Annotated in this window: 112 protein-coding genes and 5 pseudogenes (2 of these 117 only partly in view); 57 read left to right on the plus strand and 60 right to left on the minus strand. The window is 60.5% G+C overall.

Going from position 1 to position 110,104, the window contains the following annotated elements; genetic code table 11:
• Both AC0L2D_RS19405 and AC0L2D_RS19410 read right to left on the minus strand, forming a co-directional pair.
• Nucleotides 1-420, minus strand: partial view of a class I SAM-dependent methyltransferase gene (locus tag AC0L2D_RS19405; RefSeq protein WP_013525084.1) — the 5' portion only. Its footprint begins 273 nt before the window's first position; 420 of the gene's 693 nt are visible here — the first part of the coding sequence; the start codon lies at nucleotides 418-420; its stop codon lies beyond the left edge, outside the window.
• Complete coding sequence (locus AC0L2D_RS19410) at nucleotides 395-1,462, minus strand: glycosyltransferase family 2 protein (protein ID WP_473542168.1); 1,068 nt, start codon at nucleotides 1,460-1,462, stop codon at nucleotides 395-397. The genes AC0L2D_RS19405 and AC0L2D_RS19410 overlap by 26 nt, the downstream gene beginning before the upstream one ends.
• A 260-nt stretch (nucleotides 1,463-1,722) precedes the next feature.
• Between AC0L2D_RS19410 and AC0L2D_RS19415 the strand changes: the two genes are divergently transcribed.
• The gene (locus tag AC0L2D_RS19415) at nucleotides 1,723-2,154 is read left to right on the plus strand and encodes a hypothetical protein (RefSeq protein ID WP_063174019.1); all 432 of its coding nucleotides are present in this window, start codon (nucleotides 1,723-1,725) and stop codon (nucleotides 2,152-2,154) included.
• A 237-nt stretch (nucleotides 2,155-2,391) separates the two neighbouring features.
• Here AC0L2D_RS19415 and AC0L2D_RS19420 read toward each other — a convergent pair whose 3' ends face one another.
• From AC0L2D_RS19420 to AC0L2D_RS19440, 5 genes are all read right to left on the minus strand, one after another.
• A complete protein-coding gene (locus AC0L2D_RS19420) occupies nucleotides 2,392-2,961 on the minus strand; it encodes a metallophosphoesterase family protein (protein ID WP_473541974.1) in 570 nt (189 codons plus the stop codon).
• A complete protein-coding gene (locus tag AC0L2D_RS19425) occupies nucleotides 2,927-3,103 on the minus strand; it encodes a hypothetical protein (protein WP_473541976.1) in 177 nt (58 codons plus the stop codon). Before AC0L2D_RS19425 ends, AC0L2D_RS19420 begins: the two co-directional genes overlap by 35 nt.
• A 288-nt stretch (nucleotides 3,104-3,391) precedes the next feature.
• A complete protein-coding gene (locus AC0L2D_RS19430) occupies nucleotides 3,392-3,739 on the minus strand; it encodes a hypothetical protein (protein WP_473541978.1) in 348 nt (115 codons plus the stop codon).
• A 577-nt stretch (nucleotides 3,740-4,316) separates the two neighbouring features.
• Nucleotides 4,317-5,429, minus strand: a complete 1,113-nt coding sequence (locus AC0L2D_RS19435; RefSeq protein ID WP_473541980.1) for a GMC oxidoreductase — start codon at nucleotides 5,427-5,429, stop codon at nucleotides 4,317-4,319.
• Between the two features lie 34 nt (nucleotides 5,430-5,463).
• Nucleotides 5,464-5,952 (minus strand): FAD-dependent oxidoreductase, encoded by a 489-nt coding sequence (locus AC0L2D_RS19440; protein WP_473541982.1) that lies wholly within the window; start codon nucleotides 5,950-5,952, stop codon nucleotides 5,464-5,466.
• A 562-nt stretch (nucleotides 5,953-6,514) separates the two neighbouring features.
• Here AC0L2D_RS19440 and AC0L2D_RS19445 point away from each other — a divergent pair.
• On the plus strand, nucleotides 6,515-6,823 hold the full coding sequence (locus AC0L2D_RS19445) for a hypothetical protein (protein WP_027161855.1): 309 nt from the start codon (nucleotides 6,515-6,517) through the stop codon (nucleotides 6,821-6,823).
• A 543-nt stretch (nucleotides 6,824-7,366) separates the two neighbouring features.
• The gene (locus AC0L2D_RS19450) at nucleotides 7,367-8,266 is read left to right on the plus strand and encodes an SIR2 family NAD-dependent protein deacylase (RefSeq protein ID WP_013525092.1); all 900 of its coding nucleotides are present in this window, start codon (nucleotides 7,367-7,369) and stop codon (nucleotides 8,264-8,266) included.
• A 1,543-nt stretch (nucleotides 8,267-9,809) separates the two neighbouring features.
• Here AC0L2D_RS19450 and AC0L2D_RS19455 read toward each other — a convergent pair.
• From AC0L2D_RS19455 to AC0L2D_RS19475, 5 genes are all read right to left on the minus strand, one after another.
• The gene (locus AC0L2D_RS19455) at nucleotides 9,810-10,085 is read right to left on the minus strand and encodes a hypothetical protein (RefSeq protein WP_127413101.1); all 276 of its coding nucleotides are present in this window, start codon (nucleotides 10,083-10,085) and stop codon (nucleotides 9,810-9,812) included.
• A gap of 313 nt (nucleotides 10,086-10,398) precedes the next feature.
• On the minus strand, nucleotides 10,399-10,650 hold the full coding sequence (locus AC0L2D_RS19460; protein WP_024504642.1) for a hypothetical protein: 252 nt from the start codon (nucleotides 10,648-10,650) through the stop codon (nucleotides 10,399-10,401).
• Between the two features lie 239 nt (nucleotides 10,651-10,889).
• Nucleotides 10,890-11,183, minus strand: a complete 294-nt coding sequence (locus AC0L2D_RS19465) for a helix-turn-helix domain-containing protein (protein ID WP_032808422.1) — start codon at nucleotides 11,181-11,183, stop codon at nucleotides 10,890-10,892.
• A 1,095-nt stretch (nucleotides 11,184-12,278) separates the two neighbouring features.
• Nucleotides 12,279-13,208 (minus strand): NAD(P)/FAD-dependent oxidoreductase, encoded by a 930-nt coding sequence (locus AC0L2D_RS19470; RefSeq protein ID WP_245475849.1) that lies wholly within the window; start codon nucleotides 13,206-13,208, stop codon nucleotides 12,279-12,281.
• A gap of 98 nt (nucleotides 13,209-13,306) precedes the next feature.
• Nucleotides 13,307-13,462 carry a hypothetical protein gene (locus AC0L2D_RS19475; RefSeq protein WP_161491093.1) on the minus strand — a complete coding sequence of 52 codons (156 nt, stop codon included), beginning with the start codon at nucleotides 13,460-13,462 and terminating at the stop codon, nucleotides 13,307-13,309.
• 897 nt (nucleotides 13,463-14,359) lie between these two features.
• Here AC0L2D_RS19475 and AC0L2D_RS19480 point away from each other — a divergent pair.
• Nucleotides 14,360-16,132 (plus strand): SLC13 family permease, encoded by a 1,773-nt coding sequence (locus tag AC0L2D_RS19480; RefSeq protein WP_473542170.1) that lies wholly within the window; start codon nucleotides 14,360-14,362, stop codon nucleotides 16,130-16,132.
• A 500-nt stretch (nucleotides 16,133-16,632) separates the two neighbouring features.
• Here AC0L2D_RS19480 and AC0L2D_RS19485 read toward each other — a convergent pair whose 3' ends face one another.
• The 3 genes from AC0L2D_RS19485 to AC0L2D_RS19495 all read right to left on the minus strand — a co-directional run bounded on the left by AC0L2D_RS19485 (nucleotide 16,633) and on the right by AC0L2D_RS19495 (nucleotide 19,175).
• Nucleotides 16,633-17,229: a hypothetical protein gene (locus AC0L2D_RS19485; protein WP_013525101.1), complete on the minus strand. Its 597-nt coding sequence runs from the start codon at nucleotides 17,227-17,229 to the stop codon at nucleotides 16,633-16,635.
• Between the two features lie 22 nt (nucleotides 17,230-17,251).
• Nucleotides 17,252-17,995 (minus strand): DUF4142 domain-containing protein, encoded by a 744-nt coding sequence (locus AC0L2D_RS19490; RefSeq protein ID WP_013525102.1) that lies wholly within the window; start codon nucleotides 17,993-17,995, stop codon nucleotides 17,252-17,254.
• Between the two features lie 802 nt (nucleotides 17,996-18,797).
• Nucleotides 18,798-19,175: a low affinity iron permease family protein gene (locus tag AC0L2D_RS19495; RefSeq protein WP_063170791.1), complete on the minus strand. Its 378-nt coding sequence runs from the start codon at nucleotides 19,173-19,175 to the stop codon at nucleotides 18,798-18,800.
• Nucleotides 19,176-19,650: 475 nt separating this feature from the next.
• Between AC0L2D_RS19495 and AC0L2D_RS19500 the strand changes: the two genes are divergently transcribed.
• Nucleotides 19,651-19,950, plus strand: coding sequence for a DUF1236 domain-containing protein (locus AC0L2D_RS19500; protein WP_013525105.1), 300 nt, complete (start codon nucleotides 19,651-19,653; stop codon nucleotides 19,948-19,950).
• A 113-nt stretch (nucleotides 19,951-20,063) separates the two neighbouring features.
• Here the strand turns inward: AC0L2D_RS19500 and AC0L2D_RS19505 are convergent, their stop codons facing one another.
• Together AC0L2D_RS19505 and AC0L2D_RS19510 are read right to left on the minus strand one after the other, a co-directional pair.
• Nucleotides 20,064-20,381: an ArsR/SmtB family transcription factor gene (locus AC0L2D_RS19505; protein WP_050596224.1), complete on the minus strand. Its 318-nt coding sequence runs from the start codon at nucleotides 20,379-20,381 to the stop codon at nucleotides 20,064-20,066.
• 399 nt (nucleotides 20,382-20,780) lie between these two features.
• A pseudogene (locus AC0L2D_RS19510) lies at nucleotides 20,781-21,050 on the minus strand (amino acid synthesis family protein); the annotation flags it as partial.
• Nucleotides 21,051-21,111: 61 nt separating this feature from the next.
• Here AC0L2D_RS19510 and AC0L2D_RS19515 point away from each other — a divergent pair.
• Entirely contained in the window at nucleotides 21,112-21,276 is a 165-nt protein-coding gene (locus AC0L2D_RS19515) for a hypothetical protein (RefSeq protein ID WP_164752019.1), read from the plus strand.
• A gap of 512 nt (nucleotides 21,277-21,788) precedes the next feature.
• On the opposite strand, the gene AC0L2D_RS19520 is transcribed toward AC0L2D_RS19515, so the two are convergent.
• The gene (locus AC0L2D_RS19520; protein WP_013525107.1) at nucleotides 21,789-22,298 is read right to left on the minus strand and encodes a ferritin-like domain-containing protein; all 510 of its coding nucleotides are present in this window, start codon (nucleotides 22,296-22,298) and stop codon (nucleotides 21,789-21,791) included.
• A gap of 714 nt (nucleotides 22,299-23,012) precedes the next feature.
• Here AC0L2D_RS19520 and AC0L2D_RS19525 point away from each other — a divergent pair.
• From AC0L2D_RS19525 to AC0L2D_RS19550, 6 genes are all read left to right on the plus strand, one after another.
• Entirely contained in the window at nucleotides 23,013-23,258 is a 246-nt protein-coding gene (locus AC0L2D_RS19525; RefSeq protein WP_013525108.1) for a hypothetical protein, read from the plus strand.
• 234 nt (nucleotides 23,259-23,492) lie between these two features.
• Nucleotides 23,493-24,890: a cytochrome b6 gene (locus AC0L2D_RS19530; RefSeq protein ID WP_013525109.1), complete on the plus strand. Its 1,398-nt coding sequence runs from the start codon at nucleotides 23,493-23,495 to the stop codon at nucleotides 24,888-24,890.
• Between the two features lie 59 nt (nucleotides 24,891-24,949).
• Nucleotides 24,950-25,552, plus strand: a complete 603-nt coding sequence (locus tag AC0L2D_RS19535; protein ID WP_082826787.1) for a DUF4142 domain-containing protein — start codon at nucleotides 24,950-24,952, stop codon at nucleotides 25,550-25,552.
• Between the two features lie 142 nt (nucleotides 25,553-25,694).
• A complete protein-coding gene (locus tag AC0L2D_RS19540; protein WP_013525111.1) occupies nucleotides 25,695-25,988 on the plus strand; it encodes a DUF768 domain-containing protein in 294 nt (97 codons plus the stop codon).
• A gap of 703 nt (nucleotides 25,989-26,691) precedes the next feature.
• Nucleotides 26,692-26,892: a hypothetical protein gene (locus tag AC0L2D_RS19545; protein ID WP_013525113.1), complete on the plus strand. Its 201-nt coding sequence runs from the start codon at nucleotides 26,692-26,694 to the stop codon at nucleotides 26,890-26,892.
• A 9-nt stretch (nucleotides 26,893-26,901) separates the two neighbouring features.
• The gene (locus tag AC0L2D_RS19550) at nucleotides 26,902-27,123 is read left to right on the plus strand and encodes a hypothetical protein (protein ID WP_013525114.1); all 222 of its coding nucleotides are present in this window, start codon (nucleotides 26,902-26,904) and stop codon (nucleotides 27,121-27,123) included.
• 144 nt (nucleotides 27,124-27,267) lie between these two features.
• Here AC0L2D_RS19550 and AC0L2D_RS19555 read toward each other — a convergent pair whose 3' ends face one another.
• The 3 genes from AC0L2D_RS19555 to AC0L2D_RS19565 all read right to left on the minus strand — a co-directional run bounded on the left by AC0L2D_RS19555 (nucleotide 27,268) and on the right by AC0L2D_RS19565 (nucleotide 32,190).
• Nucleotides 27,268-28,656, minus strand: a complete 1,389-nt coding sequence (locus AC0L2D_RS19555; protein WP_473541989.1) for a phospholipase D-like domain-containing protein — start codon at nucleotides 28,654-28,656, stop codon at nucleotides 27,268-27,270.
• Nucleotides 28,601-28,927, minus strand: a complete 327-nt coding sequence (locus AC0L2D_RS19560; protein WP_027036398.1) for a low affinity iron permease family protein — start codon at nucleotides 28,925-28,927, stop codon at nucleotides 28,601-28,603. The genes AC0L2D_RS19555 and AC0L2D_RS19560 overlap by 56 nt, the downstream gene beginning before the upstream one ends.
• Nucleotides 28,928-29,037: 110 nt before the next feature.
• Nucleotides 29,038-32,190 (minus strand): GAF domain-containing protein, encoded by a 3,153-nt coding sequence (locus AC0L2D_RS19565; protein WP_473541991.1) that lies wholly within the window; start codon nucleotides 32,188-32,190, stop codon nucleotides 29,038-29,040.
• 278 nt (nucleotides 32,191-32,468) lie between these two features.
• Here AC0L2D_RS19565 and AC0L2D_RS19570 point away from each other — a divergent pair, with 278 nt between their 5' ends.
• On the plus strand, nucleotides 32,469-32,717 hold the full coding sequence (locus tag AC0L2D_RS19570; protein ID WP_013525118.1) for a hypothetical protein: 249 nt from the start codon (nucleotides 32,469-32,471) through the stop codon (nucleotides 32,715-32,717).
• Between the two features lie 111 nt (nucleotides 32,718-32,828).
• On the plus strand, nucleotides 32,829-33,113 hold the full coding sequence (locus tag AC0L2D_RS19575; RefSeq protein WP_473541993.1) for a DUF6894 family protein: 285 nt from the start codon (nucleotides 32,829-32,831) through the stop codon (nucleotides 33,111-33,113).
• A gap of 387 nt (nucleotides 33,114-33,500) precedes the next feature.
• Here AC0L2D_RS19575 and AC0L2D_RS19580 read toward each other — a convergent pair whose 3' ends face one another.
• The 3 genes from AC0L2D_RS19580 to AC0L2D_RS19590 form a co-directional block, all read right to left on the minus strand.
• Complete coding sequence (locus AC0L2D_RS19580; protein ID WP_032899472.1) at nucleotides 33,501-33,740, minus strand: hypothetical protein; 240 nt, start codon at nucleotides 33,738-33,740, stop codon at nucleotides 33,501-33,503.
• A 225-nt stretch (nucleotides 33,741-33,965) separates the two neighbouring features.
• Nucleotides 33,966-34,202, minus strand: a complete 237-nt coding sequence (locus AC0L2D_RS19585; RefSeq protein ID WP_013525122.1) for a DUF6894 family protein — start codon at nucleotides 34,200-34,202, stop codon at nucleotides 33,966-33,968.
• Nucleotides 34,203-34,221: 19 nt separating this feature from the next.
• Nucleotides 34,222-34,956: a Crp/Fnr family transcriptional regulator gene (locus tag AC0L2D_RS19590; RefSeq protein ID WP_013525123.1), complete on the minus strand. Its 735-nt coding sequence runs from the start codon at nucleotides 34,954-34,956 to the stop codon at nucleotides 34,222-34,224.
• A gap of 544 nt (nucleotides 34,957-35,500) precedes the next feature.
• Here AC0L2D_RS19590 and AC0L2D_RS19595 point away from each other — a divergent pair.
• Both AC0L2D_RS19595 and AC0L2D_RS19600 read left to right on the plus strand, forming a co-directional pair.
• The gene (locus tag AC0L2D_RS19595) at nucleotides 35,501-35,998 is read left to right on the plus strand and encodes a hypothetical protein (protein ID WP_013525124.1); all 498 of its coding nucleotides are present in this window, start codon (nucleotides 35,501-35,503) and stop codon (nucleotides 35,996-35,998) included.
• 471 nt (nucleotides 35,999-36,469) lie between these two features.
• The gene (locus tag AC0L2D_RS19600) at nucleotides 36,470-36,643 is read left to right on the plus strand and encodes a hypothetical protein (protein ID WP_013525125.1); all 174 of its coding nucleotides are present in this window, start codon (nucleotides 36,470-36,472) and stop codon (nucleotides 36,641-36,643) included.
• A gap of 639 nt (nucleotides 36,644-37,282) precedes the next feature.
• Here the strand turns inward: AC0L2D_RS19600 and AC0L2D_RS19605 are convergent.
• The gene (locus AC0L2D_RS19605; RefSeq protein ID WP_224673155.1) at nucleotides 37,283-37,558 is read right to left on the minus strand and encodes a hypothetical protein; all 276 of its coding nucleotides are present in this window, start codon (nucleotides 37,556-37,558) and stop codon (nucleotides 37,283-37,285) included.
• A gap of 451 nt (nucleotides 37,559-38,009) precedes the next feature.
• Between AC0L2D_RS19605 and AC0L2D_RS19610 the strand changes: the two genes are divergently transcribed.
• Entirely contained in the window at nucleotides 38,010-39,176 is a 1,167-nt protein-coding gene (locus tag AC0L2D_RS19610) for a beta-glucosidase (RefSeq protein ID WP_473541996.1), read from the plus strand.
• 87 nt (nucleotides 39,177-39,263) lie between these two features.
• On the opposite strand, the gene glf is transcribed toward AC0L2D_RS19610, so the two are convergent.
• Nucleotides 39,264-40,406, minus strand: a complete 1,143-nt coding sequence (gene glf / locus AC0L2D_RS19615; protein ID WP_024504623.1) for a UDP-galactopyranose mutase — start codon at nucleotides 40,404-40,406, stop codon at nucleotides 39,264-39,266.
• A 2-nt stretch (nucleotides 40,407-40,408) separates the two neighbouring features.
• Nucleotides 40,409-41,581, minus strand: coding sequence for a glycosyltransferase (locus AC0L2D_RS19620; RefSeq protein ID WP_473541998.1), 1,173 nt, complete (start codon nucleotides 41,579-41,581; stop codon nucleotides 40,409-40,411).
• Between the two features lie 158 nt (nucleotides 41,582-41,739).
• On the opposite strand from AC0L2D_RS19620, the gene AC0L2D_RS19625 reads away from it, so the two are divergent.
• From AC0L2D_RS19625 to AC0L2D_RS19645, 5 genes are all read left to right on the plus strand, one after another.
• Nucleotides 41,740-42,855 carry a glycoside hydrolase family protein gene (locus tag AC0L2D_RS19625; protein ID WP_164752036.1) on the plus strand — a complete coding sequence of 372 codons (1,116 nt, stop codon included), beginning with the start codon at nucleotides 41,740-41,742 and terminating at the stop codon, nucleotides 42,853-42,855.
• A gap of 172 nt (nucleotides 42,856-43,027) precedes the next feature.
• Complete coding sequence (locus AC0L2D_RS19630; RefSeq protein ID WP_063170783.1) at nucleotides 43,028-43,873, plus strand: manganese catalase family protein; 846 nt, start codon at nucleotides 43,028-43,030, stop codon at nucleotides 43,871-43,873.
• A 272-nt stretch (nucleotides 43,874-44,145) separates the two neighbouring features.
• Nucleotides 44,146-44,754, plus strand: coding sequence for a DUF1206 domain-containing protein (locus AC0L2D_RS19635; RefSeq protein ID WP_127371052.1), 609 nt, complete (start codon nucleotides 44,146-44,148; stop codon nucleotides 44,752-44,754).
• Complete coding sequence (locus AC0L2D_RS19640; RefSeq protein ID WP_013525134.1) at nucleotides 44,751-45,143, plus strand: phage holin family protein; 393 nt, start codon at nucleotides 44,751-44,753, stop codon at nucleotides 45,141-45,143. Before AC0L2D_RS19635 ends, AC0L2D_RS19640 begins: the two co-directional genes overlap by 4 nt.
• A 56-nt stretch (nucleotides 45,144-45,199) precedes the next feature.
• A complete protein-coding gene (locus AC0L2D_RS19645) occupies nucleotides 45,200-45,979 on the plus strand; it encodes a hypothetical protein (RefSeq protein WP_473542001.1) in 780 nt (259 codons plus the stop codon).
• Between the two features lie 71 nt (nucleotides 45,980-46,050).
• Here AC0L2D_RS19645 and AC0L2D_RS19650 read toward each other — a convergent pair whose 3' ends face one another.
• From AC0L2D_RS19650 to AC0L2D_RS19695, 10 genes are read right to left on the minus strand one after another with little or no spacing between them, the layout of a single operon-like run.
• On the minus strand, nucleotides 46,051-46,467 hold the full coding sequence (locus AC0L2D_RS19650; RefSeq protein ID WP_027161878.1) for a c-type cytochrome: 417 nt from the start codon (nucleotides 46,465-46,467) through the stop codon (nucleotides 46,051-46,053).
• Nucleotides 46,448-47,326, minus strand: coding sequence for a cytochrome c oxidase assembly protein (locus tag AC0L2D_RS19655; protein WP_473542003.1), 879 nt, complete (start codon nucleotides 47,324-47,326; stop codon nucleotides 46,448-46,450). Before AC0L2D_RS19655 ends, AC0L2D_RS19650 begins: the two co-directional genes overlap by 20 nt.
• Nucleotides 47,323-47,664: a hypothetical protein gene (locus AC0L2D_RS19660; RefSeq protein WP_063170778.1), complete on the minus strand. Its 342-nt coding sequence runs from the start codon at nucleotides 47,662-47,664 to the stop codon at nucleotides 47,323-47,325. The genes AC0L2D_RS19655 and AC0L2D_RS19660 overlap by 4 nt, the downstream gene beginning before the upstream one ends.
• Before the next feature lies 1 nt (nucleotide 47,665).
• Nucleotides 47,666-48,271, minus strand: coding sequence for a cytochrome c oxidase subunit 3 (locus AC0L2D_RS19665; protein WP_013525139.1), 606 nt, complete (start codon nucleotides 48,269-48,271; stop codon nucleotides 47,666-47,668).
• Complete coding sequence (gene ctaD / locus AC0L2D_RS19670; protein ID WP_013525140.1) at nucleotides 48,268-50,244, minus strand: cytochrome c oxidase subunit I; 1,977 nt, start codon at nucleotides 50,242-50,244, stop codon at nucleotides 48,268-48,270. The genes AC0L2D_RS19665 and ctaD overlap by 4 nt, the downstream gene beginning before the upstream one ends.
• Nucleotides 50,241-51,233 carry a cytochrome c oxidase subunit II gene (gene coxB, locus AC0L2D_RS19675; RefSeq protein ID WP_013525141.1) on the minus strand — a complete coding sequence of 331 codons (993 nt, stop codon included), beginning with the start codon at nucleotides 51,231-51,233 and terminating at the stop codon, nucleotides 50,241-50,243. The genes ctaD and coxB overlap by 4 nt, the downstream gene beginning before the upstream one ends.
• Nucleotides 51,234-51,247: 14 nt before the next feature.
• The gene (locus tag AC0L2D_RS19680) at nucleotides 51,248-51,781 is read right to left on the minus strand and encodes a c-type cytochrome (RefSeq protein WP_027161881.1); all 534 of its coding nucleotides are present in this window, start codon (nucleotides 51,779-51,781) and stop codon (nucleotides 51,248-51,250) included.
• Nucleotides 51,778-52,647 (minus strand): substrate-binding domain-containing protein, encoded by an 870-nt coding sequence (locus AC0L2D_RS19685; protein WP_473542006.1) that lies wholly within the window; start codon nucleotides 52,645-52,647, stop codon nucleotides 51,778-51,780. The genes AC0L2D_RS19680 and AC0L2D_RS19685 overlap by 4 nt, the downstream gene beginning before the upstream one ends.
• The gene (locus AC0L2D_RS19690) at nucleotides 52,628-54,508 is read right to left on the minus strand and encodes a methanol/ethanol family PQQ-dependent dehydrogenase (RefSeq protein ID WP_275954781.1); all 1,881 of its coding nucleotides are present in this window, start codon (nucleotides 54,506-54,508) and stop codon (nucleotides 52,628-52,630) included. Before AC0L2D_RS19690 ends, AC0L2D_RS19685 begins: the two co-directional genes overlap by 20 nt.
• Nucleotides 54,505-55,209 carry a heme-binding protein gene (locus AC0L2D_RS19695; protein ID WP_013525145.1) on the minus strand — a complete coding sequence of 235 codons (705 nt, stop codon included), beginning with the start codon at nucleotides 55,207-55,209 and terminating at the stop codon, nucleotides 54,505-54,507. Before AC0L2D_RS19695 ends, AC0L2D_RS19690 begins: the two co-directional genes overlap by 4 nt.
• A gap of 477 nt (nucleotides 55,210-55,686) precedes the next feature.
• Between AC0L2D_RS19695 and AC0L2D_RS19700 the strand changes: the two genes are divergently transcribed.
• Both AC0L2D_RS19700 and AC0L2D_RS19705 read left to right on the plus strand, forming a co-directional pair.
• The gene (locus tag AC0L2D_RS19700; RefSeq protein ID WP_275954782.1) at nucleotides 55,687-55,890 is read left to right on the plus strand and encodes a hypothetical protein; all 204 of its coding nucleotides are present in this window, start codon (nucleotides 55,687-55,689) and stop codon (nucleotides 55,888-55,890) included.
• Nucleotides 55,844-56,149, plus strand: a complete 306-nt coding sequence (locus AC0L2D_RS19705) for a hypothetical protein (protein ID WP_013525146.1) — start codon at nucleotides 55,844-55,846, stop codon at nucleotides 56,147-56,149. Before AC0L2D_RS19700 ends, AC0L2D_RS19705 begins: the two co-directional genes overlap by 47 nt.
• 607 nt (nucleotides 56,150-56,756) lie before the next feature.
• On the opposite strand, the gene AC0L2D_RS19710 is transcribed toward AC0L2D_RS19705, so the two are convergent.
• From AC0L2D_RS19710 to AC0L2D_RS19730, 5 genes and pseudogenes are all read right to left on the minus strand, one after another.
• Nucleotides 56,757-57,269 (minus strand): YciE/YciF ferroxidase family protein, encoded by a 513-nt coding sequence (locus tag AC0L2D_RS19710; protein WP_063170775.1) that lies wholly within the window; start codon nucleotides 57,267-57,269, stop codon nucleotides 56,757-56,759.
• Between the two features lie 326 nt (nucleotides 57,270-57,595).
• A pseudogene (locus AC0L2D_RS19715) lies at nucleotides 57,596-57,811 on the minus strand (hypothetical protein); the annotation flags it as partial.
• 106 nt (nucleotides 57,812-57,917) lie between these two features.
• Nucleotides 57,918-58,529, minus strand: a complete 612-nt coding sequence (locus AC0L2D_RS19720) for a TetR/AcrR family transcriptional regulator (RefSeq protein WP_473542009.1) — start codon at nucleotides 58,527-58,529, stop codon at nucleotides 57,918-57,920.
• Between the two features lie 119 nt (nucleotides 58,530-58,648).
• Nucleotides 58,649-59,821: an FAD-dependent oxidoreductase gene (locus AC0L2D_RS19725; protein ID WP_473542011.1), complete on the minus strand. Its 1,173-nt coding sequence runs from the start codon at nucleotides 59,819-59,821 to the stop codon at nucleotides 58,649-58,651.
• A 322-nt stretch (nucleotides 59,822-60,143) separates the two neighbouring features.
• Nucleotides 60,144-60,728 carry an amino acid synthesis family protein gene (locus AC0L2D_RS19730; RefSeq protein WP_013525187.1) on the minus strand — a complete coding sequence of 195 codons (585 nt, stop codon included), beginning with the start codon at nucleotides 60,726-60,728 and terminating at the stop codon, nucleotides 60,144-60,146.
• Nucleotides 60,729-60,926: 198 nt separating this feature from the next.
• On the opposite strand from AC0L2D_RS19730, the gene AC0L2D_RS19735 reads away from it, so the two are divergent.
• The 9 genes from AC0L2D_RS19735 (at nucleotide 60,927) to AC0L2D_RS19775 (ending at nucleotide 70,485) form a co-directional block, all read left to right on the plus strand.
• A complete protein-coding gene (locus AC0L2D_RS19735) occupies nucleotides 60,927-62,732 on the plus strand; it encodes a helix-turn-helix domain-containing protein (protein WP_473542013.1) in 1,806 nt (601 codons plus the stop codon).
• A gap of 191 nt (nucleotides 62,733-62,923) precedes the next feature.
• The gene (locus AC0L2D_RS19740) at nucleotides 62,924-63,916 is read left to right on the plus strand and encodes a flavin reductase (protein ID WP_013525189.1); all 993 of its coding nucleotides are present in this window, start codon (nucleotides 62,924-62,926) and stop codon (nucleotides 63,914-63,916) included.
• Nucleotides 63,913-65,424, plus strand: a complete 1,512-nt coding sequence (locus tag AC0L2D_RS19745) for an aldehyde dehydrogenase (protein WP_473542016.1) — start codon at nucleotides 63,913-63,915, stop codon at nucleotides 65,422-65,424. Before AC0L2D_RS19740 ends, AC0L2D_RS19745 begins: the two co-directional genes overlap by 4 nt.
• A 39-nt stretch (nucleotides 65,425-65,463) precedes the next feature.
• Nucleotides 65,464-66,537 (plus strand): LLM class flavin-dependent oxidoreductase, encoded by a 1,074-nt coding sequence (locus AC0L2D_RS19750; protein ID WP_063170689.1) that lies wholly within the window; start codon nucleotides 65,464-65,466, stop codon nucleotides 66,535-66,537.
• A complete protein-coding gene (locus AC0L2D_RS19755; protein WP_473542018.1) occupies nucleotides 66,537-67,367 on the plus strand; it encodes an alpha/beta fold hydrolase in 831 nt (276 codons plus the stop codon). The genes AC0L2D_RS19750 and AC0L2D_RS19755 overlap by 1 nt, the downstream gene beginning before the upstream one ends.
• Nucleotides 67,360-67,746 carry a carboxymuconolactone decarboxylase family protein gene (locus AC0L2D_RS19760; protein WP_013525193.1) on the plus strand — a complete coding sequence of 129 codons (387 nt, stop codon included), beginning with the start codon at nucleotides 67,360-67,362 and terminating at the stop codon, nucleotides 67,744-67,746. Before AC0L2D_RS19755 ends, AC0L2D_RS19760 begins: the two co-directional genes overlap by 8 nt.
• Nucleotides 67,747-67,877: 131 nt before the next feature.
• Nucleotides 67,878-68,711, plus strand: coding sequence for a transporter substrate-binding domain-containing protein (locus AC0L2D_RS19765; protein ID WP_473542021.1), 834 nt, complete (start codon nucleotides 67,878-67,880; stop codon nucleotides 68,709-68,711).
• A 59-nt stretch (nucleotides 68,712-68,770) separates the two neighbouring features.
• Nucleotides 68,771-69,745: an amino acid ABC transporter permease gene (locus AC0L2D_RS19770; RefSeq protein WP_013525195.1), complete on the plus strand. Its 975-nt coding sequence runs from the start codon at nucleotides 68,771-68,773 to the stop codon at nucleotides 69,743-69,745.
• Entirely contained in the window at nucleotides 69,742-70,485 is a 744-nt protein-coding gene (locus AC0L2D_RS19775; protein WP_127415983.1) for an amino acid ABC transporter ATP-binding protein, read from the plus strand. Before AC0L2D_RS19770 ends, AC0L2D_RS19775 begins: the two co-directional genes overlap by 4 nt.
• 311 nt (nucleotides 70,486-70,796) lie before the next feature.
• Here AC0L2D_RS19775 and AC0L2D_RS19780 read toward each other — a convergent pair whose 3' ends face one another.
• From AC0L2D_RS19780 to AC0L2D_RS19835, 12 genes and pseudogenes are all read right to left on the minus strand, one after another.
• The gene (locus AC0L2D_RS19780) at nucleotides 70,797-71,285 is read right to left on the minus strand and encodes an SRPBCC family protein (protein WP_013525198.1); all 489 of its coding nucleotides are present in this window, start codon (nucleotides 71,283-71,285) and stop codon (nucleotides 70,797-70,799) included.
• Complete coding sequence (locus tag AC0L2D_RS19785) at nucleotides 71,282-71,599, minus strand: ArsR/SmtB family transcription factor (RefSeq protein WP_473542024.1); 318 nt, start codon at nucleotides 71,597-71,599, stop codon at nucleotides 71,282-71,284. Before AC0L2D_RS19785 ends, AC0L2D_RS19780 begins: the two co-directional genes overlap by 4 nt.
• Before the next feature lie 200 nt (nucleotides 71,600-71,799).
• Nucleotides 71,800-73,008 carry a glycosyltransferase family 9 protein gene (locus tag AC0L2D_RS19790; protein WP_473542025.1) on the minus strand — a complete coding sequence of 403 codons (1,209 nt, stop codon included), beginning with the start codon at nucleotides 73,006-73,008 and terminating at the stop codon, nucleotides 71,800-71,802.
• A 181-nt stretch (nucleotides 73,009-73,189) separates the two neighbouring features.
• Entirely contained in the window at nucleotides 73,190-73,804 is a 615-nt protein-coding gene (locus AC0L2D_RS19795; protein ID WP_245322252.1) for a hypothetical protein, read from the minus strand.
• An 80-nt stretch (nucleotides 73,805-73,884) separates the two neighbouring features.
• Nucleotides 73,885-74,433: a hypothetical protein gene (locus AC0L2D_RS19800; RefSeq protein WP_473542027.1), complete on the minus strand. Its 549-nt coding sequence runs from the start codon at nucleotides 74,431-74,433 to the stop codon at nucleotides 73,885-73,887.
• A 418-nt stretch (nucleotides 74,434-74,851) separates the two neighbouring features.
• Nucleotides 74,852-76,258: pseudogene (locus AC0L2D_RS19805) on the minus strand (response regulator); the annotation flags it as partial.
• Nucleotides 76,219-77,304, minus strand: a pseudogene (locus AC0L2D_RS19810) (ABC transporter ATP-binding protein). The pseudogenes AC0L2D_RS19810 and AC0L2D_RS19805, both read right to left, overlap by 40 nt.
• An 11-nt stretch (nucleotides 77,305-77,315) precedes the next feature.
• Nucleotides 77,316-78,248: a 3,5-dioxohexanoate:acetyl-CoA acetone transferase gene (gene kce / locus AC0L2D_RS19815; protein ID WP_064994970.1), complete on the minus strand. Its 933-nt coding sequence runs from the start codon at nucleotides 78,246-78,248 to the stop codon at nucleotides 77,316-77,318.
• A 31-nt stretch (nucleotides 78,249-78,279) separates the two neighbouring features.
• On the minus strand, nucleotides 78,280-79,128 hold the full coding sequence (locus AC0L2D_RS19820; protein WP_064994969.1) for a carbohydrate ABC transporter permease: 849 nt from the start codon (nucleotides 79,126-79,128) through the stop codon (nucleotides 78,280-78,282).
• Complete coding sequence (locus AC0L2D_RS19825) at nucleotides 79,125-80,060, minus strand: carbohydrate ABC transporter permease (RefSeq protein WP_027161988.1); 936 nt, start codon at nucleotides 80,058-80,060, stop codon at nucleotides 79,125-79,127. The genes AC0L2D_RS19820 and AC0L2D_RS19825 overlap by 4 nt, the downstream gene beginning before the upstream one ends.
• A gap of 1 nt (nucleotide 80,061) precedes the next feature.
• The gene (locus AC0L2D_RS19830) at nucleotides 80,062-80,763 is read right to left on the minus strand and encodes an extracellular solute-binding protein (RefSeq protein WP_473542030.1); all 702 of its coding nucleotides are present in this window, start codon (nucleotides 80,761-80,763) and stop codon (nucleotides 80,062-80,064) included.
• Between the two features lie 73 nt (nucleotides 80,764-80,836).
• Nucleotides 80,837-81,313 (minus strand): annotated as a pseudogene (locus AC0L2D_RS19835) (extracellular solute-binding protein); the annotation flags it as partial.
• 138 nt (nucleotides 81,314-81,451) lie between these two features.
• Here AC0L2D_RS19835 and AC0L2D_RS19840 point away from each other — a divergent pair.
• The 3 genes from AC0L2D_RS19840 to AC0L2D_RS19850 all read left to right on the plus strand — a co-directional run bounded on the left by AC0L2D_RS19840 (nucleotide 81,452) and on the right by AC0L2D_RS19850 (nucleotide 84,730).
• The gene (locus tag AC0L2D_RS19840) at nucleotides 81,452-82,375 is read left to right on the plus strand and encodes a BadF/BadG/BcrA/BcrD ATPase family protein (protein ID WP_473542032.1); all 924 of its coding nucleotides are present in this window, start codon (nucleotides 81,452-81,454) and stop codon (nucleotides 82,373-82,375) included.
• On the plus strand, nucleotides 82,376-83,398 hold the full coding sequence (locus AC0L2D_RS19845) for an SIS domain-containing protein (RefSeq protein ID WP_473542034.1): 1,023 nt from the start codon (nucleotides 82,376-82,378) through the stop codon (nucleotides 83,396-83,398).
• A 141-nt stretch (nucleotides 83,399-83,539) separates the two neighbouring features.
• Complete coding sequence (locus AC0L2D_RS19850) at nucleotides 83,540-84,730, plus strand: ROK family transcriptional regulator (RefSeq protein WP_064994965.1); 1,191 nt, start codon at nucleotides 83,540-83,542, stop codon at nucleotides 84,728-84,730.
• 491 nt (nucleotides 84,731-85,221) lie between these two features.
• On the opposite strand, the gene AC0L2D_RS19855 is transcribed toward AC0L2D_RS19850, so the two are convergent.
• Nucleotides 85,222-85,893: a GntR family transcriptional regulator gene (locus AC0L2D_RS19855; RefSeq protein ID WP_013525211.1), complete on the minus strand. Its 672-nt coding sequence runs from the start codon at nucleotides 85,891-85,893 to the stop codon at nucleotides 85,222-85,224.
• A gap of 133 nt (nucleotides 85,894-86,026) precedes the next feature.
• On the opposite strand from AC0L2D_RS19855, the gene AC0L2D_RS19860 reads away from it, so the two are divergent.
• From AC0L2D_RS19860 to ampH (AC0L2D_RS19915), 12 genes are all read left to right on the plus strand, one after another.
• Entirely contained in the window at nucleotides 86,027-86,614 is a 588-nt protein-coding gene (locus tag AC0L2D_RS19860; RefSeq protein WP_027161992.1) for an amino acid synthesis family protein, read from the plus strand.
• Nucleotides 86,607-88,406, plus strand: coding sequence for an alpha/beta fold hydrolase (locus tag AC0L2D_RS19865; RefSeq protein ID WP_473542037.1), 1,800 nt, complete (start codon nucleotides 86,607-86,609; stop codon nucleotides 88,404-88,406). The genes AC0L2D_RS19860 and AC0L2D_RS19865 overlap by 8 nt, the downstream gene beginning before the upstream one ends.
• Nucleotides 88,403-89,440 (plus strand): LLM class flavin-dependent oxidoreductase, encoded by a 1,038-nt coding sequence (locus AC0L2D_RS19870; RefSeq protein ID WP_473542039.1) that lies wholly within the window; start codon nucleotides 88,403-88,405, stop codon nucleotides 89,438-89,440. Before AC0L2D_RS19865 ends, AC0L2D_RS19870 begins: the two co-directional genes overlap by 4 nt.
• A 10-nt stretch (nucleotides 89,441-89,450) precedes the next feature.
• Nucleotides 89,451-90,920, plus strand: coding sequence for an aldehyde dehydrogenase (locus tag AC0L2D_RS19875; protein WP_473542041.1), 1,470 nt, complete (start codon nucleotides 89,451-89,453; stop codon nucleotides 90,918-90,920).
• 59 nt (nucleotides 90,921-90,979) lie between these two features.
• Nucleotides 90,980-91,984 (plus strand): ABC transporter substrate-binding protein, encoded by a 1,005-nt coding sequence (locus tag AC0L2D_RS19880; protein WP_064994960.1) that lies wholly within the window; start codon nucleotides 90,980-90,982, stop codon nucleotides 91,982-91,984.
• Between the two features lie 59 nt (nucleotides 91,985-92,043).
• A complete protein-coding gene (locus AC0L2D_RS19885; protein WP_027161996.1) occupies nucleotides 92,044-92,904 on the plus strand; it encodes an ABC transporter permease in 861 nt (286 codons plus the stop codon).
• Between the two features lies 1 nt (nucleotide 92,905).
• Nucleotides 92,906-93,706, plus strand: coding sequence for an ABC transporter permease (locus tag AC0L2D_RS19890; protein WP_064994959.1), 801 nt, complete (start codon nucleotides 92,906-92,908; stop codon nucleotides 93,704-93,706).
• Complete coding sequence (locus AC0L2D_RS19895; RefSeq protein WP_013525219.1) at nucleotides 93,703-94,779, plus strand: ABC transporter ATP-binding protein; 1,077 nt, start codon at nucleotides 93,703-93,705, stop codon at nucleotides 94,777-94,779. The genes AC0L2D_RS19890 and AC0L2D_RS19895 overlap by 4 nt, the downstream gene beginning before the upstream one ends.
• A gap of 240 nt (nucleotides 94,780-95,019) precedes the next feature.
• Nucleotides 95,020-95,250 (plus strand): hypothetical protein, encoded by a 231-nt coding sequence (locus AC0L2D_RS19900; RefSeq protein ID WP_027161998.1) that lies wholly within the window; start codon nucleotides 95,020-95,022, stop codon nucleotides 95,248-95,250.
• Between the two features lie 594 nt (nucleotides 95,251-95,844).
• Entirely contained in the window at nucleotides 95,845-97,017 is a 1,173-nt protein-coding gene (locus AC0L2D_RS19905; protein ID WP_013525221.1) for a M23 family metallopeptidase, read from the plus strand.
• 61 nt (nucleotides 97,018-97,078) lie between these two features.
• Complete coding sequence (gene ampH, locus AC0L2D_RS19910) at nucleotides 97,079-98,227, plus strand: D-alanyl-D-alanine-carboxypeptidase/endopeptidase AmpH (protein ID WP_064994128.1); 1,149 nt, start codon at nucleotides 97,079-97,081, stop codon at nucleotides 98,225-98,227.
• 45 nt (nucleotides 98,228-98,272) lie between these two features.
• A complete protein-coding gene (ampH, locus tag AC0L2D_RS19915; RefSeq protein ID WP_127370226.1) occupies nucleotides 98,273-99,430 on the plus strand; it encodes a D-alanyl-D-alanine-carboxypeptidase/endopeptidase AmpH in 1,158 nt (385 codons plus the stop codon).
• Nucleotides 99,431-99,457: 27 nt separating this feature from the next.
• On the opposite strand, the gene AC0L2D_RS19920 is transcribed toward ampH (AC0L2D_RS19915), so the two are convergent.
• The gene (locus AC0L2D_RS19920; RefSeq protein ID WP_473542045.1) at nucleotides 99,458-101,173 is read right to left on the minus strand and encodes a ShlB/FhaC/HecB family hemolysin secretion/activation protein; all 1,716 of its coding nucleotides are present in this window, start codon (nucleotides 101,171-101,173) and stop codon (nucleotides 99,458-99,460) included.
• A gap of 109 nt (nucleotides 101,174-101,282) precedes the next feature.
• Nucleotides 101,283-103,472, minus strand: a complete 2,190-nt coding sequence (locus tag AC0L2D_RS19925; RefSeq protein WP_473542047.1) for a serine hydrolase — start codon at nucleotides 103,470-103,472, stop codon at nucleotides 101,283-101,285.
• A gap of 450 nt (nucleotides 103,473-103,922) precedes the next feature.
• Here AC0L2D_RS19925 and AC0L2D_RS19930 point away from each other — a divergent pair, with 450 nt between their 5' ends.
• From AC0L2D_RS19930 to AC0L2D_RS19960, 7 genes are all read left to right on the plus strand, one after another.
• Nucleotides 103,923-104,216, plus strand: a complete 294-nt coding sequence (locus AC0L2D_RS19930) for an ATP-dependent DNA ligase (RefSeq protein ID WP_473542049.1) — start codon at nucleotides 103,923-103,925, stop codon at nucleotides 104,214-104,216.
• 58 nt (nucleotides 104,217-104,274) lie between these two features.
• Nucleotides 104,275-104,703, plus strand: coding sequence for a hypothetical protein (locus AC0L2D_RS19935; protein WP_473542051.1), 429 nt, complete (start codon nucleotides 104,275-104,277; stop codon nucleotides 104,701-104,703).
• A gap of 159 nt (nucleotides 104,704-104,862) precedes the next feature.
• A complete protein-coding gene (locus AC0L2D_RS19940; protein ID WP_473542053.1) occupies nucleotides 104,863-105,078 on the plus strand; it encodes a hypothetical protein in 216 nt (71 codons plus the stop codon).
• Nucleotides 105,017-105,313 carry a hypothetical protein gene (locus AC0L2D_RS19945; protein WP_473542055.1) on the plus strand — a complete coding sequence of 99 codons (297 nt, stop codon included), beginning with the start codon at nucleotides 105,017-105,019 and terminating at the stop codon, nucleotides 105,311-105,313. Before AC0L2D_RS19940 ends, AC0L2D_RS19945 begins: the two co-directional genes overlap by 62 nt.
• Before the next feature lie 148 nt (nucleotides 105,314-105,461).
• On the plus strand, nucleotides 105,462-106,607 hold the full coding sequence (locus AC0L2D_RS19950; RefSeq protein ID WP_473542057.1) for an extracellular catalytic domain type 1 short-chain-length polyhydroxyalkanoate depolymerase: 1,146 nt from the start codon (nucleotides 105,462-105,464) through the stop codon (nucleotides 106,605-106,607).
• A gap of 113 nt (nucleotides 106,608-106,720) precedes the next feature.
• Nucleotides 106,721-106,951, plus strand: coding sequence for a tyrosine-type recombinase/integrase (locus tag AC0L2D_RS19955; RefSeq protein WP_473542173.1), 231 nt, complete (start codon nucleotides 106,721-106,723; stop codon nucleotides 106,949-106,951).
• 12 nt (nucleotides 106,952-106,963) lie between these two features.
• Nucleotides 106,964-107,182, plus strand: coding sequence for a hypothetical protein (locus AC0L2D_RS19960; RefSeq protein WP_473542059.1), 219 nt, complete (start codon nucleotides 106,964-106,966; stop codon nucleotides 107,180-107,182).
• A gap of 780 nt (nucleotides 107,183-107,962) precedes the next feature.
• Here the strand turns inward: AC0L2D_RS19960 and AC0L2D_RS19965 are convergent.
• Together AC0L2D_RS19965 and AC0L2D_RS19970 are read right to left on the minus strand one after the other, a co-directional pair.
• The gene (locus AC0L2D_RS19965; RefSeq protein ID WP_013525235.1) at nucleotides 107,963-108,226 is read right to left on the minus strand and encodes a hypothetical protein; all 264 of its coding nucleotides are present in this window, start codon (nucleotides 108,224-108,226) and stop codon (nucleotides 107,963-107,965) included.
• A gap of 123 nt (nucleotides 108,227-108,349) precedes the next feature.
• A complete protein-coding gene (locus tag AC0L2D_RS19970) occupies nucleotides 108,350-108,541 on the minus strand; it encodes a hypothetical protein (protein WP_063170631.1) in 192 nt (63 codons plus the stop codon).
• Between the two features lie 488 nt (nucleotides 108,542-109,029).
• On the opposite strand from AC0L2D_RS19970, the gene AC0L2D_RS19975 reads away from it, so the two are divergent.
• Nucleotides 109,030-109,254, plus strand: a complete 225-nt coding sequence (locus tag AC0L2D_RS19975) for a hypothetical protein (protein ID WP_127369446.1) — start codon at nucleotides 109,030-109,032, stop codon at nucleotides 109,252-109,254.
• A gap of 171 nt (nucleotides 109,255-109,425) precedes the next feature.
• Nucleotides 109,426-109,644 (plus strand): hypothetical protein, encoded by a 219-nt coding sequence (locus AC0L2D_RS19980; RefSeq protein WP_473542062.1) that lies wholly within the window; start codon nucleotides 109,426-109,428, stop codon nucleotides 109,642-109,644.
• Between the two features lie 429 nt (nucleotides 109,645-110,073).
• On the opposite strand, the gene AC0L2D_RS19985 is transcribed toward AC0L2D_RS19980, so the two are convergent.
• A protein-coding gene (locus AC0L2D_RS19985) for a hypothetical protein (RefSeq protein WP_063173946.1) crosses the window boundary here: on the minus strand, nucleotides 110,074-110,104 show its final stretch. Its footprint extends 194 nt past the window's final position; the window shows 31 of its 225 coding nt (coding positions 195-225); the start codon falls outside the window, past its right edge — the gene reads right to left on this strand; its stop codon occupies nucleotides 110,074-110,076.

Genomic DNA, 110,104 nt, shown 5'->3' on the forward strand with positions numbered 1-110,104 from the left:
GCGCCGCATCTCGCGTACGAACTCAAGCCAGGAAGCTGGCGGTACATGATGGACGACGCAGCTGGCGAAGGCCAGATCGAAGACGCCGTTGTCGTATGGCAGGGTCAGGCTGGAGCAGACCTTGTACATGACGCCAGGATTTTCCTCCCTGGCACGCAGGATGGAGTCCGGCGAGATGTCGCAGCCGTCCAGGGACGCGAAGGCGCCTTTGAGAAATGGATGGAGAACGCCTACGCCGCAGCCGACATCAAGCGCCCGCACACCCGAGCCATCAGGGCCCAGCCCTCGTTCAACCACAACGCGTCGCAGAAACTCGGCCTTGGCCTTAAGAAAGAAGTCGTGCTTAAGCCCTGAAAATCGGATCGATCCCTGGACTGTCTCGTCATAGATCGATCTATAACTGTCGAAGAGTTCGGACATTGGCCGGCACTCCAATCGGGGATTTTCGAGACGATCGTCGGTTCTTGACGGGAACGGCAGGCATCGCCCGGTCGAAGCCGGTGAGGCGATCGATCACGTAAAGTGGGCGCCGTTTCACTTCAGCGTGGATGCTTCCGACATACATCCCGACTACGCCGGTCATGAAAAGGTTGATGCCGCACAGGAGCGATACAATCATCACGGTCGAGGTCCAGCCGGCAACAACGCCGGTTTCAAAAGCCCAGGCATAAATTGCAAACGCACCAAAGGCGACGGCCAGCGCAGAAATGGCCAAGCCACCCCAGAGCGCCAGGCGCAGCGGCCGTTCCGAGAAGCTGACGATGGCGTGAGCAGCAAGATGCACCATCTTCCAGAATGGATATTTGGTCTGGCCAAGGGCTCGTGCTGGACGTTCGAACGGCACCGCCGCCTGCTTGAATCCCATCCAGCCAAACATGCCCCTGACGAAGCGATCCTGTTCGGGCATCTGTCTGAAAGTTCTCAGCGCTTTGGGGCCGACCAACCGGAAATCTCCAACGTCGCGCGGAATGTCGACGGTCGTCATCTTTTCCAGTAAGCGATAAAAGAGACTTGCCGTGAAGCGCTTGAACAAAGATTCGCCTTCGCGTTTAACGCGCCGGGCATAGACAATCTCGAAACCTTCCTTCCACTTCGCCACCAGATCGAGGACCACCTCGGGTGGGTCTTGGAGGTCGGCATCCATGACGATGACAGCATCCCCCTGGGCGGCGTCCATACCGGCTGTAATTGCTATCTGGTGCCCAAAATTGCGCGAAAGCTCGATCAGCCGAAAACGAGGCTCGGCGGCAACCACGCACCGAAGGTATCTGACGCTGCCGTCGCGGCTTCCGTCATCAACGAAAATAGCCTCGGTCTCACCGTCCAGCTGGTGGATTAGCAACCTGATGCGCTCGACCAGGCGAGGCAGCACTTGTTCTTCGTTGTATATCGGCAGAACCAGTGAGTAGCGCAGCGACACGTTCGCTCCGGTCCCGGTACCTTGGATCACAGTGGCCTCCATGCCGATGAAATGAAACGCCAGCCCCAAAGTTCCATAAGACGTTACTAATTTAATGGTTGTCGTAGGCGGGTGGCGAACTGTACGTTCTGAACGTCTTCGGTCTGATTAGGAGTGAGATATCGTTTCGCGCACCGGCGGAGCAATGCGCTGTTTTCGTCATTTCGCAATCAATTGGGTAAGGCCGCCTTGCCAGCTCTTGTCAGCGCGTCGGCGCGCGATAATTTTTGTGGGGAAGGGACTTCGATCAAAAGGAGCCGACGATGGAACACCAAACTCTCAGCCAACTGCAGACAATTGCAGATGTAGAACCCCTGTCGACATACCCGATCATGACCCGCCAACAGCGCATCGAGCGCTGGGCAGAGTTGCTGGAACAAAGTCCCGAGCGACGCCTGAGAGCGCTTACTGGCACTGAGTATTTGAAGCGCGAAGCTCGCGACGCGGCGCGCGGTGAGGGCTCGCCGATTACAGTGGCCTTCGAGGACCCGCTACTGCGTGCGTTAGGCCTGAAGGATGACACCTATGGGGAAGCAAAGCGCTTCTTCGAACTGTCCGACGGGGAATTGCATGACATCGTCTGCAGTTGCCATGTCGGAACCACGTTCAGAGGGCAGTGGGCTGCCGCTCGAGTCCGCCGGTCAATCGGGGGGAACAGGCTTCTCAAGTGGCTTAGAGAGAGAATGTGGCATTGAGGTCGCCAAGGACGGCGATTGAAGCTCGTTCAGAGCGAGGTGGATGAACGATTGGCGCGCCAGCGCTCCGCCGTGGTGACGACGGGGTTCGGCCCCAAAGGTTGTCACGCAAACGGGTGGGCGCTCTACTTGCGGTGCGTTCCAGGCAAGGCTGCATTCCCAGGGGCAGGATTCTGGGCTTCTCTTTGCGGCTGGCATCACGACGTGAAGACGTCGATCGCTCGGCCCTCTGTTGCGCTAACCTCGGCGGCGCCTGGCCTGAATGGCAGCAAAAGTCACTGGGCGAAAATCCCAGGCGTCGACCCCGACATCGTGCTGGCGCGTCATTGGCTTCAGCCGGCCATGAGAATGGCCGTGCAGGTTTATTGATTTCTTGCCGATCTGGTTCCAGGTGCGGAACGGGTAGTGGCAAAGAACCAGGAAACTGCCCTCGACAGTTAGCTCCTTGTAGTGTTGCACGCTAGCCCAAGCCGAAGCGCCGAGCGTTACCACGCCGTCGTTGTTGCCGATGATCAGGTGCTTCGTGCCGTGGAGACGGGACAGCAGCGAAGACACTGTCTCGGCAGATCCCTTGGCGAAGTCGCCGAGGTGCCAAACCTCGTCGCTTGGAGCAACAGTCTCGTTCCAAAGTTCAATCAGTGCTTGGTCATGCCCCGCCAATGAACTGAAGGGGCGGGGGCCGAGCCGCAGAATGCGGGGATCGTTGAAATGCGTGTCGGAGGTGAAGAAGATCATGCCGCCGCTGGCTGTGACGAGCGGTCGACGATCGCTTCTAAGTTCGGTTGCCGGAGCTTTTTTTGGGTCCATCATCGATCCTGATTTGGGCTTCCCTGAGCATCTTGAGTGCCTCCTCCTTGGTGAGGCCGCACTTGCGCGCAAAGTAGAGCGCTTCGATCGCCTGTTCACGATCCGCCGTGGCTTCTGAGGGCTGTTTGGGCTTCTTACCCATCGTTCCCAATCACCTTTTGATGCCACCGAACCATCACCGTGCCGGGTTTGTTCCCCCCTCGGATCTGCTAACTTGCCGAGCGTCGCCGCCTGATACGCCGATGAAACAACATCCGAGCCCTGCAACCGGCATCATCTCCAACAACGAGCGAGCAGGTCGGCCCTTACGTGTATAAATTCCACGCCGGCGTGGGGAGGGACCGGCGGTGCGCTTTATGGGTGAGCCAGTCTACAGGCGCTTCTAAGCGCCACGCCACCAAGCCGGCGGGGGCGGAGCATTGTCGTTGGTTCAAAGATCCGTTCTGGTCCGCCCTCGCTCAAAAACCGGAACGTCTTCATCATCTCCTTCGCTTCGTCCGGTAGGGATGTCTTCAGCGAAGCTGCGGGTCATCTCTTCGGTGTCGCTCAACCCGTCGACCGTTTCATTTGCGCCGGCCCCCTCGTCGTGACGGCCCGTGATCTCGCTTCGAGGCTGCGCGCCGATCGGCTGCTCGATGTCGTCGGACCCCAAAACGCTCGGTTCCGCACCGTGTCTATCCTCGTGGCCTGCGATGCTCTCCAGTACGGCCGCATCCTCCTCGGGGATGGGCTTGTCATTGGCAAAGTCGCTCTTTTGCTTCCGGGTTGTTATCGGCATGTTGTGAACTCCTACGCAGTGAATCGCACAACGTACGACTACGGCCGAAGTTGCGAGGCGGCTGCTTTGATTTTAAGGAACCCCGACTTCGGGCAAGCGGTCGCAAAAATGGAGACAGCGGCGCACGTGCTGAAATGGAACAATCAAGCGCGCAAGTTGGCACGATGGCGGGATTTTGAACGAAGCACTCCTCTCCTCGCTGTCGACTCCAGTCGGGTAAGGCCTGCTCCCAGCCACGGTTCTTGCACGGCGCTTTGCAAAAGGCGCCAATCGAGGCCGAACGAACTGCGCTCGGATGCTTTACAGCCGCCAACAGGCTGCGCGGTCGCGTCGTTTTTCGCCGCTTAATGGCACAGCGATGGCGAAGGTGGCGGACGAGCCTTAAGCACCAGCTTACGAGTATGCGTGCCTCGCTGGCGAGCTTGCCCACATTCGCGCGGCGCGAACTAGAGACGCTGCCGCGATACGTTCGGGCAGCAGATAGCCTGACACACAGGAAGCGGCCTCCGAATGTGATGAAGCAGCCCACGTTAGGCGCGAGTTGGGCGCAGTCACTCAGCAGCTGCCGGTGTGATCATCACCGGCGAAGCCTGTCGGCGAGACGGAGCCCAAGGGCCAAAATCGTCAAGGTGGGATTCGCCTGGCTGGATGTTGCCAGAACCGAGCCGCCCGCGATGTGCAGGTTCATCAGTCCATGGACTCGGCATTCAGCATCAACAACCCCGTCGGTCGGGCTCGCAGACATTCGCGTGGTACCGAGATGATGACCGTCCATGGCGCCTGATTTGCCTGCCATTTCGATCACATGGCCAGGTTCAAATCCTGAAATGGTAGCTCCGATCTTCTCCAGCTTCCAACCGAGCAGTCGATAGGCGCGCGCGATGCTTTGGAGATCGTTGCTCGTGGTTTTCCAATCGACGCGCAGCTTCGGCATACCCAATCGGTCGCGTTCGCTCACCAACGTCAGTCTGCTTGCGGGGTTCGGCTCCTGTTCCGAATGAAACTCAAGATTGACCACATTGGCGCGCGGCCCCAATACGATGGAGGGCAGCTTTCGCCGTGCGAACGTTCTGTTCGCCATCCAGCGCAAACGGAAGCGCCCGAGGCGCACTGGCGAGGATACGACGTTCTGAACGTGCGCGAGCTTTTCGTCCAGCGTCATTGAATGTTGCAGCCGACCTCTGAGGTGTTTCGGGAGAAATGTCCTTTTCACGAGATACATCGCCGAGAGGATCGGGTCGTTGTGGCTGGGATCGGCTGGATCTGGGAGATGGGTGCGGAAGATCTGGTTGAGCAAGCAATGCTCCCGCTGCGCTCGCTCCGTGAGCGACAGCCGCCTTCGGCAGTAGATGCCGGCCGCGTCCCGCTCGTAGCCAAAAGCAACCGCCTGCTGGGCGTTCGGCAACTTTAGTGCTCCGACTGTGCCTCCCAGATGGGCCATATAGAAACGACCGAGCTGATCTCGGGCGTTGCCGATACCAGCTGGCATCACATCATTCGAGGCAAGTAGCAATCGGGTGGTCTCAAAGCCGCCGGCGGCTACAATGTAATGGCAAGCCGTGACCTCACGCTTTGTGCCCTTCAAGTCAACACAGTCGATGTGGTGGACGCAACGCCCGTTCGGCGCCAGGCGAATTCCCGTCGCCGCAGCGTTTAACCAGATGTGGATATGACGCGAAGTCCGCAGCAACCCGGAAAGCCGTTTCCACACGTTGGTTGGTCGACTAAACCGCTCCAGGCGGGTCCTGAACAAATCGCCGTCGACGCCCCTCGAATAGTTCAACGCGAGAACCAGGCAACGCGCTTGTTGGATCGTAGTCGTAAGACCCGACCTCGATCACCTCGTGCGCCCGACGGTAGTAGGGCAGCAGGGTTTCATAGGTGATCGGCCAGCCCGAATTGCACACCCATTCCCGCTTCTGGAAGTCGATGCTATCGAACGGCACGCAGCGGCCACCCCATGCTCGGCTCGATCCTCCCAGCGCTCGTATCCGGAAATTCTGGACAGGCGGGTGGACGAGGGGATCTGCGACAATGCCGTGGTAGAGCTCCTGCGATCTCTTGGTCTGCCACCTGCCGCCCGCTTCCAGAACGCAGACGCGTAGCTTTGCATTTTCGAGCGCCGCGGCAATGGCCAGGCCGACAGTGCCACCTCCGACAATGCAGATGTCGTAGGCAAGTCCGTCGCCCGCTGCGGTGAATTGAGCGATCAACGTTCACTCCGGATTTGTTCGATCCCCGAAGGCACGCTCCCACCCTTCGCGCCCGGCTTGGGCGAAGCAGGTAGCGCGCGAGGAGCAGTTGGCAACCACCCGATTGATCGCATTTGAAGCGCCGGCCCAAAAGAGGTGGCTTTGGTGGCGAGGTCCGTGACGACTTCAAGGGGCCCGAACCGGAAGAGTTTTTGTTGCGACCACCCTCAAAGGGCATGGTTATGGTGAACGCTACTTCTCAGCCTGAGTTCGGTGGTGGTATTCCGGTTGCATTCGCGAGATTTCCCGCCCATGGCTCGCCGACAGACACGCTGTTGGCTCCGGCTGAAGCCTTGCCTCTGCTTGCGAGGTTGCCATGGCGATCCGGAACCTCGAGGCATGTGGAGAGTTGTCCAGCAGCCCAGCGGAGATCCAAGCCATGGCGCTACCAGATGCCAGTTCCGGCGCGGCCGCGCAGCCGAAACGCTCTAGCAAGCCGGCAATCCCATCGCCGCACGCCACAAGGCTTCCGGAGCAGGATTATCGATAGACGGGCGCCCAACGATATGAAGGACAATGGCCCATGAACGTCGCCAACCTGCAATTGGAAGGTTTGCTTATGGCGGTCGCTGCCGTCAATAACGCCTTGGTCCGGAGGGGCCTTCTTTCGGTTGATGATATCGATATGGCTTTGAAAACCGCGGAGGCCTCGTTCACGGCTGATGAGCGCCTCTTCGAGGACATGTCGCCCGCCAACCGGGACGCAGTCTGTTTTCCTTTGCGGCTTTTGCGGTTGGCTAACACCAAACAGTTCGAAGCGGGTGTGCCACCGTTTGCCGAGCTGGCCAGGCAAGTCGGGATAACCAAGCAGCCCTACAACGATCAGATGTGAAGGGAGGAAGACAGGCAGGTGCAGGAAATCGTCGTGGTCAACAAGGTGGTCGAATTCCGGGGAGAGGCGGTGACCGCATACCGTGACGGTCACGCACACTGCTGCATGCCACCGCTTTCGGCGAGGCGGGCCGCGACCCTGGACGCGAGACCATTCCCGCATTGAACCCGTAGCTCTGGCGAAGGCACCACATGGAATATTTTCGAGCACAAGGAACATGTCAGCCCACGGGTGTTTAGGCCGGAATGACAATCATCGCCGTCACGACAATGAACTACCCTCTCGCCGTCTTCCCTGGCCCGAAGCGACGCAGGCTCTCAGCAATTGCGCGACTGGAACGAAGCCGCGGCAAGTGGCTGGCGCAGAACCGGATCCACATGACCGGTAAGCAGAAACAGGAGCCGGTCGCTGGCAGCGAACCACAATGCGGCTGCCATGAGCCGTGTGGTTCCAGATGGTTGGCTGCATTCCAAGATCGACAGCAACCGAAACAACAAGCGCCTTTAGGGTCTGCCTGCGCGCGTGGCCTCGAAAGCCTTGGCCATGAACGATGACCCTGTAGATTCGCTCGCCAACGCAATTCACCACCGCAGCGCAATTCTGTTTGTTGGGGCAGGGGTGTCGATCAGTGTTGGACTCCCTTCTTGGGAGAAGCTGATAGAGCGAATGGCAAAGGAGCTCGGTGTCGACGACGAATTTTCCATGCGACGCGATCGTTTTCAAACCCTGGCCGAGTACTATCGGATCAAGCATGGCAGCATCGGGCCACTTCGCAGTTGGATGGACCGAAATTGGTCTGTCCCCAAGGACCGGATCGAGAAATCCGAGTTGCATCGTCTCATCGTGAAGCTCGATTTCCCTGTCATCTACACAACCAATTATGACCGTAACCTGGAACTGGCTTATGAAATATACGGTCGGGACTACGTGAAAGTGGCCAATGCACGCGATGTAGCGCAGGCCCGCCAGGGCGTTACCCACATCGTCAAATTCCATGGTGATTTCGACGAGGATTCTTCCCTCGTCCTCACCGAAACGGACTACCTTGATCGTCTCTCCTTCAATTCTCCGCTGGACGTGCGTTTTCGCTCGGATGCACTCGGCAGCACGATCCTCTTCATTGGCTATAGCCTTTCCGACCCAAACATTCGGTTGTTGCTGCACCGTCTCTGGCAGACGTGGCATCGGTCCGGCTATGAGAAAGATCGCCCGCCGTCGTTCATCTTCATGACCAGCCGAAACCCTGTGGAGGAGGCCGTGCTTGGACGTTGGGGCATTTCGGTCGTCGTCGGCGAAATCGACGAGCCGCAAGCTGCTTTGGTGGACTTCCTCAGCCGGCTGGCGGAGATGGTTGGGGACGGAGCCGAGCCTGGAGAGACGACCCATGAGGGAACCGTCGTCAGACAAAGAGCGATTGAAACAGTCAGGTCAAGGGGCAGCTAGGCGGGCTCTCAAGGAACGCCCTACGGCAGAGAACGTCGTTCCAGAGGCGATCATAGCCAGTTTGTGTGGCCAGTTTGAAAATCGCATCCCATAGAGCATGCGATCTCCCATGTGAGCTTTCAACTATTCTGGCGGACGCGCTGGAACATTCTCGCATCAACAAGCTTCGAAGGGGGCACTGTTCCCGTTCAGTGTGTTTTCCCCCTGTGAGACTGCCCGCCGCCGAAAGGTGGCGGGCTTTTTTGTTGGGACGCAACCTTGGACATTATAGCGACCTTGGCCGGACACGCGCAGCGTCGCTTCCCATCATCGGTGCCCGAAGTTGGCGACAGCTTCGAAGTCCTCCCGATGCGATCGCAATTTTTGGGATAGATGTTCGTGTGGTGCCTGTCGGCGACCTGGACGCTGCCTACCAGAACCGGCCTCCTCCGGTCCGAACCACGGCGCTGGAACCCTTGTGAAAAGATCGATGTTCGGCATGCAGCTTGGCCTGCACAGCCAAGCGGTCTGGTGCGGCCCGTCGCCGCCTGGTCCGTTCAGCGGCGGGCCTTTGTGTGGTGATGACGCCACCGGCATTATTTGGCCAAGCTGGGAACCTGTGTCGCGAATCAAAGTTTGGGTGGCAGCTTGGCTTACAACCCCGGGCCAAGTGGTCTCAAAGCAAGACCCGTCATTGCTGATCAATGACGGGTCTTCGCTGTGCATCGATCGATTGACCAACATCCCGAAGCTCAGCGCCGCGCCCCGTCCTTCGCACAGAGCGTTGGCGTCACACGCCTGTCATGGGACGAGCTTATTCGCTGAAGAACCGGCCTGCGGCCAGCGACCTGCGTTTTTAGGATGGCTCGACGCCGAGGTCGGTCCGCTCCTGCCTACCTGGCTGCCGTTGCCGGTCGGAGGGCGGGAGAGGAATGACCTCCTGCTCACTGCGCCCGGCAGCTTCGCCGAGTTTGTATGCCGCATATAAGGCGCCGATTCTGACTAGCCAACGGATCATCGCGATCTCCTTTGGCGCCAGAACACAGCGGCTTTCGATATGTTCCACATGCTGGAAGCGCCACCCTCCGCATCGTGCAGAATGGCGAGTGCTACAGACCATCGCGGCATGCCGACGTTTGGCATGTCTATCAGTGTCGATGCTCTCATCAACGCCTCGGCAATCTTTATCATTTCATCTCGGCCATCGTAATCTGTGCGCCGCGGCAAGGTGCTTGCAGCGGATGAAGGCCGCTCGATCATGTGGCGGCCGCTACGGGACGCCGTCCTAAACGTGAAGCCAGGCTCAAACGAACCTCCTCGGTTTTATGAACCAAAGCTCTGCCGTCGTCGCTGTCATGATATTCCGCACGTCAACGAGATGGTCAGAAAACGAGTAATCGAACCAAGCATCAGGCGGTGTAAACGCTGGCAACCTTCGCACCGATAGTGGGCGGCAGCGATGAACCAACGCCCCGGTTTGATGAAAGCCGTTCCGCATGCCGGACATTCGAGCGTCATCTCAATCGAAGACAGTGTCTGGGGGAGCGGCATCAGGTCCCGTGGCTCAAACCGCCGCCGCCAGAAGCAGCGTTATACCCACGACCGTCGACCCACAGATGGTCGCTAGAAGCACAATCGGCCGCGGATACTCGGTGGGTGCTGCGCTGGTGAGGTCGGAACCTCGAAATCTCACGGCGCTGGGCGACTGGACGTGGGCAGCGGTAGACTTGTCATTGCACGCTAGCACAGAAAGACGCTGGGCGATATCGGCGGCGATGAGAGGATCGTCCGCCACCAACTTCGACCAGTCCGAAACAGTGCCGATTTCGTGATGCAACATCGTTCCCTCCCAGGTGATCGCACAACTGCGAGATCTGACCTTTGTTCCTTTGATTTTTGCGAGGGGGGAAGTCGCGCCCGCTGTCTCGATGGACGGCGGGTCACATGCGACTGATCGCTATTTCCGGGGCTCCGGGAACTTGATTATCGTCGCGCTGTCTTCCGGCTCCAGCGGCTCGTGGCCAGGCCGTTCGTGCCACATGACTTGCCGCAAATCGGTCTGATCGACTTTCTGGCCGCAAGATGGACACGCGTAGAAGCGGTCCTTTTCGCGAATGCAATTACCCCCGTTGCGGGGGATGCGAGGTCCAAGGTCAGACAGTTTTGTCATGGCGACGAAAATCACCGCCGGAGGAAAAAGTTCCCGCCATTTCAGCAAAAACCAACGGAACACTCTTTGGCGCCCGAGGTTCGATGAGCTGAAAGCATCGTGACTGCATGGACGCTTCCGCCAGCCCATCGACAGCCTCTATGGCACGATCCACGATGCCATCTCCACTACGATCCTGGTTTGACCGGATGATGCTCGCGGCCGCAGGTTCCTCGACGATTGGATCGCGAGCCATCTGCCGTTTCCAGAACCGGCTCCCCCCATGGCTGCCAGCGACCTTGCGGACCAGCCGCCGGTGATGCCGGTACCAAGCCTGACGAGGGCAATGAAGAAGTCAGGAGCGTATCGGAAGTAATGTTCAAACGATGCATATAGCAACGACGCCTCACCGGCTTGACCGGTTTCTTGGCTCGCGCCTTTAGGTGGGCTGTGGGTCAAGTGGATTGCTAATACGAGGCTCAAGGACCTTTATCGTTATGCTTGTCTCTGCCGGCTGCGCCACATTCTATTGGTGGTGGAGAGACTGCTATGCCCTTCAGGGCGGGCTAGCGATGGAGCGCCTTCGAAGGTGAAAGCAATTCCCGCGTCCTCAAACGCCTGACGCATGGCCGCGATCTTGTGGGGACGCGGATTTCGAATACCGTTCTCAAAATCTCTGATCGTCATTTCGCTAACGCTCGCTTTTGCGGCAAGCCGTACTCGCGGCCAGTTCAGCAGGGCGCGTGCTGCTCTCGATTGAGCTGGTGAAAGTTGGGTTCGGCTGTCCATAGGATTTGAACATTCGATACGTCTAAAATGTTCCTTCGATCTATCGACGATCGAAAGATCGAGCAATTCCCGCGCGGGGGACGGTCGTCACGAGCGATGTCTCAGCAATGCATGCGTCAGGCAATAGGCCGGCACTGGGACGAGGGGGCAAGCAGTGGGCGCCTGAAGCGAGCGCTGAGGGTTGGCGGGCGTCCGCCCGCTATCGCAACCAACCCTGTTGCGGCTCGTTGACCTATGCTGGTCGGTCCCAGCACACTCCAGAACCTGCCCGCCACCACTTCGCGGTGGCCGGCTTTTTGTGAATCAGAGGAACCTGATATGCCACGGCAGGTTGGAAGAGCGGCAGCGTCCCCCGCTGCCGGTCGAGGTCCCCAAGCCTCGCCCGGGTCCGCCTCTACCCGCAAGTGGGGGCGGACCCACTAAATATGTTGCGGATCCAGGCAACCTGGTTTGTTGCTGTGACGGGCCTTCGCGCTGGCGCTGCTACACACCTCATTGCAAGCACTCTACCGTGTCTGGGCCCGACCAAAGCCCGACATGGAATCGCAAAGGTCTGACCTATGAAACAAGGAAGCCTTTTCCACATTTGGAATGTGACCGTCGATCATCGTCCCTTCATCGTCGGTTGGTTGATTACCCGCCACGGCTCGCTTGGCGTGGCGGGTACTCATTCATGGAGAGTGTATGCAGCCTGGTGAGATCATCGCGAACGTGTTTGCAGCGGGGTTGGTCAGTGTCCTGGTAGCAGTCGTTTTTCTGATTTTCGGGAACCCGCTCTGGCCTGAACGACACGTCCGGATGGTCATCATCCCGCCTGTCCATCGAATGACAACTACCGCCATCAAAAATGCCTGGCCAGACCTGCCGGACAAAATTGATTTGAACGTTTCGCGCCCGAGGCCTGCCACCAATGAGCGGATCTGAAGCGTCCTTCGAAGCGCACTCTTAGATGCGCGCAGAGGCTTCGGATCATGGCGCGTCGGTTCACCGCCTGGCCCAGGAGAAACGGAGGGCTCTGCCCAATTCGCTTCATCGACCTAGATGTAGAAGCTGACCTAGAGCGTTATGGCGCGCGCCCTATGGCAGGGTGGCCGGTCAGCTTTCCGGTCTAGACTGAAGTGCATTGTGGATATGTGTTGCTGCGGTGGCGGCATGGCCAAACGCAACGGCAATTTGATTGAGGCCCTCAGCCACGTCTCCAATGGCATAGAGACCCGCAGTCGACGTTTCGAGGTGTCGGCTGACCAGAACATATCCTTGCGCGTCACACTCTGCACCGAGTGCGACGGCAAGTTCAGAGCGCACATCAGACCCCATTGCGGGGTACACCACATCCAATTCCCGCATTGGCGCACCTTCGGCCATGACAACGTCGAACCCAGTTGCCCGAGCGACCAGATCCTCGACGGTGTCCCAGATGTCAATGCCGCCTGCCGAGGCCATGCCGCGGGCGGCATCCGAAATATCCTCCGGATAGTTGGCGAGCAAGGTAACCTGACCGCTGTACTCCTTCAAAAACAGGGCTTCCTTGAGCGCCAGATGCTCTGGGCCGACGACGCCGATGCGCTTGCCCACGGCCTCATAGGCGTCGCAGACCGGACACAGTCGGACAGTGCCGGCCGCGACGGCCTCCTCCAGCCCTTCTATTGCCGGGGCCTTGTCCACGATCCCGGTTGCAAGAACCACGCGCTTTGCTCGGATGGTCCCGAAGGTGGTCGTCAGCACAAAGGTCCCGTCGCGCTTCTTGGCGCCCGCTACACGACCGTCCACTACGCCTGCACCGTATCTCTGTGCCTGGGCTTTGAGACGGCCGAGCAACTCTGACCCGCTTACGCCGTCCGGGAAGCCAGGACAGTTATGCGATTTTGGAATGAGCTTGGCTCGTGCGTCGCCGGCGTCGACCACGATCACCGAATGCAGGAATCTGGCCAGATACATGCCTGCCGCAAGTCCTGCGGGGCCGCCGCCGACAATAGCCACGTCGAATTCATGACCGCGGGAAGAAATTGGCATTTCGCCCAACATTGCAAACAGGATCTTGTTCCCTGCTTTGGCAGAGGGGATGAGCAGGCGACGGTCAGGCCTCCAAACGTGATTTACGCGGCAACTCGTCGAGGTCCCTTTCACCGGGCGATGGCGCGCGCCTCAATCTGATTTGCGCAGTCTTCGCCATCAAGCGATTCCAGCTTCTGCAAATCAGGCTTCAATTCGAGGTGCCCGAAAATGCCGACATGGCATTTCACAGGCCAACTTGCCATTAGACCTGCGACCGTGCGCATTTCCCAAGCCCACGCGATTCGAATCGGATCGACCTGCCGGGAAAACCCACCTGATAGCCCCGTCCTTCCGATCCGGAGGGGCGCAATGCTGATCGTCTGAAGGGCCGCTCAAATTTACTGACCCAGTCGAGGTGCAGACTATCATAGTTGATTGTTGCTGCCGGTGACCTCGCGTAATCAAAGGCTCACGAGGCTTTCCAACAGAGGACGGTATGTTGTATCCAGGTCGATTTTTGGAACCGAGCGATATTGTGATGCTTGCCCGTGTTTGTGCGACGGTCTGCGAACAGCGCGGCGTACCTGTTGCTTCGCGGGCCGGAGAACGGACAGCTGCGCACGTACTCAGGCTGTTTCTGAACGGCTTGACTGGGGAGAATGAGCTGATCGATGCTGAGAAGAACTGGGCTCGCGGGAGTGATCTGGCTTTCGAGGGGGCTCCTGTCAGCTACGAAAACAAAAGAGAGGCCGCGTGATTCAAGCTTCCTGAGAATCGAATGTAGCCAAGAAAACTGCTCGCCCACGGGCCGGGCACCAGAGGCACCCTCCCTGCAATCGGGGGCGTTGCTGTGGCACTTCAGGTGAGAAAAGGATCTCCGCACGCCGCCCGATCCGTGGTGTCCGGGCGATTTTCCAGGTGGACTCGACATGAGGCAAGCGCATGCTTTTTGATCCCGGCTCGGGCCTTCCTGGTTTGGGGCTGAAGCGTCGGATTGGTCGGGGCACATCGATGTCTGTCAAAGTCCGAAGACCGCTTCGTAAGATCCGTTTCTAAACGCTGCCGATCCGCTCCTGGCCAAACGCCGCCGGACCGCTTTGGCCCCCGCAATGAGCGAGGCAACAAAAGGGGCGGTTTGGGGTTTCTCATTAGTCGCATTGGCGGCCGGGGCATTCGAAGACATGACTACGCCGCAAATTTTGTCGTTTGCCGTAACCTTCGTGATGATGGCAGCGTTCGTGTGGGGTCGCTATCGATATGATCTGGTCGCGGCTGTGGCACTGTTGCTTGCTGTCGCGGTTGGCATTGTGCCTTTTGACGAAGCCTTCAGCGGGTTCAGCGACGATATCGTGGTTATTGTCGGCAGTGCTCTGCTGGTGAGCGCAGGGATAGCACGCTCGGGAATCATGGAGGCAGCGATCAAGCGCTTTGCTCCGAAATTATCGGGAGTTCGGTCGCAACTGGCGCTGCTGGTGATCGTGGTCACGATCCTCTCTGCCTTTGTAAAGAATATCGGGGCGCTCGCTATCATGATTCCGATCGCCTTCCAGTTCGCGCGCCGGTCTAACATTTCACCCTCGATATTCCTGATGCCCATGGCATTCGGGTCGCTGCTCGGCGGACTAATGACGCAGGTGGGAACATCACCCAACATCGTAGTGTCCCGAGTGCGAGAGGAGCTGATCGGAACCGCCTTCACAATGTTCGACTTCACACCTGTTGGAGCTGCCATAGCCGCTGCCGGAACGATCTTCCTGCTGTTTTTCTATTGGTTGTTGCCGGTGCGCGAAAAGCTTGGCGGGTCGCTGAATGAAGCCCTCGACATCAAGAATTACCTTACAGAGGCTCGAATTGTCGCCGACTCCACGGTGCTCGGGAAAACCGTCGCAGACCTCATGAAGCTCGCCGGCGGCGATGCAATCGTGACGTCGATCCTGCGCAATCGCACGATGCGGATGACGCCACTGCCCGACGTGGTCCTCAAGGTGGATGACATCCTGTTGCTCGAGGGCGACCCAGAAGCGCTGGATCGCCTTGTCTCCCAGGGCAGGCTCAGCGTGACCGGGGATAGGGGCGGTGGTGACGACACCACCAACGAAATGGTCGCTATCGAAGCCGTAATCGGTGAAAGCTCCTCTTTGATCGGCTGGACCGCCCAGCGCCTTGCCCTTTACGATCGCTTCAATGTCAACCTCCTGGCCGTCAGCCGTCGTGGGGAGCGCCTCGACCGCAGGCTGGCCGCAGTCGAGCTGAGGCTCGGGGACGTTGTCGTCTTGCGGGGCAGTGCAGCGAGGATGCCCGAGATACTTCGTGAACTCGGCTGCTTACCGCTGGCAGAAAGGGCTATCCTTCTTGGCAGCGTCCGCAAGGGTATCGTGCCGGTAGTGGTCCTTGCTCTCGCCATGGTGGCGACGGCGTTTGGGCTGCTGCCAGTCTCCGTCGCTTTTTTCGCGGCCGCGGTCGCGATTGTGCTTTTCAAGGTCATTCCGCTCCGCGATGTTTACCAATCGCTCGATGGGCCTATCCTCGTCATGCTCGCCGTTCTCATTCCAGTGAGCGATTCACTACGCAGTACAGGAGCTACGGGAGTAGTTGCCGGCGAGCTTGCCAGACTGGGGACCCTCCTTCCGGCGTCCGGCGCACTGACGCTCATCCTTGTCGCCGCCATGGCCGTTACGCCATTCCTCAACAATGCCGCCACCGTCCTTGTCATGGCGCCTATCGCCGCCGAATTTGCTGGTGATCTGGGCTACAGGCCCGAACCGTTCTTGATGGCTGTCGCCATTGGCGCCGGCTGTGATTTTCTCACCCCGATCGGACACCAGTGCAACACGCTTGTCATGGGGCCGGGTGGCTACCGCTTCAGCGACTATCCGCGTCTGGGACTGCCCCTGTCTTTCCTCGTAGTCATTGTTGCTGTGCCGATGCTTATGATCGTCTGGCCAATGAACTGACATCCGATATTCGGATGTCTTCTTGGAAATCCCACACGACACCACATTCGTGAATGAGGTCGCCGCGCAAGCCTGACGCGGGCTGGCCAACCTGCGGTCAGTGTCGCCAGCAGTTCCCCTCTCGTCCCGCCCGCGGCAACAGAAACTGTGTTCCGGCCGCTCTATCGGGGCAAAGGGAAAGCCAGCAAACAAACCTTAGGCCATGGACTATACACCGCAGCGAGATTGTCAGGGGCTTGGCGGAGTATTGACGTCGTTTCTCACCTAGGAAAAGCCGGTTCACCTTCGTGATGACGACAGGCCGATAACTCTTTCTTCGAGAATACGAGGCCCTTTCGGGCTGCGATCAGCATCACAAGTCGTGTGTTGCTCAGCGGCAGGGCCCTGGTGAACTGCAAGTCGTCGCGACGACCATTCGACCTTGGTGCTACCTGAGATACCAGCGTTGCACATCGCGCAGGAAGGACGAGGGCGGCTGTTAGCCGCCCAGTCATTTCATCTCACACGTTGCGACGACCTCTGGCGCTTTCCAGGTCATCACCTGTGTAGACTTCATCCGTTGGATCGAAGCCGGTCCAACCGCCTGCTTCGTATTCGGTTCGCCGATGGGCTATGTCGACGGAATTATATTGCTTCAGTATCTGTTCCGCGTCGGGGACAAGGTCGTCTTCGACCCTGGCTATAACCATTGTTCCCCCGCGCCGAACGCCTTCGGCATAAACATGTGCGTCGCTTTCCGGCACACCGGACTCTGTCATCGCGCCGATGATGCCGCCAGCTGCGCCACCGACCACGGCACCGCCGACAGCGCCGACCGCAGTCGCTGCCAGCCAGCCCGCGGCAACCACGGGGCCGAGGCCAGGTATGGCCATCAGGCCAAGGCCGGTGAGCAGGCCGCCGGCCCCGCCGACTACGGCGCCGACACCAGCCCCTGCTGCCGCATCCTCGCCAGCCTCCGACGCTTCGCCCGTAAGCCGGCCGCCCGAATTACCCGCCACGATGCTAATATCGTCGTGCGGAACGCCCGTGGCTTCAAGCTCGCCCACAGCGTCGCTTGCTTGATCATAATTGTCGAAGAGGCCTGTTACGGTTTTCATCTGATTTGTCCTTGGTTGGTGATCAATTCTTGCCGGCAACGACGTTGCCTTGAAAGTCGAGGGCGATGGGTGCTGCTTTGCCGTCCTTGCTCGCCGTTCCACGCCAGATGCCCTTGTCATCCTTCGTCAGGGCGGAGACGTCCGAGTAGCCCGCCTTCTCGATGGCGTTCTTGGCCTGGTCCTCGGTGAAGCTGTTGGCGCCAGGCACCGGTGCCACAGAATTTGTGGCGTCCGCATCGGACGCGGCTGGCGCGGAACTGTCGGGGGCAGGAGCGACAGCCGCGACCTTGCCAATCATCTCCTGATGCATCTTGAGTGTCGGCAACGTCTCGCTTGCAAACGACTTGAGAGCGGAATTGTCGCCTTCCTTGGCGTAGCTTTCAAACATGCTTACAGCATCGGCATGCGCCGTCTTCTGCATATCGGCATAGGTTGCATCGACTGGCGCCGCAGCTGACTGCAACTTGTCGACTTCGTTCTTGTGGGCAGCGTCGAGGTCGGCGGGCACCTGCAATTTCTGTTCGCCGGCAATACTCTCGAGTTTGGCGTTCGCAGCACCGTGGTCGGAGATCATCTTCTGCGCGAAATCCTTAAGGGTCGGATCCTGGAGCTTGCTTTGAGCGACCTTGCTGGACTGCACTTCGAACATCCCGCCGATCGCGGCCTTCGTGACGAAGTCCTGGGCCGTCTCTGCTGACAAGGCAGGCAGTACAGCGGTCATTGCGGTCGCGATCGACAGCGATGCCATGCGTAGTTTGGTTCTCATGCTTAGGTTCCTTGTTGAGGAGGACGATGAACTCCAATCTCCCGGCGCCATCTTTGTTCCGGGCCTTGATAAATGTCGGATATTTTCGGGGCGCCATTCCCGCCGTCACGAGCTGGGCGGAGTGACACCGATCCCAGATTGTCCAGGAACCCCAGACCCATCGAAGAGTTGCCATTGCTCGCAGAGGGGACCTGATGGCGGAAAAAATCCAACGGTGAGTTTGGTATGCTTGCCGGCAAAGAGCCTGAAGCAGACGGGACGGCCGACCAGAAGATCACCACACGGCGGAAAGACGTCGGTAGCGCCACAGATTGCGCTTACCCAGGCATCCCGGCGGCGTCAGCAGGTCGACATGCGTGACCTTCGCCAAGTAAATTGCCGGCCAAGGCTCGTTTCTGAGGGTTAGCTTATGAAAGCCCGCCGCCCCATTTGCGAAGCGGCGGGCTTCATCCGCCCCAACTTGTCAATGCAACTTTGATGCCAAACCTTTTTGGCTCTTGATAGGACAGTGGCCCCTCCGACAGCGATCAAACAGACATCCAAAATGCCAGCAGCAGGGCGCATAAGGACGAGACGAGGGCAGCGGTGGCAAAAAACACGCCCTGCCAATCTGGCGGTGGCTCGGATATCAACTTGTCGGGGGGCGGCTGATTGTCATTCATGAAAGCAATTTGCGACGCCAAGTGTAGTTCCCCCTGATCCTTCAGGTTGTCGGCGGAAATGCTCGTCGCCTACCGAAGACCAAAAAAACTCAAAATCGCCAAGACGACGACCACCGCACCAACGAGCCAAATGAGATTGTTCATGATCTCTCTCCTGTTGCTTTCGAAAGTTCGCGCCTGGCAGCCCCGACTGTTCGGGACGCTTCTTCTTCGAGTTTTACAAGCTTCTCCCTGATCTCGTCCGGCTCGGCATGCTCCAATCCGACAACGTCGTTCCTGGTTTCGTTCAGTGAAACGATGATCTCGTCGAGTTTTGCGTGAATGGCGGCGGTATCGCGATAGCCTTGTAAAAGGACAACACCGGTGATCACGATGGCGGCAACCGACAGGGCATAGGTGACCGCATTTGTCAGTCCAAAAGGCACCAGGGCGGTGCACAAAACCATTGCCACGAGCATGACATAGAAGCCTGGCGGCCGAGATAGGAAGTCGGAGGCTGCGAAAAGGAACCGATTCATATGCTGGCCAAGGTCATCAAGGCGACCAGTGCGGTAATCGCCACACAAACAGGCACCGCCGCCAGCAGGCCTGCCTCTAAGATCCGACTCTCCTTGTCGCGCAACATCAGGTCACCTACTGCAGGTTAAAGATACAGGGGTTCGGCGTCGGAAGGGACGTTGCTGCGCCATCCACCACATGCCAGCTTAGAACGAGTGCCATCACGAGAAAGGGAACAGCCGCGAATAACCAGCGTGCTTGGTCCACACTTTATCCATCTGCATTCTTCCAAATTCGAGAGACAACAGCCGCGGAAGCCAAGCGTTCCAGCCGCTGCCGCTGACAGGACCAATGCGGTTTCCAGAACCAGACTTAGGTCCCAAGGGGACTAGACCTAAGTACCTAGGGCGGAACGTTTAGGGCGGCTCCATGTTCAACTTGCCGGGCGGCGCGGGACGATGATCGTGTTGCGCCCGTCCCTACAGGAGTGCAGATATGAACATGCTTCTAAAGAACACCGCAGCAGCGATGTTGCTATTGGCTGGGATCGGCTCAGCCGCCGCGGACGACATCATCATCCAGCCGGAACAGGACACCGTCATCCGCGAATATGTGAAGAAGCAGCCCCTGGCGTCGGTCAAGCTCCCCGGCGTGGAACTGAATGTCGGGACAGCCCTGCCGGAAACGGTTGAGATCCATGAGGTCCCCAACGTCAAATATCGCTACGTTGTGGTCGACAACCGCACGGTGCTGGTGGACCCGGGCACCCGGAAAATCATCAAGGTTTATGACTGAACGAACCATCCAACCCCGCCGCCATCGCTGGCGGCGGGGTCGAAGCTTACAAATCTCCACAATCCGGTGACGAGCCTTGAGTCCCGACATCGCAACCTTCCAAAGGTCCGGCTTCATGGATGATGGTCGCGGCCAGGCAGAGTTTTCCGCTCAACAAGCCAGTCCAGGAGCTCAAGGACTTTCAGGGCAAGATCTGTGCACGAGTAATACGCTTTATGGCGCTCCTGCCTCCGGGTGACCAGACCAGATTCTCGCATCATGCCGAGATGCTGGGAGAGTGCTGAGTTGCTAAGCCCCAATCGCGGCGCCAGATCAGAAACGGACATTTCTCCGTCAGCAAGAATCATTAGAGCGAGAAGGCGCTTTTCATTAGCCATGGCAGCGAGCAGCTCGGCGGATGGCGCATAAATGCTGGGCTTTTCGGGATTCATGATGTTGCCCTCGCTCACGCGTCGAGCGCGCCTTGCGCCGGCCTCCCTTAACGGCAGCGGCGGGCGCCCCAATGAGGATGTGCCGGGAACGTCGCGTGCCCGGCGCGCTAGAACTATTAGCGTGGTGTATGTTCCATCAGAAGGGCGTCGCTGTCTCACGGCCAGCCTCGGCGGCTAAGCGCCTTAGCTCCTGGATCGGCCTTTCTTCGAAGCCTGGGGACCCTTGGCTTCGGCAGCAAGGCGTTGTTCTCGAAGTCGCGCAGTTTTCAAATAACGCGCCTCTCTCTCGGCCGCGTTAGCAACTTTTGCCTCGCGGTCTGCGCGCTCCAATCGGTCTTTGTCGACGCTTCGCTGGGACACTTTTGCCTCCTACCAGAAGACCGTTGAATTTACTGTTCGCTAAATTGTTCCCGTCAATCGGCGACTGCCTTCCTGACGCATGCCGACCCAGCCGCCGTCCGCAGCACCGATGGCCACGACGATCTCGTCGGCAGCCGGGCCGTCGGCGATCTGAAAATTGGCGGTGATGAAGTGTGAGCGGCGACCGTTCTCGCTCTTGTGCATCATCTGAAGCGACAGCAGCGCGCCAGGCGCGCTGCGTGTGTTGCAGAATTCGAGATAGGTCGTGCCGCCCACGAGGTGAAGGAAATTGCTTCTCGCCTCATTAACATGGGCTAATGCGAGAGACCCTCCGAGAGGGTAATGGAGAGCTTAGCGAAAGGGCTGAACGATGACGATAGTCGAACTGGCTTTCGATTTGCTTGCGAAGAAGCTCGCCGCCCGCACCGGCATTTCCAGCGAAGAAGCTAGTGACCTCGTCGCCACTATGGGAGCTGATTGGTCGTCACTCGTGCGAGCAGCAAGGGTAATGAAAAAATACTCCGGTGTTGCCTGACCCGCTCGGCCTGGAAGGACTTCCTCCTCGCATGAGGGCACAAACGACCAGCTTGATGGGACGAATCGTCAGGCCATAACGGAGGCCGCGTGGCATGCGCATTTCCCAGAACGCACTCGATCACCTGCCAAGAAAACATGGCGGTGCGGGTCGCCCCAAACTCCCGACACAACGCCCGACCGCTGCCGAATGTTTCGTGGCCCGGCCCGACGGAGGTTCTCACTTCAGTGGCCTAACGATGCTTCTTGCGACTGCGTCTTGACGCAAGATGCCGCTCTCTCAGTTCCTGTTTTCAATCGGAATGACGCTCCACGCCGCATGAGGAACTGCCGTCATCAGACCAGGTCGTTGGTTTGTCGTTGCCGCCCAAACAGGACGGTCACCCCCAAGACCGATACGAATATTACCTGGTCAAGGTAGTTGCTATGTGGGCCCGCGCCACGGCGGTCAGCGCGGGTCCGTACGCTGCGCTGACCGGCGCTCACTTATCGCCTGCGAGCCACGATCCTAGATCAGCGCTTGGCGTTGTCATTCTCCGAGTCGGCCCGCGCGAGGAACTGCTCGGCTGTCGCTGGAATATGGCTTTTCAACCAGTCCGCCATCGCAACTTCCTCACGCAGATTCTCTTCGCAGAGCTGGGCGACCTCTGCTTCGCCTAGCGATTTGGCGGCGGCGATCAGGATTGTGTAGGAGGCGATTTCCATGTGCTCGAACGTGTAGCTTGCAAGCGATCCCTTCATCACTTCGTCCCCGGCGAACACCCCACTGAGCGACTGCGCCATTGCCGTCAGCTTGCCGCCGGCATCCTTCAGTGTGGAAGATCCTTGTCCGATGCGGTCAAGACAGGTTTCCAGCCGAGCAGCCTGCTGTCTGGTCTCCTGGATGTGCTGGCGAATCCGCTCGCTGAGCTCAGGATAGTTCTCTATCCGGTTCAGTTGCCCATTCAACATGGTTTCGGCCTGCTCCTCCATGGCGTGAGCATCCCTGAGCCATTGGACAAGCCATTCGCGTGATTCTGACATTTCATACCTCCTTCATGGGTCGGCCAGAACTTTCAAAGGGAGATATTGTTCCTCATCGGTTGCTGCCGAGTCAGCCTGTATTGCAGGCTCCTCGAGGTAGGCGCTGCAAGCGGGCGCTTGGCACCAGGAGAGAGTGGCGGGCGACGGGCATGGTCGCGGTGTCGGCGTTGGCAAAACGCATTCCTGCAGAAATGACGAAGCTGCTGCCTGCCGCGGGTTCCGTGATGGATGATCTCAATGAAGCGTTTCGCGTCGGCTCGCATTCCAATACCCGCGCCGCGATGTGTCAGGCTGTGTCTTGCCCGAGCGCCTTGGCCGTTGCCATTCGTCTTGCAAAATCAGCCCATTGCCGGTGCGCCCCAGCGAGGCCTCCAGGTTCAACAACGGAGCTCTTATCACGATGGAACGTCACGGCGTTTCGCAGGTTGGTATTGGGGTTTTCGCGCTAGGGAAAGAGCCATGACTTCTTCAGACAAGTCTTCAACTAACATATCACACCGCCCCGAGAAATCGAGCGGCAGGACCCCGTCAAAGCCGGCGACACCTTCACCGGCCCCAGAGAAAATATCCGGAGCAGGCCCTGCGGTCGCCGAGCATTCGAAAGACGCCAAGGCGCCCAGAGGCGGGCGTCAACCTGGGGCCTATGTCAAGGATTAGATAGCCGAGCTGGGTTGCGTTTGTCTGGCCAATGCAGGAAGCGACGAGGAGGTTTTTATGCAGATGATGGGAGTTGTCGTCAGCCGAGACCAGGCTCCGGTCGTGGAATTTCGGGGCGAGGGAGGCGAGTGTATTACAGTTACCCTGCAGGCCGGGCATACTCTTCCCGACGATGAACTCATTGCAAAGGCCAGGGCCATGATGGTTCAGGTCGCTCAGTTCGGGACGGACCAGATCAACAATGCGGCGATGTCTGACGGGTCGTCGGCCGATGGGGTGATACAATCCGGAATGTCGGGATAGATATCTTCGCTCGATGCAGGCCTGCTGCAAGGCCACGAGTCGGCAGCGGACGTGCAGTCATCAGCCAGAAGATGGCGAGAACGGTACGCAGGCAAGGCACGCAGATCGCACCCTCCAAAGCAGCGACACCGGTGATCATCGAAAAGCCGAGCGTGAGCGTTGGGGCTATCAAAGCTATGGAACAAAGCTTGCGCGCACTGGTTGGGGCCAAATTCAACGCTGTGGGGAGGGGATATGTCGCGTATCTTCAATCTTGGTTTGCCGGTCCTGCTTGGCGCTGCAACGTTCACGCTCAATGTTGCTTCGGACCCGCTGCCGCCGGATCTGACGTATCGTCCATTGCCAAGCTTGCCTTTTTCTGCGGTCAAGGAAACTGACGAGGCGCAAAAGCCGGCTGTGACACAACGGCAACGCGGCCTGCTCGAGAGCCGTTACGATCTGGCCGACCGGCCGATGCCCGGCGTCATGATGTCGGGCGGGCGCAAGGCTGTACAAGAAGGCTCGCGAGTGAAACTGCCGGCAGGCGAAACCTGGAGCAGCCTGGCAGCGAAAACCCCTCAGGAAATTCGTGATCGTGGTCTGTTGCCGCAAGGCTTCCTACCGTTGCCGCACGTCAAGCAGGCCGCCGGAGGTCAGGTCTTTCCTGAAAGTGAGATTAGAGAGATCGGCGCTGATGAAGGACGCGATCTGCGCCGCTTCGACGTCGATTTCGATCTACCGGATCACCTTACCCCGGAGTTTCCACCTCCAATATTTCTGACCACGCACCCGGAGCTTGGAGATGTGTCGCGAGGGGATCTGCTGACGATACGCAACTTCTACGAATACATGAACGGCATCATCACGCCCGTGCAGATGGAAGGACTTCGTCTGCTGCTGACGCCATTTCCGCAGGAGGAATTCAACCAGACCGAGGACAGGAAGGTAGCGATGCAAAGCACGGGTGTCGCTTGCCTCGATTGCCATTCCAATTTCCACACCAACGGGGCGTTTCACCTCACCCCGGACGTGCGGCCGCAAGCCGAGCGCTTCCGGCTCGACACAACCAGCCTGCGCGGCTTGTTCAACCAGCAGATCCACGGATCCAAGCGCTCGCTGCGTTCCGTGGAAGACTTTACGGAGTTCGAACAGCGCACCGCCTATTTCAACGGCGATCACGTGAGCGCCACCCGCAAGGGCGTGAACCTGCCGGATCGGCCCAACCAGGTCGCGATGATGGCGCAGATGCAGAACATCATCGATTTTCCTCCGGCACCCAAGCTCGATCCCTTTGGACGACTTGACCCGGCTACCGCCAGTGCGCTGGAGATCAAGGGCGAGCAGGTGTTCATGGGAAAGGGCCGCTGCGGCGAATGTCATGTTCCAGCCCAGTCCTTCATGGACAACAATATGCACGACCTGAAGCTCGAGCGATTCTACAAAGTTGGTCAGACGTTCAACGACCAGGTTGCCATTCCAGATGGACCCATCAAGACCTTCACGTTGCGCGGGATCAAGGATTCTCCGCCCTATCTTCATGACGGCCGTCTGATGACGCTGGGCGATACCGTTGAGTTCTTCAACCTGGTGCTCGGAACGAAGCTCGACCAATCGGAAAAGGAAGCATTGGTGGCCTATTTGCTCACGCTCTAGACATCATCCGGGAAAAACCGTGGCCGACAATTAACTAGGTATTGAATGGAGGACAGTTCATGCGTGCCGCCATAATGACAGTAGTCCTGGCAGTGTCGCCCTGCTGTGCGCTGGCGCAAATCGGCAATCCAGCCGGTCTTGCCCCCGATACCAGTATGGAGAAGCCTGGAGTTCCAGCACCGCACCAGACGAATTATCAGGATCGGCTTTTCGTACAGCTAATTACGGCAGGCGGCAGGGCCGAGATAGAGTTCGGGCGACTCGCGGCTGGAAAGACAAGCCACGAAGACCTCCGTGAATTTGCAAATCGGATGGTCGATGATCACAACAAGGCCAATGAGCAGCTGAAATCCGTGGCCGATAAAAGCAAGATTCCACTTCCCGAAGGGCTCGATCCAGATCACAAGAAAATCCGTTCCGATCTCGAAAAGCTCGACGGCGCCGCGTTTGAGCTGGCGTACCTGAGGGCGCAGATCGTCGATCACCAAAGGACGGCGCAGCTCCTGGCTTGGGAGATAGGCTCGGGCGAGGATGCAGCGCTTCAGCGCTTCGCCTCCGAAAAGCTGCCGACGGTGCTTGAACATCTTGACCTGGCCCGCACGTTGCACGCGAAGCTGGCAGGCCAAGCCCTGTTCGCGCCGGATACGCAAAAGGCCAAATGAAGCGGCGGTCATGTGGCACCTGAAAGTTCAGCTGCCTTCCGTGAATGTCAGCGCACGCGCTTCTGTTCGTCTGATTGAGAAAGTGACGCCATGGCGGAACTTCGGATCGCCGCCGCGCTTAATCCGGTGGAGGAGTTATCCGATGAACGCGACCAAAGAGTTTTTTGAAAGCTGGCTGCAGGAGAATGTCGGCACTCTTGCCGGCCAAGAGGAAGTGAGCTTCGCCGTGCTGGCTCAGCAATTCGAGCAGGATGCCGAAGCGGCCGGTTATGGTCGCGAGGTGCGTGAGGACGAGCTCGGAAACATTGAAGATGCGATCGAGCAAGCGCTCAAGAAAGCGCGAACTGGCGTGCATGGTGACGCCGCTGGCGAACCCAGCGATGTGGCAGCCCTCATGGATGCGCTGGAGGTCGAAGATGCCAAAAGCGGGCCGTAGGCCATACCAGATCAGCTCTTTTCGTTTGTCGAAGTTGCCGGGGTAGCCCCATGGAGCAGTTTCGCAAGGACATGGCCGCCTTGGCAGAGCCGGCTTTCTGGGTGACGATAGGTTTGCTTCTGGTCCCTTATGCGCTTGGAACGGTGCTGCTCGTTTGGACCTGCGGCTGCCTGTAAGGTGCTACTGACACACCCCGGTGGTGGTTCAACGGCCCTAACGCCATACAATACCCAGCTAATGCGCTCGCGGGGGGATCCTGCGCTGCAGCAATGTCCGAACGATCTCGTCGCCAGGAAGTTCATCGTCGACACCAAGCTCCTTTGCTGCCGGTAATCGCACCGCCGCGGCTGACAGCTTTTGGGAGAGGGCCGCCGTGTGCAGGCGCCGACGCTATCTGCGCTCTCAAAGTTCCAGCTACGGCCCCCTGTCACGGTTCCCCGATCACGCGCCTGAAGCGCGTTTCCTTGCCTCGAAAATAGCCCAGCAGCTTGCGCGTTGCCTTGGAACACTTGTGTCATATCGAAGTTCGGCCCGCATAGGAGAACCGAGATGGCCATCCCACAAGCGGACAACGACAACCACCTGCGCATGAAGCCGGCTCATCGAGGCAAAATCTCGCCCAAGGGGGCGATACACCAGGTTAGAGCACGACCCAGGTACAAAATGGCTCTGCGGGCGACAAGAATTAAGGCGAGGCGCTGAGATGCCGCGGACCAATAATGACGCTCGCAACGAGAAGACCACATCAGCTGCAGCAATCATTGTCGACAAGGAACGTGCTGAGCGCGCCGCCAAGACGGCGCGGTTGAAGGAAGCGCGCCTCGCACAGGCCATCACGCCGTCTCCCATAGAACGCAAGCAGCGTGTCACCAAAAAGGTTCGCAGGATTTTTGTTGCTGGCTAGGAGGTGTCCGTGACGCGCAATCATGACAAGGAAAGATACGACCGCGCCAAACGCATCAGCCAAGAGACGCTGGACGCTGAACGCGCACAACGCGCCGAGAAGACGGCGCGGCTGAGACAAGCAAGGCTTGCACAGCGTCCGGTGGAGTCGTCGCCGGCGCAGCCGCAAACTCGCCGCAAACCCATCCAGGCTCTCAAAAAGAGAAGCCGTAAGGTGATCGAAGTCTTTTAGGCTCTCCACATCCGTGCGGAACACTGGGAGAGTCCAGCGGCGAGCGCGGCTGGGAGGGAGGGCTTCCGCGACCTGATCCAGCAAGGCTGCGAAATACCTGGCGAGCAATCGCGGGGACTTTGGATCTCCGCCTCCTCGCCATTATCAGAGCTGGGAGCGAAACCTGCTCGCAAAGTAGTCGGTGACCTTTTCGCTTAGCGGACGCGCTTGCCATTCTTCCAGACTGACCTGCCTTGATCGCTTCAGGTCCTCGTTGAAAACGTCTATTTGCGTCCGCCCGAATTCCAAGCCGTAGACGTTCAGACTGGCCTCATCGTTGAGGCGCAAGGATCGCTCATCCAGATTAGCCGAGCCAAAGCTCACCCAGACATCGTCGACGATCAAAAGCTTGGGATGGTACATTGTGGGTTGAAACTCAAAGATGCGCACACCGGCCTTGAGCAATTCGCCCCAGAAAAAGCGCGAGCCCTTTCGCACCACAGGCACATCCGTGAGCCAATTGGGAACGATGACATCGACCGAGACGCCTCGCTTCCTTGCATCAAGAATCTGCTGCAGCGCGATGTCGTCCGGCACGAAGTAGGCCATGCCGATGCGCAGATGATCCTTGGCCGCGGCTATTGCCGCCAACATCATCAGCTCCATGTTCTCCGAGCCGTTTGGCTGCGAAGAAAGTATCAACTGCGCATCGAGACCGCCAGCGGCCGCAACTGCAGGGTAGAACTTCCCGCCCTGCAATGTCTCGCCGGTCGTCTCAAGCCAGTTTTCGGCGAACGCCGCCTGGAATGCGGACACGGCTGGTCCTTCGATCCGGTAATGGGTGTCGCGCCATTCATTTGAGTTGCGTGCGTTCCCGCGCCAATCATCGGCAATGCCGACCCCGCCAGTGAAAGCGATCCGGCCATCAACGATCAGCAGCTTGCGATGAGTTCGGTTGTTTACACGGTCCAACGTATACCAGCGTAGCGGCCGATAGCGTTCGAACCGCACACCTGCCGTCGTCATGATGCGGATCAGGTCCTCGTCGAAGGGAAGGCTGCCAACCCAGTCGACGTTCACGCGGACTTCCACGCCTTCGCGGGCCTTCGTCGCCAATGCGATCGCGAACTCGTAGCCGATGGCTCCTGACCAATAAATATACGTTTCCATGTTGACGCTGGATCGAGCCGCCCCGATTGCTTGCAGCATTGAGGGAAATATTTCGTCTCCGTTGACGAGAGTTTGGACCGCGTTGGAACCGAACATCTGCCCTTGCGAATAGCTGCTCATCGTCTTGGAAAATTGGGGATCCGTAGCGTCGAACCGGTGGGGGACGATAGATCGTAGAACGCGCGGCTGCGGAGTGAGGTTTATGATCAACACCGTGAGCAGGCTGCCGATGGCGGCAATGGCCAGATAGATGAGCACCTTTCGCCAAGGCGCAATGCGGGAGGTCTTCTTGCGGGCGCCTGACGCAACGGGACCGAAAGGCTGCACGTCAATCGCCCTGTTGCTGGCGATGGCGATGTTTTTCGATCTCCTCGGGCTCTTCATCGTCGATCCGGGTGATGTTTGAAGCCGCGTGATCTGACCGCAGGATCTCGTCCAGCTTGGCATGGATCGCTTGAGTGTCGCGGTGCTCCGCACGCTGGATGAACAGCGTCATCGCCCAGGTGAACAATGTTGCGGCTCCATGCCAATCCAAGCTCTGTCGCTCGAAAATCATCCAAAGAATTGCGTAGGCCAACAAGACCAGGAACGCAGCGGGACGGGAAGTCAGTGTGCCGATTGAGGTAAGGGCGCTGGTGATCGGATGATTTGCCATTCCAGAGAACTCGCGGCAGTCCCCCTGGTTCCGGCGAGACATCATACCGCCCCGCCGTGCCTGCAGTGGATTTGGGTCGGCCGCTTGAGTACATCGCCTCTGGCCGATCGTTACTTTCGATCGAGCACCTTTCGGACCTTCTCGGCCAGCTCGTCGATCGTGTAGGGTTTGGTCAAAAGCTCCGTTCCAAAATCGAGCGTGCCATTGTGAACAATCGCGTTTCGCGTGTAGCCGGTGGTGTAGAGCACCTTTAGTGACGGGTGCGATGTCCTGACCTTGTCCACCAGTTCGCGGCCTGACATTTCCGGCATGACCACATCGGTGAACAGAAGCGAAGGCACATGCCCGCTCTCCACGGCGGCAAGTGCATCTCGTGGCCCCGACATTTCCAGGACGGAATAGCCCAGTTCTCGCAGCGCTTCTGCGGCCATCAGGCGTACACGATCTTCATCCTCGACGATCATGATGACCTCGTCTGAATGTCCCGGATGCTCGCCCGCCAAGGCGGCGGCCGGGCTGTCGGGAATGCCGCCATGCGACCGCGGTAGATAGATCTTCAAGGTGGTTCCGACACCGAGTTCGGAATAGATCTTGACGCTGCCGCCGGACTGACGAACAAACCCATACACTTGGCTAAGTCCCAATCCGGTACCCTTGCCGACTCCCTTTGTGGTGAAGAACGGATCGAAGGCTCTTGCCAGCACGTCCGCAGTCATGCCCGTTCCGGAATCGGTGACCGCTATCATCACATACTGGCCCGAGGAGATCGCGTTTTCTCTCGCATACCGATCGTCAATATGGGCGTTAGACGTTTCAATCGTGAGCTTTCCGCCGCCGGGCATGGCATCGCGTGCGTTGACGCAAAGGTTGAGCAATGCGCTTTCCAATTGCCCTGCATCGGCCTCCACATGCCACAGCCCAGCGGCGAGCACCGTCTCGATTGCTATGGTCTCTCCAAGCGTTCGGCTCAGCAGTTCGCTCATGCCGGAGACGAGTCGATTAGGATTCAGGCGCGTCGGTGCCAAGGGCTGCTGGCGAGAGAAGGCAAGCAGCCGCTTGGTAAGTTCCGCAGCGCGTTGTGCCCCATCGATTGCACCGGTGACGAAGTGGTTCACGTTCGTGTCGCCGTTTCTGAGCTTGCGCTGCACGAGATTCAAACCGCCAATGATGACAGCCAGCATATTGTTGAAGTCGTGGGCGATGCCACCGGTAAGCTGTCCCACGGCCTCCATCTTCTGCGCCTGGCGCAGGTGCTCTTCTGCTCGGACGCGTTCGGCAACTTCCTCAGCCACACGCTGCTCAAGAGTGGCGTTGAGCGTCTGCAGCGCTTTGAACAGTCGGGAGTTGTCGATTGCCGTGGCGGCATGACCGGCCAGCCCCAGCAAGGCTGTCTCATGCTCTGCGGCAAAGACACCGCAACCGGAATGTCCGAAGAACAGCCCACCCAGCACTTCGCCCGATCGCGAAATGACCGGCACGGCAAGATAGGATCGCACGGGAAGATGGCCTTCCGGCATTCCCTTCCTCGGCGAATTTTTTCCATAGCGCACATCCATGAGGATATCATCGGAACGCACCACGCCCGTCCCGCGAAAAGTAGGCTCGAACACGGCCGTGTTGCGTGGCATGGGAAAATTTTCGAAAGCGGAGCGTGGCGCTCCCGACAGGGCGTAGAGCACATAGCTGTCCCCCGTGTCATCGAGGACATTGTAGAAAAAAGCTCCGAATTGCGCGCCTGACAGCGCGACGCCAGCGTCGGTGACAATCTGGACAATGCGCTCCACGTCCAGCTCGGCTGCCACGGCGGCGGCAGTCGCATTCATCATCTGAAGCTGGTTCTCCACCCGCTTTCGCGCGGTAATATCCATGACGGTGCCGATGAAACGCACCGCGCGTCCGGACCGGAAAAGAGATTCGCCCGTTGCAGCTATCCAACGCTCCTTTCCGTCGCGCAGCCCGATCGTCCGATATTCGATGTCGTAGCGGGAAGACTCGCCCGGCGCGAGCGCCCGGCGTACGGCCTCATCCGCCCGTTCACGGTCTTCTGGATGGAGACCGGCCAGGAACGCGCTCTCATATGTCACCTCCGCCTCAGGTGGCAGACCGAAGAGAGCTTTGCATCGGTCGTCCCAACGCAGCACCCTTGTGATGGGATCATAGTCCCACGTTCCGATAGCGGCTGCATCGGTCGCTAGCCTTAGCCGCTCCTCGCTCGCTCGGGCAGCCTGTTCCGAGCGGACGCGCTCGATGTGAGCCCATGACCGCTCTGTCACCTCCGCCAGCAAGGACAGTTCGCGCTGCGACCAGACGCGGCGCTGCGTGTCGTGAACGGCCATTAGCGCAGCCAGCCGGCCTTGCTTGACCAAGGGCATGCAGATCGTTGCCGTTATGCCGATATCCTGAAAGGTCTTTGCTTCCTCGGGCGCAATTTCCTCGAGATTGTCGTTGATGACGAGCGGCCGATTGGCGGTCAGATTGCCAACAGCGAGGCGACCGAAATCGGCAAGACTGTAGTATCCCCTGATGCTAGGCGAGCCAGGAGCGCTCCAGTCGCCGCGAATGGTGAAGTGGTCCTGGTCCGGCTCCATGTCAGCGTAGGCGCAAATCGAAACGCCTAGATGTTCGCCAAGTAGACGGGTGGTGACCTCCATGACAGCGTCGGCATCTGTCGCCGGGGATATCTCTCTGCCGAGGCGATCCAGAAAGGCCAGGCGCTCGGCATTTTCACGCAGGGCCTTCTCCGCACGAAGCCGTTCAATTGCGGTGCGCGTCCGGTCAGCCACTTCCGAAACCAGAGCAACCTCGGCCGGCGTCCAGTGTCTTGGCTCGGAGTGATTGAGGTACAATAACGCAACCAACCCGCCGCGCTCCGTAACCGGCATGTTGATGACGGATTGGGCGCTGATTGCTTTGAGAGCCTCGGCATGGTCGTGGGTTCGCGGGTCTGTCTCGGCATTCTCGAAGACGACCGTCTCGCCTCGTTTCAAATCATCGACATAGGAGCCGTAGTCCCTGAAGTTCAGAGTTCCGGCCAGACTTCGGATTCCCGGCGCGTTCCAGTCTCTGTCGATGACTATCGTTTCTTTCTCGAGATCGATCGTGCCATATCCGGCTCGACTGATGCCAAAATGCTTCCCAAGCAATTCCGCTGCCGCAAATGCCAGTTCGGCAGGATCATCGATCTCCCGAATCCTGTCACCCAACCCCGCCAGAAGCTGGAAGCGCTGCACTTCAGACGAACGTTCGCGTGACGGGACTCCCATTTCGCCCCCGGTTGGTCGGACTAGATAATGCCGTCAGTCGCGAAGAGTTCCAGGCGCCGGACAACAGGTCGGGGCTAGGCCGCCGACGCATTGCGAAGAAACTTGCGTCACGACAGCCAAGGACAACTCCATATGCGCCCTCAACGGGCGAACGACGCGCCGTGCATCATAGTTTAATGACACCTGCTGGGCTGTGCCGCATAAAGCCATTGTCAGCGGCTGTGTAACGGGCGCCGCTGCTTGGGAGCAATCCCACTGTAGCCGAATAGGAGCGCCTGATGCTTAGCCGACCAACCCGCACGAATACGGAAGCTCTCTACCCCAGTGACCTGAACATCCTTCGCGACGCGTTCGACGCGCTGTGCCAGGAATTTGCTATCTTGCCCGACACGGCGGCGGCCAACGCCGTAGCGAGAGAGCTGATCAGGTTGTTTGAAACAGGAATGACGGAAGCGGCCACACTGATGATCGCCGTGCGCGCACGTTGGCAAGGCGACTGGGAGATGGGAGGCAGCAATGCTGCCTGAGGTTTGATGATCAAGCGCAATCAACCCGCTGCATCCTTTTCGACACCGCCGCGTTGAGCGTCAAACCTGCCAGAAATGTCCGATGCGCTGGCACAATGACTGGAGCGACCGATGCCGAAATTCCGCTTCGAGTTTATCGAAGGCATGGCCCAGCCTGCAATCTTTGCCGATATGGCTGATCGAGATGAGGCTGTCAGAGAGGCGAAGCGTGCAGCCAAGGAGGCCATGCTCGACGGAATTATCGATGGCGTGGACCCGACCAGTTGGGTGACGAAGGTTTACGACGAAGCAGGCTATCTCGTCGCCACTCTCGGATTCCAGGATCTGGTCGCCGCGCCCAGGGATACGGAAGAGTTCAAGGAAACAGAGGAGCCAGGCGTCTTGCGATCGGGTTGAAGCCGGTTTCTCCGCTGTCGCCCTCGAGCCAGATGTTGCGGCCGCCGGGCAGATCACGCCGTGAACCCGAAAAAGACCGTTTCTGGCTGGTGCGGACAGCCTTTTTGTTTAATCTCCGAAAGACGCGCAGAGGCTGCAACACGGCTTCAGCCCACCTCGACGCTCTCGAGACGGGCGCGCGGGAGTTGAGATGCGATGCATAGAGACGCCTTCACCCCATCAGAACTTGCCCTGCTCAGTCGCGTCTTCGCACGCAGCAAAATCAAAAACGAAACCGCAACCGAGAAGGAGCGGCGCGCATCACGTATTCTGGCTTACTACCAGGCTGGGGTCACGGATGAGGATGAGCTAGAACTGCTTTCTCGCCAACCGCTCGGAAGGTGACGATTAGTCTTCCTTCTTCAGAGCTTCCGCCTCGTCTTTGAGCTTCGGCCAATCGGCGCCATGCCTGCGAAGCAGCGTTCGTGCCTGCTTGGGGTCAATTTCCGTGAGCTCGACCAGATGTTCGACCTCAAGGTCCTGGCCTTTCGCAACCCGGCTTGCCTCGTTCGCTTTTCGTTGCATCTCGACGACCCTCTGCTGAGACAACATGAACGAGCGCTGAGAGTGCGCGTTCCAGAACTTCATACAAAAATCGCGACATCGATTAAATCAGTCGGATTGCGCCACTGAGGCGGGCATGCCCTTCTGCTGCGGCTTTCCGATTTGTCCAATGTGGAGAACCCGAGCTGGTCGCAAATGGCGGCGGCATCTTCGTGCGTCAGTCCGGCCACGCGGCATTCGGTTTCGTCGCCGCTCCGTTTGGTGTGCCGGCGTTCGGCAGCATTCTGTCGCAGCAAGTCCTATCGCACGTTATCTCATCAGCTTGATCTGAAGCGAGATGCTCAGCCTCAGAATCCTGTCGCCATTTTCGTTCCGCACTTCAACAAATACTTGCTGCCCGTCCACCTCGGTCAGTGCATCTCTCGTAAGGTCGATAAGGCCTTCGAAGCCTACGCGGCGCACCTCCTCCAGACCGGCACATTCGATGCCGATTTCGTCCTGGATGACCACATCGTGATCGCCACTATCAAAGAAAAATCGTGCCATCCGAAAGCTTCCGTCACCACTAAGCTGCGGGGTTCCTTTGGTGCAGGTAGGTCGTTTCGAAATCACCTGCACGAGTGAGGCCGGGCCAATCAAGAGCCTGCACCCTTGGGCCTGTGGTGGCGATGAGGCCTCTACGTCGAAGTTCCTGAAGCATTCGGTTGACGTGGACTGTAGACAAGCCCAATGCATCGCCAAGTGCTGCCTGGGTAATGGGAAGATCCGCGACGTGATCCTGGATGCGTCCAACCGAGCGCAAGCGAAAGATCAGTTCGCACAAGATGTGAGCCATGCGCGTATAGGCCTCTCGTCGTCCCACATTCGTTACCCATTCCCTGTAAATCGCTGCATCGATCAGCGTCGAGCGCCAAAAAGCCGTCGCGATTCGGGGATGCTGTTCGCAAATGGCTCGAAGAGCGTCATGTCGCATGAAGCCCAGTCTGGCTGCTGTCAGGGTCGTGAAATTGCAATCCATGACCGACAGATGCAGTCCATGCAGATCGGGAATGTCCCCAGCCACAAAGAAGGATGTAATCTGCCGTTTGCCATCGCCGGTAAGTTTGGTGGAACCGAGCAGGCCATCCAAAACCACGAACGAATTGACAGGGCGGTCACCCTCACGCACCAGGTCGTAATTGGCAAGAAAATCCTTCTCCTGAATTTGGATGTCTTTCAAAACATCAATATCGCCCTCTCGGAGATCCGAGATGCTCTGGAGCTTGCGGATAAGTACATCCGAGGATGAAGTGGGTGACAAAGTGGCTACCTAGCTGATGTTGGTTATCGAACTTGCATCCGCGTCAAAAGTTCCGGATAGCCGTAACGAGGCGCCGGACTGCTGGTCGGGAACTGGGAATTCAGGATGCCGAGGCAGGTCCTTGGCCGGGACTTCATTGCACGGGGCACAGGAGTGCTGCACACCCATAATCGAGCCCCTCGAGCAGCGCATTAACCTATGACATAGGCTGCGCTCGCAATGGTCGCTGCGACATCACATGAGGTGGTTGATCCGCCAAGGCCTGACGCTGCAACCTCACCTATGAGGGCCAGATGGCTCCGGCCAGGCATCAGGCAAAAGGCGTCTCACCTGAAGCGAGAAATCCGGCCTTGCAAATGGGCATCTCAACGAGCCCGCTTGAGGTGCGGCCGCGCGATGTCGCTACACGGTTGACGAGCGGCTATCTATTGGGGTCACTCATGGTTCATCAGGCGTCTCCAAAATCCGGCCTGGTGGGGAATGGAACTTTCTGCCGATCAGTGGGCTTTCGGATATGTCCTTCGGAAACGATGTGGAGAAATTGATGCGGAACCTTATACTGGCCTTCGCAGCACTTGCCCTACCCGCGTGCCAATCGGCTCCTGAACCGCTGCAATCCGCCGCTATCGAACCTGCTGCCATTCCCTCCCAATCCGCCTTGGATCCTGCCGTTGTTCCCCCCGGCCCGGCAATAATGGATCAATCCGTGGCAATCATTCCTCCTTCAAAGGGCGTTCCAACAAAGTACGCCGCTTTTTCGGGCAATTGGGTCGGGCGATTGGAAGGCACATATGAAGGTAAACTGTCTGTTCAATCTGTTTCTTCAAACGGAAAGGTGACCGTAACCTACGCATGGGGAATTCTGAGCGATGACAATCCGGGTGAGGCCGCGGGCGAAGGAAAAATTGTAGGGAATACGTTGAAGCTGGGGCGCCTCCCGAATGGCGCGGACGTCAGTTTTAGGATGATGCCCGACGGCACGCTGTCCGCAACCCATACGCTCGCCGGCCAGACCTATACGGGCATGTTCATCAGGCAGTGATCAAAGAAGATACGGCCGCGTTCCCGCGGTTTTTGATCGGAGCGATCCCGCGCCCTTGGACCATCTCCCATAGCGGCCCCTGAAATACCAGTCCCTGGCGTCAAAGTCGCTACGTTCGAGGACCGTGGCGGCCCCGGACCGAAGCATTTCCTCAATGGGGGTCAGGAGACCCGCCTGACCACCCACGTCCCAAAACACACCACCGATGCCAATCCCCATTAATTCTGAGGGGCTGCGGGGCGTTTCGGCGCGGCTTGCATGGGTTTCGCGCAGGTTCTGTTGGGACCGGTTTGCGTACGTTATCGAAGGTGTGTGGTGTTGGATCGCCCCAGGTGGACCTGCTTTGCACCGCCTGCGACAGTCCCTAGCGAATGGCGCTATCCTCGCTGCCGCGAATCGGACGCGGGCTTTTTTCTTGTTTCGTGAAACGAAAGGTCATTCCGCAAGTTGGCTTCCCAAAGGAGGAACCCAATGAAAAAGGATGGCGATGGCCGAGTCGAAAAGGGCAATCAGCAATTGCTTGCCCGACGTCTGTCTGAAGAAGTCGGTATTTCAGAGCCGGATGCGCGCGGTCTGATCAAGCTTATCGGCACGGATTGGAATTCGCTGCTTCGTGAAGCCCGATTTCTGAAAGAGAGGCACTAGAACGCTTCTGCCGGTCACATGATCTCGACTGAAAATATTATTGCTCTCGCGGCGGTAGTTTCTGGGCTCCGCCGGCTGTGAGCGAAGAACATGCTTCCGCCCCATCGGAGGGTGTCATGACTGCTCCCGCTACCACGCGCCTTTAGAAGGCAGCGTCGACGACAAAACCCGTGTGATGTGGCTGCTCCAGCACTCCGGAGCGCACTTCGAAGAAGCCACTTTAAAGACATGCTACGGGGTAGAGGCTGTTGAGCCGCGCACCTTATGGCTGGATCATCTCATTGCCAGAACAGGACCGTCCAAGGGAACTGCTGCAGGTGGCGCCTGGTGGGATATTGTCACTGGCATCCGACGAAGGCTAGTGGGTCATACCTCGGCCGGGCCGCGCTATTGGTCCCTCCATGGCACGGCCTTCTTGGGAGAAGAGATTGACCCGTGGGTACGGGTTGGCTCACGCGCGACTGTGCCGCATAGCGTCGCAGGCGGACCGAAGCGATGGCGCGATGAAGAGGCGCAGGGCCAACCGTCGTTGATCTTCAGGCCGTAAGCCCGGCCCGACACCTCAAACGTTGAAGCCGTTCGCTCGGCATTCGACGCCGTGCGTGGTGCCCGTCAGAGGCGTGAGCCTTGACCGTGGATTCATCTGCAGTGACTGGCAAAGGTAAGATCATCCGAGCCGGCGCCGTATCCCTCCATACAGCTTGCGGCTTGCTCAACTGCGACTGATTTATGCCGATCGTCGGCGCGTTGCGATGGCACCTCGCAGGAAGGGTCTGCCCGGATAACCGGCTCCAGATCGTGGGGGAAGTTCGGCGCATGGACAGGCAGTGCTTCGGCCGAATTGTCGCCCTTTTGAGCCATCGCTGGAAGGATTTCAGCGATCTCGACCAGGATTTCCTTGAGCAGATGTCTCATCTGCGCGCCCGCCCTGCGGCCCCTTGCTATGGCGATCAAACTTGCTGACGTAGCCAATGTTCCCGCTTGAGCTGAATGGCGCGCGCTCTGCCGGCAAAGATCGAAGGAGCGGCTTGACGCGACGGGCCTCGTCCCTCTCGCCTGCATGATCGATATTGGAAAGTCGAAATTTGAACGGACTGTTGCCTGCCTTCGCCGGAGCGTTGGATGATCCGATCACGGCATGTGCCTGACCCCCGACTTGCCTCGCGCAGCTTCTTCCCTGGCTGCTGTCTGCCTCTGACGGGGTCGACGGGAACAAAGGCTCGATCATCCGGTTTGGAACCATCCCGTTAAGCACAGGACGAAAGTGCAGCCTGGCGGATGAGATACGGCAGCCGGATTGCTCATGGCTGCTTCGATCTGCATTCGGCAGCCGAGACTGAGCCCAAATGCCTGCAGGAGACTTCGTATGAGCGAAGCACGACACAGCGAAGGCAATGAGGTGACTTCGATTGCGGGCACGTCGCCCTTCGCCAGTTTTTTCATGGCTGGTTTTGAGTGCTCGTCGCACCGGCGCAAGGACGGCGTCCGCCTCGATCTTATCCGTGCGACCTCGCATTATTTGCACGCCCTGGGCGACTACCGCGGTTGCGCCGAACTCGGTCTTCGTACCGTCCGCGACGGGTTGCGCTGGCACCTGATCGAAACCGCTCCTGGAAACTATGACTGGTCAAGCTGGACGCCGATGGTCGAAGCAGCGCAATCGGCAGGTGTCCAGGTCATCTGGGACATCTTCCACTACGGATGTCCAGACCACGTTGATCAAGGGTCGATGCATTTCGTCGATGCCTATGCCTCGTTCGCTGCAGAAGCTGTGAGGGTTCATCGTTCAATCGCCGGTACAGCGCCATTGTTGTGCCCGATCAACGAAATCTCGTTTTTCGCCTGGGCTGTTGAGGTTGGCTATTTCCCGCGCGTTGGCCCGAAGAAGCGGGGATGGTTCAAGAGGCACCTCGTGAGAACTGCAATAGCTGGCGTTCGCGCGATGCGCGAGGTCGATCCCGCTTGCAGATTTGTCTGGGCCGAGCCGCTTATCCACATTGCCCCTCGCGACCGGACGCGGACCGAACGGCGTCGGGCCGAAAATGCCCGTCTCGGACAGTTCGAAGCTTACGACATGCTGCTGGGCCGGGCAGAGCCTGAGTTGGGGGGCAGCGACGATGTTGTCGATGTCGTTGGCCTGAATTTCTACCCGCACAATCAGTGGTACCTCAACGGGCCGACGATTCCCATGGGGCACCACGAGTACCGTGCCCTATCCGAGATGCTGATCGAGGTCGCGCATCGATATGGCAAGTCGATGTTCATCGCCGAGACCGGCTCCGAGGGATCAGGCGGGGCGGCGTGGCTCCATTATGTCTGCGACGAGGTGCGTGCCGCAATTGACCTCGAAGCGCCGATCGAAGGTATTTGCCTATACCCGATAACCGCCTATCCGGGCTGGGACAATTCGCGGCATGCGGAGGTGGGATTGTTTTCGGTCGTCCAGGCGGACGGCAGTCGGCACGTCCGCAAGCCCATCGCGGAGGAATTGGCCCGCCAGCGAGCTTTGTTCGCGGCGAACCTGACGCGTTAATACATGAGCGGCACGAGGGATGTTGCGAGCGCCTGTCGGCGCCGCCTTGCCACGCTCGATGCTCCCAGGTACGTCCGGGTGGGCGAGCTACAGCGCCCCTTCGGCCAACGACGCCTTCCCCGCGCTCGCCCATTCCGGGACGCTCTTCTGGATGCGGGCGAAGGTTGCCAGGGCCTGCCCGACCACCTGATCCATGTTGTAGTAGCGGTAGGTTGCCAGTCGACCGACAAACCACACGTCGGGACAGGTTGCGCCAAGCGCTTCGTAGCGCTTGAAGAGCTCTTCGTTTTCGGCCCGCGGCACCGGATAGTACGGGTCCCCGATATCGGTGGGATATTCGTAGGTCAGACTGGTCCGCGCGTTCTGCTGGCCGGTCAGATGTTTGTACTCGGTGATGCGGGTGTAATCTTCCGTCTGGGGATAGTTGACGACGGCAACCGGCTGAAACTGCTCTTGGTCGAGGGTGACGTGCTCGAAGCGGAGCGAACGATAAGGAAGACGCCCCAGCTGCCAGCCGAAGTACTCGTCGATCGGGCCGGTATAGATCAGGCGGTTGAACGGTATCTCGTCACGAATTTCGCGGAAGTCGGTCTGCAGCATGATCTTGATGTTCGGATGGTCGAGCATGCGCTCGAACATCCTCGTGTATCCGCCGGCAGGCATCTTCTGGAAGCTGTCGCTGAAATATCGGTCATCGCGGTTGGTCCTGGTCGGCACTCGTGCCGTCACCGATTTGCTCAGCTGGTTCGGATCCACGCCCCATTGCTTTCTGGTGTAGCCACGGAAGAATTTTTCGTAGAGTTCGCGTCCCACGGTGCTGACGACAACATCCTCGGCCGTTCGCACGTCCTCTACCGTTTCGCGTCGCGACGCGAAGAACTCCTCCAACTGTGCAGAATTCAGTTCGAGGCCATAAAGGCGGTTTATCGTGTCCAGATTGATCGGGATGGGGAGCAGTATCCCATCCACCGCCGCCAGAACCCTATGCTCGTATGTGCGCCATTGGGTGAACTGCGAGAGGTAGTCCACGATCGACTGGCTGTTGGTGTGAAAAATATGTGGCCCATAGCGGTGGATGAGGATGCCGGCTTCATTATAGCAATCATAGGCGTTGCCGCCGACATGGCTGCGGCGATCGACCAAGAGAACGCTTTCATGACGCTGCGAGGCTATTCTTTCGGCAAGCACGCTGCCGGCAAACCCCGCGCCGACGATCAGCCAATCGAACATGGCTATGCGCTCCTGCGCAACGGGACGACCTTCTTGCGTCGGTAGGCGCCCTCAATGTGAGCTGCCATGGCCTTCCATGTTCTTTCCCACGACATGTCAGCCAGATAGGCATCGACTTGCGGCAGCAGCATCTCACGCGGTCGCAAAAGCATGGAGCGCAGCTTGCTCTCCAAGTCGTCACTGTCGGCGATTTCCACCAGTCCAGCAGCGCCGTAGCTGCGCACGACGTCAACGATTGCCGTCGAGATTACGGGCAGGCCCGCAGCCAGGAACTCTGGCGTCTTGGTTGGGCTGATGAACCGGGTCGCTTCGTTGAGTGCAAACGGCATCCACCCGGCATCCCAATGGCGCAGATAATCGGGCAGGTCGCAGTAGGCCTTGGCACCCAACCAATGCAGGTTGTCGGCCTTCGGCAGGATTGCAGGATCGATTTTGACCACGGGGCCAATCATGACGAAATGCACGTCCGGCATCGTCCGCGCCGCTAGCGCCACGAGTCCGGCGTCCAGCCGCTCGTCGATGACGCCGAAATACCCCACCCTCGGGTGAGGAATGCCGGCCTGATCGACTGGGTCCTTTCCTGGCAGCCTTGCCTTGTGAAAGTGCTTCACGTCGATGCTGCTCGGAAAGGGGTAAATAGCCTGATGCAGGCGGCGCTTGGTCTCGAACAGGCTCAGACCACCGGTGAAAACGAGATCGGCGCGGCGCAGAAGTGCCTTTTCCATCTGCGCCAGTTCGGGCGGCGCGTTCTTGAAGGCGGAGAGTTCGTCCATGCAGTCGTAGACGCATATGTCTGGGTCAAGGAACTCCGTGAAGCGGAGAGCCATCGGCGTGTAATACCAGGCGATCAGCCGGCTGTGCGGCATAGAAGCTATGATCTGCTGAACAAACCTCCGCTGCACGGCATCTGATTTCGCGGCCGACGCGCCGAGCGGCAGCACTGGTGTCACGATCAGGATGTTTGGCGATGCCTCGCTCGTCCGCATCTGCGGCTGTGGCAGTTCTTCGAAAACAGGCTCCTCAAAGTAGACCACTCTCTGCTGCTCTGATGCGAGGGTGAGGATATGCTGCGGCCGTTGATGAACGAAATTCCATCGCAAGTGGGAGAAGCAAACCAGTAGATTTTCCCTGCCAGTGTGTTTACTGGCGGATACCCTGCCCAAGGCTGCTTCCATTGAGATGTTCCTTCCCGTAATCTTTAGTTTATGTTACGACTAACATTTGTTAAGCGCGGATCGAGGAGAAATAGACTTCGATGCCAGGTCCTAACTTTCCAGCGCGTGAGTTGTTCCAAGGTGAAGTGAAGAGCTCTCGGTCACCGCTCGGATGACGAATGCGACCATATTTCCGCGAAGCTGAGAACGCCCGCCGCGCATCGCCGGGCTTTGAAAGCGTGAGCGACGGGGGAATGTCGGTGGAGAACGGACCTGCCGTATTTGCGTTGAAGTCGCTGGCTATAAAATGCGCAGGACATCAAGTTGATTCGCCCGCATCGCTGGCGAGTCCGTGCCAGGCGAATTCCGGGGCTGATATGAAGATCGACTTTGCTACCAACGTTTTTCCGCTGTTTCATCCGCAAAGCGTGGATGATCTCAAGGACCCTTGCCCCGTCTTTGATGGCAGCCTGTGGCACGTCTTCGGCTCGAGCGGCACGGTGACCACCGAGACGTGGACGATACTGCACGCCACGGCGCCGGACCTTTATGGGCCGTGGACCGAGCATCAGTCGATCGAGCTTCCAATCAATGGGAGTGGTGTTGCGGCTCCGGGGGTCATCCACGAAAGCGGCGTCTTTCACATGTTCATCCAGACCGAGTTCATGAAGTCTGGCGGCCGCTGCGAGCATGCGGTTTCCAATGACGGGTTCCAGTGGGTGGTTCTTAGCCCCGCCATCCTCGCCATCCCGGACACGGAGGAAGATGGCATTTACGATCCGCATCCCGCACTTATTGGCGGCAAGCGCTACCTCGTCTATTCCGCCATGCCAAAATTCACCAGGGTGCCGCAGCCCGACATCTATCTCGCACGCAGCCAATCCGACTCATGGTTCGGTCCTTGGAAGCGGATCGGCAAGATCCTCGACCACAATGATGTGCCTCACCACAACACGAGAGAGGATCCCGACTATGAATGGGGCATTGAGGGCGCACAACTGGTCGAATTGCCGGACGGTCGCGTGCTTCTCAATGCCACTTGCTTTCTGCCCAATGGCCTTCGCGGGAACCGGCAACGCGTGTTTTTTGCCATCGCGGATAACGTTGCTGGACCTTACGTCTCGATCGGCCCGGTGCTGGAACCAGGCCAGCCGGGAGAGAACGGCCACTCGACAGTGATGATCGAAGGCAGCCAGCTTTCACTGTTTTATCAGAGCCGGGTCGCCACGACTGATCATCGGTGGCGCTACGGCTTGGCCAGATGTGACGTCGCTCTGCTTTCCAGGGTCGCGTGATCCGGTCGGCGCCACTCGCACCGACTGCATCAACGAACTGGACGGCTCGCATTGCGAATAAGCGTCCGTGGCTCGAGACATTCCCGCGGAAAGCCTGCCGGAATTAAGTGTTCCTCGCACGGAACAATGCATCAGAGCTGAGGTTCGGCTGACTTCCAACCAGGAGTCAGCCATGTATTACACCGACAAGAAATTGCAGTACCCGGTTCGTGTGGAAACGCCCAATCCAGTCTTTGCCCGTGCCTTGCAGCAGGCCATCGGCGGAGTAGAAGGCGAGATCCGCGTGGCCTTGCAGTATTTCTTCCAGGCATGGGGATGCCGCGGGCCGGCCAAATACCGCGACCTGTTGTTGAACACGGCGACCGAGGAGCTCGGCCATATCGAAATGCTGGCGACTGCGGTCGCCCTCAATCTTGAGGGTGCACCACTTTCGCTGCAGGAGGACATCTCGTCGGACACGGTCGGCGGCTCGGTCCTCAACGGGATGAACTTCCGCCATATCTTGTCGACCGGCCTGGCCGCACTGCCTGAAAACGCCAACGGCGTTCCCTTCAATGCTTCGCATGTCTATGCCAGCGGCAATCTTGCCGCGGATATGGTCGCAAACGTCACCGCGGAAGGAAGCGGCCGCGTGCTTGCGACCCGCCTGTACAACATGACCAGCGATCCCGGCATGAAGGACATGCTGTCCTTCCTTATTGCGCGCGACACCATGCACCAACAGCAGTGGCTCGCGGCAATCGAAGATATGGGCGGACTGAACGCGTCTCTGCCGGTCCCCAACTCCTTCCCGCAGGAAAAGGAGCATCAGGACGTATCCTATGCCTTCATCAATTGCTTCGTCGAAGGTGTCGAACCAGCGCAGGGACGTTGGAGCGAAGGACCGTCGATGGACGGCAAGGGCGAGTTCTCCCTGGTCGCCGGTTCGCCAATGGGCGAGGAGCCCATCCTGTCGCCGCCTCGGCCAAGTTCCGGCGCCCAGAGCGAGCAGATGATCGACAGGCGGGCAGCCGAATAGGCAAAGATAGCAATGCCGGAGGCAGCCGGCACTCGGCTGTCTCCTGCTAGCGGCTCCTGCGGAGTAGGGCGCACCCATTGGTGACTGGTGCGTGCCTGACGAAGCTCTCCATTTCCGCTTCGACATAAATGCTTCACCTAGGGAACATCGCCGGCTCCGCGAAGTTGGACAGCCACGGAGGACGTGCACATGAACAGTGTCATCTATCTTATCGGCGTTATCGTTGTCGTGCTGGCGGTCCTCTCCTTCCTCGGTCTTCACTAGGTGGCCCCATGCAGCATGAAAACGATCAGGGCGGACAGCCCACCGATTTCGACAAGGCGAAAAGCGACGTTTCCGAAAGGCTTCGCCAGGAAAATGAGCGTGCCAGCGAGTTGCTTCACGACGCGCGTGATACGGTGACCCGCAAGGCTGGCGACTATGCATCTGAAGCCAGGGAGGTCATCTCCGACAAGGCGCAGGAAGCGCAGCGCGACATCGGATCGAGCCTGGCGGCGCTGGGCGGCGCACTGCGCGCGGCCAGTGACCACCTGGCCAACAACGATGAAAGGAACGCATCGAAGTTCGCATTGGATGCTGCCGGTGGCCTGGAGCGGCTTTCATCGTCATTGAAACAGAAGCCGTTCGGCCAGGTCCTGGAGGACGTGCAGTCCTTTGGCCGGCAAAATCCCGGTGTCCTGCTTGCCGGATCGGTATTGGCCGGATTGGCTCTCGGGCGGTTCATCAAGGCCTCGCCGCCGGCGGGTCCAGAATTTCAGGATGCGCCGGGAGACCTCAAATCCCACACCGATCAGGCACAGGGTTGGTCCGCTGATCGGTCGCAGGATTCGGGCGTCGTCGGCGATGATGGGGCCATGCAGAGCACGGAGCAGGACAGATGAACACCCAGGACAACCCAAGCCTTGCCGGGCTGATCACCGACTTGGCCCAGAATGTCACCACTTTGGTGCAAACCGAGGCCAGGCTGTTTCGGGCCGAGCTTTCTGAAAAGCTTGCCAAAGCCGGAGCAGGTGCCGCGGAAGTGCTGGGCGGCGCGATCTGCTTGCTCGCCGCGCTAATGGTGTTGCTGCAGGCACTCGTTATTGCACTGACGCGGGCAGGACTTGGCGCGGGGTGGTCTTCCCTGCTGGTCGGCGTGGTCGTGGCGGCCCTCGGCATTATCCTGCTGCGGACCGGGACGGCCAGCATGGCGCCTTCGGAACTTACCCCCGACCGCACCCAGGAACAGCTCAAGCGCGACGCGAGCGTGATCAAGGAACAAGTGAGATGACTGAGAAATCCGCAGCCGAACTTGAACGCGAGGCCGAGGCAGCCCGTGCGCGGGTGATGGAGACCGCCGAATCCATTCGAGGCAGGATGACGCCGGGACAATTGCTCGATGAGTTCACCGGGCTGTTCTCGGGAGGGGAGAGTTCGGCCATGCTCGCCAACCTCAGAACGCAGGTCCGAGACAATCCTTTGCCGGTCACTATGGTGGGCGCGGGTCTGGCTTGGCTGATGTTCGGCAGTGGTACCGCAGACACCGCCCGCGGTTCGGCTGGCTACTCAATGCCCTCGGCGCCGGGACGACATGATGAACGGGAACCTGGAGGCTTGGGCAGCACGCTTTCCGATGCCGCCGCATCGCTGTCATCGGCTGCCACCAGCGTCGGCGATACCGTTTCCAGCGCTGCAAGCAGCGCCGCCGAGGGTTTGACGGGCACCACGGCCACTGCAAGATCGGTGACCGGCGACATGGCGGCGAAAGCCGCCCGCTCCGCGCAAGATCTGTTGGAGAACCAGCCCTTGGCCATAGCGGCCGCGGGTCTCGCCATCGGCGCCGCCATAGGTGCAATGCTGCCCCACACCGCAACGGAGGATGAGCAGCTAGGCGCCTATGGCGACAAGCTTCGCGATACCGCCGAAACCATGCTCGACAGGGGTCTCGACGAGGCCAAGCAGGTCGCCGCCGAAGCCTATGGAACCATCAAGCAGGAAGCTGGCCGGCAACATATGGAAGCAGACACGATCGCCGATCAGCTCGGCGAGATCGTGAAGTCCACAGCAGACAAGACCGAGCACGCCGTGCGTGAACGGATTTCCGATCCATCTCAGCGTCAAACCTAGCTTGAATGGATCAACGATAGTCGGTCTCGTCAGAAGGGCCGGCGTTGTTGTTCAGACGATGAACCGCTCAATCATTTCAGAGCGTAGAGGTAGGCCGCGATATCGCGCGCCTGCTGCTCCGAAATTCGGGTCGATGGCATGGCCGTGCGCGGATTGATTTCCCTGGCAGATCGTATCCAGCGGATCAGGTTCTCTGGATTGTTGGCCAGCCCGCCGCCGATAAAGGTGCGGTCAGCAAGACTGGCGTCGAGGCGTGGACCGACCTGCCCTTGCGCGCCCGGCACGCCCGAAATCGTATGGCAGCCGGAACAACCATTCGCAGTCATGATCGGCATGGCGCGCGCAATGTCACCTCCCGTGGCCGCCTCCGCCTCGTGGCGGATGCGCGCCGCCTGATCGGACCACCAGGTCATTCCGGCCACGCCCGCAACGAGCAGCACCAGCGCGGCGCTGGCGCCGGCAAGCAGCTTAGACAAGCTCGTAGGCATGCGCAGCCTCCCCCCTTCCGCTCGCCTTGATCCACAGCGCGGCCAGCAGCAGCGCTGCGCCGCCATAGATTAGTCCAGCGGGAACCCACATCACCAGCCCGGCAAGTTGCTGGTCTTCCAGGGGGCTCAAATTCCATAGTGCCGCACCCACCGCGTTCTGCGGGTACCAGAGCCGCGGCGAGAGCAGCAGGAGCACGCCAAGCAGGCCAGTGTGCAGCGAGGTGACGAAAAGATGCATCACTGCGGTCCCATAGGCATGCTGGCGGCCGGGACGCGGCAAGAGTACCCACCAGAACAGCAGCCCTGTTCCGAAGAAGCTCGCGTGCTGTGCATAGTGCATCACGCCGCGTTCGAGCGCGGCCTCGAACAACGCCGGAAGGTGCCAGATCCATATGGCCAGGCCGTGGGCAATGGTCGCGCTGAGCGGTCGAGTTACGAAAGACCAAACCGCATTCAGCCATCTGCCGTGCCCGGCCATTCCAAGAATGCGCCGGACCCCGGCGGGAAATCCCCACATCAAGGCCGCAGCCGGGCTGGCGGAGACCAGCAGCGGCGCCGCCACGGCCATCAGCAGTTCATGCTCGATCATATGCGCCGCAAAGATCTGCTCACCGAGTGCATGAACCGGGCTGACCAACGCGGCCGTCAACACGCCCCATCCGGCCGTGAACAGCAGAGCCTGGCGCAGCCGCAGAGTCCTGCCGCGGCTGCTGCGCCGCCAAATCCGGCCAGCTCCAACGACATATATCAGGGCAAGCACGGCAAGTGGCAGGGTGATGGGCAGCGCGAGCGTCCACCCGGCCTCGGGTGCGCCGGCGCCGTAGCAGATGGAAGTAGAGAACAGCCCGTCCAGATTCATCGCAGGCACTCATCCAGGATCAGCGCCGCGCTGCCTTGCATGAGGATCACAAGCGCAAACAGCAACGCCGACAGCATGCCGAGATTGGCGACGAAGCGCTCTGTGGCGCGCGTACGCTTCGGCTTGAATGCGGCACCGCCTCGCCGCTTCGCCCGCCACGACAGCGCCCCGCCGAGCAGCGACAACAAGACGAGCAGCAGCGCCACGGGAAGCACGACCGGCACCTGGCGATTGCATTGCCAGGGCACCAGCGCATAATTCAGCTGTGTCGAGACCGCCCACGCCAGCGGCCCTGACAGAAGACCACCCCAAGACGTTCCCAGGCGTAATGCACGCATCTCAGCCTAGCCTCGGCACCCAGTAGATGAGCAGATAGATCGGAATCCAGGTCAGGACCACGAAGTCCCAGTAGAAGACATTGTCGCCGACATCGCCGAAGCGACGGCCGCTATAGCCGTGGCGCGTGAACATCAGCACAGTCAGCACGATGGTGTCGCCGACATCGGTGATGAGATGGGTGGTGTGCAGCCCGAGCAGCACCCAGAGCATCGATCCATAGGCATTGGTGTCCCAATAGATGTTGAGGGCCGGGAATTCGAACCAGCGCACGACGAGCGGAGCGATGCCGAGCAGCGACATGACCATCAGCCCGATCCGCACCGGCACCATCGAACATTGCTTGGCATAGCGGTGGAGGATGTGGTTAGGCACAAGGCTGACGATGAACAAAATGGTGACGATCGTTCCGGGCCAATGGTTCGGGCGCGGTGCGCTGAGGGGCCAGTCTGGCCATGACTGCGCAAGGTAGAGATAAGCGCCGGCCGCCAGCGCGAAGCCCGTGCCTTCCAGCGCCATGAAACCCAGCGTGCCCCACCAGGTCGGGCTGCGCGGACCGTGCCCGAAGGTGGGCAGGCCAGAAAGATCGGCGGCGGCGCGCTGCTTCATTCCTCGTCCTCCGGATCGCCCTTGGGCCAGAACCATCCGATCAACGTGATGGCGATTGGCGCGGCGCCCCAGACGATCGCCCAGGGCGTGAAGATTGAATAGAGAAACGTGCCGCCGACGGCCAGCGCCGCTAAAAGCGGCCAGATCGAAGGGGCGGCCGATTTCTCGCGAATGTCGGGATGAGCTTCCGCCACGGTCGAGATGAGGAGTTCGCGCGCGTCGACGCGGAGCCCGGTCGCTACAGGGAGCGCCTCGCGCTCGGCCCAGAGCGGCTCGATATGAGTGACGATGGGAATGCGTGCGAAATTATAGCTCGGCGGCGGCGAGGATGTTGCCCACTCCAAGGTTCCTGCGTCCCACGGATTGTTGCCGGCCGAGGTGCCTTTCAACGCGCCATGCACAAGGTTGAAGGTGAACAGGACAAAGCTCAGGAAGAAGAGTAACGCCCCAGCCGAGATGAAAAGGTTGATGTTGCCCCAGCCAAGCTCGGCCGGATAGGTGTAGACACGTCGTGGCATGCCCCACAGGCCGACCAGATGCATCGGGAAAAAGGCTGCATTGAACCCGATGAAGGCCAGCCAGAAATGCCACCGCCCGAGGCGTTCGCTCATCATGCGGCCGGTGACCTTCGGGAACCAGAAATAAGCCGCGCCAAGCAGCGGGAACACCGAGCCGCCGATCAGCACGTAATGGAAATGGGCGACGACGAAATAGGTGTCGTGGACCTGAAGATCCAACGGCACTGAGGCGAGCATCACGCCCGTCAGCCCGCCGATGACGAAGATGAAGAAAAAGCCGAAGACGAACAGCAACGGAGTTCGGATCACCGGTCTGCCGTCCCATAATGTTGCCAGCCAGCAGAAGATCTGTACGCCGTTCGGGATGGCGATCATCATGCTGGATGCGGTGAAGAAGCTGGCGCCAAGCTTTGGCAGGCCGGTGGCGAACATGTGATGGACCCAAAGCCCGAACGAAAGGAAGCCGACCGCGATCAGCGACAGGACCAGCCCGAGATGACCGAATGTCGGTCGCCTGGCGAAAACAGGAATGATCGAGGACACCATGCCCGTCGCCGGCAGGAAGATGATGTAAACTTCCGGATGGCCGAAGAACCAGAAGAGGTGTTGGAACAGCAGAGCATCCCCACCTTCGGCCGGGTTGAAGATGTGCGTGCCAACCAGCCGGTCAAGGATCAGGAAAGTCGAGGTGATCATCACCGCCGGCATCGCGAAGACGACGACGAAGGAAGTGACCAGCATCGCCCAGACATAGAGCGGGATCTTGTCCAGCGACATGCCGGGGGCTCGCTGCTTGAAGACCGTGACGATGGTCGCCACCGCGACGGCCAGTGACGACACTTCGGTATAGGTGATCATCTGCGCCCAGACGTCAGCCCGCTTGCCCGGTGCGAATTCGGGGCCGGACAGCGGCACGTAGGCGAACCAGCCCACATCAGGAGCCATGTTGAGGGCGAAGGACACCCAGGCGAAAGCGCCGCCCGAGACGTAGACCCAGTAGCTGAACGCGTTCAGGCGCGGAAACGCGATGTTGCGGGTGCCGACCATCAGCGGCACCAGGTAGATCCCGGTCGCCTGCACGATGGGCACGGCGAACAGAAACATCATCGTAACGCCATGCATGGTGAACAGCTGATTGTAGAGGTCGGGCCCGATCAGCCCGCGTTGCGGTCCAGAAAGCTGGATGCGCATGACGACAGCGTTGAGGCCGCCAAGACCAAGGAACACGAAAGCGGTGATCAAATAGCGTCGTGCGATCACCTTGTGATCGACGCTCGACAAGGCTCCGACGATGCCGGATGGCGTCCGCCAGGTGCGCTCGAGCCAGCGATGCAGGCCGGCATCATCCATGCCGGTGTCGCGCGGTCCGTCATGCTCGGGCGCGATGTCGCCTTTTGCAGATACCTTGCGCTCCGGCGGCAGGTCGCGTTGGCTTGTGAGATCCGCGCTGCTCATTTCAGACCCTCGAGATAGGCGACCACGGCATTGAGCTCATCGCCGCTGAGCTCCACCACCGGCATGTGGGAGCCGGGCTTGATGCCTTGCGGGTCGGCTATCCAGGCGGCGAGATTGCCGCGGCTCATCGTCAAGGTCCCGGCAGCGAGCGTCTGCCGGCTGGCTATGTGGGTGAGATCGGGAGCCACCGTTCCGCCGGCCGGCGTCCCCCCGATCCTGTGACACATCACGCAGGGGCGTTTGAGGAACAGGTCCGCACCGACCTTGGCTTCGCCGCTCGCCGGCGCGCCGGCCGGCTGCAACTGGTCGTTCAGCCAGGCATCGAATTTCGGGCGCGGCTCGGCGATGATGAAGGTGCCCATGTTGGCGTGCTGCGCACCGCAGAATTCAGCGCATTGACCACGGTAGACGCCTGGCTTGTCCGCCTTGATATCCAGGACGTTCATGTGGCCCGGGATAAGGTCGAGCTTGCCGGCCAAGCTTGGGATCCAGAAGGAATGGATCACATCGGTCGAGGTCAAAAGCAGCCGCACCGGCTCGCCGGCAGGGATATGAATCTCGTTTGCCGTCGTCAGGATGCGGCTCGGCGTAGCATCCTCGTAGCGCACCTCCCACCACCACTGGTGCCCGGTCACCCTGATTGTCAGCGCAGCCTCCGAGCCGATCGCAGCCAGCGTCCTGTTGGCGAAAAAGCTTAGCAGCGTCAGTCCGATCAGGATGATGGTGGTCACTCCGACGGCGGACACGACCACGCGCATCTTGCCGCGTTCGGCCGCTTCGTCGAGTAGGAGGGGTTCATCGCCGGAACGCGATCGCATGACCAGCGGTGCTGCGAGAGCGATCATCACCAGCGCCCAAACAACCGCGCAAAGCGCGGTAAAGAACCAGATGAGCCAGGCCAGCTCGCCGGCTGCGGGGCCCTTCGGGTCAAGCGCCGACTGCCAGCCTGCGCATCCCTGCAGAAACAGGACACAGAAGGCGAAGGCCATCGAGGCCGGGCGCTTCACGGTGATTTGCCCAGTGTCGCGGCATCCGGCAGGCGGTTTTCCGAGGGATGCACCATCATGTCGTCATCGCGTTGCGGCGCGGCGGAAGACGGCGCGTTGCCGCCCAGTGCGCGCACGAAGGCCGCCAGCTCCCATATCTGGTCGTCGGGTATCTTCTGGCCGAAGCTTGGCATCCCGTTGGGCCTGCCGTCGCGGATCGTGGCGTGGATGCTTTCCATCGAGCTGCCGTAGATCCACTTCTCGTCCATGAGCGCCGGACCCATGCCGCCACCGCCATTGGCATGGCAGCCCGAGCAGTTGAACCAGCCGAACAGGCGTTTGCCCTCGCTCATGTGGAAGGCGTTGGCCTCGAAGCTCGCCGCCTTGTTGTCGGTGGGGGAGGGTCGCTGTCCGCCCGGCTCCAACGTGGTCACAGGCGTCGGCTGCTCACCTGAGCCGAGCGCCGATTGCGGTCGCGTGTCGCGCTCCTCGCGCTGGCAGGCGACCAGGGCCAGTGTCAAGGGCAGCAACATCGCCAGAGCGCGCCTCATCGGGCCGGTCTCCCGGCCATGTCCAGACGCGGTACGCCGTATCGCGCCAGAACCGCGTCGATCTCGGCCTTGTGTCGGGCAAGCGCGCTATTCACATCGCCACGCAGCACATCGTCCTCGCGTCGAACACCCATTGAGATGTCGTACATCAGCGGCAGTTGCGGTCCATCGATGCGAGGCGTGACCGGCGTGATCCGGAGCGGCACCTTTTGCCTCTGCGCGAAATAGCCGGCGAGCGGACCCCAGACCACGGCAAGGTCGATCTCGCCGTTCGCGACAGCTTCGACGATGCGCGCCGGGGGGTTGGGAGCAGAGTAGTCGCCATAGACGGGGTAGCCGATGAGGTGCCCGACAATGCCGCGGCGGCCAAGCGCCTGGACAGGCGGCGAGTTGGCGCCATCGTCGCCGATGAGCTGAACACCGATGCGCAATTCTTGCAACCGCGGGTCGTTGAAGGACGTCACGTCCGGGCCGTCCTGGCGGGTCACGAAGACATAGGACGAACGGTAGTAAGGCGTGGTGGTGCGCAGCATTTCGAGATTGGCAGGCGTGCCGGGCACGAGATCGCAAAGGCCTGCCTTCAGCGTGTTGCGGATGAAGCCACGGCGCTGCGCCCACCAGGTATACGTCAGCTTGGCGCCAAGATCAGTGGCGACAATTTCCGCGATCCTGTTCTCGAAGCCTTGACCGGCCGCATTGGAAAACGGCATGTTGTTCGGGTCGGCGCACACTCTCAATTCACGTGCGTTGGCAACAGCCGGAAAGAGCAACAAGGCGAGCCCGGCCATGCCGATCGCCACCCGTTGGAACGCCTTTCGCGCCGGACGTACGGTCAAGTTCAATCCATCAAGGCAGCCGGAACACATAAAGCGTGCCTCCCGCCGTGGTAGCGTTCTTCAGATCCTTCATCGCGTTGACGAAGCCAAGTGCCGCGGTGGCATCGCGTGGGTCTAAGTCGCCCGAAACGATGGCGCCGGCCCAGCCACCGACGCCTGACAGAATTGCGACATACTGGTGCCCATCGGGGCCGCGATAGGTTATTGGCTGGCCGATGATGCCGGACGATGTCTTGAACTGCCAAAGCAGATCGCCGGTCCTGGCGCTGACCGCCTTGAACCAGCCTTCCATGGTCCCGTAAAAGACGACATCGCCGGCAGTGACGACGGTGCCGCTCCATACCGGAAAGTTCTCCTTCAGGACCCAGGCCGGCTTGGCGGCGGCAACATCCCAGGCGGTAAAAGCACCACGATTGCCGCCCGGCCCGGGGATCATGCGTACGTTCATGCCGACATAGGGCGTGCCTGCGATGTAGTTTACCTCGACGCCTTCTTCATCCATGCAGAGATTGTTGTGGGGGATGTAGAGCAGGCCGGTCCTCGGCGAAAACGCCGATGGCTGCCAGTCCTTGAGGCCGGATGCCGTCGGACAAATGTCTCGGACCACCTTGCCGGTGCCGGTTCTCTTGTCAGGGTTTGCAATCAGGCGGCCGGTCTTCAGATCGACGCCTTTGCTGGAATTGACCGGGCCATAGGCTGTGGCCGATAGCACCTCTCCAGTGGTCCGATCGAGGATATAGAGGTAGCCGTTGCGTTCCGGTCGGACAAGGACCTTGCGCGGCTTGCCTTGCCAGGTCATGTCCAGAAGGATCTGCTCGTTGATGCCGTCATAGTCATGGAGGTCATGCGGGCTCCACTGATAGAACCACTTCGCCGCTCCGGTATCGGCGTCACGCGCGAAAATACCGGACGTCCATTTGTTGTCGCCTGGCCGCAAATCCGGATTCCACGGTCCTGGATTGCCCGTGCCGTGGAAGATCAGGTTCAACTCCGGATCGTAGGAGATCCAGCCCCACATATTGCCGCCGCCGATCTTCCAGGCTTCCGGTGGCCATGTCGTCACGCCAAGGTCTGTGCCCCTGTCCATGTCGTAGTGGGGCTTGAAGTCCGGGCCGATCAGCACATCCTTGTCGGGTCCAGTGCCATAAGCCGTCCAGACAACATGCCCGTCTCCGGCATCCAGCGCCTTGACCCAGCCGCGGACGCCCATTTCGCCGCCGGAATTGCCGACCAGAACTTTGCCCTTCACCACCAGCGGCGCCATGGTGATGGTCTCGCCGATGTTGATGTTGCCGATATGAGTGTTCCAGATCGGCTTGCCCGTATTGGCATCGAGCGCGATCGTGTGGCCGTCCAGCGTGTTGAAGAAGATGCGTCCGTTGGCGAAGGCCGCTCCGCGGTTGACGACATCGCAGCAGGCCACTCCTTGTGCCGCCGGCTCGGGGTTGGGCTCGTACTTCCACTTCATCGGCGCGCCCGGCCTGGAAAGGTCGAGCGCGTAGACGATGTTGGGAAAGGGCGTGACGATGTACATGTTGTTGCCGACGACCAGCGGCGCTGCTTCCTGGCCCTTGTTTACGCCGGTCGAGAAGGTGAAGGCGACCTGCAGGTTCTTGACGTTGCCTTCGTTGATCTCGCTGAGTTCGCTGAAGCGGGTCGACGCGTAGTTCTTGGCCGGCATTGTCCATTGCCCGTCATCGGGTGGCGCCGCGGCGGCGGGCGGCGCGATAGCCGCCGCCGATGCGGGCTCCGAGGCACCGCTCAGAAACAGGCCGCATGCCAGCAGCATCACCGAGAGTATGCCCGTGCGAAAGGAATTCTCGGTCGCCAATGCGCGGGCGCCGTGTCCTGCGTCAACGCGCGCTGGTGCCGGGTGCAGCATGCCTTTCATTTGTGGATCGAGCCTCCCACGCCGGCGCCGAGCTCCGCCGCGATGTCAGCCTCGGTGCCGGCACAAAGCGGATGGCCCCAGCCCGAGGCGCTTTTGCCGCCGGGATCGACATCGTAGACGATGGCGTCCTTGCGATTGGGATTGACCCCGGCGGGAACCTTGTCGAGGCCAAGCGCCGCGCGAACACGCCAGGCGACATTGTGATCGGCGCATGAGGAATCTCCTGAGACCCCGAGGCCTCCGACGATGCTCTTGCCGTCATAGAGGGCAAGCCCGCCGCCAAACACGACGACGCCTCCGATTGGCTTGCCGACGAGAGGATCGCTGGCACTTCCAAACGTTTTGGGATCGCCCGCATAGGCTGCGGCCTGGTTGACCGGGTTGGTCTCCTGCAAGCCGAAAAGCGGCCCGCCCGGCTGCGTCCCCGCGTAGAGATTGGCCGTCGATAGGGCCATTTGCGCCAGGCTGAGCCCATTTGCTGTATTGGCCTTCTCCGCCGCGACGAGGCGACTGCCTGGCCATTGCGAATCGGCGGTGGGACCGCTGAAAGCGATCGCGCACACCGCGCCGTCGCGAGCAACGACAGCGGCCCATTCGTTGGTCTCAAAGCCTCCGTTGGCAGGTCCGCCGCTTGCTTTCACATTGGCCTTGAGTGCGGCGAGCAGCTTATCGTGGTCGGCCGGGCAGGGCGCCTGTGCCATGGCTGGGCCCTGTGGGAACAGGCCACTCGTCAACAACACCAGAGCAAAGGCTGATAGCAAACGCCGACAGCGATACATTGTCCTGCCCATTCGTTCGAGCATCAAAGAACCCCGGAGCATTCTGGCAGCCTGGAAAATGCGAAAATGAGTCCGTGGTCCAATGCCGTCGCTATTTAACTTGGGCGATGCAGCTATGTTCCTGCTTTTGCAAAAAATTGCGCAGCCGCGTGCGCCGATGCAAGGTTGCCGTCTGTCCGTGTCGCTGGCGCAATATCCGCGGCCGAGATCGTGTTACCATTGTGCCGGCACCTATGAACGCTGCGCCAGCATCGCCAAGGCACCTGCAGGCCTGTAGGCCTCTGGCAATGGGAGAAAACCTGCATGTCTTGAGGACTCGGGCACGCCTTTGCTTGGTCGAGGCTCGCCTACATCCAACCAGACGCCTCCAACTGCGGCGGTGTCACGGGCTGGCTGCGGGTGGCAGCACTTTCACGCAAGGCCAGGATTCCCATCTGGAGTCACGGAATGCAGGAACTTCCTGTCAGCCTGATTCACATTTGCGCCTTTGCCCGCAGCGTCAGCCGATGGAACATGATGCCGGTCGCCGCCGTTGGAAGAGCTTGGAGGCGGCCGCATGCACCTTGTCCAGATCCTGCTTCCTCGTTCCGACAACGCGGGTGAGCCCTTCGCCAAGGAAGACTTCGATCGTGTGAAGGACGAACTCGCCAATACGTTCAAAGGTGTCACCGCGTATTTTCGGACGCCCGCGGAAGGGGTATGGAGGGAGGGAAAAGAGTCCGACATGGACGAGATTGTCATCTTCGAGGTGATGACGGAAGAAGTCGATCTGCCCGATTGGCGAAGGCGCCGAGCGGAGTTGGAGCGCCGTTTCCGGCAGGACGAGATCATCATCCGCTACCTACCGATAGCATTGGTCTAAAGGTCCAGGCGCCTCCGGGATTGGGTTTTGCCACCCTCCTTCCCGAGCTGAACTGCATTCGAAATCTGGAATGGCCTATTAGAGGTTTAATTACGATCCTTTGGACCTGCGTAATTCATTCAGTGGGTCTTCTGTAGGGCATAATATTGCGCATCGGTCGAATTAGAGAGGAAGGAAATATAACATACGTTCCATCAACCATTTAGACCGTTTGTCGATGTTTGTACTGATGACACTGTTATTGTACTGGTTGCAAGCCTTGCGAGTCGACCTGACGGGGTCAGTCTGGACAGGACCGAACCGCCTGCTTCAAAGGGTTGACCGGAAATGGGCGCATTGTTGGCTGTCCAGTGACTACGCTCCTACGGCGTCGGTCATTTTTCTTTTGCTGCCGCCGATCGGTTCTGGCCGGTCGGCGCCGTTGTCTTCGCGTCTTTCGAATGCGCTGCTATTGCAGGACCCGCGCCAGTCGACTTGCGCATATCGCCGTTGCCAGCGGGGCCGGGCTTCTTGCCGAGTAGTCTTGAAACGAGCGTACCTAGATATCCCATTGATACCTCCCGTGAGATTCGCGTAGCGACGGGCCAGTCTTCGCCTGGTGGGGCTACTACACGTTTTCGGCAGCCATGTTGACAGCCGGTTCAGCGAGTTGTGTCAGCGCCTCGTCGGTCGCCTTTTCCTCTCCAAGGGTTAAATTGAGGAGCGAAACAGCTTCATCCAGCCCCAGTTCGGAGGCCCAGGTCTTCAGTGTGCCATAGCGTGAGATTTCGTAGTGCTCCACAGCCTGGGCCGCAGCCAGCAGGCCAGCGTCCAGGGCAGGTGTGCCCTTATATTCCTCCATGATCTCGGCACCTTCATCGGTGATGCCCACAATAGCCGCACACGTCTTTCCCTGCGGCTTCTTGCCGATCACTTCGAAAACCTGTTCGAGCCGGGCAACGTGTTCTTTCGTTTCCTCGCGGTGCTTTTCGAACGCCGCCTTCAAATCTGGGCTTTGAGCGGCCTTTGCCATTTTCGGCAGCGTCGCAACGATCTTCTTTTCGGCGAAATAGATGTCCTTCAACGTGTCGTGGAAAAGTTCGTTCAGGCCCTTCGGTGATGCCTTCTTAGTGGGTGCCATCCTGTGTTCTCCCGTTCGCGCTCAAAAGCGAGGCGGAATAGCAACTCGATGCGGGGCAACTGGTTCCGGAGGGTGTTCTCTGATTGCAGTGAAATTGAACGCGACCAATTTATTGCGGAGCCTTGACGCTCAAGATCTGTCTCCCAGCACCCGCCGCCCGACGCTCAGGTAGTCCTAGCTGCAACGGTGGAAGCATCGGCACGGGTGATCGACAAGCTTCCGTGAGTCCATAATCGTCATAGATCAGACGCTTCCGACTACTCACGACGGTAGCTTGCGAAGGGTCTTCCGCATTTGCACATGTTAACCGGCCATCATTCAATGTCTCATGTGCCGCAGAATGTCTGTAGGACGCGTTCATCCGGGCGTGGCGGGTCAGCATAGCGTTCCATGTCCGGCTGCTCATCGAAGGGCCGGCTGATGACCCTCAAAATCTCCTCGAAAGGTGTGAAGTCCCCGCCCAGCGCCGCCTGGATCATAGCCTCGATGCGATGGTTGCGAGGGATGAATTTGGGATTGACGGCATGCATGACCGCCCGGCGCGCTGTGCCAGGACGCGCTCTGGCGGTGTGGCGCCTCGCGAGATTTGAATGCATGAGTCATGAAAGCTTCCTCAAATAGAGAATGATCATTTCCAAATTTGGCAAATCAATCGAGAAGCCGCATCGCCTGATCGACCACACCGGCTATGGAGTTCTGTCCGGTCTTTCCGAGAACCCGGATGCCCTGAGCCACGCACAGCAGCGCGCGTGCAACCGACTCACTGTCGACCTGCTTGGCGATCGACCCGTCCGTCCGGCCCTCGTCGATGAAGCAGCGGAGTTGCTGCTCGCGTGCGTTGAGCAGGCGCCCGATGTGACCCGCGAGTTCCGGGTCAGAGGCCCCGAACTCGATTGCGCTCGCGACAACCAGACAGCCAGTACGTCCCGTCTCGCCTTGGCTGAGCCTGGCATATTCAGACAACATGCAGCGTACCCGCGCGCGGCCATCGGGAGCATCCCGGAGGGCCGCCAACATCCGTGCATTGCTCCGCTCGACATAGCGGCCAAGCGCTGCGTGGAAAAGCCCTCGTTTATCCTTGAACGCCTTGTAGATGCTGCCGGCGGTCAGTTTGAGGGCCTCGGAAAGATCGGCGACCGAGCTGGCGCTGTATCCTTGCCGACTGAATAGGACGATCGCGTCGTCAAGCACCTGATCGATCTCGAATTCCCTCGGTCGTCCGGGTCGGGCATTGAGCCGCTCTTTTTCAAAGTCTGTCATCGCGCATGATTAGGATATGATCATTTCCTAAGTCAAGCCCATTGCGTCAAGCCCGTTTCAGCACGCCCACGGAGCGCAGACCTTGCGGGCCGCCGCCCTGGGTCGGGGAATTCAGCGCGTCATGCCTGGCTCGATTGCCATGACCGCAGCGGCGTATTCGCCGATGTCTGGATGGCGCTGAACAGATCGACCACGCTCTGCGGGGCAGTGTTGTCAAAGAACCGCTCGAGATTCTGCGCCGCTTCCTGGGCCACCTTGCCGCTTCGTGGGAAGAGTCTCTTTTCGTAGACACTGAGCGCCGATTCGACGTCATCAGGATAGGCAAGGAGCGCCCGGGCAAGCTCCGCACCATCAAGCATGGCAAGGTTGGCGCCTTCACCGGAGAATGGGGACATCAGATGCGCGGCATCGCCGAGTAAAGTTGCGCCTGGCACCCGGCTCCAGCGATGTCCCACCGGGAGCGCATGGATCGGTCGAAGCACTGGATCGGCTTCGCAGTCCGTGATCAGGGCAGTCAGCTGCGAGGCCCATCCTTCGAATTGCCCGGCGATACGAGCCAGCCCAGCTTCAGCGTCACTGAAATCGATCGAAGCGATCCAGTCTTCCGGTTTGTTCAAGGCGACGTAGACATGAAGACTTCCGTCGGCATTGCGATGCGCCAGGATACCTTTGCCGGGCGCAACGGCCATCAGCGTGCCGCTGCCGATCGCCTCTGCGCTTGCCTTGTGGCGCGTGTCGCCATCGAAAAGGAATGTCTCGACGAAACACGTTCCTGTGTAGGCCGGCTTTGAATCAGAAAGCAGTGGACGGACCTTCGACCACGCGCCATCGGCCCCAATGATAAGGTCGCAGGTCACCTTTGAGCCGTCCATGAAGGTGATCTCATGGCCATTATCCTCGGTAGCTGCCACGGACGTGACCTTATGGTTCCAATGGATCATATCGGCGGGGATCGAATCGATCAGCATCTTGCGAAGTTCGCCCCGGTCCACTTCAGGACGCTCGCCGCTGTGGCTGCCCGGCCTGTCGAACAGGATATGGAAGTCCTTGTCGACAATCCGTTTTGCATCTTCGCCAGGACGGACGAGCTGAAGAAACGAGTCAAACAGACCTGCGGATTTGAGGGCGAGCTGACCGTTGTATGCGTGAATGTCGAGAAGTCCCCCCTGCGCTCTCGAGGCAGAGGAGGCGTCGGCTTCATAGACCGTGGCTGAAACGCCATGGACATGAAGAACGCGGGCAAGCGTGAGGCCACCAAGGCCCGCGCCAATGATTGCAATACGATTTCGCATTTTTAGCGCTCCAATGCATCCGTCGGAATGACGGTTGCCATCAGTCTGACGCATCGTCAGACGGTTGCTCTCGGAGACGCTGGCCGAACCGTGCTGTGCACAGTTGACGTGTACTCGACTGCCTGACGAAGGTGACAGTGGTCAGGCAGTTGTTTTTCGCGACGGAGCCTAGAATAGGTCGGCTCCTTGCACGAAACAAGGTCCCGCTTCCCAGAAGCCACCCCGGTTTGTAGAAGGCCTTTCGCAGCCAATATCCCGCAGTGGCGCGCTTGAAAGACAGGACAAAGGCTGGTCGGTCTACGACCTGACACGACTCCGATTATCAGGAGGAGCCGTTTTCCGCGTCCATTTCCGCTATATCCTGGAACCTGTCGGCAATCCTGGCGTGAACGCGTCCGCCGTTGGCTGCACCAATGGCAACCAGCACTTCATCGGCACCCGGTGCATCGGCGATCTGGAAGTTCGCGGTGATGAAATGCGAGCGCCTCCCGTTCTCGCTCTTGTGCATCATTGGCAGTGACAACAACGCCCCCGCGGCATTTCTAGTGTTGCAGAATTCGAGATAGGTGGTGCCGCCGACGGCATCGCGGAACAGATTGCCAAAGCGCAGCGTGTGGATCAGTGCCGAGGCATGTTCGATCTCGCCATTGAGGCCGACAGCCGCAGCCTTGCCGTAGGATTCGATCTCCGCCGTCGGCATCAGTGCAATCAGCCGTCGGGTCAGTTCGGCGCCGAGCCTGGGGGCGATGTCGATGATCTCGGGGCGAAGGTTTTCGACGAAGCCCCGTCCCATCCACGGGTTCTTCAACACGGCGGCGACGACGATCGATGTGACCGGTTTGCCAGCGACCTTGCCGCCCTCGATCAGAACCTCGTCGATGAAGGTGCAGACTTTCCTGATTTCCATTCGCGCCAACGGTCCTTCCTGCCCAAACTCGAAAGGGCCAGCCTAGGAAGGCGCGCACCACGCGTCTTCCTCTGCTTCAGAGGAAAAACCGGATGTCTCGCTCTCGGAAGACGTGTAGCTTCACTCGGCCGCGAATTGCTTATATCGGCGCTCGCAGTGCCAACAGGAACAGATCGGTCAGCCGGAACAGTCGCACCAGTGAACCATCAGTCGCAAATCCTGTCGTTACGCGACGCCGCCAGCCTGATCAACTCAGGCGGCGATCTCAGCACGGTGTTGCGTGATCTGGTGCTGGCCGCCTGCCGGCATGCCGGATGGACGATGGGGTCGATCATGAGCATCGACGCACCGCATGGCCATGCTTACGTGATCGTTCGCCATGACCCGACCTTGATCCAGCGGTCGCTCCCCGACCGCTGGGAACTCGCCACCAGTCCGTCGATCGTCGCCCTGCAACGCAACGAGGCCGTCTATATCAGGGATGCCCGGGTCTCGGAGGAGTTTCCTGGCTATCGCATAGAGGCTTTCGAACGCGACTACCGCAGCGTTCTGGTAATGCCGATGAGTTGCGTCGACGAGGCCGGAAGGCCGATGGTGCTCAGCGTCATCTCGCGAGAGATCATGGACGTCAGCGCCGACGATCTCGCCTTCATCGGGATGATCGTCCATCTCGGTGAAATCGCTGTCGAGAAACAGCACAAGCTGCGCGAGGAGAAGCGTGCATCGGAACGGCTCCAGCAGGCGCTCCAGGCACACACGTCGCTGCTGCAGCAGGCCTTGGCCGAAAGCTCGATGCCTTCGCTTGCAGGCAGGATCGCAGCACTTGTGCCCAACCCCGTCGTCGTGGTCGATTTCACCGCCAACCTGATCGTCGCCAGCCGCTCACCGAGCGAGAAGCATTTCGACGACGCGGCCTGGCAGCTTGCCGCCAGCACCAGCCTGCACCGGCAGATCATGAAGGTCGCGCGGTCGGCGGTGGATCAGCCGCACAGCGAGGCTCATACATTCTTCCTCGACGACGGCATGCGCCGTCTGCGTCTCACCGCGAAGATCGAACCGTTGAGCGTTGATGCCGAGGCTGTCGGGGCAATGGTCATCTTCACCATGCAGGAGCCCTTCAGCCAGCTCGACCTGCTCCTGCTCGACAGCGCCAAATTCGCGCTCAGCGTCCAGATGATGCGCAGCTTCATCCGCTTCCGATTCGAGACACGCACGCTGACGGAGTTGTTCATGGAGGTGGTCGAGCATCGCTGGCACGACCCCGCCGATGTAATGCAGCGGGCGCAGCGGCTTGGCGTAGGGCTGGCATCACCAAAGCAGATGATCCTCATCGATCTGCCTGAAGCCGCCCAAAGCAGCGCCGGACGTCTGGTCGATCCGCATCATGCGGTGATCCGGTTGCTGCAGCAGAACTCGGTCGCGGCTGACATCATCGTCGTCGACAATGGCCTCGTCTGCCTGATCCCGGCTGAGCTGGGCGAAGACAGGAACCGTATCGCCAAGCTGCTGCGCAAGGTTGCCGAGGAACTGGGGCGCCAATTCGGCCAGGAACCGTTCGTCGTTCTTTCCGGTCTCTGCACCAAACTTGCGGACTATCCCCCGGCATGGGATCGCTGCCGGCGCATGATCCGTATCGGACGCTCGTTCGGCCGGACCGGCGTCTTTGCCAGCCAGGATTTCGGCCCGCTGCCGATGCTGATCGCGGCCGCCGAGGTGGAGGATGTGCGGAGCTTCGTGCAGGACAGTGTCGGCGCCATCGCCGATCACGATCGCCAGCACGGCACCCCCTATATGGAGACGTTGTTCTCTTATCTGCGCGAAGGCTGCCGCAGCCAGGCCTGCGCTGATGCGATGGGGCTGCACGTGACCACCTTGCGGTACCGGCTGGCGCGCATCCAGGAACTGTTCGGTGTCGATCTCGATACCCCTGAGCGGCGCTTTGCTTTCGAGCTCGCCATCCGCTTGCGCGAGGTCATCGACAACCGCGCTTCGGTCGAAAGATAGCATCGTTCCAGCCTCCGCCGTGCGGACTGTTTCCAGCCTGGGACTCTTCCCTGCCGTTTGCGTTGTTGTCCGCGATCCTTGCTCGCAAACACAGCAGCCTCTCTGCCTACTGTTCCTATCAACAGGAGGAAGAACGGTTGCAGGTCAGCGGCTAACGTCTCGTGCAATACGAAGAGGGAACACGAGGCCAGATGCTGACGACCCCACAGCCAACGATCGATCCGATTGCACTGAGAAGGGCATTCGGAACCTTCGTGACCGGCGTCACAGTCATCACCACCCGCGACGCCGATGGCACGCCGCGCGGCATGACGGCCAACTCCTTCACGTCGGTCTCGCTTGATCCGCCGCTGCTTCTGGTTTGCGTCGGCAAGGCCGCTGCCAGCTATGCCGCGTTCAACGCGTCCGACTCTTTCGCGGTCAATCTTTTGCATGAGGGGCAGACCGACGTCTCGGCGGTCTTCGCCTCGAAGGCGCACGACAAGTTCGGCTCGATCAGCCATGACCGTGTCCACACCGGGGCGCCGATCCTCAACGAATGCCTGACCTGGTTCGACTGCACCGTGCACAACCGCGTCGATGCCGGCGACCATGTCGTTCTCATCGGAGCCGTGCAGGCGTTTGGCACCAGTCCGTCGGCACCGCTCGGCTTTTGCCGCGGACGCTATGCCTCGGTGAAGGATCCACTGCCACCGGGCTGGCTTGCTTCCCACTCGATGATCGTCGGCTATTTGATCGAAGCCGAAGGCAACATCCTGTTGCGCGCCGACGGCAAGGGCGGCTGGGTGCTGCCCAGCGCCAAGAGCCGCAAGGCGGAAAACGAACTCAAGCTCGAAGGCGGCGACGCACTGACGCTGCTTCCGGATGAGACGTTTCTTTATTCCGTCTTCGATGTCGCCGACAGCGATCCCGGCTACCTCATCTATCGCGCCCGGCTCTCCGGCGCTTCCGCCGCCCTCACATTGCCCGCGGGATTCAAGTTCTTTCCGCTGGCGGACCTTCCCTACGAAGACATTCCGGCGCGCGAAATCCGCGCGCTGCTGCGCCGCTACAGCCGCGAGCGGCACGACGAGCGCTTCAGCATCTACATGGATTCGGGCGATGGCGGGCGTCTCGCCAGCATTGATGGCGGTTCGAAGCCATGGATGCAAAGCCCCAAGGACGCCGAACAGGAACAGCCATGAAGACGTCAGTCAAATCGATCGAGAATTCCCGCCAGCAGCTGTTCATCGGCGGCGGTTTCGTCGCACCGAAAGGCGGGCAATATATTCCAAGCTACGATCCAACGACCGCCAGGTCCTGGTATGAACTGGCCGAGGCCGACGCATCCGATGTCGATGCCGCTGTGGCCTCTGCGCGAGCAGCCTTTGCCGATCCGGCTTGGCGCCGCATGACCCAGACCGACCGCGGGAAGCTCGTCTATCGCCTGGCGGAACTGGTGTTCGAACATGCCGACGAGCTGGCGCTGATCGAGACACGCGACAATGGCAAGCTGCTCAAGGAGATGCGGGCGCAGATGCGCGCCATGCCAGATTCCTACAGCTATTTCGCCGGGATGGCCGACAAGCTGCTGGGCGACACCATCCCCGTCAACAAGCTTGACATGCTGAACTTCAACATGCGCGAGCCGCTTGGCGTCGTCGGCATGATCACGCCGTGGAACTCGCCGCTGATGCTGCTCACCGGCACCTTGGCGCCTTGCCTTGCCATCGGTAACACCGTTGTCATCAAGCCGTCCGAACACGCCACCGCCTCGACGCTGGCGCTGGCCGAACTGATAATGGAAGCCGGCTTCCCCGCCGGCGTCGTCAATGTCGTGACCGGCACCGGCACCAGCGCCGGCGACGCGCTGACGCGTCATCCCGACATCGCCAAGATCGTCTTCACTGGCAGCACGGCCACCGGCCGGCGCATTGCCGCAAATGCTGCGGCGAACCTGGTTTCGTGCCAGATGGAGCTTGGCGGGAAATCGCCTCAGGTCGTCTTTGCCGATGTCGACATGGACCATGCCGTCGACGGCGTCGTCTCCGGCATCTTCGCCGCCGCCGGCCAGAGCTGCGTTGCCGGATCGCGCTGCTTCGTCGAGGCCAGTATTTATGACCGTTTCGTCGACGCGCTGGTCGAGCGCGCCAGGGGGGTCAGGGTGGGCCACCCCCTGAATGACGATACCGACATGGGTCCGCTGGCGCTGTCGGCACAACTTGCCAAAGTTGAAAGCTACGTCGCCTCGGGCGTCCATCAGGGGGCGAGGATCGCGGCCGGTGGCCGCAGACCGCAATCGGCCGAGCTCGCGGAAGGCTGGTATTTCGAGCCGACCGTCATGGTCGACGCCCGCAACGACATGGACTTCATGCAGGAAGAAATCTTCGGTCCGGTTGTCGGCGTGGTTCCTTTCTCGTCGGAAGAGGAGATGACCGCGCTCGCCAATGACACGCGCTACGGACTGTCCTCCGGCATCTGGACCAAGGACATCGACCGCGCGCTGCGCTTTGCCCGCAATGTCGATGCCGGAACCGTCTGGATCAACACCTATCGCGCCTCGTCGTTCATGTCGGCCAATGGCGGCTTCAAGGAAAGCGGCTATGGCCGCAGGGGAGGCTTCGACGTGATGGAGGAGTTCTCGCGGCTGAAGAACATCATGATCGATTATTCCGGGGTCATGCAGGACCCATTCGTCATCCGCCTGCGCTGAGCATCATCCACACCGACCACAAAGGACGGGACAACAGAAATGAAGTTTGCAGTGTCGCTGACCATGGAGCGCTTCTCGCCCGACATGCCGATGTCGAAGGTGAAGAGCAATCTGCTCGAGCTGGCGCAGATGGCCGACGCCGGCGGCTTCGAGACGCTGTGGACGGCAGAGCATCATACGATCGAGTGCACCATCTCGCCCAATCCGTTGATGACCCTGACCTGGCTGGCGCAGCACACGCAGCAGATCCGGCTTGGCACCTCGACGCTGGTGGCGCCGTACTGGAGCCCGATCCGCCTGGCTGGCGAAGCCGCCCTTTGCGATCACCTGACCGGCGGCAGGTTGGAGTTCGGCATAGCCCGTGGGTCCTATCAATACGAGTTCGACCGCATGGCCGGCGGCATGCCACAGCAGGAGGGCGTCGCCTACCTCAAGGAACTGGTGCCGGCGGTGAAGAAACTGTGGGCCGATGATTATGCGCATGACGGCCACTACTGGAAGTTTCCGCTGGCCGCGGGCGTGCCCAAGCCATTGCAGACGCCGCATCCGCCGATCTGGGTGGCGGCACGTGACCCCGGCACATTCGACTGGGCCGTAGGCATCGGTGCCAACATCCTGTCGACGCCGCTTTCAGCGCCCGCAGCCGAGATTGCCGTGCTCGGCGAAAAATTTCGAAAGGCGGTCGCGGACCATCCGGAAGTGCCCCGCCCACGCCTGATGATGCAACGCCGCACCTGCATCTACGATCGCCCGGAGGACTGGGAAGTCGCGGTCCGCCACGCCATCGACTACGGGCGCTCCTTCGAGAACCTCTTCCAGAACATCGGCACGGTAAAGAACGGTTTCCCCGAGGCTGTGCCTTATGAAAGCGTCAAGGGCAAGGACAACTACAATCCCGAGAGCATCCGCAAGAACCTGATGTTCGGCACGCCCGACGAGATCATCGAGAAGCTTGAGGACTACGAGGCCGCCGGCGTCGACCAGTACTGCCTGGGGCTGACCTTCAACCTACCGTTCGAGCTGCAGAAGAAGACGATCCGGCTGTTCGTCGACGAGGTCATGCCGCACTTCGCGGCACGCAATCGCACCAGGGCTGTCGTTGTGGGGCACTGATGGCGATGGCGACCGGTTTCTTCGTCCACGGCGATGTGGCGCTCAACTATCGTGTCGACGGGAACGGGCCACAGAAGCTGGTCTGCATCCATGGCGTCGGCTCCTATCTGGAAGCGTGGCGCGGCGTCGTCGCTCGCCTGCCGGATCAGTTCACCGTGCTCACATTTGATCTGCGTGGCCATGGCGGGTCGGCGCGCATCAAGGGACGCTACGAGATTGATGACTTCGTCGGCGATACGCTGGCGCTGGCCGATCATGCTGGCTTTGCGCGCTTTCATCTTGCCGGCTTCTCGCTGGGCGGCCTTATAGCCCAGCGCCTGGCACTGACCCATCCCGATCGGCTTCAAAAGCTGGTGCTGCTGGCGACCGTCGCCGGGCGCTTGCCGGAAGAACGCCAGGCGGTTCTGCGTCGTCTCGCCGCTTTGACCGCCAGCCAGCCGAGTGCGCACCATGCCGCGTCGCTCTCGCGGTGGCTGACCGAGGAGTTTCAGGAGCGCAACCCGGATGTGATCGCCGAGCTGCATCGGCGCGACGCCGAGAACGATCCTGCGTGCTACGCCGCCGCTTACCGGGTTCTGGCCGAGACAGATTTCGGCGGCATCCTCGACCAGATCAGGTCGCCGACACTGATCGTGACGGGGGAGGACGACCAGGGATCCAACCCGCGCATGGCGCGTCATATGCACGACCAGATCCGCGGCTCGCGGCTCGAGATCCTGCCGGGGTTGCGGCATTCGATCCTGATCGAAGCGCCCGGGCCGGTCGCTGGCCTGATTGCGGATTTCCTGAATGACCACTCACGACGGGCAGGGGCGACCAGCCATGGATAGAAAATTGCAGAAAGCCGGCGAGGCAGTCCGCCGCAAAGTACTGGGCGACGACTATGTCGACCGCGCAATCGGCAATGCCGACGACTTCTCCAGGCCCCTCCAGGACATGCTCAACGAGTATTGCTGGGGCACATGCTGGACTGACGCCGCGCTCGATCTCAAGCAGCGCAGCCTGCTCAATCTCGGCATGCTTGCGGCACTGGGGCGCATGCATGAATTCGGCGTGCATTTTCGAGGTGCGATGCGCAACGGGCTTGGCGACGACGAGCTGCGGGCGGCCCTGATCCAGATCGCGGTCTATTGCGGCGTTCCGGCAGGTGTCGAGGCCTTCCGTGTCGCGCGTGCGGTGCGCGACGAAGCCAAGGCCGACACGCCATGACAAGCGTTTCGCGACCGTCGGCTTACCTTCGTTCCGAGCAATCGGCGCGGCAAACCTCCTCTGCCTCGCCGGAAGACGGCGACGGCAGTCTCATTTCTAAATTAGCAACAACAACAAGGGGAACGGTGCACATGAAAACATCTCTGAAATTGGCTACATTGGCGGCTTCGCTTGCCCTGACATTGACGACGCTTCCGGCTCAGGCCGGCGCGGTGCTGGACCGTGTCGTGGCGGCCGGGACTCTCAAGGTCGCAACTGACGCCAACTGGGCGCCGCAGTCCTTCCTCAACGCCAGCAACGAGCTGGACGGCTTCGACATCGATGTCGCCAAGGAGATCGGCAAGCGCATCGGCGTCAAGGTCGAGTTCGTGACGCCGGGCTGGGACATCATCACCGCCGGCAACTGGGTCGGCCGCTGGGACATGCATGTGGGTTCGATGACGCCGACGAAGAAGCGCGCCGAGATCTTCGATTTTCCCGCTGTCTACTACTACACGCCAGCAGCGGTTGCGGTTCACAAGGACAGCAAGGCCAAATCGTTGAGCGATCTGGATGGCAAGGTTGTCGGCGCGACGACGACATCGACCTTCGAAGCCTATGCCAAGAAGGATCTGACGCTCGACGCGGCCGGTGCGCCGCCATTCGAATACAAGCTCAACGCGAAGGAAGTGCACTCCTACGAGAACTCCACCACCGCTTTCGACGATCTGCGGGTCGGTGACGGCGTTCGGCTCGATGCCGTCGTCTCGTCGCAGCCCAGCATCGTCGATGCCGTGAAAGCCGGTTATCCGATCAGGCAGATCGGCGATCCGGTGTTTTATGAGCCCCTGGCTGTCGCAATCGAACACGGTGACCCGGAATTCTCGGCCAGGATCGCCGATGCCGTGAAGGCCATGAAAGGCGACGGAACGCTGAGCACGCTCTCCAGGAAATGGTACGGGGTCGACTACTCGGCCGTAAAGTAGTTCCGACGTTCGCTGGCGGCTCGCCTGTGCGGGCCGCCGACCATTCGAAGGGACAGGCTATGCTCTACCCCGATACCGTCGAAGCTGAAGTCCTCGTGCACAAGCCGTGGTTTGTGGCGACGATGTTCGGCGTCGTCTTTGCGATCTTCCTCGCCTTCAACCTGACGTCGACGAGCTTCGGCGAATTGATGCGCCCGGTCATCGGCGAACCGTCGCAGAGCGGCCTCTATGGTCGGTTTGCCATCGCCTTCGTGATCGCGCTTCTGTTCGTCCTCAATGTCGTCCTGATCGGCTTCGCCTCGCTGCGTGTCCAGATCGCCATCGTCTGGTTCGAACTGCTGCTGCTCTTCCTGGCCTTCTTCGCGACCTTTCATCTCAGCCTGCCCTTCATCCGGGAAAAGCTGCCATTCCTGATTTCCCAGGGCGTGGTGACCACGCTCTACGTCTCGGCCATCTCCATCATCATCGCCTCCCTGATCGCCATACTGGGTGCCGTAGCCAAGCTCTCCACCAACGGCTTCGCCTACGCCATCGCAAGCTTCTACACTTCGTTCTTTCGCGGCCTGCCGCTCCTGATGCAGGTCTATCTGATCTATCTCGGCCTGCCGCAACTGGGCTTCGTGGTCGGTGCGGTCCCCGCCGGCATCCTGGCGCTCTCGCTGTGCTACGGCGCCTACATGACCGAAATTTTCCGATCGGGAATCCAGAGCATCGACCGTGGTCAATGGGAAGCATCGCGCTCGATGGGTTTTGGCTTTTCGCTGACCATGCGCCGGATCATCCTGCCGCAGGCGCTTCCGGTCATCATTCCGCCGACCGGCAACCAGTTCATCTCCATGCTCAAGGACAGCTCGCTGGTGTCGGTCATCGGCGTCTGGGAGCTGATGTTCCTTGCCCGCACGCTGGGCCAGAAGACCTTCCAGCACATGGAGATGCTGATTTCGGCCTCTCTCATCTACTGGATGCTGTCGATCTGCCTCGAACTGATCCAGTCCCGCATCGAACGGCACTATGCCAGGAGCAAGGTGCGATGAGCGCTGAACCCATCATTGAAGCCAGGGCCGTCTCCAAATGGTACGGCCAGTTCCATGCCCTGAAGGACATCAATCTGACGGTCCACAAAGGCGAACGCATCGTCATCTGTGGTCCGTCCGGCTCCGGAAAGTCGACACTGATCCGCTGCTTCAATCGCCTCGAATCGCATCAGGAGGGCGACATCGCCGTCAACGGCATCCATCTTCACCCAAAGATGAAGAACGTCGCCGACGTGCGCAGCAATGTCGGCATGGTGTTCCAGCACTTCAACCTGTTTCCGCATCTGACCGTGCTGATGAACTGCATGGCCGGGCCGATGTGGGTTAAGGGCGTTTCCGCCGCCGAGGCACGCAATACCGCGCTGCAGTTCCTGGAGCGCGTGCGCATTCCCGAACAGGCGAACAAATTCCCGGTCCAGCTGTCGGGCGGCCAGCAGCAGCGCGTCGCCATTGCGCGAAGCCTGTGCATGAAGCCGGCGGTGATGCTGTTCGATGAGCCGACATCGGCACTCGACCCGGAAATGGTGTCGGAAGTGCTCGATACGATGACCGCGCTAGCGCGCGACGGCATGACTATGGTTTGCGTCACTCATGAAATGGGCTTTGCACGGGCGGTGGCCGATCGCGTCATCTTCATGGATGTCGGCCAGATAGTCGAGGAAGGCAAGCCGGACAGCTTCTTCGGAAATCCTCAGCACGATCGGACCAAGCTGTTTCTCAGCCAGATACTGAAGCACTGATACGCACATTTTGCCGTAGCCAATGGCGGTAAGGGTAGTGGGTCAGTTATTCAGCGATAACGCGGACGGTCTCCGCTATGGTGGAGCGCAAGTCTTCCACCCGTGCCGTCGCTCGCATCTGGAAGCGTCGGGCGCTTTCAACAGCAAGATGGTTAGGCTCCCACTTGCTGATCGGGATAAGGCTCGTTGCGGATTAGCTCGAACGTCGCTTTTACCACAAACAGCGGCGCGCTTGTACCGTCATGAACCTGCAATGCGACTTGGCGGAACGTGCCGTTCGGCATCTGGTCCTTGGCTATCGCGGCACGGCGTCAGGGCGCCCGACCGGTGAAAAGATCGTGGAACCGCTGCAGGTACAGCGGCCAGCCTTGATCGCTATCGACCCCACCGCGCACGCTCTCCCAGCCTTCGCCGTGGCGCTCGAAATTCCTGTGCTCGATCTCAACCCTGGTCCGGTTCTCCGTCTCCGCCGTGAACCGGACTTCCCATTCGCTGGTCTTGTTCAGGTCGGTCTCAATCTGCCACCGCGGGTTGATATCCCAACTCAGAACCAGCCGGCTCGGCGGATCGTAAGTCAATACACGAGCCCAGCGACACTCGCTGCCGTCGACGCCGCGATCGTAAACGTGCCCCCCAACCCAGGCTTCAAAGATCGTCTCAGCAATGGGCACTTTGAGAAGATTGTGCTCGCGAGGTTTGAACCTGCCGAAATCCTCGGTGAAGACCTTGAAGGCACGCGCCATAGATGCCTCGACGACGACGGAGTGCCTTACAGGCTCGGTAGCAGGATGCTTGCTCATACCTGGTCCTTCTTTGGAAGCTCGACGGCTAGTTTGTAGCCCGCCAGGGTCTTGCTCCAGAACTGATCGACTTCCGCGCGCAGACTTGCCAGGCCGCCGGGATCGATACGATATATGCTTTCCTTGCCCGAGCGCGTGTCGGCAACAAGCCCGGCCTCCTTGAGTACCTTCAGGTGCTGAGAGACCGCTGGTCTGGTTACAGGCAGCGCACGAGCAAGTCCGCTGACCGAACAAGGCTGTTCGAGCAACAGTTCGAAGATCGTTCGTCTCGTCGAATCTCCGAGCGCAGTCCAGTAGTTCGCGTTAGTGGCCACTAACGCGAACTTAAATCGACGGGCCTTCCATGTCAACCTTGGAGTAGTCGACGGGCGGCCCGTTGACTCTGATTAAGCCGCCTTGGCGGCCCCGTCTCGTCGCGCCTCCCGGGCGAGCCGCGGCGCATGCAAAAGCGCGAGCCGATGAGAGCGTTGCAGGACGATCTTGCCAAGGACCCGGACAGCCGATGCTGAGGTCATTACTGCAACCGGCTCCGATCCTGAGCCGATGGGAGGATCAGCGCGTCGCCGCCGGGAGAAGGTGAATTGACGGATGCATTCCCCTGTTGTCTCACCGCCTCTATCAACTCATGTGTTGCTTGAGCGACCTTGGCAACGGGCAATCGGTGCACGCAGTAGACGCCGCCCGGGTTGTTGGGTTTGCACAAATGGGGAGCAACACACTGGCAAGGCAATGGCGGCTCAACCGTGCGGTAAGGCACGCCAACTGGGCCCCAGACATCTGGGGGAGTGAGCCCGTAGAGGCCCACAACTGGAGTTCCGACCGATGCGGCCAAGTGCATTGGGCCGCTCTCGTTTCCCAGGAAGATAAACGCGTCCGCAAGCAATGCTGTTAGTGTCTCAAGCGAGGCTTTGCCAACAACGCTTGCCAACGGGTTGACCGCCACATTCAGGATACGTTGCGCGATTGCGCTCTCGTCAGGTCCGCCAATCAGCAGTGACCGCAGGCCCGTCGTTTCATAAACCTCATCGATCACTGCGGCGAACCGTTCAGGTTGCCAGCACCGCCCTTCGAACCTTGCTCCGGCGTGCACCGCGACGAAAGCTTTTGCATTCAGATTGCTCTGAGCCAGAATCTGGGTCGAAGCGCCTCGTCCGATGGATGTGGGCTCAAGCCTCGGTGTCACTTCACTCGACGTTATCCCGAGCGCTCTCAGCGGCGAAAGATATCGGTACAGGTAATGCGCGCCTCCCTGGCCGAAGGTTTCAGCAAATATATTGGCAGGCTGACTTTTCCAAGATTTTAGAGGCACTTCGGGGGGATCGTATCCGACGCGCATTGGGGCGCCGATCAGCTTGTGTATTATCCTCGATGTCTTCGAGTCGGTCAGATCGATGGTGAGATCGAATTTTCGGCGGCGGAGCTCAGCGACCAAGCTTGAATATTCCTTCAAGCGCCTGGTTAGGCTTCTACCACCACCTCGAGGGTCGAATCCGATGGCTATGTCTGCGATACCCTGGCTGACCACCAAGTCTCGCAGGCCAGGAGCGCAAAGCATGGCCATGATGGCGTGTGGGTAGGCGACGCGCAGATTTCGCATAAGCGCCGAGGTCAGAATGACGTCCCCGATGTACTTCGCCTGGATAACCAGAATGGATTTGACAGCCAGCCGATCAGCCATCGAGATATTCAGCACGTCAAAACGATGGGGCAGGATGTTGGTCATTGGGCGCGCACAAACGTCCAAGAGAGCTCATGTGCCGCTTGTGGTGATCGATGGATCGGCAGCCTTGGAACCTCCGACCCATGCACCTCTCGTTTGTTCCACAAACAAAAAGGCAATCCCACGCAGCGCTCGCTGCCTGGGAGGAGCGGAACCGGGGCCTGTCGGTCTGCGGATGCCGTGGTCATGGCGTCTGTCCCTGCCAAAGCGGCAATCCGCTTTCTCTGGCGAAGTCTCTATCTTCCGCGTAGATGGGCTCGCCTCTTCTCGCCACCCGCCGAAGCAAATCCGCATCTTCGTCGGCATGATATCGGAAGGCGTTTCGGCTATCGTATCCATGCCCGGCCTGAGACAGGGAAAACCCGCTGACCACAACCGGAGCGAAGCCGGCGAAACGCGCAAGCATGACAGCGAAAGCCCCCGTGGAGATGTTCCGGTGCCAGCCGCGGGATACGTGAAATTTGCCGCTAAGCCGCCAGACGATGTTGGCAAGCTGCCACCTGGTAAGCGCCTGCAAGGTCTCGTAACGATAATCGAAGGTGCGACAGCCGGCTTTCAGCTTGTCCTCCACGTCAGGCCAGATCGGGACGATCAGATGCTTTGCCTGCCGCCCTTTTAGCAAGTCACGCTTGTAGAAGTCCTGCTCACCTTGGCCAACCAGAATGCCGCGACGCATCAGCGCCATATCAGGAGCGGCGAGGCCAAAGGTTTCCGCCAAAATCTGGGAAGCGTTGACGGTTACAAGCGCCCAACCGGCATCATGTCCGTACGGGAGGCGAAAATTCGGCGCCGATCCCATGACCAAGACGGGACCCGTGAGCCTGGGCAAGCGGAGGATGGGCTTTGAGAGCACGGGCAAGAGATCCGAAAGCGGAGGTTTCATGCGGGGATCTGAACCGCATTTTCCTCAAACGCACGCAGAATGCTTTCTTCTCGGCTCCACAATTCGTCCCATTGTGTGGCGCCCGACCAACCGGCAAACCAGGGACCGCCGAGCGTGTAGTGCGCCAGCGACACCTCGGCGGGGTCGAGTTCGGAAGCCGACGCCCCTACGAGGTAGTTCCATGCCAGAGGCAACTCCCCGATCTCATGATCCTCGAGCCATTTGAAGGCGTGGAGGTCACGTCCGGGCCACGTATTAAGCATTTCGTTCGTCAGTCGTTTGTTGGCGGGATGGTCTAGATTCCACAAAACGACCGACGACCAGTTCTTGCGCCGATAGAACGTCTGCGTTTGTCCGTCCATCTTGACGGCTTCAGACTCGCGTTGCCGGTGCTTAACCGCCATGATCGCGTAGGAAGGATCGACCACGTCGAGCAGCTTGACGGGATCCTGCAGAAAAAGAACGTCACAATCGCAGAACATGGCCCAGCCGCCTTGCCGCATAAACGGAACGGCAAAGCGCGATATGGCAAACTCGGTCGCCATCGGTGCCTCGGAGATCGGGCACCAGAGCCTACCGTCACGTACCTCCATCGGTCGCTTCATGATTCCTTGGGCTTCAAGGTCTTTGAGCACCAGTGGGTGGATCTGCAACGGCGTGCTTGTCCGGCGGAAGGCGCTCCATCGCGCCACCTCGAGGACTCGGGCTTCGCGTGGGTCGTACCCGATGTAGATTGGCATCATAGTGTAACTCTGCAGTTGGAAGTGAGTTTGCCCGCATTATGCAAGGTTGCGCGGCTGGCGGTAGACCCCAGGTAAATGGATCAACCCGCCGCGATGGCGATCGTGCAAGGCCAGAGCGCCACAGTCGGGATATTGTTGCAGTCAGGCCGGAGTCAAGCAACCGTGAGCGACGGTATTTCGTTTGGCTCGACGGAACATTGGCCGGGCCGGCGGCCCAAATAAAGCGAACAGATGTTATCGCGCTCGCTAGCTCCTTTTCCGTGAATGGCTTGCTGAGAATTTTGATGTCGCGAGTCCCCGGGAGTTCGGCGTAGCCCGTTGCTATAATGACGGGTACGTTCGGCCACTGGCCTTTGATCGTATTCGATAGCTGCAGGCCCGTCATCTTCGGCATAGCATGATCCGTTATGACGAGGTCGAACGGCTGCTCCTCCAGCAACCTGAGGGCTGCCGCCGCAGAATGCGCCTCCGCGACAGTATGGCCGAGATCCTCGAGCATTGCCGCGGTATTCAAAAGGACCAGCGCATCGTCATCCACTGCCAGAATCCGCAGCGACGCCGTCTCAATGGCTTCCTCGGCAAGAACATCCGGCCCGCGCGCGACTTCCGAGCTCGCGGTTGCGATCGGCAGCCATAGTTCCGCTGTGGTTCCGGTTCCCCTGGAGCTCTTGAGCACTAGGCGCCCGCCCATTTGTTCTGTCATCCCATGGACCATAGACAGACCGAGACCCGTGCCTTTGCCTACGCCTTTTGTGGTGAAGAACGGTTCTGTCGCCCGAGCTAGTGTTTCTTCGTCCATTCCTTCGCCAGCGTCTGCTACCGAGAGGCAGACGTAGGGGCCCGGGGCCAAGCCAGCCTCTTTGCTTTCGCCGACCTGTTCCATCCGAGTGGAGATGACGATCGTTCCGCCGCCAGGCATCGCGTCCCTGGCATTGACGCACAGATTGAGCAATGCGAGTTCGATTTGACTTTCATCAACCATCACACGATCAAGCGAGAGCGGAAATTTCGTCTCTATGATCGCCCTTGAGCCCAGCGATCGTTCCAAGAGATCCTTCATTCCGTGTATGAGCCCTATCAAATCGACAGGCTTTGGATCGAGTTGCTGCCGCCGGGCAAAGGCCAGCATGCGCTGCGTCAAGGACGCTCCCCGTCGCGCGCCGAGCACCGCGTTGTCGAGAAGACGCAGCAATTGTGGATCGTCGGGAAGCCGTTTGCGGAGCAGCTCAAGACTACCCAGAATCGCCATCAGCAAATTATTGAAATCGTGAGCGACGCCGCCCGTCAGTTTGCCGATCGCATCCATTTTTTGGGAGTGGAAAAGGGCCTCACGTGCCTGATCCAAGGACTCCTGCGCCTTCTTCCGCTCCGTAATGTCGCGTGTGATCTTCGCGAACCCCAGGAGTTCGCCATCCTCGTGCCGAATGGCGTCGATGACCACGTGGGACCAGAACGCAGTGCCGTCTTTGCGTATACGCCAGCCTTCGCGCTCAACTCGCCCTTCACGGGCGGCGATCTCCAGGGCACTTTGCGGACTGCCCCGCTCACGGTCCTCGAGAGTAGAGAATTGGGAAAAGTGCCTGCCGATTATTTCATCTGCCGAATAACCCTTGATGCGTTCCGCACCCGCATAATGCGCTGACCCTTGGCGTTGAACAGATGCAACTGGGTGAGGTCCGGCGCCAGGAAAACCTTCTGGCCCGGCATCACGGAAATCCGCTCGCGCAGCAACGCGCTCAGCGTGTTGTTGCCGGCTTTGGCCATGACAAGGGTTTCCGCGCCGGTCGGCTCGACCACTTCGACCACCGCCGGCACGCCGCTGTCTGAGAGCTTGAGATGTTCGGGCCGGATGCCCCAGGCAAGCGCACTTTCGCCCTGTCCCAACGCAGGCAGCGGAAATACCGTGCCGTCGCTGGCGACAAAACCGTCCGTAGTGGTGCGGCCGTCCAGGATGTTCATCGACGGCGAGCCGATGAACTGGGCAACGAACAGATTGGCCGGCCGGTCGTAGAGATCGAGCGGGGCGCCGACCTGTTCGACGATGCCGCCATTCATGACGACGATCTTGTCGGCCATAGTCATGGCTTCGACCTAGTCGTGGGTGACATAGACGATGGTGGTTCCCAGGCGCTGGTGCAGCGCCTTGATTTCGGCGCGCATCTGCACGCGCAGCTTGGCGTCGAGGTTGGAGAGTGGCTCGTCGAACAGAAAGACCTTCGGGTCGCGCACGATAGCGCGGCCCATGGCGACACGCTGGCGCTGCCCGCCGGAAAGCTGGCGCGGATAACGATCCAGCAAGTCCTGCAGTCCGAGGATCGTCGCGGCACGCGCAATCTTGGCGTCGATCTCGCTTTTATCGATCTTCTTCAGCGTCAGTGCGAAGGCCATGTTCTCACGCACCGTCATGTGCGGGTAGAGCGCATAGTTTTGGAAGACCATGGCGATATCGCGCGATTTCGGCGCGACATCGTTGATAACCTTGCCTTCGAGCGCGATCTCGCCGGCGCTGATGTCTTCCAGGCCGGCGATCATCCTGAGCAAGGTCGACTTGCCGCAACCGGACGGGCCAACCAGGATGACGAATTCGCCCGACGCGATGTCGACGGACACGCCGTGGATGACCTTCGCCTTGCCATAGGCCTTATCGACACCTGATATGGTGAGCGCACTCATTGGTATTTTCCTTAGAAAGAGACCTTGTCGCCGCCCTTGAGCTGCAAGATCTGCCGTGCCTCGTCAGGGGTGGCGACCGAAGCGCCAAGCCCTTCGATGATCTGGCGTACCTTGCGCACTTGCTCGGCATTGGATTTCGCCAGTTGGCCCTTGCCGATCCAGAGCGAGTCCTCCAGCCCGACGCGCACATTGCCGCCGAGCGCAATGGCCTGGGTGGCGATCGGCAGCTGGCTGCGGCCGGCGCCCAGCACCGACCAGTGGTAGTCCTGTCCAAACAGCCGGTCGGCGGTGCGCCTCATATGCGCGACATCTTCCGGATGGGTGCCGATGCCGCCCAATATGCCGAACACGCTCTGGACGAAGAACGGCGCCTTGACCAGGCCGCGCTCAACGAAATGGGCGAGCGTGTAGAGGTGGCCGATGTCGTAGCACTCGATCTCGAAACGCGTGCCGTTTTGCGCGCAGGTGCGCAGGATGTGCTCGATGTCGCCAAAGGTATTGCGGAAGATGCGGTCGCGCGAGCCTTCGAGATAGGGGCGTTCCCAGTCATGCTCGAAGGTCTTGAAGCGCTCCAGCATCGGATAGAGACCGAAATTCATCGAGCCCATGTTGAGCGAGGCGACTTCCGGCGCAAAGGTTGCCGCCGGCTTGACGCGCTCCTCGACGCTCATCGTCGCGGCACCGCCGGTGGTGATGTTGATCACGCAGTCCGAGCGTTGCTTGATCACCTTCAGGAAGGGCGCGAAGGCCTCGGTCGATTGGTCGGGCCGGCCATCGGCGGGGTTGCGCGCATGCAGGTGGACGATGGCAGCGCCGGCCTCGGCCGCGCCGATCGCGGCATCGGCAATCTCTTGGGCGCTCACCGGCAGATGCGGCGACATGGACGGCGTGTGGATCGAGCCGGTAACCGCGCAGGTGATGATGATCTTGTTCTGGTTCGCCACTTGAAGATTTCCTCGTCTATTTGACCGCAGTCTATTTCACCGCGCCTTGGGTGATGCCCGAGATGAACTGCTTCGACAGCACGATGTAGAGCAGCGTTATCGGCAGCGCCGCCAGAGTCAGCCCGGTGAACAGCACGCCCCAGTCGGTGGTGAATTCACCGACGAAGACGGTGAGGCCCTGCGGCAGCGTCTTGAGATTGTCCGAGGTGATCAGCACCAGTGGAAAGAAGAAGTCGTTCCAGATCGGCACGGCGTTCTGGATCGCGACGATGACCAGCGCCGGCCGCGCCAGCGGTAGCATGATCGAGCGCATGATGCGAAATTCGCTGGCGCCGTCCATGCGTGCGGACTCTTCCAGTTCGCGCGGCAAGGTCCGGAGGAAGCCGGTCATGATGAACACCGCCGAAGGAATGCCCATGGCGACATAGACCAGCACCAGGCCGGCATAGCTGTCGACCAGCCCAAGCGAATCCAGCTGGATGAACAGCGGAATGATCGCCAGTTTCAGCGGCACCGTCATGCCGCTGAGGAAAAACATCAGCACCAGCGCGCTCAGCCTGAACTGGTAGCGGGCAATCGCATAGGCGGCCATGGTGCTGAACAGGAGGATCAGCGCCACTGCGGCCATGGTGATGCCGACGGAATTGGCGAGGTAGCGGACGAAATTGGTTTCGCTCCACACCCGCTCGGCATTGGCCAGCGAAAAGTGCGCCGGCAGGGCGAAGGGCGAGCTGAAGATTTCGGCGTTGGTCTTGAACGACGACATCACCATGACGAACAGCGGATAGATCATGATGACGGCGTTGATCGCCAGCATCAGCTGGATGGCGCCATTCTTCAGCAACTCGGCGGGTTGCCCGGTGCGGGCTGTCGCGCTCACAGCTCGATCTCGCGACGGCGCAGGTAGCGAAGCGCGATTGCAGTGACGCCTGCAACGATGATGAACATCATCACGGCCAGCGCGCTGCCCTGGCCGAAATCCTGGATCCCGGTCGTCGTCGAACCGAAGGCGGTGCGGTAGAAATAGAGGCCGAGCACATCTGTCGCGCCGCCGGGCGAACCGGTGAGGCCAGCCATGACATAGGGGATTTCGAACCAGTTGAAGCTGCCGATGAAGGTCAGGATGGTGACGATGGTGACGCTCGGCGCAATCAGCGGCCAGATAATCCTGGTCATCAGCACATAGTCGCCGGCGCCGTCGAGACGGGCAGCCTCGATGACTTCCTTGCTGACGCGCTGCATGCCGGCCAGCAGCACCAGGGTGGGGAAGCCGAGCCAGTGCCAGACGTTGGCGAACAGGACGCTGCCGAGTGCGGTGTGTTCGTTGCCGAGCCACGGTATGGCGCCGATGCCGACCAGCGCCAGCGTCTGGTTCACCAGGCCGAACAGCGGATGCAGGAACAGTTTCCACAGGAAGCCGACGATGACCGCCGACAGCACGACCGGAAGAAAGACGATGACCTGGTGGATACGGTGGCCGGGCAGCGCCTTCAGCAAGGCATAGGCGAGCAGGAAAGCGGTGCCGTTCTCGAACACCATCAGCGCCACGAAGGCGATGATGTTGTGCTTCAGCGCATTCCAGGTCCAGTCGCTGTAAGGCTGTTCAAACAGCACCTTGCGGAAGTTTTCGAAGCCGATGAATCCGGTCGGCTGCAAGCCGTTGAACTCATAGAAGGCAAGGCGGAAGGCTGAGAGCAGCGGCCAGAGCACGAACAGCACCATGACCACCAGGGCCGGTGTCAGCAGGGACGCGATCCAGAGTGACCGGCGCCACGGAAAGGCTTTTGTGGTGTGGCGCCGGCCGCTGTTCATGTCACTTGCCCTGGAAAGGCTTGTACCATTTGGCGAGGCCGTTGGTCAGGTCGGCGGCCAGCTGGTCCGGGGTGATCGAACCCGACATCATCTTGGTGATGTCGCCCTGCAGCAGCTCCGATCCCGTCGGTTTCTCGAAACGGAAGTAGACGACATTGATATGCGGCATGGCGGTTTCGTTCAACTTGGCGACATGGGCGAGAAGCTCGTCCTTGATGACGACGCCCTTGATCGGCGAGATGTTGCCGAGCAGAGCGGAGAACTTGTCGCCGAACTCCTTTGTGCCCATCCAGTTGACCAGCTTGAGCGCGGCCTCCTTGTTGGCCGACTTGGCGTTGACCGCATAGCCGCCGTCGAAGAACTTGGTCACCTGCGGCGTATCGCCGGCCTTGGCCACTGGCGGGGCGACGAAGTCCATGTTGATGGCCGGGTTCTGGGTGCGATAGCTGGCGATGTCGAAGCTGCCGCCGGCAAGCATCGCCGCTTTGCCGCTGATGAACAGCTGGCCGGCGGTGTCATAGTCGATGCCTTCGAAGCCGGGCGGCATGTAGTCGCGCAATTCGAGCAGCTTGCCGAGTGCGGCGACATAGCGCGGGTCCTTGAAGGTGGTCTTGCCCAACGTCAGGTCGCTGACGAAATCCTGGCCGAGGAACGGGTTGGTGAAGATGGCGACGAACATCTCGTTGAACCAGCTTGTGCCCATGCCGTTGGCGAGGGGATAAATACCCCTTGTCCTTCAGCGCCTTGCTGACGGTTATGAACTCATCCCATGTGGTCGGCGGGGTCAACCCGGTCTTGGCGAAGACGTCCTTGTTGATGAACAGGCCGAGCGTCTGCGAAGCGAAGGGCAGCGAATAGACCTTCTTGTCGGCGCGATAGGTGCCGGCCACCAGCGCATCGGCGGGCTGGTTGGCGAGCGAAGGCACCGTGGTCAGATCCTGTGGTTCAAAATAGCCGGCCTTCACGAACTGCTCGAGCCAGCCATAGGCGTGGGTGTGGATGACGTCGCCACCCTTGCCCGCGGCCAGGGCCGTCGAGACGATGGTCGGATAGTTCTCGTCCGGGAAGGACTCGAACTTCACATGGATGTCCGGGTTGGCCTTGGTGAAATCGGCGAAAAGTTCGTTGTAGGCGGCCTTGTCTTCCTGGCGCCAGGTCCAGAACGAGATGTCGGTGGCATGCGCTACGCTGGCTGCCAATCCCCATGCGAAAGACGCGGCCGCGAGGGCCAGCCCAATCCTTCTCCTGCTCATGTTGCAATCTCCCAATCGCGCTTGATGCGCTTTTTACGACGATTATCAAATCATAGTTCTTGCCGTCTGGAAAGATAGTTTGTAAAGTTTCCTAACTAACAAGGATTTGGACGCGGCAGCCCGGCTTGCGCGGTGGATATGGTGACCCAGAAAATCATTGCAGGCGTGGATATAGGCGGCACCAAGACGCGCATCATGGCGTGCCAGGGCGAGCGCATCGCCGACGAGGTGCTGGTGACGGAGAGCTGGCGCATTCGCCAGATGGAGACTGATGCCGAGACACTGGCTGGGATCGTCGCGGGATTGTGCGGCGGGGTCGCGCCCGCTGTGCTGGCCGTTGGCGCGCATGGCTGCGACACGGGTGAACAATGCCTTCGCTTCCAGGCGCTGCTGGCAAGCAGGACCGGTGGTGCGGTGCAGGTGGTCAACGATGCCGAGCTGATGGTTCCTGCCGCTGGCTATATCGACGGCATCGGCGTCGTCTCCGGCACAGGCTCGATCGCGGTGGCACGCACGGCCGATGGCAAGATGCTGGCAGCCGGTGGCTGGGGCTGGATCCTTGGCGACGAGGGCAGCGCGCCGGCATTGGTGCGCGAGGCGGCGAAAGCAATCCGGCACAGCCTCGACCGGGGCCAGGATGGTGACCCGCTGATTGCCGGGCTGATGCGCGAACTGGGTACAGACGACCAGACCAAGCTTGGCATCCTGCTCAACGAAACGCGTGGTGCCGCGGTCTGGGGCCGCTATGCCAATGCCGTATTCGACGCGGCGATCGCCGGCTCGGTTCTGGCTATCCGTGTTATCAGCGAAGGCGGGGCAGGGTTGGCCGCATTGGTCGAACTCTTGATCGAACGCGGCGCCAATCCCGCCCTTGTCGTGGCTGGCGGCGGGGTCATCTCGGAGCAGCCGATGTTGATGACGGCATTCGTCGAGGCCATGGCAAAGGTCTCGCCGTCGAGCCAGGTGCTGCTGCTGCGCGAGCCGCCGGTGCTGGGTGCGGTCGCCTTGGCAAAACGACTGCTGGTCGGTCAGGGCCAATCTTCGGGAATTGGAGCGGTTTGAATGATGAAGCGTATCGGCTATCGCCCGGCGGTGGCGCGCCAGACGGAAAGTCTCGAAATCGGCCGGCGTTCGGTGGCCTCGTCGCTTGACGACCTCGATCTCGGCGCTTTTGCCGGCAAGACGATCGGGCTTGCCGGCATCGGCGCCAGCTATCAGGCGGCGCTGGCCGGTGCGCTTTATCTGCGCGCCTCCGGTATCAAGGCTTTTGCCTATACGCCGACCGATCTCTATGGCCGGACGGATGCAGCCGCCGATGCGTTCATCGCGCTGTCGGCCTCCGGGCAGAGCCGCGAAATCTACGACGTCATGCGCGAGGCGTCGGGCGCGCCGCGCCTGGCGGTCTGCCGTGGCAGCGGCAATCCGCTGGCTGATCTGACTGGTGCTGTGCTTGCCACGGATTCTGGCGCCGACAATGGCGCAAGCTCCACCGGCTATACCGGGACCTTGCTGGCGCTCGGCATGCTGATCGACAGGCTCGCCGGCAACAGATTCGACTGGACGCGTTTGCCCAGCGCGGTCGCGACTGTTGTATCTGGTGTTCAAAGCGCTGCCGGGCAGGCGGCCCGGCTGCTGCAGGGCAGAACATCCATCGACATCGTCGGCGCCGGTGTCGGCTTCGCCAATGCCGGCGAGGCGGCGATGCTGATACGCGAGGCGGTGCGGGTGCCGGCATCGGGATGGGACACGCTGAACTATCTGCACGGGCCGATGGAATCGCAGGATGCGGCGACCGGACTGATCGCCATCGGCGACGGTCGCGAGGTGAAGATCGCGCAGGATCTTGCGGCGCTGGGCTGCCCCTCGGTGCTGGTGACGCGGCGCAGCGATGTCGCTCCAGCCGACAGGCTGGTGGTGATCTCGATTCCCGCGCTCGGCAACGCCATCGCTGATGCCATACTGGAGATCATCGCCATCCAGCTCATTGTCGGCGACATGCAGGACGCGGCCGGCCTCACCGACATCGTGTTCCGCTACCGCCAGACCGATACCAAGCTGAAGCCGTGGTCGCCGACCGACGTCTGACGTCCTTGTCCGGACATCGCGGAAATTGCCAAACCGGTCAGCAATGAGGCATTGAGGACAGGATATGGCTTTCGAGTCGGGGCAGCGAATGCGCTTTCGCCGACCGGAGACAGGATTTCAGGCAAAGGTCGAACGGCTGAGATGGCGGCTGCGGAAATCCCCAATCTGACCGACAGCGCCCGGGCGGTGCTGCGCCTGCTTGCCTCGCACGGGCCGGTGACGCGGCCAAAGCTCGGCGCCATGCTCGACCTGTCGAAGCCTACCATGTCGGCGGCGGTGTCGGAGCTGAGCGCGCTCGGCCTCGTCGCCTCGCGTGGGATTGAGCGCGGCGCCATTGGCCGCACGGCGACGATCTACGGCATCGGTCCAGGTGCCGGCTACGCGATCGGCATCGATGTCGGCGCCGCCCAGGTGCGCGCCGTCGCCTATTCGATGGATGCGCAGAAGCTGGCGTCGGTGGAAGAACCGATCCCGGAAACGATAGCCGGCGATGCCGACGCGGTCGGCGCCGTCGTGCTGTCGGTCGCTCGTGCCACAATGGCCAAGGTGGCCAAGAGTTTTCGCGCGCTGCGCGCCATTGCGGTGGCGGTGCCGCGCATCGTCTCCAATGATCGTTTCGACCGGCCCGGGGGGCCGTCCGCCGTGCTTGGCCTGCTGCGGCGCAGCATCGAGGTGCCGATCGTCCTGGAAAACAACGTCAACTGCGCGGCCATTGGCGAGATGCATTTTGGTGCCGCGCAAGGCCACCAGACCTTCGCCTTTCTGCAGGTCGGCGTGCGGGTTGGCCTCGGCTTCATCACCGAGGGGCGTTTGTTTCGCGGCGCCGGTGGTGCGGCCGGCGAAATCGGCCGCATGCCGTTTCCATGGTCGGCCAGCGAGACGCCCTATCGTGAAGGGCTCGAACATTATCTCGGCTCTCGGGCGCTAATAGAGCGCTGCCGTGTCGACTGGCCCGCTGGGGAAGGCGCGCCGCCCGACTCGGCCAAGGATCTGTTCGCGCGTGCTCTGGAGGGCTCAGCACCGGCGGTGGCGGCTGTCGCGCGCCATGCCGCCGATATCGGCAGGCTGGCCGCTGGCTGTATCGGCATACTCGACCCTGGCCTGATCGTGCTTGGCGGCGGTGTCGGCAGAAACCCGCTGATGACGGAAAACGTCGAGCGTGTCGCGGCAGAGCTTGCGTGGCCGACACGGATCGCCGTCAGTTCCCTGGGGGACGACGGGACCGCGCTGGGTGCCGTGAAGCTGGCGGTTGATTACACTCTCGGGCTGATGCTGCGCGAAGGGCGCCACCCGGCTGTGGTGCTGCCCCCAACGTCAAACGTGGAGCCTTAGAGGTGGTGTATCGTGGAGGACAATACCTCGTCGTCACTGAGCATTGCTGGCGCTCATCGCGCCAAAGAAGCGCCTGACGGACGAGAGAGACTGGGCCATATGGATTTCGTTTCTTGCGGTGTTCGGGAACGTGCTTTCGCTCGGCCCTGCGCTCGTTTGGCGCGCCCACGTACTGCGACGAGACTTTTTTCCTTCGCCTGAAGATCCTGCATCGCTCGTTCTAGGTGGTCGTATAAAGGAAGCCATTCCTCGCCTTGGTCACTAGGCGCGACGATGATCTCCGCAACGCGGTCGAGCGCTCGCTCGATGCGCTCCTCCTCATGAGAAATTATGCTATTTAAACGATCGAGTGGGCATCCAGTTCCAGGCTCGAAGGCGGACGGCAGCTTTGCGCCCCATCTCAGTCGTAAAGTTGCATTTTTCAATTGCCCGGAAGCAGACACTTTCTTCAAGGCCCTTCGACGGGTTGGATAGGCTGAACTCACCGGGATCTAGACCAGGCGAAGTTTATCTCGAGCGATCTGCCAAGCCGATTCGACATGTCGCCGTGCCGCCGCTTCCGCCTCATCGGGCTTGCGCGACCTTATCGCGTCCATGATCTCGTTCATCTCGCTGATCGCAGGCTCGCGGCGGTTCTCCGAAAGAATGGTCATCGAACGAAGCTGATTGATTCGGACATTCAGCCCGCTGACGATTTCCCAGGCGACACGCTTGTCGGCGGCCTCGAACAGCGCCTCGTAGAATTTCGTCGTCGCCCGCATCACTGCCGGCGGCGTCGCCGACGCCCATGCCCCGAACAAGTCCGCCAGCGCGCGTTCGAGCGTTGCCAGTTGCTCGCCGGTGGCCGACAGGGCGCAGGCGCGTGCCGCAATGCCTTCAAGCAGTGCCCTCAACTCATAGATCTCGTCGGTGCGGCCGAGATCCGGCCTGGCTACGGCCGGCCCGTGCCCAGGGATCATCTGCACGAGCCCCTCGGCCTCCAGTTGCCGCAGCACCTCGCGCACGACGGAACGGCTGACGCCAAGCTGGTCGCAAAGCGGCCGCTCGACCAACCTTTCGCCAGGCTGGAAGTGGAAATCCATGATGGCTTCGCGCATGCGCTCCAGCGCCAGCGTTCTCAAGGTCTTGGCGCTGCGGTCGATGCGAAGGGTGTCGTCTGGCATGTCTTGGCTCCTGCACCGCCACGAAAACAGATTCCATGCCCGGTTGACAAGGTACTTGGTGCTCCATAGCATGGTATACCATAAGATGATACAGAGATCGGACGGTCCCTGGCATCGCCGACCCGAGGATTCCATGCAGCCTGCCATCCGCAAGATCGTGACTTATACCGAGAACACGCTGATCGAAGGCGGCAAGGCTGCACCGCGGCCGCTGCGCCTGATCGGCGTCGCCGCGGTGCTGACGAACCCTTGGGCGGGACGCGGCTTCACCGACGATCTGTCGCCCGAGATCCGCGACTGTGCGCCTGTGCTCGGAGAGACCCTATCCCGCGAGATCATTGCCATCGCCGGTTCCGGCGACGCGATCGAGGGTTATGGCAAGGCAGCCATTTGCGGCACGTCTGGCGAGATCGAGCATGCCTCGGCGCTGATCCACACGCTGCATTTTGGCAATCATTATCGCCGCGCCGTCGGCGCCAAGACCTATCTTGCCTTCACCAACCTGCGCGGCGGGCCGAACACGCCGATCATGATCCCACTGATGGACAAGAATGACGAAGGACGGCGCTCGCATTACCTGACCGTGCATTTCCAGATCGGCGATGCGCCGGCGCCGGACGAACTGGTGGTGGCGCTTGGTGCGTCGATCGGCGGTCGCCCGCATCATCGTATCGGCGATCGCTATCAGGACCTCAAGGAGCTTGGGGACGTGCATGGCTGACGCTTCCACCTGGGCGCGACAGGGCACAACGTTCGATGGCACCTGCTTCATCCGTGCCGGCGCTGGCACGCCGGTGCTGTTCATCCACGGCGTCGGCATGAACGCCGCGATCTGGCAGCCGCAGTTCGAACGCATGGCCGACAGCTTCGACGTCATCGCGATCGACATGCTCGGCCACGGCCAGTCGCCACTGCCGCCGCAGCACCCGGAACTGGCCGACTACGCCGACCAGGCCATTCGCCTGCTCGACCATCTTGGCCTCGACCGGGTGTCCGTTGTCGGCCATTCGATGGGTGCGCTCGTTGCCCAGGAGTTGGCCCTGCGCGCACCGGAGCGCGTCCGCCGCATCGTTTCCCTGAATGCCGTGTTCCGGCGGCCACCTGAACTGGCCGAAGCCGTTCGCCAGCGCGCGGTGGCGCTCAACGGGCGCAGCGATACGGCCGGCACGGCACAGACCATTGCGCGCTGGTTCGGCGATCCGGTGCCGACCGAGCTGGAGGCGGCAGCGCGGAACACGGCATCCGCACTGAGCGCGGTCGACCCGGAAGGCTATGCCCGCACCTACCGCCTGTTCGCTCGTGCCGACGGCGATCATGCCGAACGCCTGCCGACGCTGGCCGTACCGGCCCTGTTCATGACCGGCTCCGAGGACAGGAACTCTTCGCCGGCAATGTCGGCCGCGATGGCACGGCTGGCGCCGCATGGCCGCTGCACGGTGCTGCCGGGCGAGAAGCACATGATGGCGGTCGCGGCGCCGGACCTCACCACGCGCCATATCGTTGACTTCCTCGCGGAGGACGAAGCGATCGAGCGAAGCGGCACTGCTGAGGCGAATACCGGGTTCGACAGCGGCGAGTTCCGCCGTGCGCTGGGATCCTTCCTCACCGGCGTCACCATCGTCACCACCATCGGGCCAGAAGGCGAGCCGCGCGGCTTCACCGCCAACTCGTTCACCTCAGTGTCGCTCGATCCGCCCCTGGTGCTGGTCTGCATCGCCCACAAGGCCTTAGGCCACCCTGTCTTCGCGACATCGAAAAGCTTCGCCATCAACATCCTCAACGAGGGCCAGAAGGCAGCGTCCGGCATCTTCGCCTCGAAAGCCGCCGACAAGTTCGCCGCCGTAGCATGGCGGCCGGGAAGGACCGGCAGTCCCGTTTTGGACGGCTCCGTCGCGTCCTTTGACTGCGACATGGAGCGGCTGGTCGAGGCCGGTGATCATTCGATCCTCATCGGCCGCGTCCGCGATTTCGAGCACAATTCCGCGCAGCCGCTCGGCTATTGCCGCGGCGCCTATGTTGCACCCGGCCTCAGCCAGGACGCGCTGGCCGCCACCCAGCCCGGCACCGATGTCGGCGCCATCCTCGAAAATGGTGGCCGGATCCTGTTCGTGGAAACGACGGACGGTTTTGAACTGCCGCGCGGCCGAGGGTTGGGTTCGGCAGGCGATGGCAATAGTCTGCGTGGACTGCTTGCGGCAAAGGCCATCGAGGCCCAGCTCGGTTTCCTGTTCGCCGTCTGGGACGACGCCGGACCTGTTTCGCGCACGCATGTCTACTATCGCGGCACGTTCGACGTGCCCGCTTCCAGCGATCGCGGCATTCGGCTCATCGAGATCGACGCGATCGAAGGATTGAAGATCGCCGATCCGGCGATCCGCTCGATGCTCACGCGCTATATCAGGGAATGCTCGGTGGATGCATTCGGCGTCTATGTCGGCAACGATGTCGAAGGCGAGGTCCGGCCGCTCGCCAGACCCAGCGCTTCCACCGTCAATACAGGTGCCCACGGATGAAATTCTCGCTCTTCGTGCATATGGAACGGTCGGATCTGGCCAAGCCGCATTCCGAGCTTGTGACCGAGCTCGAAGAACTGGTCCTGATGGCCGAACAGGCATGCTTCGAGACCGCCTGGATCGGCGAGCATCACGGCATGGAATTCACCATCTCGCCCAATCCCTTCATCAACATCGCCTATCTCGCCGCCAAGACCAGCCGTATCCGCCTCGGCACCGGAACCGTGATTGCGCCCTTCTGGCACCCGATCAAGCTTGCCGGCGAAGCGGCGATGGCTGACGTCATCAGCGGTGGCCGGCTGGATATCGGCATCGCGCGCGGCGCCTACAGCTATGAATATCAGCGCATCTTCCCAGGTCTTGACGCCTGGGGCGCCGGCCAGCGCATGCGCGAGATCATACCGGCGATCCGCGGCCTATGGGACGGCGACTTCGAACTCTCCGGCGAGTTCTGGCAATTCCCCGCCACCACCTCCTCGCCCAAGCCGCTGCAGAAACCCTACCCGCCGATCTGGGTGGCGGCCCGCGACCCGAACTCGCACGATTTCGCCGTCGCCAACGGATGCAAGGTCCAGGTAACGCCGCTGGCTTCCGGCGATGACGAGGTGACGAGCCTGATGCAGCGCTTCAACGCCGCCTGCGCCGCGCATCCCGAGATCGAACGACCGGAAATCATGCTTTTGATGCACACCTTCGTTGCCGACGACGCGGCTGACGCCGATCGCCTGACGCAGGACCTGTCGACTTTCTATTGCCAGTTCGGCGCCTGGTTCCAGAACAAGAAACCAGTGCATCAAGGCATATTGGAGCCGCTGACGCCGGACGAGATCGCGGCCATGCCGCAATACGCGCCCGACAAGATCAGGCAGAACCTGGTGATCGGCGAGGCCGATGAGGTCATCGCCCGGCTGAAGACCTATGAGGCACTCGGCTACGACCAGTATTCGATCTGGGTCGACAGCGGGCTTTCGCACGAGCACAAGAAAAAATCGCTGCAACTGTTCATCGACCGGGTGATGCCGGCCTTCCTTTGATCGCGAGCCCATGACCGACGCCCCCTTCAGGAACTTCATCGACGGCCGCTTCGACGAACCGTCCGCTACTTTCGACAGCGTCGACCCGTCGACCGGGGCGGCCTGGGCCAGGATGCCGGCGGCGAGCGAAGCCGATGTCGACCGCGCCGTCGAGGCGGCGCACCGCGCCCTGCGTTCCGGCCCATGGCGTAGGATGACCGCGACGGCGCGTGGAAAGCTGCTGGTCAAGCTGGGCGACCTCGTCGCCGCCAATGCTGGGCGACTTGCCGAGCTCGAGACCCGCGATACAGGCAAGATCATCCGCGAGACCCGCGCCCAGATCGCCTATGTCGGCGACTACTACCGCTATTATGGCGGGCTTGCCGACAAGCACGAAGGCGCGCATGTGCCGATCGACAAGCCGGATCTCGACGTCACCATCCGCCGCGAACCGATCGGTGTCGTTGCCGCGGTGGTTCCGTGGAATTCGCAGCTCTTCCTCTCGGCCGTCAAGCTCGGTCCGGCGCTCGCCGCCGGCTGCAGCATCGTGCTCAAGGCCTCCGAGGATGGCCCGGGGCCGCTGCTCGCTTTTGCCGAACTGGTTCATGAGGCTGGCTTTCCCCCAGGCGTCGTCAACATCCTCACCGGTTGGGGCCATGATTGCGGCCGGCGCCTGACCAGCCATCCGCTGGTTTCGCGAGTGGCCTTCACCGGCGGTCCCTCGACGGCGCGCGCCATCGTCAGGAGCACGGCGGAGAACCTTGCGTACACCACTCTGGAACTCGGCGGCAAAAGCCCGGTCGTCGTCTTTGCCGACGCCGATCTCGACAGCGCCGCCAATGCGGTGGTCGCCGGCATTTTTGCCGCGACCGGCCAGAGCTGCGTCGCCGGCTCGCGGCTGCTGGTCGAGCGTTCGGTCAAGGATGAATTCCTCGCCCGCCTGAAGCGCAAGGCCGAGGCGATCCGCATCGGCGATCCGCAGGATCCGGCGACCGAAATGGGTCCGCTCGCCACGCTGCGTCAGCGCGACTGGATCGAGAAAGTTGTCGCGGAAAGCGTCGCCGGGGGCGGCACGCTGGTCACCGGCGGCACAAGGCCAGCCGGCAGCGGCTTCTACTATGCGCCGACCATCATCGATGCCGGCGCCAGCGACCTGCCTTGCGTGCGCGAGGAACTGTTCGGGCCAGTGCTCAGCGTGCTTGCCTTCGACACCGAAGCGCAGGCGCTGGCGCTCGCCAACGACACGCCCTTCGGCCTCGCTTCAGGCGTGTTCACCAGCAATCTCGCTAGGGCGCACCGCATGGCGCGCGACATCCGTGCCGGAGTCGTCTGGGTCAACACCTATCGCGTCGTATCGCCGCTCGTTCCCTTCGGCGGCTACGGCCTGTCGGGGCTCGGCCGGGAGGGTGGGCTCGACACCATCAGAGATTACACACGCTCGAAATCCGTCTGGATCAACACCTCGGACGAGCCGATCCCCGATCCCTTCGTCATGCGCTGAGAACCGCGGGACGCAGGTGCACTGAGAAAAACAAGAACAGACCAACAGAGGAGAATGACATGAAACTGATTTTGACCGGCCTGCTGGCCGGGCTACTCACGGCAACCGCCGCCAAGGCCGATGAGATGGCGTTCACCAGCTGGGGCGGCACCACGCAGGAAGCGCAGACCAAATCCTGGGCAGCCCCCTTCGAAGCCAGCTCCGGCATCAAGGTGCTGCAGGACGGACCGACCGACTATGGCAAGCTCAAGGCCATGGTCGACGCCGGCAATGTCACCTGGGATGTCGTCGACGTGGAAATGGATTTCGCCATAAAGGCCGCCAAGGACGGGCTGCTGGAGCCGATCGACTATGCGGTCGTGCCCAAGGCCGATCTTGACCCGCGTTTCAGCAATGAGCATGCCGTCGGCAGCTTCTACTACTCCTTCGTGCTCGCCTGGAACAAGGGCGCCGTCTCGGGCGAACCGACCGGCTGGGCCGACATGTTCGACACCAAGAAGTTTCCCGGAAAGCGGACCTTCTACAAATGGTCGGCGCCGGGCGTCATCGAGATCGCTTTGCTGGCCGACGGCGTGCCGGCGCACAAGCTTTATCCGCTTGATCTCGACCGTGCCTTCAAGAAACTCGACACCATCAAATCCGATATCGTCTGGTGGGGCGGCGGCGCTGAATCACAGCAGCTGATTGCCTCCGGCGAGGCTGCCTTCGGTCAGTTGTGGAACGGGCGTGTCTTCGCCCTCCAGCAGGATGGCACCGACGTCGGCGTCGCCTGGAAGCAGAACCTCACCGCCGCCGACGTGCTCGTCGTGCCGAAGGGCGCCAAGAACAAGGACAGCGCGATGAAGTTCCTCGCCGCCGCCACCAGCCCGACCGGCCAGGCGAAATTCGCCGAGGCAAGCGGCTATGCGCCCATCAACACCAAGGCCAAGGCGGAGATGCCCGCCGATGCCGTCAAGGCCCTGCCTGATGCCCATGTCGACGGCCAGATCAACCTCGACATGAACTACTGGGCCGAGCATCGCGACGAGATCGCCGCGCGCTGGTATGCCTGGCAGACCAAGTAACACCGTTGCAGACCGACGGGGCGCAGCTTGCGCGCCCCGTTTTGAGACAGGACCGCTCGATGCAGGGAAGTTCTTTCAGACGCAGCTCGGTTGCCGGCCTGCCAGCCGGCAGCGGCAGCGCCTTGCCGGCCCTGCTTCTGGTTGGCCTGTTCTTCATCGTGCCGGTGGTTGCCCTGCTGCTGCGCAGCGTCACCGATCCCGAACCCGGCTTGCAGAACTACGCGGCGCTGTTCGGCAGCGACACCTATGTGCGGGTGTTCCTCAACACCTTCCTGGTCGCATCGGTCGTCACAGCCGTCACCATCCTGGTGGCTTTCCCTGTTGCCTGGATGCTGGCGATCATGCCGCCGGCCCCGGGCTCGATCGTCTTCGGCATCATCATTCTGTCGATGTGGACGAACCTTCTCACCCGCACCTATGCGTGGATGGTGCTGCTGCAACGCACCGGCGTCATCAACAGGGCGCTGATGGGGTTGGGCATCATCCATGAGCCGCTGCCGCTCATCAACAACCTCGCCGGGGTCACCATCGGCATGGTGTACATCATGCTGCCCTTCATGATCCTGCCGCTGGTCGGCACTTTACGCGCCATCGACCCTATGACGCTGCGCGCGGCCGCCCTTTGCGGCGCAAGCCCGTCCGAGGCCTTCCGCCGCATCCTTTTGCCGCTGTCGCTTCCCGGCATCGCCGCCGGAGGGCTGATGGTCTTCGTCATGTCGCTTGGCTACTTCGTCACGCCTGCCCTGCTTGGCGGCACATCGAACATGATGCTGGCCGAGATGATCGCCCAGACGGTGCAGTCGCTGCTCAACTGGGGGCTTGGAAGTGCGGCCGCCTTCGTCCTGCTTGTCGTCACCATGGCGCTCTACGCGATCCAGCTTCGCCTGGTCGGCGCCAGGCGCGCCGGCGGAGGGCTCTGACATGCTGCTCGACTATGACCGGCTCGGATGGCTGCGCGTGGCACTTGTCGGCTTCACGGCGGCAGTGGCGGCTTTCCTGTTGCTGCCGGTGGTCTTCATCGTGCTCCTGTCGTTCGGCTCGTCGCGCTGGCTCGCCTTCCCGCCGCCCGGCTGGACGCTGAAATGGTACCAGCAGTTGCTGGCTGATCCGACCTGGATCGATGCCGCGCTGACCAGTGTCCGGATTGCCGCCATGGCCGCCATCCTCGCCGTCGTCATCGGCCTGTTCGCCTCCTTCAGCCTGGTCAGGGGTGAGTTTCGCGGACGCCAGGTCCTGCGCGGCTTGCTGTTGATGCCGATGGTGCTGCCAGTCGTCGTGTTCGCCATCGCCATCTACGCCTTCTTCCTGCGCATCGGCCTTGCCGGCACCACGGTCGGCTTCGTCATCGCCCACACCATCCTGGCGCTGCCTTTCGCCATTATCCCGATCACTGCGGCGCTAGAGGGTTTCGACAAATCCATCGAGGACGCGGCCATAGTCTGCGGCGCCAGCCCGCTGCAGGCACGGTTGAGGATCACCTTGCCGTCGATCAGGATCGGCATCTTCTCCGCGGCGATCTTCTCTTTCCTGGCCTCATGGGACGAGGTCGTGGTGGCGATCTTCATGGCAAGCCCGACCTTGCAGACCTTGCCGGTCAAGATCTGGGGCAGCTTGCGCGCCGACCTCAGCCCGGTCATCGCCGCCGCCTCCAGCCTGCTTGTCGGCCTGACCTTGTGCCTGATGATCGTGACCGCACTCCTTCGCAGGAAAATGTCAAGATGACCCGGCCATTCCTGTCCATACGCGCGGTGAGAAAGACGTTCGGCGCCTTCGTCGCCGTCCATGACGTCACCATCGATGTGCCCAAGGGGGAGTTCCTGACGTTCCTTGGCCCGTCGGGTTCCGGTAAGTCGACGACACTCTACGCCATCGCCGGTTTCCAGGATCCGAGCTCGGGCGATGTGCTCCTGGAGGACAGGTCGCTGCTTTCGGTGCCGTCGCACAAGCGCAACATCGGCATGGTCTTCCAGCGCTACACGCTATTTCCGCATCTGAGTGTCGCCGAGAATGTCGCCTTTCCGCTGCGCGTGCGCCGCCGACCGGATGGCGAGATCAAGCGCAAGGTCGCCGACATGCTGGCGCTGGTGCGCCTCGAAAACTTCGCCGACCGCCATCCGGGCGCGCTGTCGGGCGGCCAGCAGCAGCGCGTGGCGCTTGCCCGCGCGCTCGCCTACGACCCGCCGATCCTGCTGATGGACGAGCCGCTGTCGGCGCTCGACAAGAAGCTGCGCCAGGAGATCCAGGCCGAGATCCGCCGCATCCACCGCGAGACCGGCGTCACCATCCTCTATGTCACGCACGACCAGGAGGAGGCGCTGCATCTTTCGGATCGCATCGCTCTGTTCAGGGAAGGCCGCATCGAACAGATCGGTACTGGCGAGGATCTTTACCTCCGGCCGGCGAGCGAGTTCGTCGCCGGCTTCATCGGCAACTCGAATTTCCTGCCGGCTGAGCATTTGCAAACCGCAGATGGCGCATCGACGATCCGCCTGGCCGGCGGCTCGATCGTGACCGGCGTCAAGGCGACAACGTCGTTCGGCCAAGGCCAGAACGTCCGGCTGATGGTGCGCCCGGAAGCCTTCCGCTTGACGCCTACGCCGACAAGCGTGGCACTCGCCGTCGAGATCGTCGATACCGCCTTCTTCGGCGACCGACGGCGGGTCGTGGCACGCACGGCCGGCGGAGATGAGATCGACGTCAGGCCAACCTCTGACGCAGAGGTGGGCGATGGCACCGCCACATCAGGTCAGCGCATCTTTTTCGATCCCGCTTCGGCGTTCCTGTTCCCGGCCTGATGGCCGGGATTGCGCATGTCAAAGCGATTCCGTTGCGGAAAGAAAGTCCGCTTGTGAAAATGCGCGCTTAGAAGCTGTCAGTCCGCTTCAAGCCCCTTATCTGCCAAACAAAGTTGCTTACGGCCTAGCGAGAGGGTCAGACGCCTCTGGCTGGAAAGCTGTTCGGTTGCCATCGCACGCCTGCTGGTCTGCAGTCCCTTAACACCCCGCCGACCAGTGTCCCTGGCCTGCGCGTTATGCATGCGGCACCTCTACCCCGAGCGCGTGCGGTGGCCGCTCTTGCTGCGATCGGCCGAGGCGTTTATGCAGGTGGAGGATCGCCGCGAACAGCTGGACGTCGTGAGACGCCGCGACTGCATCGTCGCTCAGCTCGCGCATTTGCTCAAGGACCAGGGCGCACGCGCGACCTCGGAGCTGAGCAGCGTCAACCTACATCTGGTCGAGGATGACATTGGCGTCTTGCATACCTGACTATAATCAGGTTACGGAACATTGTGTGCAAAAAACGCACAAGAAAGTTCTGCTTCTCTTCTTTTTTCGTTCCTACGAGGGAGCCGCCGGTAGCCCTTTCGGACGCTCTTCTGCCGACGATATTGACCGCCCCAATGCGAATGTTCGCCGGTGTATTCGTAAACCTCATTGTCCGCAGCGCCGTTCAGTCTGCTTGGGTTTCCTAGAAGCTTTTCGAACTTTCTCTCTTGCGGCTCCCGTCGAGATGCGGGCCCTCTGGAGGAGGTCGGGGTGTTTTGGATCCGCTATGGGGGTTCGAGTCGGTAGAGGGCTACCGCCAATTCACCGCTGCTACCGAGTTCGTCTGTTGAATGTACTCGCAAGCAGGGACGACAGAATCACATCCTGTCCCCTGGCTGTGGTGGCCGGCTGATTTGAACTGTCATCAGAGGCCCGCAAAGTTCCCGTAAACCAGACATGCAAACGATAACACTTGAGGCCGCGGTTGCGCCAGGTTCGGCGAATCTTCCTGTGCCGCACGCCACCTTGGCTCCCGGCCTTCATTGTCGTACCCTCGCGTCGCAAAGTCAGCGTGTGCAGAGGAGGCGCGTTCGAATGCGGGTTCCAATTTGGCTCCTTTCGACCTTTGTGCTGTTGTTGGCAACATTTCCATCCGGGGTGCACGCTGCCAGCGACAATCCGAAGCTCACGCCACTCGTTGCGGAGATCATCGCTCCCCCGCATGTGATTCCAGGCTCGGACGGCAGGCGTCACATCGTCTACGAACTGGCAGTGACGAATATCACTGGCGGCGATGTCCGTTTCGAGAAGCTCAAGGTCGTCGATGCCGACAGCGGAGCACCGCTTGCAGAACTCGGCCCGGATGAATTGCGCACGCGCGTCACGCCGGGCGCAAGCCGCGGCAACGAAAACCGCGAGTTGGCCGCCTATCAGTTCGCCGTCATCTTTCTGCATGTCGTGCTTGCGGACGGGGCGGCGGTTCCGGCTCGCATTACCCACGAGATCACGGCGTTTTTCGCGGTCATTGGCGCCGACATGACGGTGACGATTGGCGAGGGTGCCGTCGTTGCGAAGGCACCGGTGGCTCTTGGGCCGCCTTTGCGCGGCAAGGGTTATGTCGCGGCTGACGGCTGCTGCGATTCCATCCGCCATGTCCGCGCCCTGCTGTCGCTCGACGGCAAGTTCTACCTTGCCCAACGTTTCGCTATCGACTGGGAGCAAATCGACGACAACAACACGCTGGTCGTGGGCGACCTTAAGGTTCCTGCGAACTACCACATCTATGGCAAGCCTATCCTTGCCGTTGCCGACGGCACCGTGGTCGGGACGCGCGACGACTTGCAGGACCAAGTGCCCGGTGCGCTGCCCGCCAACTTGCCGATTGACGAGGCCGACGGAAACTTCGTCGTGCTCGACATCGGCTCGGGCTTGTTCGTCAACTACGCCCACATGCGGCCGGGGAGCATTAAGGTGAAGCTCGGAGACAAGGTGCAGCGCGGCGATCAGATTGGCGAAGTCGGCAATACCGGGAACAGTCAAGCGCCGCATTTGCACCTGCATGTCATGGACAGCGCTTCTCCGTTGGCCTCGGACGGCCTCCCCTACGTGTTCGACAGCTTTACCATCACCGCCGTCGGCGAGGCCACCGAGGATTTTGACATGGCGGAAGCGACCGGATCGCCGATGACGCTTACGCCGCGCGTCCCGCCCCAGAAACTGGAAGACGTGCTGCCGCTTGACCTCTCTGTTGTTGACTGGCCACAGTGATCGCCTTGTAAAAGGCAGTGGACAGTCCGCCCTGATTTCCGAAATGGTGAGCTCGAAGCCGATGACCGCCACCCGCACAATACCCTTACGTCTTTTCCTTGCCGCTGCCGTCCTTACCTGCGCAAGTCCTGCAAACGCCGATCGGCTGCTGGACGAAGCGGTCGAATTCACCGGTACATTCGCTTTTGTGAGTTCAGGCGCGCCGGGCCTGGTGATCGCCGGCGTTCGCAACGGCGAGACGGCGTTTGCCGGTTTCGGCGAAACGGTCCGCGGATCCGGCATAGAGCCGAATGCCGACACAATGATGCGAGTGGCATCCATTTCGAAGGCATTTTGCGGAGACGCTCTCGCCAGTTTGTTGGTAAAAGGAGAGATCGGCCTGACTGACCCTGTTCAGACGCACCTGCCTGACGGTTTCGTGGTGCCGGAGAAGGATGGGCGGACCCTAAGGATCATCGACCTCGCGACACAGACATCCGGCCTGCCGCGCGAGATGGCCCAGGCAGGTGGAACACCCAACGATCCCTACGCCGGCCACACAAAGGAAGCGATGATCGCAGCCATGCACGGGGAGCCGTTTCTGTTTCCTCCCGGAACTGGCGCGCTCTATTCGAACCTGGGCTTCGACCTCCTGGGACTGGCGATCAGCGGAGCGGCTGGCAAGCCGTACGCTACCGTCTTGGAGGAGCGCGTGTTGCGGCCACGCGGCATGGTGGACACGGTCTTCAATCCGCGACCTGGTGACGAGGGCCGGCTGATGCAGGGCCACAATTTCGACGGCACGCCGCTTCCCTTCGTGCCGACACCGATGACGATGGAATGCGCCTCGGGGCTTTATACGACGCCCAACGATATGCTGAAGTGGATCGCCTGGCACTTGGCTCAAGGCGGCTCCGAGGACGATGCACGCCGCATTATCGACCACGCCAGCCTAGTCAGGAGGGATGGGCTCTCTCCGGCGCTGGGCCTCGACGACGGTGGCGCGCCGATGGATGCGATGGCACTCGGTTGGGTTGTGGTAGAGGCTGACGGCAACCGTCCGCTGGTGCTTCACAAATCCGGAGGGCGACAAGGCATGTTTACATATGTTGCCATCGCGCCGACGCGCGGCGTCGGCGTCTTCGCGGCGATCAACCAGTTCAACGCCGGGGGCTTTGAAGCAATGGTGCACGCAGTAAACGAACTGATCTATCAGCTCGCGCCCCGCTGACTGCGCTCTCGTCTCACAATCAGATTTCTCGTCGAGGACATTCCAATGACCGGTTCAGGCCACAGGCGCTTGCTCATCCTCTGCTTCACGGCAGCCTGCGTCCTTGCGGCTCCTCACGTCGCCGCCGCCAAAGATCGTCTGCTTGAGGAAGCCGTGGGATTTGCCGGCGGCATCGCCTTCCTGGGCTCGGGCGCTCCTGGCCTCGTGATCGCCGCGGTTCGCAACGGCGAGACGGCCTTCGCTGGCTTCGGCGAAATCCGCAAGGGCTCGGGGCAGGTGCCCGACGAACATACGCTGATGCGGATAGCCTCGATCTCCAAGACCTTCTGCGGCGATCTGATGGGCTCGATGATTGTGGATGGCGTCATCGGCGCGACCGATCCCCTTGCCAAACACCTCGGGAAGGACTGGACCGTGCCTGGGCTCGAAGGACGAACGCCGAGGCTCATCGATCTGGTGACGCAGGCATCCGGCCTGCCGCGCGAGGTACCGAACCAGACAGGCGGCACGCCGGACGACCCGTTCGCCGGCAATACCTTCGACCTCAGCCGCGCTGAGCTTGCGAAGCCAGAACCCTATCTTTTCCCTCCCGGCACGGGTGCCTTTTACTCGAACTGGGGTTACGATCTGCTCGGCCTCGCGCTGGCCAATGCCGGTGGCAAGTCCTATGGCGATCTGCTGGCCGAGCGGGTGCTCACGCCCCGCCAACTGACCGACACCAAGCTCAACCTGGCGGAAGGCGATGCGGCGCGGACCATGCAGGGCCATTTCTTCGACGGCACACCGTTGCCCCTCGTTCCTTCGCCGGAAACGATCGGATGCGCGGGCGGGCTCTACACCTCCGCCGCCGACATGATGAAGTTCATGGCCTGGCACCTTCGCAAGGATGCGGCCGGCGATGCGGAGCGTACCGTCGACCATGCGGGCTGGCTCTGGCGCGACGGTCTCTCGCCGGTAATCGGCATCGACGATGCGGGGCCGATGGGAATGATGACGCTTGGCTGGGTCGGAGTTCTGGCCGACAAGGACAAGCCCATGATGCTCAACAAGACCGGCGGATTGCAGGGGCAGTTCAGTTATGTGGTGTTGGCGCCAACGCGCGGTGTCGGTGTCTTCGCCTCGATCAATCAGTTCAGTGTCGGCGGGTTCAAGGCGATGGTCGCAGCAACGAATGATCTCGTCGCGCAACTTGCGCCAAGATAAGGGCAGTTCAGGCGGGAGCTACGCCACCTAATACGAGCTGATTAGCTGGAACAAAAAACGCGTGCCGGTATCAGTCAGACCTCGGTTATCTCTGAACGGTACCGCAACAAGCGCCCTTGCATTGAGGTGTTGCCCAAATGCAGCCTTTGCACCTATTCCGGCCGAGCCGAGTTCCGCCTCGATGTAATCCACGCCCGTATCGTGGTTCCAGACCGCACCGTAATCGACATAAGCAAACACGTTCAGATTTGGGATCGGCAAAGCCTCCGGGAGTTCGATGTTGCGTCCCAATTCCAGCGAGGCCGCTATCCCGCTATCGCCTGAAGCGGCCGAGCCATCGAAAGCCAGGCCATAGGGATCGCCGCCGAGCACCAACTGGACCGACGATGGCACCGCCGTCGGCGCATATTGCGCAGCCACTCTGAGGTGGGCGACGGCCAGCGAAGCGATCTCCTTGGTAAGGTCGAGGTCGCCCCGAAAATACCTGTAGTCATCAGGAACGCCTGGACGCGGTGCAAGCGGATCGGTGCTGCTGCTCGCGCCAAAGCCGTCGAGGCCTTGGCCGAAAGTACCTGTCAGCGTGATGGCGCCGTTTTCCAACTCACCGGTATACTTAAGGGAGGCCGCCAGCCATCGGAGGTCCTCATCCGTCTGCGTTTCGCCGCCCAACGCCAGCGAGTTGTCCTTGAAGTTCAATTCAAGGCGGCTAAACAGGCTGTGGTCAATTGTCCGCAGCAGTGGGTAGTTGACATACGCGCTGCCGAACCTAGAGGCTATGTCGAGATCGAGAGGCTTGAGGTCGGCGCCCGGCTGGGAAGAGACATAACCGATGCTATAGCCTACATGCAGTCCGTCATACCCGATCGGGACATCGTGCGAAGCCAGCACGAACTTCAACTCCTCGGGACTGTCCGGAATGGTCACCAGGGCGATGTTCGCCACATCGAACAGCCTAAGCGCATCGTTGAAGGTGCCGGTGCCGGTCAGCTGAAATGGGCCGACGGCATTGCTGCCGAGATTGTCGACTATTGCGTTTGCGCCGGCCCGCTTGAAGCCAATGTTGAGTTTCAGATCACCGCCGGCCGAGGGCGTTTCGGGCCGAATGAAAGTGCCTTCGATGGTCAGGCCGCCAAGATCGCTCATCAGCAACAGCACGCGCTCGGCCTCCTTGATCCGGATTGGCCGCATGGCGACGATGCGATCGATGTAAGGTTTCAAACGCCGCTCAATATCAGGGATGGCGCTGTTGATGGTGACCCGGCGCACATAGGATTCGTAGAGAACGATGACGACGTTGCCGGATGAAAAGTCCTGCTCGGGAACGACGGCCCACGAGAAATATCCGGCCTTCTGGTAGATCTCGTCGATCCGCTCGGCGATCGCGTAAAGGTCGGCGGCGCTTATCTTTTTGTTCCGCTGCGCGGCCCACGCTTGCTCCAGCGTAGCGCTGGGCACCGTCACCGCGCCTCGAACGGTTATCGACCTCAAGGTAAACATTGTTTTTTCGGCTTGTTCCGAGCTCGTTGCCTTGCGTGCATCCGGAACTGACAGGTCAATCGTGCCGGGCTTCCTCGGAGCGGAATAGCGTCGGATGATCTCGTTCTGATCCGAAACCACCGAATCGATCCGCTCGGGGATCGTCTGGCTAAGGCTCGGTCCGACCATGAAGGCACTGGTTGCAAGACTGATGGACACGCGACGTACTGCGTCGAACCAGTGGGACAGCGCCTTGCGAAGAGGCATCAATCAAACTCGCTGACATGTCGTGGCAGGGAAAATCAACGGTTATTCGAAACTTGGTTTAGCAAATTAGCAAATATGTCGGGGTCCGTCATCCCGCGATGCACACCCGTCAGTGCCCCAACAAAGCGCAGACCGCCTGAGCCTGAACCTCCCGCAAGCGGTCGAGCAACGCGCCAGCCGGCTCAGCGATGTTCAGCGTGGTGGTGACCGAGCGCGTCCCGTCGGCGGTTGACGCCGCCCACTGCGTGTAGCCCGGGAAACTGCCGGTGTGGCCATAAACGACACCGCACGGCGTGGTGTAGCGGAACAGTCCGAGACCGGCCTCGTTCGTCCCGGGTCCGGGCGGACTGGAATTGCCGGCCACGAACTTCATCTGTTCAATCTGCTCGGCAGCGCCGAAGAACTTCAGTCCGAGATCTGCCCGTATGAACATCGACAAATCATCAGGCGTCGACACGATCGCGCCCGACGCCCACGCACCGCTCGGGCTGACGAAGGTCGTGACATCTTTCGGCTCGGATCCGGGCGCGACGACATAGCCGTGGATGGCGGGCCCAGGCAGCGCGATGTCGCGCGTGGGGAAACTCGTCCGGGCGAGGGCGGCAGGACCAAACGCGATGTTCTTCAGCAGCGTCCCGTAGGGCATTCCTGTGACCGCCTCGGCGATCAGCCCGACGACGACGTTGTCCGTGTTGGAGTAGGTATACTGGGTGCCGGGCGTAAACTCGAGCGGGTCGTTGCGGACCCAGCCGATGATCTCAATGGGCTGCACGTAACCTTGAGGATTTGTCGCGACCTGCTCGGCCAAGCCCTTGGACTGCAAGTAGTCGGGCAGGCCGCTGGTGTGGTTCAGCATCTGGCGGACCGTGACGGCCGACCATGCCGCCGGCAGATCAGGCAGGTGCTGGCCGATGGTGTCGTCGAGTCCGAGCCGGCCCTTCTGGACGAGGTGCAGGGCAATGGCGCCGTTGAATGCTTTTGAGATGCTGGCGATGCGCATATATTGGTCGACCCCCAGCGCCTCACCCGATATGACATCGGCGCGCCCCGCTGTGAGTACGGTCATGCGACCGTCGCGGTAGAGCGTGGCGATCGCCCCGGGAGGTCCATCCTCTGCATCGAGGAGCTCCTGTAGGCCGGCCTGGACCTTTGCATCGGCCGTTCTCAACTGAGCCGCGGTTAAGCCGGTCGAGCGTGCCGGGCCTTCGCTATCAGGATGTTTTACATAGAGATCCGGATTCATCTCTTCAGAAGACACGATGACCTCGTCATTGACGCCCGAGTCAATATAATCATCGGTAATTGAAAAGCCTGCCAGAAGCTGTTTGTCCGTGAGAGGATACCAGGAGCCGAGTTCGTGCGAGTAGGCGGCAATGGCCAGCATCGCGAGTTCACGATTGCTATACAGGTCGACTTCATAATCTTCGACCAATTTGCCATCCGAATATTTCTTATATCCATCAATGTAAGGATCGCGGGAATTGTCGCCTCTATACTTATCCACAATGTCGCCGACGGTGACCTTAGACTTGTTTCCGTGGAAATAGATCTTGCGGAGGAGAAAACCCCAAGCAGCTACACCATACTCTGGGGTTTCATAAATGGCAGTTTGGTTGCCGTACCGGTCTGGCAGAGTGCAACCCACATATCCTCTCATGCTGTCTCGCTGCCATTTCGAGATGTTTATGGCGCCGGGATTGTTTGTTCGAAGGGCCCTCCGAGTAAGCGCATTTGAGGAACTATAGTCAGCGTCCGGCAGGCTGCTAAAGAAATTGCCGATCCCGACCAGACTTCTGAAGTTGAATTCAGTACCTTCAGGATATTTCGCATTGTCGCGAAATGGCGGGGCTAGACTGCGCGCCTTGTTCGCTTGCCAAAACGGCAGCCCGAGTGCACTACCGGTCTGCATCCCCACTGTGCCGTCAACGGGCATTCCATATGTGCTCTGGAAGGACTTCACAGCGCTTGCTGTCTGCGAACCAAACACTCCATCAATCGCTGAGGCGTAAACAGATTTGTCCGTGAGTACGCTCTGTAGAAGCGCAACCCTACGATCAAGAACGTTGCTTCGTGTTTGCTGAAAGACCGGACCGACGGGTTGACGCTTGTCGCTGATGCTGAAGTTGCTGACCCATTCGCTCGACCCGGAATAATCGTCAGGTGCTCCGCATTTCAGGGGATTCGCTGCGCTAACTTCATCCGGGCTTTCAAAAGCGAAGGCCGGACCGGAAGGCAAGAGGGCCAGGAGCGCAATGCCAAGCCAACCGCCCATCCCCGGCCTGAAACAACCGTCTATCATTTGGCGACTTCACCGCATGCGTCGACTGCATCGGTCTTCGACATGCATCCTCCGATCTTCGGCGAATGTCAGTTCGCCTCCTTAACCGACATTCTCGTCTCCCGAGCACCTTTTCCATATCATCCAAAGAGTGGATGACGGAAGGTGAACTCGATTCTGATCTGGCGAATCTTTGTCAGAAACGCCGCTATCGCCGCGGCAGCCTGCAACTTCAGCGCCGAGAGCTTCCGCTTGTCCGACGTGAACTCGGAGCGAGCCATGTTTACGAGCTCGTATCGGCGAGAAACAGTCCTTTCCGGCGAATGGTTGAGCCGTGCGGTCTCCGATTGGAGCAGACCCTGACATGCGGAATTCCGATCCCCTATCAAGGGGTGCGCTTACGCACCTTCGGCGACCAGCGCGCATTTGCAGCCAAGTGGAGTCACTTGGCGTCGCGAAAGTGCGGCTGTGTTGAACGATGCCGGCCTGTCTGACTTCGCCGAGCTGCGCAAGGCGATCACACGACGGCAGCACGACCTCTACTTTGTCGCCTTCGACCTGCTGCACCTCAACGGTCATGACCTGCGCGACATGGCACTGGAGAAACGGCGTGAGATCCTTGAAAGCGTGATCCCGCCAACATCCGCATTCAATTCAGCCAGGCGCTGCCCAGCGAGGCCAATCCATCACCTGATCGATGAAGCCGGTCTGGAGGGGCTGGCATCAAAGCCACGCCTGATCGGCGCCAAAAGGCATGAAGCGTGAAGCATGTGCGTGGCGAGGCAGACTCTTGCCATGCATGGCTGCAGGACTTTCGGGAAGAATGAGCAAGCGGGGAAGCGATTTTCTCTCCCATTGGATATCGGATGGTGATCGATATGGCTGTGGACGCAAAACGGGCAGCGCGAGCCAGGGCATTCCGGGCCAAGAGATCGATGAAGAGATCGGCCCGATCTTCGAAGACATCATGCAGGGTTGCGGGCGCCACGCTTCGCCGCTGCGAGGAGGACTAATGCTCGGCAGCCGAGGGTTCGACAAGGTGTTGCTAATATGCAGCAGCGGCGGCATCTCTGACGGCCACCGCCTGGAACCGCTTCTCACGGCTGGCTGTAGACGTCAAAATGAGAACGAAAATCGGGAGGTGACGAAGATGGATAAGCGAGAAAACAGGATCATTGAGACGTGTTGCCTTATAGCCGTTCCGGTATCGATGGCTCTCACTATGGTACTTGCTCAACTGATCCTTGGCTGAACCCAAGGCACCGACCAGGCAAGACATGAGCCGTATTAGGCGACCGCTAAACCGGCAGGCGATCTGGCAACGCTAGCTATCGTTGCTCAGGTGGTTTCAGGATTACCTGAACATCGCGGGCAAAATCTACTACGAAACCCACTTGCTCCGCTGATGCGGATGCAAGCATTTTTCAGCGAGGTCGCGCTGGACCTGGTCTGCGCGGATGGATCGACCCTTTCTGTCCTCGTCAACGCCGCGGAGCGGCGCGGCGAATCGGGCAATCTGCAGTTCATCCGCATCACCGTCTTCAATGCGTCCGACCGCCGCCGCTATGAACGAGAGCTTCTGGAAGCGCGCCGCACTGCAGAGCGGGGCCAACGCCGAACTGCTTAAACTCAACCATACACTCGAACGTCGCGTGGCCGAGGCGGCCGAGGCGCGCCTGAAGAGCGAGCGGGCACTTCACCAGGCGCACAAAATGGAGGCGGTTGGCCAACTGACCGGCGGCATCGCCCATGATTTTAATAACATGCTCTCAGTCATTGTGTCGTCGCTCGGGCTACTCGAGAGGCGGCTTGCAAACGGCGAGGACGTTTCCCGGTTTGTTTCCTCCGCAAACTTAGACTAGCGCTGGGCCTCTGAGTTCGCCTCACCGAGCGCGCAATTCAATCTATAGGTTCACGGACGCAACGACTTGTTCTTGTGCATCGCAGCAACGATATTGCTGCATGTGCGTTGTGCAGGACCGTGCCATTCCGGCGCACAAGGACACCGACGTGCGAAATATATCCGATACGATCGCTCGCCTGAGCGCGATGCACGCGCGGCCAGCAGCTGGATCCGGAGAACGGAACGACGCTCACTTGTCCGAAATTACAGGGTTCGGGTCCAATCCCGGAGCCTTGCGCGCGAGGCTTTATCTTCCGAAGAACCTGCCCCGGCAGGCGGCGCTGGTCGTCGTGCTGCATGGCTGCACCCAGAACGCGGCCAGCTATGATCATGGCTCCGGCTGGAGCGAGCTCGCCGCCGAGCATGGTTTTGCGGTGCTGTTCCCCGAGCAGCAGCGCGCCAACAACCCCAATCTTTGCTTCAACTGGTTTGTACCAGGCGATATCAGGCGCGACAGCGGCGAGGCACTGTCCATTCGCCAGATGATCGAGGCGGCAGTGGTTACGCATGGCCTCGATCGCAAGAGGATCTTTCTCACCGGTCTGTCCGCCGGCGGCGCTATGGCGGCGGTGATGCTGGCGGACTATCCCGAACTGTTTGCCGGCGGCGCGATCATTGCCGGGCTCGCCTATGGAAGTGCCTCGACGATCTCCGCAGCCTTCGACCGCATGCGCGGCCATGGCGGTCCGTCCCAAGCCGACCTCCAGCGGCTGTTGCGGGCGGCCTCGCCGCACAAGGGTCCGTGGCCGCGTATTTCGATATGGCAGGGCTCGGCCGACACGACTGTTGTGCCTGCCAACGCGGATGCAGTCCTGGCGCAGTGGCAAAGCGTGCACAATCTCGGCGAAAAGCCAACACGCATAGAGAAGGTCGACGGCCAGACGCGGAAGGTCTGGAGCGACAGCAACGGGCGCGAGGTAGTCGAGACGTTCACCATTGCCGGCATGGGCCATGGAACGCCACTGCAAACTGGCGGCGGTGGTCTCGGCAACGCAGGGCCTTTCATGCTGGATGTTGGGATTTCCTCGACACGCCATATCGCCCGCTTCTGGGAATTGACGAAGCCGGACGTGCGACGCAAAGCCAAAGCCGAGGTCGCTTCGGGCGCCGCATTGCAGTCCTTTGCACCCACGGAAAAACCGCGGGCAGTCCGAATCGATCCTACTCCGGAGCGAGCCAATGCGCGCGGTCCGGCAAGTGGGATTTCCAAGGTCATCGAAAATGCTCTGCGCGCGGCGGGGTTGATGCGCTGAATTGTTGTGGCGGAGGAGCTCTTTGTCTGGACCCTGCTGAACCAAGAGCCCACCATCGATAAGGCAGTGAACCCCTGCTTACCCAAGACAGCGGCGTCGTTTGGGCCAAGGCTATTTTCCATCGGCCCTGGAAAGCGCTCTTGAAACAGGCCGGCCTGTCGGATGTGACGCTGCATGAGCTGCGGCATACCTACGCCAGCACGATGGTTCGAAATGGCGCTCCGTTGATCATCGTGGCGCAGGCCCTTGGTCGCAGCGACACCCGAACGGTGGAGAAGCACTATGCTCACCTCGCCCCGTCCTATGTAGCGGACATCATTCGCCGACTAGCACCCGACATTTAGAGGACAATCCAAATGGCTGAGGTCGCAATTGCCTGCTCACTTGCTGTGATCGCGTGCTTCTGCGCGTTGTGCATAATCGCGTTTTTCATGCTGGCGAAGTCCGCTACCCATCCTTCTTACCTTGAACAGAAAGATGACGCCGCTCGGCGCTTGGCCGAGCCATTAGGTCCAACCGTGCGAGAAGCTGTGGCCACGGCGATGGCAAAGGCACGGCGCTCCGAAACCTATTAAGCTCAACTCGACCTACGCCATTGCCGTTAGGCGCTTGCCCGCGCGCTCGTGCACGAAGGTGGCCATGTGAATAATAGGACCGGACCGCCCCACCTTCCGTGGCGTTACAGCTATTCAGAGCGATCGACAGGTCCACGCATTTGCGATGCCGCTTGGGCTTCGAAAAAGCTGACCGGCTTATCCGACGTCGCCCAGACGCAAATTCCGTAGGCAATCCCGAAGGAGATCAACAGGGCGGGCAAGATGGGTAAGCGGTGCATGGATCGGCTGGGCCTCTTTGTTGCAGACCCGCCCACAACCTCCTGCAACCCGATCGGTTCGAGATAAAATATTTACCGTCTTGGCATGGTTTACGGATGGTTTCGCAGGCCATCGCGGATGCTTGCCACTGTGTCTGCTGGCGAAGACAAAAAAAGCCCGCTGCCGGGAGGAGGTGGCAGCGGGCTCGATTTTCGAATGTGGCGCGGGAGGAGGTGCGCCTCATTCAGCGCCGGCATCGCATCTGGGAGGAGTAGATGGCCGACAATCAAAATCTACCCGCTGCCAAGCGATTTCTGCAATCGTGGATCGTGCATAGCTGCTGTGCAGATTTGCTTGTGCCGACACACGTGTAGCATCAGGCCTCCGAATTGGGCAATTTTGTAAGCTCAGCAATCGAGGGAAGGCCGGTCCCGATCCTTGGAGGCGACACCAAGGCCATTCGCGACGCAGAGGAAGAGGACGTGTTCGACAAGATCGCCGCCCGGCCCCGGCAAAAGTTTGCCAGCGGGTCGGAACCTACTACTGCTGCTCCGGCATTTCAGTATTTTCCTGAGGGTCTTTTTTCACGCCCGGGCTGGGTGACGTATCCACTGGCGCATTACCGCCCTGGTTTTGCACAGGAGCACGCTTGAACGGTGCCGTCTGCCAAGAGCCGTTCGATAAAGGCGTGAGTACAAAGAATGCCATTAGGCCTAGGAAAATGACGGCAATAACCGCCACGCCCCAGGCCATGAGTCTTCGCGTGCCGCGTTGTTCTTCCCTGCGAGATAGATTGTCCACCATTGCTCCGGCCTCTCGTGAAGTGGCGCCTGTTGCGAAAGCATCTCCCTCCTCGAACTTCGCTATTGCATCAAAGTTCCGGCCCCGGTGCAGCATCCGCGAAAGAGCATTTTTAAGCTTAGCGCTCTAACGGCGTCGCCGGCGCATTGGGGGAATAGGCTTCGGGTTTAGCCTTAGCCACTGACCGGCGGCGAAGTTCCTCGCGAATTCCTCGGTCTCGAAAAGATGCTGGGTGATTTCGCCATTCTCGACGAGTTCTACCGCCCACTGGCCGTCGATGTGTTCGATACGAACACCAGCCCTTTGGTCATCGTCCACGGCCCGCACTCCCACACACGACGAAGGCACCAACAAATCATAGCGCCCAAAGCGCTTCAACGTTCGAAATGTACAAAGCGAAGGAGAAGTCCTGTGACCGGCGTGGTGCGCACACTTCTGGAACGCTGGCAACCGAAGGGTCGATCACGAAGACGGTCATAGGCGAAAATGCGACTGACGCGGCATCCCTGGATTGCTCGGTCGCGCTCGGTAGGCTCGGCCTGGAGGTCACTGTTACCGGCGTTGCAGCAAATCCTACGGCTGGAATGCCGTCGTGCGGATGCTAAAGGTTTAGTTGTATCCGAGCATGTGACGCAATCCGACAATCGGTAGATAGACGGTCCAAATCATACCGATGGCGGTGGCAACACCAAGGCCAATCGCGGGAGCCCACGCCCTCCATTGCATCTGGAGCCGCGCTGCCAATTCAGTCAAACTGTCTTCCATGGACGAATACTTCCCAAGTCGATTCGAGGGGCGAAATGCCAATGAACCCCAAGACTGCCGCGCTTGCAATCGCTGCTAGTATTTGCATCGCTGGTTTCGCCTACTCCAGCGGTCACAAGGCCGGTCGTGTTTCTCAACTAAAAGACACCGTCACGGCCTACAACCGCCGCATCGGGATTGACGACAAGGCCAACAGCCTCGGCCGCGTCGATCTCTGCCTGGAGCTTGGTGGCCTACTTGATGAGTGCCAGCGGCTAGACCGCTGATTTGCTTAACCGGCTGATTTCAGCCGTCCACCTCCATTGCCAATTTAACAACTGCCCATCAGGGCGGAAAGGTACTAGCCATGGACCGCAACTTCGCGCGGGCGCTTGCGCTCGTTCTGAAATCTGAAGGCCTCTGGGTGGACAACCCGGCCGATCCCGGCGGCGCCAACCATGAAAGGCGTCACGCGCACCAACTTCCGCCGCTTTGTGAAAGCCGATGCTACCAATTCCGACCTGCGTCAGATCACTGACGCCCAAGTAGCGATGTCCTGTCGCCGGTTCTACTGGGATTCGACGGCCGGTGCCAAATGTCGGCGATGTGGTCCTCGATGCGTTCGACCGCGCGCAGCCGGTAGATCAGCCCGCATAGGATGTGCGCCATGCGGGTGAAGGCCTCGCGGCGCCCGACATTGGTGGCCCATTCCCCGTAGATCGCCGCGTCGATCAGCGTCGAGCGCCAGAACGCGGCGGCAAAGCTAGGGTGCTGTTCACAGATGGCGCGCAGTGTGTCGTGGCGCATGAAGCCGACACGCGATGGCGTCAGGGTCGGAAGGTGCAGTCCATCACCGAAAGATGTGGTCCGTGCAGATTCGGAATGTCGCCGGTCACGAAGAATGATGTGATCTGCCGCTTACCCTCGCCGGTGTGTTTGGTAGAGCCGACCAAGCCGTCGATAAGGACAAACGAATGCCAGGGCCGATCGCCATCACGGACAAGGTCATGATTGGCCTGGAATTCCTTCTCCTGGATCGGGATGCCTCTCAGGACCGGCCTCGGATGGAATCTTCCATGTCTCTGCCTGGCACGTGCCGGCAATCCTTATGCCGAGCCGCGTTCCGGCAGCTCGTTC

The organism is Mesorhizobium sp. WSM4833 (assembly GCF_055811095.1).

What these genes read in the sequence shown, in the direction of transcription:
- AC0L2D_RS19410 (WP_473542168.1), bottom strand. Translation starts at nt 1,462, where the DNA reads ATGGAGGCCACTGTGATCCAAGGTACCGGGACCGGAGCGAACGTGTCG.
- AC0L2D_RS19415 (WP_063174019.1), top strand. Translation starts at nt 1,723, where the DNA reads ATGGAACACCAAACTCTCAGCCAACTGCAGACAATTGCAGATGTAGAA.
- AC0L2D_RS19420 (WP_473541974.1), bottom strand. Translation starts at nt 2,961, where the DNA reads ATGGACCCAAAAAAAGCTCCGGCAACCGAACTTAGAAGCGATCGTCGA.
- AC0L2D_RS19425 (WP_473541976.1), bottom strand. Translation starts at nt 3,103, where the DNA reads ATGGGTAAGAAGCCCAAACAGCCCTCAGAAGCCACGGCGGATCGTGAA.
- AC0L2D_RS19430 (WP_473541978.1), bottom strand. Translation starts at nt 3,739, where the DNA reads ATGCCGATAACAACCCGGAAGCAAAAGAGCGACTTTGCCAATGACAAG.
- AC0L2D_RS19445 (WP_027161855.1), top strand. Translation starts at nt 6,515, where the DNA reads ATGAACGTCGCCAACCTGCAATTGGAAGGTTTGCTTATGGCGGTCGCT.
- AC0L2D_RS19450 (WP_013525092.1), top strand. Translation starts at nt 7,367, where the DNA reads ATGAACGATGACCCTGTAGATTCGCTCGCCAACGCAATTCACCACCGC.
- AC0L2D_RS19455 (WP_127413101.1), bottom strand. Translation starts at nt 10,085, where the DNA reads ATGTTGCATCACGAAATCGGCACTGTTTCGGACTGGTCGAAGTTGGTG.
- AC0L2D_RS19460 (WP_024504642.1), bottom strand. Translation starts at nt 10,650, where the DNA reads ATGGCTCGCGATCCAATCGTCGAGGAACCTGCGGCCGCGAGCATCATC.
- AC0L2D_RS19465 (WP_032808422.1), bottom strand. Translation starts at nt 11,183, where the DNA reads ATGGACAGCCGAACCCAACTTTCACCAGCTCAATCGAGAGCAGCACGC.
- AC0L2D_RS19470 (WP_245475849.1), bottom strand. Translation starts at nt 13,208, where the DNA reads ATGTTGGGCGAAATGCCAATTTCTTCCCGCGGTCATGAATTCGACGTG.
- AC0L2D_RS19475 (WP_161491093.1), bottom strand. Translation starts at nt 13,462, where the DNA reads ATGCGCACGGTCGCAGGTCTAATGGCAAGTTGGCCTGTGAAATGCCAT.
- AC0L2D_RS19480 (WP_473542170.1), top strand. Translation starts at nt 14,360, where the DNA reads ATGACTACGCCGCAAATTTTGTCGTTTGCCGTAACCTTCGTGATGATG.
- AC0L2D_RS19485 (WP_013525101.1), bottom strand. Translation starts at nt 17,229, where the DNA reads ATGAAAACCGTAACAGGCCTCTTCGACAATTATGATCAAGCAAGCGAC.
- AC0L2D_RS19490 (WP_013525102.1), bottom strand. Translation starts at nt 17,995, where the DNA reads ATGAGAACCAAACTACGCATGGCATCGCTGTCGATCGCGACCGCAATG.
- AC0L2D_RS19495 (WP_063170791.1), bottom strand. Translation starts at nt 19,175, where the DNA reads ATGAATCGGTTCCTTTTCGCAGCCTCCGACTTCCTATCTCGGCCGCCA.
- AC0L2D_RS19500 (WP_013525105.1), top strand. Translation starts at nt 19,651, where the DNA reads ATGAACATGCTTCTAAAGAACACCGCAGCAGCGATGTTGCTATTGGCT.
- AC0L2D_RS19505 (WP_050596224.1), bottom strand. Translation starts at nt 20,381, where the DNA reads ATGAATCCCGAAAAGCCCAGCATTTATGCGCCATCCGCCGAGCTGCTC.
- AC0L2D_RS19515 (WP_164752019.1), top strand. Translation starts at nt 21,112, where the DNA reads ATGACGATAGTCGAACTGGCTTTCGATTTGCTTGCGAAGAAGCTCGCC.
- AC0L2D_RS19520 (WP_013525107.1), bottom strand. Translation starts at nt 22,298, where the DNA reads ATGTCAGAATCACGCGAATGGCTTGTCCAATGGCTCAGGGATGCTCAC.
- AC0L2D_RS19525 (WP_013525108.1), top strand. Translation starts at nt 23,013, where the DNA reads ATGCAGATGATGGGAGTTGTCGTCAGCCGAGACCAGGCTCCGGTCGTG.
- AC0L2D_RS19530 (WP_013525109.1), top strand. Translation starts at nt 23,493, where the DNA reads ATGTCGCGTATCTTCAATCTTGGTTTGCCGGTCCTGCTTGGCGCTGCA.
- AC0L2D_RS19535 (WP_082826787.1), top strand. Translation starts at nt 24,950, where the DNA reads ATGCGTGCCGCCATAATGACAGTAGTCCTGGCAGTGTCGCCCTGCTGT.
- AC0L2D_RS19540 (WP_013525111.1), top strand. Translation starts at nt 25,695, where the DNA reads ATGAACGCGACCAAAGAGTTTTTTGAAAGCTGGCTGCAGGAGAATGTC.
- AC0L2D_RS19545 (WP_013525113.1), top strand. Translation starts at nt 26,692, where the DNA reads ATGCCGCGGACCAATAATGACGCTCGCAACGAGAAGACCACATCAGCT.
- AC0L2D_RS19555 (WP_473541989.1), bottom strand. Translation starts at nt 28,656, where the DNA reads ATGAAGAGCCCGAGGAGATCGAAAAACATCGCCATCGCCAGCAACAGG.
- AC0L2D_RS19560 (WP_027036398.1), bottom strand. Translation starts at nt 28,927, where the DNA reads ATGGCAAATCATCCGATCACCAGCGCCCTTACCTCAATCGGCACACTG.
- AC0L2D_RS19565 (WP_473541991.1), bottom strand. Translation starts at nt 32,190, where the DNA reads ATGGGAGTCCCGTCACGCGAACGTTCGTCTGAAGTGCAGCGCTTCCAG.
- AC0L2D_RS19570 (WP_013525118.1), top strand. Translation starts at nt 32,469, where the DNA reads ATGCTTAGCCGACCAACCCGCACGAATACGGAAGCTCTCTACCCCAGT.
- AC0L2D_RS19575 (WP_473541993.1), top strand. Translation starts at nt 32,829, where the DNA reads ATGCCGAAATTCCGCTTCGAGTTTATCGAAGGCATGGCCCAGCCTGCA.
- AC0L2D_RS19580 (WP_032899472.1), bottom strand. Translation starts at nt 33,740, where the DNA reads ATGAAGTTCTGGAACGCGCACTCTCAGCGCTCGTTCATGTTGTCTCAG.
- AC0L2D_RS19585 (WP_013525122.1), bottom strand. Translation starts at nt 34,202, where the DNA reads ATGGCACGATTTTTCTTTGATAGTGGCGATCACGATGTGGTCATCCAG.
- AC0L2D_RS19595 (WP_013525124.1), top strand. Translation starts at nt 35,501, where the DNA reads ATGCGGAACCTTATACTGGCCTTCGCAGCACTTGCCCTACCCGCGTGC.
- AC0L2D_RS19600 (WP_013525125.1), top strand. Translation starts at nt 36,470, where the DNA reads ATGAAAAAGGATGGCGATGGCCGAGTCGAAAAGGGCAATCAGCAATTG.
- AC0L2D_RS19605 (WP_224673155.1), bottom strand. Translation starts at nt 37,558, where the DNA reads ATGAGACATCTGCTCAAGGAAATCCTGGTCGAGATCGCTGAAATCCTT.
- AC0L2D_RS19610 (WP_473541996.1), top strand. Translation starts at nt 38,010, where the DNA reads ATGAGCGAAGCACGACACAGCGAAGGCAATGAGGTGACTTCGATTGCG.
- glf (WP_024504623.1), bottom strand. Translation starts at nt 40,406, where the DNA reads ATGTTCGATTGGCTGATCGTCGGCGCGGGGTTTGCCGGCAGCGTGCTT.
- AC0L2D_RS19620 (WP_473541998.1), bottom strand. Translation starts at nt 41,581, where the DNA reads ATGGAAGCAGCCTTGGGCAGGGTATCCGCCAGTAAACACACTGGCAGG.
- AC0L2D_RS19625 (WP_164752036.1), top strand. Translation starts at nt 41,740, where the DNA reads ATGCGACCATATTTCCGCGAAGCTGAGAACGCCCGCCGCGCATCGCCG.
- AC0L2D_RS19630 (WP_063170783.1), top strand. Translation starts at nt 43,028, where the DNA reads ATGTATTACACCGACAAGAAATTGCAGTACCCGGTTCGTGTGGAAACG.
- AC0L2D_RS19635 (WP_127371052.1), top strand. Translation starts at nt 44,146, where the DNA reads ATGCAGCATGAAAACGATCAGGGCGGACAGCCCACCGATTTCGACAAG.
- AC0L2D_RS19640 (WP_013525134.1), top strand. Translation starts at nt 44,751, where the DNA reads ATGAACACCCAGGACAACCCAAGCCTTGCCGGGCTGATCACCGACTTG.
- AC0L2D_RS19645 (WP_473542001.1), top strand. Translation starts at nt 45,200, where the DNA reads ATGGAGACCGCCGAATCCATTCGAGGCAGGATGACGCCGGGACAATTG.
- AC0L2D_RS19650 (WP_027161878.1), bottom strand. Translation starts at nt 46,467, where the DNA reads ATGCCTACGAGCTTGTCTAAGCTGCTTGCCGGCGCCAGCGCCGCGCTG.
- AC0L2D_RS19655 (WP_473542003.1), bottom strand. Translation starts at nt 47,326, where the DNA reads ATGAATCTGGACGGGCTGTTCTCTACTTCCATCTGCTACGGCGCCGGC.
- AC0L2D_RS19660 (WP_063170778.1), bottom strand. Translation starts at nt 47,664, where the DNA reads ATGCGTGCATTACGCCTGGGAACGTCTTGGGGTGGTCTTCTGTCAGGG.
- AC0L2D_RS19665 (WP_013525139.1), bottom strand. Translation starts at nt 48,271, where the DNA reads ATGAAGCAGCGCGCCGCCGCCGATCTTTCTGGCCTGCCCACCTTCGGG.
- ctaD (WP_013525140.1), bottom strand. Translation starts at nt 50,244, where the DNA reads ATGAGCAGCGCGGATCTCACAAGCCAACGCGACCTGCCGCCGGAGCGC.
- coxB (WP_013525141.1), bottom strand. Translation starts at nt 51,233, where the DNA reads ATGGCCTTCGCCTTCTGTGTCCTGTTTCTGCAGGGATGCGCAGGCTGG.
- AC0L2D_RS19680 (WP_027161881.1), bottom strand. Translation starts at nt 51,781, where the DNA reads ATGAGGCGCGCTCTGGCGATGTTGCTGCCCTTGACACTGGCCCTGGTC.
- AC0L2D_RS19685 (WP_473542006.1), bottom strand. Translation starts at nt 52,647, where the DNA reads ATGTGTTCCGGCTGCCTTGATGGATTGAACTTGACCGTACGTCCGGCG.
- AC0L2D_RS19690 (WP_275954781.1), bottom strand. Translation starts at nt 54,508, where the DNA reads ATGAAAGGCATGCTGCACCCGGCACCAGCGCGCGTTGACGCAGGACAC.
- AC0L2D_RS19695 (WP_013525145.1), bottom strand. Translation starts at nt 55,209, where the DNA reads ATGGCACAGGCGCCCTGCCCGGCCGACCACGATAAGCTGCTCGCCGCA.
- AC0L2D_RS19705 (WP_013525146.1), top strand. Translation starts at nt 55,844, where the DNA reads ATGCACCTTGTCCAGATCCTGCTTCCTCGTTCCGACAACGCGGGTGAG.
- AC0L2D_RS19710 (WP_063170775.1), bottom strand. Translation starts at nt 57,269, where the DNA reads ATGGCACCCACTAAGAAGGCATCACCGAAGGGCCTGAACGAACTTTTC.
- AC0L2D_RS19720 (WP_473542009.1), bottom strand. Translation starts at nt 58,529, where the DNA reads ATGACAGACTTTGAAAAAGAGCGGCTCAATGCCCGACCCGGACGACCG.
- AC0L2D_RS19725 (WP_473542011.1), bottom strand. Translation starts at nt 59,821, where the DNA reads ATGCGAAATCGTATTGCAATCATTGGCGCGGGCCTTGGTGGCCTCACG.
- AC0L2D_RS19730 (WP_013525187.1), bottom strand. Translation starts at nt 60,728, where the DNA reads ATGGAAATCAGGAAAGTCTGCACCTTCATCGACGAGGTTCTGATCGAG.
- AC0L2D_RS19740 (WP_013525189.1), top strand. Translation starts at nt 62,924, where the DNA reads ATGCTGACGACCCCACAGCCAACGATCGATCCGATTGCACTGAGAAGG.
- AC0L2D_RS19745 (WP_473542016.1), top strand. Translation starts at nt 63,913, where the DNA reads ATGAAGACGTCAGTCAAATCGATCGAGAATTCCCGCCAGCAGCTGTTC.
- AC0L2D_RS19750 (WP_063170689.1), top strand. Translation starts at nt 65,464, where the DNA reads ATGAAGTTTGCAGTGTCGCTGACCATGGAGCGCTTCTCGCCCGACATG.
- AC0L2D_RS19755 (WP_473542018.1), top strand. Translation starts at nt 66,537, where the DNA reads ATGGCGATGGCGACCGGTTTCTTCGTCCACGGCGATGTGGCGCTCAAC.
- AC0L2D_RS19760 (WP_013525193.1), top strand. Translation starts at nt 67,360, where the DNA reads ATGGATAGAAAATTGCAGAAAGCCGGCGAGGCAGTCCGCCGCAAAGTA.
- AC0L2D_RS19765 (WP_473542021.1), top strand. Translation starts at nt 67,878, where the DNA reads ATGAAAACATCTCTGAAATTGGCTACATTGGCGGCTTCGCTTGCCCTG.
- AC0L2D_RS19770 (WP_013525195.1), top strand. Translation starts at nt 68,771, where the DNA reads ATGCTCTACCCCGATACCGTCGAAGCTGAAGTCCTCGTGCACAAGCCG.
- AC0L2D_RS19775 (WP_127415983.1), top strand. Translation starts at nt 69,742, where the DNA reads ATGAGCGCTGAACCCATCATTGAAGCCAGGGCCGTCTCCAAATGGTAC.
- AC0L2D_RS19780 (WP_013525198.1), bottom strand. Translation starts at nt 71,285, where the DNA reads ATGAGCAAGCATCCTGCTACCGAGCCTGTAAGGCACTCCGTCGTCGTC.
- AC0L2D_RS19790 (WP_473542025.1), bottom strand. Translation starts at nt 73,008, where the DNA reads ATGACCAACATCCTGCCCCATCGTTTTGACGTGCTGAATATCTCGATG.
- AC0L2D_RS19795 (WP_245322252.1), bottom strand. Translation starts at nt 73,804, where the DNA reads ATGGGATCGGCGCCGAATTTTCGCCTCCCGTACGGACATGATGCCGGT.
- AC0L2D_RS19800 (WP_473542027.1), bottom strand. Translation starts at nt 74,433, where the DNA reads ATGGCGACCGAGTTTGCCATATCGCGCTTTGCCGTTCCGTTTATGCGG.
- AC0L2D_RS19825 (WP_027161988.1), bottom strand. Translation starts at nt 80,060, where the DNA reads ATGAACAGCGGCCGGCGCCACACCACAAAAGCCTTTCCGTGGCGCCGG.
- AC0L2D_RS19830 (WP_473542030.1), bottom strand. Translation starts at nt 80,763, where the DNA reads ATGGGCACAAGCTGGTTCAACGAGATGTTCGTCGCCATCTTCACCAAC.
- AC0L2D_RS19840 (WP_473542032.1), top strand. Translation starts at nt 81,452, where the DNA reads ATGGTGACCCAGAAAATCATTGCAGGCGTGGATATAGGCGGCACCAAG.
- AC0L2D_RS19845 (WP_473542034.1), top strand. Translation starts at nt 82,376, where the DNA reads ATGATGAAGCGTATCGGCTATCGCCCGGCGGTGGCGCGCCAGACGGAA.
- AC0L2D_RS19850 (WP_064994965.1), top strand. Translation starts at nt 83,540, where the DNA reads ATGGCGGCTGCGGAAATCCCCAATCTGACCGACAGCGCCCGGGCGGTG.
- AC0L2D_RS19855 (WP_013525211.1), bottom strand. Translation starts at nt 85,893, where the DNA reads ATGCCAGACGACACCCTTCGCATCGACCGCAGCGCCAAGACCTTGAGA.
- AC0L2D_RS19860 (WP_027161992.1), top strand. Translation starts at nt 86,027, where the DNA reads ATGCAGCCTGCCATCCGCAAGATCGTGACTTATACCGAGAACACGCTG.
- AC0L2D_RS19865 (WP_473542037.1), top strand. Translation starts at nt 86,607, where the DNA reads ATGGCTGACGCTTCCACCTGGGCGCGACAGGGCACAACGTTCGATGGC.
- AC0L2D_RS19870 (WP_473542039.1), top strand. Translation starts at nt 88,403, where the DNA reads ATGAAATTCTCGCTCTTCGTGCATATGGAACGGTCGGATCTGGCCAAG.
- AC0L2D_RS19875 (WP_473542041.1), top strand. Translation starts at nt 89,451, where the DNA reads ATGACCGACGCCCCCTTCAGGAACTTCATCGACGGCCGCTTCGACGAA.
- AC0L2D_RS19880 (WP_064994960.1), top strand. Translation starts at nt 90,980, where the DNA reads ATGAAACTGATTTTGACCGGCCTGCTGGCCGGGCTACTCACGGCAACC.
- AC0L2D_RS19885 (WP_027161996.1), top strand. Translation starts at nt 92,044, where the DNA reads ATGCAGGGAAGTTCTTTCAGACGCAGCTCGGTTGCCGGCCTGCCAGCC.
- AC0L2D_RS19890 (WP_064994959.1), top strand. Translation starts at nt 92,906, where the DNA reads ATGCTGCTCGACTATGACCGGCTCGGATGGCTGCGCGTGGCACTTGTC.
- AC0L2D_RS19895 (WP_013525219.1), top strand. Translation starts at nt 93,703, where the DNA reads ATGACCCGGCCATTCCTGTCCATACGCGCGGTGAGAAAGACGTTCGGC.
- AC0L2D_RS19900 (WP_027161998.1), top strand. Translation starts at nt 95,020, where the DNA reads ATGCGGCACCTCTACCCCGAGCGCGTGCGGTGGCCGCTCTTGCTGCGA.
- AC0L2D_RS19905 (WP_013525221.1), top strand. Translation starts at nt 95,845, where the DNA reads ATGCGGGTTCCAATTTGGCTCCTTTCGACCTTTGTGCTGTTGTTGGCA.
- ampH (WP_064994128.1), top strand. Translation starts at nt 97,079, where the DNA reads ATGACCGCCACCCGCACAATACCCTTACGTCTTTTCCTTGCCGCTGCC.
- ampH (WP_127370226.1), top strand. Translation starts at nt 98,273, where the DNA reads ATGACCGGTTCAGGCCACAGGCGCTTGCTCATCCTCTGCTTCACGGCA.
- AC0L2D_RS19920 (WP_473542045.1), bottom strand. Translation starts at nt 101,173, where the DNA reads ATGCCTCTTCGCAAGGCGCTGTCCCACTGGTTCGACGCAGTACGTCGC.
- AC0L2D_RS19925 (WP_473542047.1), bottom strand. Translation starts at nt 103,472, where the DNA reads ATGATAGACGGTTGTTTCAGGCCGGGGATGGGCGGTTGGCTTGGCATT.
- AC0L2D_RS19935 (WP_473542051.1), top strand. Translation starts at nt 104,275, where the DNA reads ATGAGCAAGCGGGGAAGCGATTTTCTCTCCCATTGGATATCGGATGGT.
- AC0L2D_RS19940 (WP_473542053.1), top strand. Translation starts at nt 104,863, where the DNA reads ATGCAAGCATTTTTCAGCGAGGTCGCGCTGGACCTGGTCTGCGCGGAT.
- AC0L2D_RS19945 (WP_473542055.1), top strand. Translation starts at nt 105,017, where the DNA reads ATGAACGAGAGCTTCTGGAAGCGCGCCGCACTGCAGAGCGGGGCCAAC.
- AC0L2D_RS19960 (WP_473542059.1), top strand. Translation starts at nt 106,964, where the DNA reads ATGGCTGAGGTCGCAATTGCCTGCTCACTTGCTGTGATCGCGTGCTTC.
- AC0L2D_RS19965 (WP_013525235.1), bottom strand. Translation starts at nt 108,226, where the DNA reads ATGGTGGACAATCTATCTCGCAGGGAAGAACAACGCGGCACGCGAAGA.
- AC0L2D_RS19975 (WP_127369446.1), top strand. Translation starts at nt 109,030, where the DNA reads ATGAACCCCAAGACTGCCGCGCTTGCAATCGCTGCTAGTATTTGCATC.
- AC0L2D_RS19980 (WP_473542062.1), top strand. Translation starts at nt 109,426, where the DNA reads ATGAAAGGCGTCACGCGCACCAACTTCCGCCGCTTTGTGAAAGCCGAT.